This is a genomic window from Natronorubrum sp. A-ect3 (assembly GCF_041821125.1).
Lineage (GTDB): Archaea > Halobacteriota > Halobacteria > Halobacteriales > Natrialbaceae > Natronorubrum > Natronorubrum bangense.
In genome coordinates this window covers 1-115,343 of sequence record NZ_JBGUBB010000003.1, presented here as the reverse complement: position 1 = coordinate 115,343, position 115,343 = coordinate 1, and the positions used below count along the sequence as shown (strand labels likewise).

86 protein-coding genes and 4 pseudogenes are annotated in these 115,343 nt (G+C 54.2%); 49 read left to right on the top strand and 41 right to left on the bottom strand.

Annotated elements, in window-relative coordinates; translation table 11 throughout:
* Positions 1 to 935 precede the first annotated feature (935 nt).
* Positions 936 to 1,115 (top strand): hypothetical protein, encoded by a 180-nt coding sequence (locus ACERJA_RS12565; protein WP_373608589.1) that lies wholly within the window; start codon positions 936 to 938, stop codon positions 1,113 to 1,115.
* Positions 1,116 to 1,180: 65 nt separating this feature from the next.
* A complete protein-coding gene (locus ACERJA_RS12560; RefSeq protein ID WP_373608587.1) occupies positions 1,181 to 1,543 on the top strand; it encodes a nucleotide pyrophosphohydrolase in 363 nt (120 codons plus the stop codon).
* Here the strand turns inward: ACERJA_RS12560 and ACERJA_RS12555 are convergent.
* The 3 genes from ACERJA_RS12555 to ACERJA_RS12545 all read right to left on the bottom strand — a co-directional run bounded on the left by ACERJA_RS12555 (position 1,540) and on the right by ACERJA_RS12545 (position 4,208).
* Positions 1,540 to 2,595, bottom strand: a complete 1,056-nt coding sequence (locus tag ACERJA_RS12555) for an HNH endonuclease (RefSeq protein WP_373608585.1) — start codon at positions 2,593 to 2,595, stop codon at positions 1,540 to 1,542. The genes ACERJA_RS12560 and ACERJA_RS12555 overlap by 4 nt on opposite strands.
* 125 nt (positions 2,596 to 2,720) lie before the next feature.
* Positions 2,721 to 2,957 (bottom strand): HNH endonuclease, encoded by a 237-nt coding sequence (locus ACERJA_RS12550; RefSeq protein WP_373608866.1) that lies wholly within the window; start codon positions 2,955 to 2,957, stop codon positions 2,721 to 2,723.
* A gap of 336 nt (positions 2,958 to 3,293) precedes the next feature.
* Positions 3,294 to 4,208, bottom strand: coding sequence for a uracil-DNA glycosylase family protein (locus tag ACERJA_RS12545; protein ID WP_373608584.1), 915 nt, complete (start codon positions 4,206 to 4,208; stop codon positions 3,294 to 3,296).
* 136 nt (positions 4,209 to 4,344) lie between these two features.
* Here ACERJA_RS12545 and ACERJA_RS12540 point away from each other — a divergent pair, with 136 nt between their 5' ends.
* The gene (locus tag ACERJA_RS12540) at positions 4,345 to 7,587 is read left to right on the top strand and encodes an McrB family protein (RefSeq protein WP_373608582.1); all 3,243 of its coding nucleotides are present in this window, start codon (positions 4,345 to 4,347) and stop codon (positions 7,585 to 7,587) included.
* Positions 7,584 to 8,906 (top strand): McrC family protein, encoded by a 1,323-nt coding sequence (locus ACERJA_RS12535; protein ID WP_373608581.1) that lies wholly within the window; start codon positions 7,584 to 7,586, stop codon positions 8,904 to 8,906. The genes ACERJA_RS12540 and ACERJA_RS12535 overlap by 4 nt, the downstream gene beginning before the upstream one ends.
* Before the next feature lie 400 nt (positions 8,907 to 9,306).
* Here the strand turns inward: ACERJA_RS12535 and ACERJA_RS12530 are convergent, their stop codons facing one another.
* Positions 9,307 to 10,224 (bottom strand): hypothetical protein, encoded by a 918-nt coding sequence (locus ACERJA_RS12530; RefSeq protein WP_373608580.1) that lies wholly within the window; start codon positions 10,222 to 10,224, stop codon positions 9,307 to 9,309.
* A gap of 194 nt (positions 10,225 to 10,418) precedes the next feature.
* Here ACERJA_RS12530 and ACERJA_RS12525 point away from each other — a divergent pair, with 194 nt between their 5' ends.
* Together ACERJA_RS12525 and ACERJA_RS12520 are read left to right on the top strand one after the other, a co-directional pair.
* Positions 10,419 to 11,054, top strand: coding sequence for a homing endonuclease associated repeat-containing protein (locus ACERJA_RS12525; RefSeq protein WP_373608579.1), 636 nt, complete (start codon positions 10,419 to 10,421; stop codon positions 11,052 to 11,054).
* Positions 11,055 to 11,334: 280 nt separating this feature from the next.
* Complete coding sequence (locus tag ACERJA_RS12520; RefSeq protein ID WP_373608578.1) at positions 11,335 to 11,730, top strand: PD-(D/E)XK nuclease family protein; 396 nt, start codon at positions 11,335 to 11,337, stop codon at positions 11,728 to 11,730.
* A 338-nt stretch (positions 11,731 to 12,068) separates the two neighbouring features.
* Here ACERJA_RS12520 and ACERJA_RS12515 read toward each other — a convergent pair whose 3' ends face one another.
* Complete coding sequence (locus ACERJA_RS12515; RefSeq protein ID WP_373608576.1) at positions 12,069 to 12,815, bottom strand: hypothetical protein; 747 nt, start codon at positions 12,813 to 12,815, stop codon at positions 12,069 to 12,071.
* A gap of 38 nt (positions 12,816 to 12,853) precedes the next feature.
* Positions 12,854 to 13,186, bottom strand: coding sequence for a hypothetical protein (locus ACERJA_RS12510; RefSeq protein WP_373608575.1), 333 nt, complete (start codon positions 13,184 to 13,186; stop codon positions 12,854 to 12,856).
* Between the two features lie 398 nt (positions 13,187 to 13,584).
* Here ACERJA_RS12510 and ACERJA_RS12505 point away from each other — a divergent pair, with 398 nt between their 5' ends.
* The 9 genes and pseudogenes from ACERJA_RS12505 to ACERJA_RS12465 all read left to right on the top strand — a co-directional run bounded on the left by ACERJA_RS12505 (position 13,585) and on the right by ACERJA_RS12465 (position 27,927).
* Positions 13,585 to 16,974, top strand: coding sequence for a tubulin-like doman-containing protein (locus tag ACERJA_RS12505; protein ID WP_373608574.1), 3,390 nt, complete (start codon positions 13,585 to 13,587; stop codon positions 16,972 to 16,974).
* A gap of 43 nt (positions 16,975 to 17,017) precedes the next feature.
* Positions 17,018 to 18,661, top strand: coding sequence for a hypothetical protein (locus tag ACERJA_RS12500; RefSeq protein ID WP_373608573.1), 1,644 nt, complete (start codon positions 17,018 to 17,020; stop codon positions 18,659 to 18,661).
* Entirely contained in the window at positions 18,662 to 19,933 is a 1,272-nt protein-coding gene (locus ACERJA_RS12495; RefSeq protein WP_373608572.1) for a hypothetical protein, read from the top strand.
* A 235-nt stretch (positions 19,934 to 20,168) separates the two neighbouring features.
* Positions 20,169 to 22,631, top strand: a complete 2,463-nt coding sequence (locus ACERJA_RS12490) for an AAA family ATPase (protein ID WP_373608571.1) — start codon at positions 20,169 to 20,171, stop codon at positions 22,629 to 22,631.
* Between the two features lie 202 nt (positions 22,632 to 22,833).
* The gene (locus ACERJA_RS12485; RefSeq protein WP_373608570.1) at positions 22,834 to 23,139 is read left to right on the top strand and encodes a metal-dependent hydrolase; all 306 of its coding nucleotides are present in this window, start codon (positions 22,834 to 22,836) and stop codon (positions 23,137 to 23,139) included.
* Between the two features lie 297 nt (positions 23,140 to 23,436).
* A pseudogene (locus ACERJA_RS12480) lies at positions 23,437 to 23,622 on the top strand (TFIIB-type zinc ribbon-containing protein); the annotation flags it as partial.
* A 171-nt stretch (positions 23,623 to 23,793) separates the two neighbouring features.
* Complete coding sequence (locus tag ACERJA_RS12475; protein ID WP_373608865.1) at positions 23,794 to 24,411, top strand: hypothetical protein; 618 nt, start codon at positions 23,794 to 23,796, stop codon at positions 24,409 to 24,411.
* Between the two features lie 180 nt (positions 24,412 to 24,591).
* Positions 24,592 to 26,040: a sister chromatid cohesion protein PDS5 gene (locus tag ACERJA_RS12470; RefSeq protein WP_373608569.1), complete on the top strand. Its 1,449-nt coding sequence runs from the start codon at positions 24,592 to 24,594 to the stop codon at positions 26,038 to 26,040.
* Between the two features lie 465 nt (positions 26,041 to 26,505).
* Positions 26,506 to 27,927: a DUF4143 domain-containing protein gene (locus ACERJA_RS12465; protein ID WP_373608568.1), complete on the top strand. Its 1,422-nt coding sequence runs from the start codon at positions 26,506 to 26,508 to the stop codon at positions 27,925 to 27,927.
* 139 nt (positions 27,928 to 28,066) lie between these two features.
* Here ACERJA_RS12465 and ACERJA_RS12460 read toward each other — a convergent pair whose 3' ends face one another.
* From ACERJA_RS12460 to ACERJA_RS12425, 8 genes are all read right to left on the bottom strand, one after another.
* Positions 28,067 to 28,345, bottom strand: coding sequence for a hypothetical protein (locus ACERJA_RS12460; protein ID WP_373608567.1), 279 nt, complete (start codon positions 28,343 to 28,345; stop codon positions 28,067 to 28,069).
* A 423-nt stretch (positions 28,346 to 28,768) separates the two neighbouring features.
* Positions 28,769 to 33,244 (bottom strand): AAA domain-containing protein, encoded by a 4,476-nt coding sequence (locus tag ACERJA_RS12455; RefSeq protein ID WP_373608565.1) that lies wholly within the window; start codon positions 33,242 to 33,244, stop codon positions 28,769 to 28,771.
* A gap of 224 nt (positions 33,245 to 33,468) precedes the next feature.
* Positions 33,469 to 34,569 (bottom strand): exonuclease SbcCD subunit D, encoded by a 1,101-nt coding sequence (locus tag ACERJA_RS12450; protein WP_373608563.1) that lies wholly within the window; start codon positions 34,567 to 34,569, stop codon positions 33,469 to 33,471.
* A 100-nt stretch (positions 34,570 to 34,669) separates the two neighbouring features.
* Positions 34,670 to 35,119, bottom strand: a complete 450-nt coding sequence (locus tag ACERJA_RS12445) for a hypothetical protein (protein ID WP_373608562.1) — start codon at positions 35,117 to 35,119, stop codon at positions 34,670 to 34,672.
* Between the two features lie 228 nt (positions 35,120 to 35,347).
* Entirely contained in the window at positions 35,348 to 38,512 is a 3,165-nt protein-coding gene (locus tag ACERJA_RS12440; protein ID WP_373608561.1) for a PD-(D/E)XK nuclease family protein, read from the bottom strand.
* An 86-nt stretch (positions 38,513 to 38,598) separates the two neighbouring features.
* On the bottom strand, positions 38,599 to 40,680 hold the full coding sequence (locus tag ACERJA_RS12435) for a hypothetical protein (protein WP_373608559.1): 2,082 nt from the start codon (positions 40,678 to 40,680) through the stop codon (positions 38,599 to 38,601).
* On the bottom strand, positions 40,677 to 43,403 hold the full coding sequence (locus ACERJA_RS12430; RefSeq protein ID WP_373608558.1) for a DEAD/DEAH box helicase: 2,727 nt from the start codon (positions 43,401 to 43,403) through the stop codon (positions 40,677 to 40,679). The genes ACERJA_RS12435 and ACERJA_RS12430 overlap by 4 nt, the downstream gene beginning before the upstream one ends.
* Entirely contained in the window at positions 43,400 to 44,362 is a 963-nt protein-coding gene (locus ACERJA_RS12425) for a hypothetical protein (protein WP_373608557.1), read from the bottom strand. The genes ACERJA_RS12430 and ACERJA_RS12425 overlap by 4 nt, the downstream gene beginning before the upstream one ends.
* Before the next feature lie 561 nt (positions 44,363 to 44,923).
* Between ACERJA_RS12425 and ACERJA_RS12420 the strand changes: the two genes are divergently transcribed.
* The 7 genes from ACERJA_RS12420 (at position 44,924) to ACERJA_RS12390 (ending at position 60,268) form a co-directional block, all read left to right on the top strand.
* Complete coding sequence (locus ACERJA_RS12420) at positions 44,924 to 45,766, top strand: hypothetical protein (RefSeq protein ID WP_373608556.1); 843 nt, start codon at positions 44,924 to 44,926, stop codon at positions 45,764 to 45,766.
* Positions 45,763 to 46,620, top strand: coding sequence for a hypothetical protein (locus ACERJA_RS12415; protein ID WP_373608554.1), 858 nt, complete (start codon positions 45,763 to 45,765; stop codon positions 46,618 to 46,620). The genes ACERJA_RS12420 and ACERJA_RS12415 overlap by 4 nt, the downstream gene beginning before the upstream one ends.
* A complete protein-coding gene (locus ACERJA_RS12410) occupies positions 46,617 to 49,739 on the top strand; it encodes a hypothetical protein (protein WP_373608553.1) in 3,123 nt (1,040 codons plus the stop codon). Before ACERJA_RS12415 ends, ACERJA_RS12410 begins: the two co-directional genes overlap by 4 nt.
* Positions 49,740 to 49,744: 5 nt before the next feature.
* On the top strand, positions 49,745 to 50,503 hold the full coding sequence (locus tag ACERJA_RS12405) for a hypothetical protein (RefSeq protein WP_373608552.1): 759 nt from the start codon (positions 49,745 to 49,747) through the stop codon (positions 50,501 to 50,503).
* A gap of 82 nt (positions 50,504 to 50,585) precedes the next feature.
* On the top strand, positions 50,586 to 56,147 hold the full coding sequence (locus ACERJA_RS12400; protein WP_373608551.1) for a DEAD/DEAH box helicase: 5,562 nt from the start codon (positions 50,586 to 50,588) through the stop codon (positions 56,145 to 56,147).
* Between the two features lie 585 nt (positions 56,148 to 56,732).
* On the top strand, positions 56,733 to 59,279 hold the full coding sequence (locus tag ACERJA_RS12395; protein ID WP_373608550.1) for a helix-hairpin-helix domain-containing protein: 2,547 nt from the start codon (positions 56,733 to 56,735) through the stop codon (positions 59,277 to 59,279).
* Positions 59,276 to 60,268 carry a DNA-processing protein DprA gene (locus ACERJA_RS12390; RefSeq protein WP_373608549.1) on the top strand — a complete coding sequence of 331 codons (993 nt, stop codon included), beginning with the start codon at positions 59,276 to 59,278 and terminating at the stop codon, positions 60,266 to 60,268. Before ACERJA_RS12395 ends, ACERJA_RS12390 begins: the two co-directional genes overlap by 4 nt.
* Before the next feature lie 86 nt (positions 60,269 to 60,354).
* Here ACERJA_RS12390 and ACERJA_RS12385 read toward each other — a convergent pair whose 3' ends face one another.
* From ACERJA_RS12385 to ACERJA_RS12350, 8 genes are all read right to left on the bottom strand, one after another.
* The gene (locus tag ACERJA_RS12385; protein ID WP_373608547.1) at positions 60,355 to 61,278 is read right to left on the bottom strand and encodes a metallophosphoesterase; all 924 of its coding nucleotides are present in this window, start codon (positions 61,276 to 61,278) and stop codon (positions 60,355 to 60,357) included.
* 424 nt (positions 61,279 to 61,702) lie between these two features.
* Positions 61,703 to 64,192 carry a DUF262 domain-containing protein gene (locus ACERJA_RS12380; protein ID WP_373608546.1) on the bottom strand — a complete coding sequence of 830 codons (2,490 nt, stop codon included), beginning with the start codon at positions 64,190 to 64,192 and terminating at the stop codon, positions 61,703 to 61,705.
* Positions 64,193 to 64,275: 83 nt separating this feature from the next.
* On the bottom strand, positions 64,276 to 65,841 hold the full coding sequence (locus tag ACERJA_RS12375) for an ATP-binding protein (protein ID WP_373608545.1): 1,566 nt from the start codon (positions 65,839 to 65,841) through the stop codon (positions 64,276 to 64,278).
* Positions 65,842 to 65,843: 2 nt separating this feature from the next.
* Positions 65,844 to 67,085, bottom strand: a complete 1,242-nt coding sequence (locus ACERJA_RS12370; protein WP_373608544.1) for a tRNA-guanine transglycosylase — start codon at positions 67,083 to 67,085, stop codon at positions 65,844 to 65,846.
* Positions 67,063 to 67,545, bottom strand: coding sequence for a DUF6884 domain-containing protein (locus ACERJA_RS12365; RefSeq protein ID WP_373608543.1), 483 nt, complete (start codon positions 67,543 to 67,545; stop codon positions 67,063 to 67,065). The genes ACERJA_RS12370 and ACERJA_RS12365 overlap by 23 nt, the downstream gene beginning before the upstream one ends.
* 211 nt (positions 67,546 to 67,756) lie before the next feature.
* Positions 67,757 to 68,209 carry a DUF6884 domain-containing protein gene (locus tag ACERJA_RS12360; protein ID WP_373608541.1) on the bottom strand — a complete coding sequence of 151 codons (453 nt, stop codon included), beginning with the start codon at positions 68,207 to 68,209 and terminating at the stop codon, positions 67,757 to 67,759.
* Between the two features lie 4 nt (positions 68,210 to 68,213).
* Entirely contained in the window at positions 68,214 to 69,149 is a 936-nt protein-coding gene (locus ACERJA_RS12355; protein ID WP_373608540.1) for a hypothetical protein, read from the bottom strand.
* Between the two features lie 532 nt (positions 69,150 to 69,681).
* Positions 69,682 to 69,927, bottom strand: a complete 246-nt coding sequence (locus ACERJA_RS12350) for a hypothetical protein (protein WP_373608539.1) — start codon at positions 69,925 to 69,927, stop codon at positions 69,682 to 69,684.
* A gap of 315 nt (positions 69,928 to 70,242) precedes the next feature.
* On the opposite strand from ACERJA_RS12350, the gene ACERJA_RS12345 reads away from it, so the two are divergent.
* Positions 70,243 to 70,638 carry a PIN domain-containing protein gene (locus tag ACERJA_RS12345; protein WP_373608538.1) on the top strand — a complete coding sequence of 132 codons (396 nt, stop codon included), beginning with the start codon at positions 70,243 to 70,245 and terminating at the stop codon, positions 70,636 to 70,638.
* On the top strand, positions 70,638 to 70,949 hold the full coding sequence (locus ACERJA_RS12340) for a transposase (RefSeq protein ID WP_373608537.1): 312 nt from the start codon (positions 70,638 to 70,640) through the stop codon (positions 70,947 to 70,949). Before ACERJA_RS12345 ends, ACERJA_RS12340 begins: the two co-directional genes overlap by 1 nt.
* Positions 70,950 to 71,204: 255 nt before the next feature.
* Here the strand turns inward: ACERJA_RS12340 and ACERJA_RS12335 are convergent, their stop codons facing one another.
* Complete coding sequence (locus ACERJA_RS12335; RefSeq protein ID WP_373608536.1) at positions 71,205 to 71,594, bottom strand: phospholipase D-like domain-containing protein; 390 nt, start codon at positions 71,592 to 71,594, stop codon at positions 71,205 to 71,207.
* Positions 71,595 to 71,616: 22 nt separating this feature from the next.
* Positions 71,617 to 75,789 (bottom strand): DEAD/DEAH box helicase, encoded by a 4,173-nt coding sequence (locus ACERJA_RS12330; protein WP_373608535.1) that lies wholly within the window; start codon positions 75,787 to 75,789, stop codon positions 71,617 to 71,619.
* Positions 75,790 to 75,828: 39 nt separating this feature from the next.
* Between ACERJA_RS12330 and ACERJA_RS12325 the strand changes: the two are divergent.
* A pseudogene (locus ACERJA_RS12325) lies at positions 75,829 to 76,269 on the top strand (ISH6 family transposase); the annotation flags it as partial.
* Positions 76,270 to 76,581: 312 nt separating this feature from the next.
* Here the strand turns inward: ACERJA_RS12325 and ACERJA_RS12320 are convergent.
* The 3 genes from ACERJA_RS12320 to ACERJA_RS12310 form a co-directional block, all read right to left on the bottom strand.
* The gene (locus tag ACERJA_RS12320) at positions 76,582 to 77,595 is read right to left on the bottom strand and encodes an HNH endonuclease (protein ID WP_373608534.1); all 1,014 of its coding nucleotides are present in this window, start codon (positions 77,593 to 77,595) and stop codon (positions 76,582 to 76,584) included.
* A 644-nt stretch (positions 77,596 to 78,239) separates the two neighbouring features.
* A complete protein-coding gene (locus ACERJA_RS12315) occupies positions 78,240 to 79,046 on the bottom strand; it encodes a hypothetical protein (protein WP_373608533.1) in 807 nt (268 codons plus the stop codon).
* A gap of 948 nt (positions 79,047 to 79,994) precedes the next feature.
* Positions 79,995 to 80,210, bottom strand: a complete 216-nt coding sequence (locus ACERJA_RS12310; RefSeq protein ID WP_373608532.1) for a hypothetical protein — start codon at positions 80,208 to 80,210, stop codon at positions 79,995 to 79,997.
* 229 nt (positions 80,211 to 80,439) lie between these two features.
* On the opposite strand from ACERJA_RS12310, the gene ACERJA_RS12305 reads away from it, so the two are divergent.
* The 4 genes and pseudogenes from ACERJA_RS12305 to ACERJA_RS12290 form a co-directional block, all read left to right on the top strand.
* Entirely contained in the window at positions 80,440 to 80,745 is a 306-nt protein-coding gene (locus ACERJA_RS12305) for a hypothetical protein (protein ID WP_373608531.1), read from the top strand.
* The gene (locus ACERJA_RS12300) at positions 80,742 to 81,377 is read left to right on the top strand and encodes a hypothetical protein (RefSeq protein ID WP_373608530.1); all 636 of its coding nucleotides are present in this window, start codon (positions 80,742 to 80,744) and stop codon (positions 81,375 to 81,377) included. Before ACERJA_RS12305 ends, ACERJA_RS12300 begins: the two co-directional genes overlap by 4 nt.
* A 273-nt stretch (positions 81,378 to 81,650) precedes the next feature.
* Positions 81,651 to 82,517 carry a hypothetical protein gene (locus ACERJA_RS12295; RefSeq protein WP_373608529.1) on the top strand — a complete coding sequence of 289 codons (867 nt, stop codon included), beginning with the start codon at positions 81,651 to 81,653 and terminating at the stop codon, positions 82,515 to 82,517.
* A gap of 596 nt (positions 82,518 to 83,113) precedes the next feature.
* Positions 83,114 to 83,403 (top strand): annotated as a pseudogene (locus ACERJA_RS12290) (site-specific integrase); the annotation flags it as partial.
* Positions 83,404 to 83,731: 328 nt separating this feature from the next.
* Here ACERJA_RS12290 and ACERJA_RS12285 read toward each other — a convergent pair.
* From ACERJA_RS12285 to ACERJA_RS12260, 6 genes are read right to left on the bottom strand one after another with little or no spacing between them, the layout of a single operon-like run.
* Positions 83,732 to 86,911 (bottom strand): PD-(D/E)XK nuclease family protein, encoded by a 3,180-nt coding sequence (locus ACERJA_RS12285; RefSeq protein WP_373608528.1) that lies wholly within the window; start codon positions 86,909 to 86,911, stop codon positions 83,732 to 83,734.
* Positions 86,912 to 89,047 (bottom strand): hypothetical protein, encoded by a 2,136-nt coding sequence (locus ACERJA_RS12280; protein ID WP_373608527.1) that lies wholly within the window; start codon positions 89,045 to 89,047, stop codon positions 86,912 to 86,914.
* On the bottom strand, positions 89,040 to 91,802 hold the full coding sequence (locus tag ACERJA_RS12275) for a DEAD/DEAH box helicase (protein ID WP_373608525.1): 2,763 nt from the start codon (positions 91,800 to 91,802) through the stop codon (positions 89,040 to 89,042). Before ACERJA_RS12275 ends, ACERJA_RS12280 begins: the two co-directional genes overlap by 8 nt.
* Positions 91,795 to 95,205 carry an AAA family ATPase gene (locus ACERJA_RS12270; protein ID WP_373608524.1) on the bottom strand — a complete coding sequence of 1,137 codons (3,411 nt, stop codon included), beginning with the start codon at positions 95,203 to 95,205 and terminating at the stop codon, positions 91,795 to 91,797. Before ACERJA_RS12270 ends, ACERJA_RS12275 begins: the two co-directional genes overlap by 8 nt.
* Positions 95,198 to 95,977 carry a hypothetical protein gene (locus ACERJA_RS12265; RefSeq protein WP_373608523.1) on the bottom strand — a complete coding sequence of 260 codons (780 nt, stop codon included), beginning with the start codon at positions 95,975 to 95,977 and terminating at the stop codon, positions 95,198 to 95,200. The genes ACERJA_RS12270 and ACERJA_RS12265 overlap by 8 nt, the downstream gene beginning before the upstream one ends.
* 57 nt (positions 95,978 to 96,034) lie before the next feature.
* Complete coding sequence (locus ACERJA_RS12260) at positions 96,035 to 97,207, bottom strand: hypothetical protein (protein WP_373608522.1); 1,173 nt, start codon at positions 97,205 to 97,207, stop codon at positions 96,035 to 96,037.
* Positions 97,208 to 98,294: 1,087 nt separating this feature from the next.
* Here ACERJA_RS12260 and ACERJA_RS12255 point away from each other — a divergent pair.
* Complete coding sequence (locus tag ACERJA_RS12255; protein ID WP_373608521.1) at positions 98,295 to 98,435, top strand: hypothetical protein; 141 nt, start codon at positions 98,295 to 98,297, stop codon at positions 98,433 to 98,435.
* Between the two features lie 221 nt (positions 98,436 to 98,656).
* Here ACERJA_RS12255 and ACERJA_RS12250 read toward each other — a convergent pair whose 3' ends face one another.
* Positions 98,657 to 98,806 (bottom strand): hypothetical protein, encoded by a 150-nt coding sequence (locus ACERJA_RS12250; RefSeq protein WP_373608520.1) that lies wholly within the window; start codon positions 98,804 to 98,806, stop codon positions 98,657 to 98,659.
* Between the two features lie 209 nt (positions 98,807 to 99,015).
* Between ACERJA_RS12250 and ACERJA_RS12245 the strand changes: the two genes are divergently transcribed.
* From ACERJA_RS12245 to ACERJA_RS12220, 6 genes are all read left to right on the top strand, one after another.
* On the top strand, positions 99,016 to 99,396 hold the full coding sequence (locus tag ACERJA_RS12245; RefSeq protein ID WP_373608519.1) for a hypothetical protein: 381 nt from the start codon (positions 99,016 to 99,018) through the stop codon (positions 99,394 to 99,396).
* A 46-nt stretch (positions 99,397 to 99,442) separates the two neighbouring features.
* The gene (locus ACERJA_RS12240) at positions 99,443 to 100,291 is read left to right on the top strand and encodes a hypothetical protein (RefSeq protein WP_373608518.1); all 849 of its coding nucleotides are present in this window, start codon (positions 99,443 to 99,445) and stop codon (positions 100,289 to 100,291) included.
* Between the two features lie 51 nt (positions 100,292 to 100,342).
* Positions 100,343 to 100,882, top strand: coding sequence for a hypothetical protein (locus tag ACERJA_RS12235; protein WP_373608517.1), 540 nt, complete (start codon positions 100,343 to 100,345; stop codon positions 100,880 to 100,882).
* Position 100,883: 1 nt separating this feature from the next.
* Positions 100,884 to 101,156: a hypothetical protein gene (locus ACERJA_RS12230; protein ID WP_373608516.1), complete on the top strand. Its 273-nt coding sequence runs from the start codon at positions 100,884 to 100,886 to the stop codon at positions 101,154 to 101,156.
* Between the two features lie 6 nt (positions 101,157 to 101,162).
* Positions 101,163 to 101,288, top strand: a complete 126-nt coding sequence (locus ACERJA_RS12225) for a hypothetical protein (RefSeq protein WP_373608515.1) — start codon at positions 101,163 to 101,165, stop codon at positions 101,286 to 101,288.
* Between the two features lie 81 nt (positions 101,289 to 101,369).
* The gene (locus tag ACERJA_RS12220) at positions 101,370 to 101,867 is read left to right on the top strand and encodes a hypothetical protein (RefSeq protein ID WP_373608514.1); all 498 of its coding nucleotides are present in this window, start codon (positions 101,370 to 101,372) and stop codon (positions 101,865 to 101,867) included.
* Positions 101,868 to 101,932: 65 nt separating this feature from the next.
* Here ACERJA_RS12220 and ACERJA_RS12215 read toward each other — a convergent pair whose 3' ends face one another.
* Positions 101,933 to 102,316, bottom strand: coding sequence for a hypothetical protein (locus ACERJA_RS12215; RefSeq protein WP_373608513.1), 384 nt, complete (start codon positions 102,314 to 102,316; stop codon positions 101,933 to 101,935).
* A gap of 78 nt (positions 102,317 to 102,394) precedes the next feature.
* The gene (locus ACERJA_RS12210) at positions 102,395 to 103,345 is read right to left on the bottom strand and encodes a tyrosine-type recombinase/integrase (protein ID WP_373608511.1); all 951 of its coding nucleotides are present in this window, start codon (positions 103,343 to 103,345) and stop codon (positions 102,395 to 102,397) included.
* A gap of 290 nt (positions 103,346 to 103,635) precedes the next feature.
* Here ACERJA_RS12210 and ACERJA_RS12205 point away from each other — a divergent pair, with 290 nt between their 5' ends.
* From ACERJA_RS12205 to ACERJA_RS12175, 7 genes are all read left to right on the top strand, one after another.
* Complete coding sequence (locus tag ACERJA_RS12205; protein ID WP_373608510.1) at positions 103,636 to 103,947, top strand: hypothetical protein; 312 nt, start codon at positions 103,636 to 103,638, stop codon at positions 103,945 to 103,947.
* A 207-nt stretch (positions 103,948 to 104,154) separates the two neighbouring features.
* A complete protein-coding gene (locus ACERJA_RS12200) occupies positions 104,155 to 104,400 on the top strand; it encodes a hypothetical protein (protein ID WP_373608509.1) in 246 nt (81 codons plus the stop codon).
* Positions 104,397 to 104,687 (top strand): hypothetical protein, encoded by a 291-nt coding sequence (locus ACERJA_RS12195; protein ID WP_373608508.1) that lies wholly within the window; start codon positions 104,397 to 104,399, stop codon positions 104,685 to 104,687. The genes ACERJA_RS12200 and ACERJA_RS12195 overlap by 4 nt, the downstream gene beginning before the upstream one ends.
* Positions 104,684 to 105,151, top strand: coding sequence for a hypothetical protein (locus ACERJA_RS12190; RefSeq protein WP_373608506.1), 468 nt, complete (start codon positions 104,684 to 104,686; stop codon positions 105,149 to 105,151). Before ACERJA_RS12195 ends, ACERJA_RS12190 begins: the two co-directional genes overlap by 4 nt.
* Entirely contained in the window at positions 105,148 to 105,459 is a 312-nt protein-coding gene (locus tag ACERJA_RS12185; RefSeq protein WP_373608505.1) for a hypothetical protein, read from the top strand. The genes ACERJA_RS12190 and ACERJA_RS12185 overlap by 4 nt, the downstream gene beginning before the upstream one ends.
* A complete protein-coding gene (locus tag ACERJA_RS12180; protein WP_373608504.1) occupies positions 105,456 to 105,893 on the top strand; it encodes a hypothetical protein in 438 nt (145 codons plus the stop codon). Before ACERJA_RS12185 ends, ACERJA_RS12180 begins: the two co-directional genes overlap by 4 nt.
* Before the next feature lie 219 nt (positions 105,894 to 106,112).
* Positions 106,113 to 106,496: a hypothetical protein gene (locus tag ACERJA_RS12175; protein WP_373608503.1), complete on the top strand. Its 384-nt coding sequence runs from the start codon at positions 106,113 to 106,115 to the stop codon at positions 106,494 to 106,496.
* A 15-nt stretch (positions 106,497 to 106,511) separates the two neighbouring features.
* Here the strand turns inward: ACERJA_RS12175 and ACERJA_RS12170 are convergent, their stop codons facing one another.
* Together ACERJA_RS12170 and ACERJA_RS12165 are read right to left on the bottom strand one after the other, a co-directional pair.
* Entirely contained in the window at positions 106,512 to 107,405 is an 894-nt protein-coding gene (locus ACERJA_RS12170) for a hypothetical protein (RefSeq protein ID WP_373608502.1), read from the bottom strand.
* Positions 107,406 to 107,479: 74 nt separating this feature from the next.
* Positions 107,480 to 107,785 (bottom strand): HalOD1 output domain-containing protein, encoded by a 306-nt coding sequence (locus ACERJA_RS12165; RefSeq protein WP_373608501.1) that lies wholly within the window; start codon positions 107,783 to 107,785, stop codon positions 107,480 to 107,482.
* Between the two features lie 133 nt (positions 107,786 to 107,918).
* Here ACERJA_RS12165 and ACERJA_RS12160 point away from each other — a divergent pair.
* Positions 107,919 to 108,217: pseudogene (locus ACERJA_RS12160) on the top strand (ArsR family transcriptional regulator).
* A gap of 480 nt (positions 108,218 to 108,697) precedes the next feature.
* Positions 108,698 to 109,594: a hypothetical protein gene (locus tag ACERJA_RS12155; protein WP_373608500.1), complete on the top strand. Its 897-nt coding sequence runs from the start codon at positions 108,698 to 108,700 to the stop codon at positions 109,592 to 109,594.
* 226 nt (positions 109,595 to 109,820) lie between these two features.
* On the opposite strand, the gene ACERJA_RS12150 is transcribed toward ACERJA_RS12155, so the two are convergent.
* Positions 109,821 to 110,186: a hypothetical protein gene (locus tag ACERJA_RS12150; RefSeq protein WP_373608499.1), complete on the bottom strand. Its 366-nt coding sequence runs from the start codon at positions 110,184 to 110,186 to the stop codon at positions 109,821 to 109,823.
* 12 nt (positions 110,187 to 110,198) lie between these two features.
* Here ACERJA_RS12150 and ACERJA_RS12145 point away from each other — a divergent pair, with 12 nt between their 5' ends.
* Together ACERJA_RS12145 and ACERJA_RS12140 are read left to right on the top strand one after the other, a co-directional pair.
* Positions 110,199 to 110,933 (top strand): hypothetical protein, encoded by a 735-nt coding sequence (locus ACERJA_RS12145; RefSeq protein ID WP_373608498.1) that lies wholly within the window; start codon positions 110,199 to 110,201, stop codon positions 110,931 to 110,933.
* Positions 110,934 to 111,086: 153 nt separating this feature from the next.
* Complete coding sequence (locus ACERJA_RS12140; RefSeq protein WP_373608864.1) at positions 111,087 to 112,349, top strand: competence protein CoiA family protein; 1,263 nt, start codon at positions 111,087 to 111,089, stop codon at positions 112,347 to 112,349.
* Positions 112,350 to 112,398: 49 nt separating this feature from the next.
* Here the strand turns inward: ACERJA_RS12140 and ACERJA_RS12135 are convergent, their stop codons facing one another.
* Positions 112,399 to 113,316, bottom strand: a complete 918-nt coding sequence (locus ACERJA_RS12135; RefSeq protein ID WP_373608497.1) for a hypothetical protein — start codon at positions 113,314 to 113,316, stop codon at positions 112,399 to 112,401.
* A 193-nt stretch (positions 113,317 to 113,509) separates the two neighbouring features.
* On the opposite strand from ACERJA_RS12135, the gene ACERJA_RS12130 reads away from it, so the two are divergent.
* The gene (locus ACERJA_RS12130) at positions 113,510 to 114,151 is read left to right on the top strand and encodes a homing endonuclease associated repeat-containing protein (protein WP_373608495.1); all 642 of its coding nucleotides are present in this window, start codon (positions 113,510 to 113,512) and stop codon (positions 114,149 to 114,151) included.
* 250 nt (positions 114,152 to 114,401) lie between these two features.
* On the opposite strand, the gene ACERJA_RS12125 is transcribed toward ACERJA_RS12130, so the two are convergent.
* Positions 114,402 to 114,536, bottom strand: coding sequence for a hypothetical protein (locus ACERJA_RS12125; protein WP_373608863.1), 135 nt, complete (start codon positions 114,534 to 114,536; stop codon positions 114,402 to 114,404).
* On the opposite strand from ACERJA_RS12125, the gene ACERJA_RS12120 reads away from it, so the two are divergent.
* Positions 114,477 to 114,758, top strand: a complete 282-nt coding sequence (locus ACERJA_RS12120; protein WP_373608875.1) for a hypothetical protein — start codon at positions 114,477 to 114,479, stop codon at positions 114,756 to 114,758. The two genes, ACERJA_RS12125 and ACERJA_RS12120, sit on opposite strands and share 60 nt — an antisense overlap.
* The last annotated feature ends 585 nt before the right edge of the window (positions 114,759 to 115,343 follow it).

Genomic DNA, 115,343 nt, shown 5'->3' with positions numbered 1-115,343 from the left:
CTCGGGTTTTCGGCGTCCTGCGACAGCATCGTTAGCTTCTGGAAATGCAAAGAACGTAACGCTTCAACCCCACAAGGGTTCGTCTGTAACCATGCCGGAATCCCAGCACTGAGCGCCACTACTATCGGATTACACAAAGTGATTTCCGTCGGCGGTCAATAATCTGCTACCCCCCGAGGGTCGACGATTGGCACAGCGCTGGTGATTTGAATGTCTTTCGGACCCATTGGCTAGGACACACGTGACAAACAGACTTGCATATTCACGTTCAAAGGTGTTGATCAATCAGTAGTCGTACAGGTCGGATGCTCGCTTGTGACAACATCCATATCGCCGGCAATCTCCTCGAACTGGTGGATCGCTTCCAGATCATCCATTGTCACCTCGAAATGGTAACTCGAGGTCGCTGAATTCAACCGCTGCCAACTTGTCCCAATCCTCGCTGTCACTGCTTCGATACTTATACGCGTCCAACCATCTGACACGTTCGATAATTCCTTGTTATCGGCGACCGTCAATCCGTCTCCGTCGTCACCCGACCAATCACAGACGACGCCGCAGTATTCGCACTCGGCAACGAGGCGTCCCTTGGATGATAGTAGCGCACTAATCATTGTTCTACCTCCGCCAGCACAGCTAGATGCATGCCAGAGACGGTCGGAGTATCAACGCGCTTGAAGCGAACCCCCCGTAATGCCGACTCGTGAGGCTACTTTGCCGTCAAAATCGTGGTACTTGTGGTGTCGCCAAACAGTACCTTCGTCACCGAGCACAAATGTCTATTCCGGGCAGGTCACGACATTCTACTATGCTGATCTCGAGTTCAACCCAGCGTACCTTGAGACGTCGAGGGCGTTCTGACGACTGCAACTGCTCACTAACTCAGTGATAAAACAGGCGAGGCTTTTTATTTGAAGCCGCGGCCAGCAGCGTTGATGTCCAACCGTACTCCTCAAGAAGATCTGCTCGTCCTCGAGGCACTCGTCGACTACCACTGGCGACGGCGAAACGAACAGCCCGAACGCGCGTGTCGGGCGTGGGTGCTGGCCAGCGACATCGCCGCGAGCCACGGTCTTGAGATTGAAGATGCACTTCGACAACGCACGGAACTGTAGCCTGAACTGTTCTTTCGAAACACGAGACGTATATTTTCTTTAGACTGCGTTTTGATGGCAGATACATGTCCGAAGACATCAACGAACTACAAGAACGATATCTCGAGTTCATTGGCGAACGAGAGTGGGAAGAGTTTCACACCCCGAAGAACCTCGCGATGGCTATCTCGGTCGAGGCGAGTGAGCTGGCTGAACTCTATCAGTGGCATGATAACGTTTCCGTAGATCGTATTCTCGAGGACGACAACCTCCGAGAACGGTCTCGAGAAGAACTAGCCGATGTGATGATTTACTGCCTGAGTATGGCCAATGAACTGAACATCGACGTTGAGGATGCGATCGCAGACAAGCTCACACAGAACGAAACTCGCTTTGATCCTGATACGGCAGATGCAATCGCTCGTGACTTGCGTAACTGGCAGCACTAACTCGTTTTCATCATCTCTTCGGCGTCATTTTGCTCAAAGCCGTGGAGTTGACGATGCATCTGTAGAAAGATCTGGTGTGGGTAATGGTTGGGATCTTGCGGAAGCGAGAGCGCCGTTCCATCGAATGTAACGAGCTCGTTGTACGCTTCCGTACCTGGCTTATCACGAACAACGATCTCGTGGTCATCGGTCACTGAGATCCAACCGTTGTCGAACGCCCAGTGGTGAAACTTACAGAGCGCAAGCCCATTTCGGACGTCGTCGCTTCCACCCTCACTCTTCGGATATATGTGGGCTGCTTCAACTTCTGGATTCCCCGCCGGTGATCGTCGTTGCGATTCACAGACGGCACATGTCTCGTCGTACGCTTCGAGAATGGCTTTCCGGAACGCAGAGGAGCGGACCCGGCGTGTCGTTTCTGTGTATTCGGTCTTTGGCTCGGTCAGTTCTGGTGGCTCACGTTCCGGCTCCGATAACAGTTTTTCAGTCTCGGAACTGATCTCTTCAGGTGCTTCTCCCAGGTCGTTCTTAGCGTGTTGTCGTAGTGCTTCGGTGAGACTCCCGTATTTCGACACCAACCGGTCCTTTCGTTTTTCAATAACACGTGTAAAACTCTGAGGGTAGAACGTCTGCCAGCCGATATCCTCGTGCAAGGCTTCCGAGTGGATGCCGACTCGTTCGATGTTAGTGAGGTAGATGATGTATGGCCATCCCTCAGTGAGGTCCTCTACACGCCTTCCTTCATCGTATGGGGTCCAGAGTTTCTGGGCAAGCGTATCGCTTTTTTGTGTTGATAGCACCGTTGCAGCGTGCGTGTAGGACTTCCGTTTTGTATAGAATAGAAGCACGTCGCCACTTTTCATTTGGTCCCACGCTGATTTGTTTCCACTCACGACGCCCCAAACACCGATCTGTTCACGGTCAAAATCGGGAACCTCGGGATACGCAGTTGGATCGATACCATCCAAAACAGTATCGCGAAAGTGTCTGTATGTCCCCTCTTTCTGTTCTCGGCTACAGGGTGCGAGGAAAACGTTCCCCGGATTAGTCATACACAGATCTTCTAACTCAGTGATATAATATCATTTCCATACACCGTCACCTTCGGCTAGACGGTGGGTGAAGACGGATAATCTTTTTTAAACTGAATTGTCGTATCTAACGATTCAATTAATTCTCATAAATTCGAGATCTCGTTATTATGATGGGCAAGATAAGAACTCGAGAGGTTGTGATCATCACGAACATGGAGTCTGACCCCATCAACGTCTGTGTCGTAGGCGTGAGAGACTGTCAATGTGTCTGGGTCAACCTCGAGCATTCCATAATCGAAGTCTGAGTGATGGTTTGGGCAAAGCACCAGAATATTCTCTTCGGAGTCTGGACCCGGGTCCGAGCCACCAAGTGGCTTGATGTGATCGCTTCAGCATACTTATCCGATATCGTCCGCTGTCGAGTTTCCCCACAGATCTGGCACTTGTAACTGTAGTCTTCTTTGAGGGCCTTTGCCAGCGCAGTGTTTCGAACAATCCGACTGACGGTGGTTTCTGTCCGCTCTGGAATTGCCACCCTGCTTGCTACATGGAGTGAGGAAAATCTCTGTTTCCATCGTTGTACCTGACAGTCTGTGATCTCGAACGGATAGTGATAATTGCTGTGTCTGTCCTAAGCGTCGATCATTAGTTATCGCTCTCAATGGCATATGCCGAGAGCAGAATAACAATCAAAAGTTCGTCGCAGTACCGTTACTTTATTTGCCGTCGATTTTCACAGCCATTTCCCGCCGCTCCTGATCCTCTTCGGAGACGCTTCGAGATTCTCTTGGGAAGTCTTTGTATACTCGATGGGTCCATCCAGCAGGATGATATAGTGGAAGAACCCTTGCTTGGTATTCTTCCGATCTAAAAGGAAATCCATGGACTTTGTAAAGTGAACCTTCATCTCCAGTTGCTGAATACCCTTCACCGAGATATTGCGATTCAACATTTCCCTTAAACATCTCTCTCCATACTTGTCTACCAAACGCTACGATAACATCTGGATCTACTGTTCTGATCTCAGCATCGAGCATCTCAGAAGCCAAATCCGTATTATATTCCCAATCCACTGGCCCATCGTCCCTACTATCTGTATAGTATTCTTCTTTCTGACTTGCAAACTTGTACCAATTTGTGTAGTAAACATTCTGTAGGCGGTCAGACTTAATCCAGTCCCTCACTGATGTAGAAGAGTTACGGCGTTCCCACGGAGGTGAAACGCCCGGCAATGATCCAAGTATTTTTATCCAGTTCCAAAAGTAATAGTCGTCCGTTAGCCATTCAATCCCTCCAGCCACCGAGATCGCCTCTCGATATTTGAATTGATCAGTCACACTGAGAAGATAATTATCCTTCTCAACGAAGTTTTCTCCCACATTGAGTTTCGGATTAGAGTTGATAAACATCACATCTTGATCATTTCGAGGGTATACCCGGCAGAATCCTCGAAGACCTTCCAAACCACTGTTCGTCATTTCATTCAGTGCTTTTCGCGTCTCTTCCATTCTATCGGTATCAAGATCCTCTGAACTGAATTGCTCGACGTAGTCATAGGCACTCGTAATACCTCTTTCTTTTAGATGCTGAACGTGCTCGTCACGATATTCTCTCCATTTATCTTCGTTCACAGATGAGCATAATACTGGAACGTAATAAAGAATTAGTTCTGGTTATTGCCTCAATCATATACGGAACTTGTAACTTAGAACGGACCATGATTTGTTTCTTCATCTTTAAATAACTGACCAAGAGACATCTGGTAAGATGGTTAGACACACTAACACTTGGATATTCAATATCGGGAATGAAAACTGGAGACAGTGTGTTCGTGGCCCAGAAGATGGCGCTGTTCACGGGGAAGAGAATGTTGGAAAACCAGTCCAGGCCACAAGAGTAGGAGCACCAGCGCCGGTCGATGACATGGAAGCTGGCGACCTTGTCCTGGCACGCAACGACGATGGCGTTGCTGGAATCTGGCAAGTCAACAACATTGCAGAGATCGGATCACGCCAAGAACGCAGCCTCTGGGATGACGCTGACTATGATAATATCATCTACTGCGATCCAATTCGGCGAGAACTGGAATCGGCTTACGACGAAGACTGGAATGAACTTGCCGAGTATTTCGATACATCTGTCCAGACCGTTACGGCGAACATCCAGGGGGCTATTCACAATCTTAAGCCAGAGTACAAAGAGAAATACATCGCCGAATTGTTAGATCGAAAAGAACTAGACGAGGATGCAGAGGCGCGTCTAAAACAAGAGTTTGAACTTGTTAGTGGAGTTGAATACGGTGACGAATCATCCTACTGGTGGATGGTTGCTACCAAACGCAAAAAAGCATCAAAGTTTCTCAAAGATCCATCAGAGAATTCGTTCGCTGACCTAGTTGATCCTGAACATTTCTGGGGAACACGTGGGACGAATCACAGTGCATACGTCGGTCGGGTGTTTGAGTCACAGACCCCAAAGGAAGTCGCTAACGTCTTTAACAGCGCCGCAAAGAGCGGGTCGATTAAGCAGGTCTTAGATCTCGATGGATTCAGATGTCCCATAGCATCGGAGATTTTGCGAGCGATTGAACCAGCGGAGTTCGCCATCTTAAACGCCCGATCCATCTCTGGGATGGATGCGCTCAACTGCAAAACACCAGCGGATCCGAGTATGGCATCAGCGAACCAGTACGATGAATTTGTTGATAACGTCTGGAATGCCATTGACGAGACCAATTTCCAAGATATCTTCGAGGCCCATTTCGACGAGGAAGTGCCGGACTGGGCAACTGAGCTGGAAATTGCAGATGCAGTATTTAACAGGCATGCTGGCTCGGAGTCCGACTTCGAACTTCCGGTAGAGGTGGCAGAACCTTGTGCGGCAACATCGAACACAGCTCCATATTATTGGGTCAACCAAAAGAATAGTCGCGAGGAGATTGAAGGAGAATATCTTCAGGCACCAGCGGATGACAATCCGGGACACGATGTTGGCAAACTCGAGGAAGGCGATGTGGTCTTCAACCACGTCAAGGGCCAGATTATCGGCTACTCGGAAATTATTGATACAGCGAGACAGGTAACCATCGACGGCGAAGACTATTGTCGGGCCGATGTTTCGCTTACCCGTTTTGATGAGCCACTCTCTCTTGCAGAGGTCTTTGGACCCCTCATGGAATACAAAGATCAGATAAAATATTACCCACTCCACGATGAGGGAATCAACCAGGGGTACCTATTCAACCTTCCTCGGCAAGTGGGAGAACATCTTCTCGAAAAGGCAGATATAATGGCGTTCGAGTCTCATCCGGTTCTGGACCATTACAACGGTCAGGAGAGTGCCTCTGTCTGGCGATTTTGCACTAACCCTAGTGACTGGTTGACTATTATCCGCCGAGGGGCAGTACCTCTCGAGAGAACTGATGAAGACCAGAGCGACTGGCATAACACCGCAGAAGGGGACATAGTGTTCTTCCATGTCAAAAAAGAAGAAGAGAACGTAGCTGGCGGCACCTCACTCTCAAACTATGGCTTCTTCGGAGTCGGAATCGTTGGTGAAAAGTCGACGAAATCCGAGCGGTGGTGGTGTGACGAAGCGGATGATGTCGTATATCCGTATCTAATACACTTTGATGAGTTCTACGTTACAAGTGAAATCTCCGAAATCGATTTTGAGACGCCAGTGTTCGCTCTTAATGACGACTCCATCATTAGTGAGTTTGAACCACTGAGCGCCAATCTTGTCCAGTGGAGCAGCGTCTCTGACCTTGCCAACGAAACGATGGGGCAGAATAGATCACTCGCAGCAGGCACCTACACAAACCTTTCCACGGCTTACGACGAAATCGACGAGTTCGTCCCGCCGATGATTCAGCGACTTGCTCCCCAACTGTCGGAGGTAGTTCCGAACGAATCGCTGCCCGGAATGCTTGGCCCAGCTCAAACTAAGCCAGACAAAAGCGAGGAACTGGCCAAGCAACTGAATCGGAACGGGCAGATCGTCTTACACGGCCCTCCAGGAACAGGGAAGACCTTCACGGCGGCACGGTTTGCTCGGTGGTGGATTCACGAGAAATCTGAGCGTCCGCTAACAACACAGTTCCAGACTGTAACGTTCCATCCCTCCTATTCATACGAAGACTTCATGGAAGGCCTGACAGCCAACGCTACTGATGAAAGTCTGGTTGAGTACGAGTATGAGGACGGGACGTTCAAAGAGATGGTTCAACAGGCTCGAGAGGCGTATCTCAGGGCTGGAACACTCGAGGATGCTCCTCGATATGTGCTTCTCATCGACGAGATCAATCGCGGCAACCTCTCCCAGATCTTCGGCGAAGCAATCACTCAATTAGAGATGGACAAGCGTCTGGATCAGGAAGAGGCAGTCACAGTTCGATGGGCCCACACGGGGGATCTCGTTGAGATCCCGCCGAATTTGTTTATTATTGGAACGATGAATACGGCGGACCGGTCGATTGCGCTGGTTGATGCAGCACTTCGCCGACGCTTTGCCTTCAATTCGTTCCCGCCGGATTATGATGTCTTCCACAAGGAGTACGAGTTCGATGATCAGGACGAGATCGAATCGCTGGCAGCATCTGTTATCGAGTACGGACAGTCTGCAGTTGGAAACGAGAAAGACACGTATATGCCGCTTCTTGCACTCTCAGTGCAGGCACTGAAGGCGATAAATGAGAATATCTTGGCTGCCAGTGATCTCAACAAGGGCAAGCAGATCGGCCACTCATACTTGCTCGGGATTGAATCGATTGATGATCTGGTGTCTGCCTGGCAGTACGATATCCTACCGTTGCTCGAGGAGTACTATTTCGGTGATTTCGATCGACTACGACGAGAAGTGTTCGAAATCGATGATACGGCAGCTAGTGAGACCGTTATTGACTCCAGCCTCTTCGAGTTGGATCGACAGGAAGTTGCTGACTTGGAGGCGACTGATCTCGAGAAGGCGCTCGGGCAGTTTGTCAGTGATCACATGTTCAACTCACAATGAGCAAGCGGATTGACGACTCAAGAGCTGATCGAAAGTCCTCATATCGGAATGACGGGCGCTCGCAACTCAAGACCAGTGGTGACACAATTCCTATTACTGAAGGAGAAGACCATCATTGCGAGTTAGAACGTCAGGATATCGAGTATCTGCGCTCAGAATGGGACGAGATCAAGATCTCAAACAGCGGTAATAGTGCTCATATCGTCGTCAACAATTATGTCGGGATCATTGGCTTACCAAGCGGTGCGACGCTGTCCATCCAGCCGAAGGTAGACTGCGAATTGCTCTATCTGCTGGCCTATACTGAACATATCGACGAGGAGTTGGTGTACGATACTGAGGACGCAGGGTTCGAGTCTGGTTCAGATCTCAAACAAGTGTTAGCACAGTTGTACCTGAGTGAACTCCAGCGAGTCATCAGACGAGGATTGCAGCAGGAGTACCGTGCAAAGGAGACCGATGAAAAGCACCTACGGGGACAGCTTCAGGTCCACAAACAGCTGCAACAGCAAGGACCGCAGCCAACAAGATTTGAGTGTCGCTACTCTGAACTCACACACGATACACCACTCAATCAGCTCGTCCTCGCAGCGACGACCAAGCTGTGCAGATGGTTAGCACCTTCGCCGTTACAATCAGACCTTTTGCACCATCGCGAAATGCTTCGACAGCAAGTTTCGGAACGATCGGTCACGAAGCGACTGTTCGATAATCTCGAGGTCACACACTTGGACAGCCACTACAAGCGTATTCTCCCCCTAGCGAAACTCATTCTGGCTGAGGAATTCATTAGCGGAGTTGAACGTCCGGAAGAACCGTTCCCATCACTCGTATTTAATATGCCGACACTCTTCGAGTCAGTTATCATCACTGCTGCGCGGGAGGTCTTGCCGACTGAAGACATCCAGGTTACCGAAAATGATCTTGGGACATTCATTCAGACAGTAGACAGATCTGAGTCACGTAGCCTTGAACCCGATCTGATTCTTCGAAATCGTGACAATTCTGAGGAAGTACTTCTCGTTGGTGACGCAAAATGGAAGACTGATTCATCACCCTCCCGTAACGATCTCTACCAGATGGCAGCGTATCAGGCACACAACGGTACGCCTGGTATCCTTCTTTATCCAGATAGTGGTTCTCTCGAACGTGCGTACAAATACACTGATAATTGGGAAGACAGAGGGAGGCTGCTTGCGGGGTCAGTGGATGTGAAATCTGGTGGTCTTTCTGAATCTGAAACTAAGCAAGTTGGCTACGAGGACTACACCCAAGCCATCGAGTCAAGTTTGGAGCGTCTTCTGAATAAAGTGCTTTGACCCGGTCGTAAATAGGATTTCAGCGTATCTGTATACTATTTTCTTGAAGACCACTCTTACTATAGGAATACCTATAGAACATTCACCGAGTGCGTGCTGGAATTGTGCTATACGTTAGAGTGTACTCGCACCTCGACACCGAAAGAACAAGAAGTGAACCAGCCAGCCGAACCCAACCTCAAAACGCTCTCGTACGCAATTTCGCAAACAGGAACCGAGACGGTTACCGTCGAGGTGAGCAGTACAACGGAAACCATGAATCTAGAATTCTGCCCGCAACAGATCCAACCGCTCGTCGATCTCTGTGCCAAAGTCCGACTCTGGCACGACTACCCGGATGCTGGTGCTTAAAAAATGTTTCACGCAATCGTGATGAACTGGTCGCTAGTCAACTAAGCTCTCATTCTAGCGTGATCGACCGATAACCACACATCGGATACGGGCACTTCCAATTCCCGGTTGAGGAGTTCCGTTCAAGTCGGCTTCCGCATTCTGGGCAGCGTCGTGTTACAGTAGCGGACTCGCCTTGACCCCAAGACGTGTCGGATGAGGACTCTCGTAACGCGGTCACGTAACCGATTGTGAGCCAGCCATCACGGCGAAATATCATTGCGACTGTCTCGTCATCACCCCATGCGAAACGCGGAGTGGACTCAACCGGGTAGAACTGATCGAACACTTTGAGAAATTCTCGCCCGCGATAGGTTGCTTCTCCGGAGCCAGCATTTTCGGCCCATGGCCAATGTGCGTCTCCGAATGCGGTCATAATTGACGCTCCGTCCGGAGTGAGTGTAATCTCCGTCTCAGGATAGTCTGCTTCCCAGTCAAGGAAATCTTCAAACTGCGAGTCAACGACGCGGGCGTCAGCAGTATGCCGATCGTGAATTGAACGAAAATCAAGGTCAGCAATTTTTTGATGCCAGCCAGCGTCTCGACCCGGGATCACAGTCGGCACAGTACCACCAAACCTGTTTGCTTCCATAGTCATCCGCTCGCCGTGAAGTGAAACCGACACGTGCCCAGGGTCAGTAGAAAGTGTAGCGGATTGAAGAGTAGCGACCTGCGACGGGTACACCGCGACAGCACCAGCGGTCGAACACTCGAACTCTGGGAATGCTTCTGCAGGACAATGAGCATGCGTTCCCTGACGATCCGCCACCGACCGGATCCAAACACCGGCGTCGGTCACACCGAGAATCGCAGCTGAGTCTGGCAACATCGCCTTCGCTAACATCTTGACATCGATCGGGCGACACTCAATCTCAGCGTCGATCAACGTGAACCCAATCGGCCAATCGATGATGTTGTCTCCGGTCATGATTCAGTCACGCCGGAGGGAACGGTGTGATTCCGTCACGGGCGTAGCACGAACAGTCGAAGCACAGCGCGGCCGCTGCGCGGGTACAATGTACGACATAACATCTGCCCAGTCACGACCTCCGTAATAAACATCAGCGTTTCAGATGAGCATCCCACCTAATTTTATATCGAAGAAATAATAAGAACCGTTCGATGGGGACACACGACGGCGAGACAACTCACACCCGCGGCTACACGGAGACCGCGCTCATTGAGCATCTACGAGCAGTGAACAACACGTGCCAGAAGATCCCGACGATCACTAATCTCAAAGAATACAACGACGAGCACGACCCGGAAATCTCGCCGCATCCACAGACCTACATTTCCCGGTTCGGGAACTGGACCACCGCGCTTGAAGCAGCGTTTCCTGACGCCGAACTATGCCGCGAACTGTGGCGAGTAGCGAACCAGCTCGACCGGCGGCCCTACCAAGACGACCTTGACGAACACAGTCGGTTCGACTCACGAGCCTACCAGCAACGCTTCGGATCGTGGGAAGCCGCATTGGAAACCGCTGAATTCGATCCCTCTGTTCGAGTTCCCGAGGACTTCCTGATCGCCGACCTCTGGCGGGTCGCGCTACTTGACGAGACGTACTCGGAAACCGAGTCCAAGACAGACAAACCGGTGTTCTCAGCGACCGATGACTGGTGGTCTCTTTCAGTGGAGAAACTCCAGCAGCACGGCACGTACTCGTATCAAACCTATATTCGGCGGTTAGGTGGGTCTCGTGGTGGTCTCGTTGGAAGCGAACAACAAGTTGGGTTATGGCGTTTCGAGGATTGATCTGTCCTATCAATGGTTTCGCTATTTTGGGAAAACAAAACCTCAGCAGATGCTCATATGACGAAAATGAGAGTCTAAGTAGAGTTGAGGTCGAAAGCTACTGTGCATTTTCACGAAGATAGTTCATAAGTTCCTACGGATCAATCACAGTCATTTAGGTTGATATGGACTCAAAATAGAAAAGGGGAATAACGTAAAATCACAAGAAGAAATTGAATGTCCGATTTTGAATTCCCCGTTAACTAACGTATTTTATAAATTGGATCGAAGTGTCTATTCGATGGAGAGTCAACTCAGAGAATATCTGTCTTTGTTCCGGAGCGAGGTTGAGTCTCTTCTCTCGTTGGAGCGGTCACAGAAGACGCTACTGTCACTGGCACATCGTGCCGACCAGGAAGTTGTGTGGAATCGGATACTTCGGTATTTACCTGATCTGTCGGAAAGACACGGATTGAACAATGACGTTCTGCGGTACCTTCTCGTGGCACTATGCGACGAAGGTGTTATCAATGCGGTCCCAGTGTGGCGCAACGATACAGTCCAAGTTGAGGATCAGGTCTTCATGGACGATGGCGAAGTTGATCTGGTCATCAGAGATTCCGGGCAGTGGTTCATCTGTATCGAAATGAAGGTCTGGGCGTCCGAAGGAACGGACCAGATTATCAAGTGCACATAATCGGATTCGGTCGGTGAAGAGTATATTCACGAGTATCCCAAAGCAAACCAGCACTACGTGTATCTGACTCGTCCGTCTGGCGACAAGCCATCATCAGAAGAGTTCAGAACCGTGACGTGGGATGCAGTTTCTCGGTATCTGCGTCGGTCTGTCAGTGAACCGTCCACCAATCAATCTGTCCGAGGCCAAGCCTAGGTGCGCGAATTCAGCGATACAATCAACAATCAATTCAACTTACACATCGGACCGCAATCCAATAACGAGTCACTCGAGGTTCGCCGGCACCAGAAGAACGGGGACATATCGGTCACGGACCGCTATCAGTCGCTACGCTTCACTCACTCTGTGAGTCGGTTCCATGGGGCTTCGCCGGGATGCGTGCGCCGATACCACTCGCTGTCCGTTGCATCATGTAGGTCTCCCGCAGGAGCGTCTGCTGCCCGAACGAACACCGACGTCAACTCGAGAGCCCGCCACACCGGCGAACAGTACGCGCTGAGTGGAAACGGGTGGCTGAAGTGCTCGAGAAGGACACCAGCGACGAGCAGATAATCTTGTTCGAACGGACCAGACTTGGGCGTCGTTGGAAGAAGAGTGTTCAGAAAGATCGGTCGTTCGAGTTTGTGTTTCGATCGGCGAATCTCTTCTTCCATCGGCAAATCAGGAACGTATCCCGACGAGTGCGTGAAGAACCAGTACTCGTCCGGTTCGGGTGCCGCCTCGAGTCGCCAGCCGACATTGATATCCCTAGAGGGGACGTCCGAGGTGGTGGTGGCGAGCGCCCACCGCGCAAGCGAACCGGCGCGACCGCGAGCGTCGCCGACGAGTCCGGCGAAGTGGGGGTCCCTGGTGCTTTTACTCAGGAGTTCTGCGATGAGCAACCAGTCCTGGTTCGTCAGGTCCTCGAGTTCACGATCTGTCCATGCAGGATCGACGTACGATTGCGTTCGATCCTCGCTATTGTCGACAGCATCGGTGTCAGCAGCCGGTTGTCCCTCTCTGAGAACCTCACTCGCATCGTCGTGAAACGGACCTTCGCGTACTCGCGATCGAATCTCTGCGATTGAGTTACAGTCTTCAAACATGTATTGTGATGGAATTCGAAACTGACGATCGGTACAAGTCAGGGCTGGCGGACGATCGATCGCAGTTCGCCAAACAGGGTTCCGTCTCGGCAAACAGAAAAGCAGCCGTCGATGCGTCTGACCACGTATACCTCGAACTCGGCGGCGTCGGCGGGTCCGGGAGGATTTTCCGAGCAGGCCATCGAACTGGCGAAATCTGAACCAGTCGAGGCCATATTCGACAGCTCGAACACGAACGGATCACCGATCATGGTTGCGGTTGCGTCGATATCGATTCGCCGGTCCTCGTCATCGTTTGGCTTGACGATCAACGCTACCTCTTCGCCGAGCCGTACTTCGGCAAGCCGTTCATCGAGTTCGTTTTTCGCCACAGATATCTCAAGGGACCTGAACGGGCATAAATCCGAAATGAAAGCGAATCAGAGCAAAGCGTCCGTTAGCGGATGAGATTTGTGAGAAGCAACCGCTCCAACTGACCGTCGTACGGCCGGACGTAACATCTGGCCAACCGATACCACCGATACGGTGCGGGTGGCGGAGTGATCGAACAGTTTGGTTGTTGTCGATACCACAGCAGTTGATGTCCGAGTGCCTCATACTTGACTCCGAGCCGGTTCTCGTACTGGAGTCTCGAACTTCACTATCGGACTATCAAGCGGCGAGATTTCGGTTCTCAGGTTCGTCCCCGAGAATTTCAACCGATAAAGGAATACATTCTATGATGAATATCTCTTTCTGGTTTATACCGCACTTGTCCCTTCGAGTGGGTGTGACGACGAACGACTTCGCACCCGATGTGGTGTATGGCCTCGGCGGCGGTGGTACCGAACTCGCGCTCCAGTTTCTCGAGCAGGACTGGATTCTCGACCGGATCGTTCGTCCGCGCTCGTCTCGACCCGAGGACGTTACCGTTCGACTGCTGGACACGGCGACCGAGGAGATGAATCGAAAGCAGGCACGAATCGAGGACATTCGGCGCCGCCGGGACGAACTCAAAGACAGGTACCACGGCGAGCACGATACGCGTCCGGGTGACGTGACGATTGACCCGGTTCTGGTCTCGCGCAACATGAACATGATGAATGCAACGGTCCTGACCGGCGATCAGGAGGTCGAAGCGATCGCCGAGGCAAACGGGATGGACCCGGACGACTGGTGGCTCGAGCGAGCGGATGTCGACGAGAACCTCAACTTCGCGAAAGGGGTCCACCGCCAGCGTGGACTCGCGAAAGCGACGCTCTACCGAGCGATGGCCAGTCGAAATGAAGTGTCTTCAGCGCTCGAGACGACACGGCCGTGCAAGGTCGCGATTTTCGTCGGACTCGGCGGCGGCAGTGGTTCGGGGATGCTCTTCGATGTCATTCGGTCGCTTACCGAGAGCAACCCGAACAACGAACTCGTCGTCTTCGGCGTCCTGCCCAGCTCGACGGAAGACAGCGACGGTGTTCACGCCAACGCGTACGCGACGTTGTGCGAGCTCGAGGCGATGCGTCTTTCGGAAACTGACCCGCTGGAAGACGTCGTTCTTTACCATCTCGATCCCTCCGATTACGAGGGGAAAGAGGGGAACCAGCTCGATGCCGACGGGCTCGAGGAGTTCGACGAGGCGTTCTGTCAGTCGGTCGTGTCCTACTACGCGGCAACCGGCGAGGAACAGTTCAATCGGACGTACTCGTTCGCGCCGTTCACGGTCGCCGTGCCACAGGTAATTTCGTATAACGTCGAGGCGATTGATGAAGCCCGGTCTGCGATGGAGACGCGCCTCGAGGCACGGTGTGAAGCCGCCGAAATCGAGCGACAGGTCGTCGACGAACTGCGCGAACTTTACCGTGAATTGGGCGTTGCTGACCTCGCGACCGTCGAAGCCGACCCCGATGTCGGGAACATTCCTGACGAGTCCATCGAGGCCCTCCGAGAACGCCTCGAAGAACTTCATGGGCTCGCGACCGAGGAACTGTTCGACGAACTCGAGTACGCGTCGGCAGCCCGGTTCGTTGATGCCTACGAGAGCGCACTTGGGGACGTCGATGAAGGTGACCCGGTCGCCCTCGCTCGCCGACTTAAAAATTATACAGGATCGATCGAAGCTCGGCACGACGCTCGCGACGACCTCGACGAACTCCTCGGCGAAACTTTGGCGTCGGGGGTTCGGCGAGTGGCCGAACAGGCCGAACTTCTCGTGCGTCGGCAGGCGATCGACCAGACGCAGCTGAAGTCGGCCGTCGGCGATTTCGTTCCGCTCCGTCGCGGGATGCGCCGCGATCTCTCGGCAACGCGAGCAAACCTTGACGTCGAGCGCCGCGAACGAACGGTTCGTCGGCACGAGCAAACGGTCGAACAGCTCCAGAAAGAGCTTCGAGCACACCGCGAGAGTCAGTCCGACGCCGTCGAAGAGGCAATGGACCGCTGGACGAGCGAAACAGTCACTGCTCGTGAGGAACTGGCAGCCCACGACGTTGCGGAGGCGAAAACCCTGCTGTCGGCACTGAGGGAGGCGTTGCACGAGCACAGCGTCGCTGTCGAAAGCGCCGAGACAACCGACGAACTCAAGCATGTGTCCGACGCGGAGGTGACGACGGCGCTCAACGAACTTGCTGACTACGAGGATCGTGTCAGGGTCGGCGCTTTCTCCGACTTTACGCTCGTGGACCGAAATACCGTCCGAGAGGCCTGTGCGAAACTCGTTGACGCCCGAAAGACGTCGCTGAACGCGACCGGGAGCGACGGGCTGCTCGATCGGTTGACATCCTTCGGCAGAAGCAAACACGCCGACATTGATGCGACTCGTCGGTTGCGCGACCTTCACGAGGAACTGGAGCAGACGGACATATTCAGCATCAAACCGGCCACCGAAGAGTTCGGCGTCTCGGTAGTCTTCGACGTCGACGGACGCGCCGAGCGAGTTGCCGCCCGCGTCGAGGAGTTGCAGGCTGAAATCGTCCGCTGTGCACAGGTCGTCGTTCCCGAGAGCGACGGTGGAACTGTCGAGGCTGCCGGTGACGGACAGCCGACGCTCGTCGACGAGCAGGTTAATCGCATTCGGACTGCTGTAAAAAACGGTACCGAGCCGGTGTCCGTCGCTGAACGCGTTTTCGAGGAGGTGCTGACCGACGATGGCGGATTGCAGGAAGAACTGACAGAAGCGAAGGAGAAACTGGGGTCGGCGCGGTTGACCCGTGACGCGTACCGAGCGACCGACTCTCTTTTCGACTCGCTTCTGGGCGGGCCCTACGCCGATTACATTGCGTGTCGCGACCGCGCGGCTGAAGCAGCTGAGGAGTACCAGTCGATCGGGACGTCCTTCGGGACCGAAGACGGATTCGACTTCCGCTGTACCCTTCGCCCGCAGAATCTGATGGCAACCGCTCGCAAGAGCGGACTCTCGGAGGCCAACCTCTTTGACTCGCGCGCCGAGCGCCAGACGTTCGAAGGGGGGCTCGAGGACGTCATTGAGAACGTTCACGATGCAGAATATCACGGGCTGGCTCACCGCCAACTCACCGGCACGAACGCGAACTACTATGGGACGGACGTCAACATCGGCTTGGTCGCCCCGATCCGGGGCGAACTCGTCGAAACGAGTTCGAAGATTGCCGATCGAATCGATCAGGGCTTCGCCGTCTCTTCGCCCGGTTCGGTCACCGACAGCGTCGGCGTGTTCCAAGTGGAAGACGAGCGCGGCACTCCCATCGGGGCCGATTGGGACGTGGGGGTCCACACCTTCATCAGCGGCGTCTTCTTGGACAACCTTCGGGTCGTCTCGAGCCGAAACTTCCGCGAGGAGTACGAAGAACTGTCGACGGGAACGTCTCCGAAACTCCACCACGCCTACCAACTCGAGGAGGGCAAACTCGTCCGACGGACGGAGCACATCAATCTGGAGTCGCTCGCGGAGCGGGACTTCTACTTGCGTGGTTCGCACGCTGAGGATGAGGTTCGTGAGGAGATTTTGACGACTCTCTTCGACACCGAACTCGAGGCGGATGCGGAGTCGGGTTCGGACGGCGACACGGACACCGAACTGGCGGACGAAGATGCGGACACCGTTTCGATTACCACCGATGGAGGTGGTGACGAATCGGCCGATACCGGACGCTCAAACGAGACCGGTGATGCTCGAACCGGGCCCACGCTCGACGAGTCGCACGACGCGTACTGAGACGGTCAGCTCTCAGTATTCACCTTCGATTTAATCCACACTCATGTTCAATACCAACACACGGCTCTCGACGGCTGAACGGAAGGAACTCGTACAGCTCTTGCTCAACGTCATCGTCATCGGTATCTGTCTGGCTCTGTTGCCGGACCTGATCTGGCGCGGATGGTACAGCGGGGACCCAGGACACATTACGCAGACGGTGCTCACCCTTGGTGAACCCGTCGGGCTGACGCTGGCTGTCCTACAGGCGTTCGTCGTTGGTGCCTTCTTCGGACTCCTCGGGGTACTCCTGTTAGATCGGAAAAAGAAAGCCCAGGCTGCACTGCTGCTGGCCGGCGTTTGCGCGTTCGGCTATGCCCTCATAGCGCACGCGGGATTCATCCCGCAAATTGTCATGCAGTCGCTCGGCGACTACCTGCTTCCGCTCGGACTCGGGTTCCTCGCCGGAGTTGTCACCTGCGTGGGATTCGTCTCCCCAACCGTTCTGGTTGACCGAAACCGAACCGTTACAACCGAGTTCCGACGTGGCGCGCGCCTCACCGCGGGGGTGATCGTCCTCAGTGCCGCCGCGATGTTCGTTGAGACGACGTTTGTCTACCCCTCCCTGCATGTCACCCTCGAGGGCGTGACTGCCGAGCCACACTGGTTCCTGGATGTGCGACTGGAGAACCTCGTCACCGACCTGCTCGTCATCACTGGCTTGACGTGGTCGCTCCGAAACTTCGTGCGGTACGACCGGTCGTCGACACCGGTCGTCCTTGGTCCATCCGGGACCGGAAAGACGTATTTCATGCTCGGCGCCTACTTCGAAGATCGCCAGACCGACGCAGCGACGACCCACTCTGCCTCAAGCGCGCTTACGGAGAAAGCGACCGAACTCGAACAGTGGGTTCGGACTCAGGATGCCGAAGACGCCGGCTGGTATATCGATAGTACCGACGCCGGAAACACAGAACTGCTCGAGTACATCCGTGAGTCTGGCTCAGTTCTGCCACGAGACGTGACAGTCACGTCTCTCGATTACGCCGGGGAAAACCTGGCTGGACTCGCCCACGTGCTCGAGAACGACCTCTCCGTAGACGACCTCTCGAGGAGCGATCTGCCTCCGGGGTCGAACCTCGACGACGTCAAGCGGATGAAGGACCACGTCGAACGTGCGGATACGCTGCTGTTCCTGCTCGATGCGAAGGAACTGTTCGGCGAATCGCGAGTGGCGACCGACGGCGGGATTTCGAGTTCGTTCGCTGAAATGGGGAACAACACCGAGGGAAGCGGTGAGTCCGATCGTGCGGATAAGTCCGCAAATGCCTCAATGTCTGCGGGAACTCCTTCGGAGTCATCGCTTGCAGATATCGTCGCGTACGATTCGATTCTGTCTGAGTACGGCGACGAGAAACGCATCGTGTTCGTCGTGACGAAAGCGGACATTCTCGACACCGAGTACCGCGATCACTACGGCATCGACATTTACGACCGCACCGAACTCGACCGGTTCGCGAAACTTGTCACGGAAGACCTGAAACGCCAGGACATGACCGACGCGCTCCTCGCTAGGTCGGGTGTCGACGAGGTCTATCCGGTATACTTCCGAACGACCGTGTCGGAGAACGGACAGCGTGTTCCCGTTCGACGGTCGTCCGGCCCACTCACGCCCTTCGGATTCACTCGCCTGATGGAGGATCTTTAGATGCCGAACTACAACCCCACCCACGACGAACCAAATGAAGCGGACGATCCACCCGTTCACATCTACGACAGCCGCGAGAACTGCGTTCGCTCGCCGGCTGACGGGTCGGAATTGCAAGTCGAGCGCATCACGGCGGTGAGCCGACTCTTCGCTTCCGAAGCGCCCGTCGCCTTCGACGGGGAGTGGGTATACCTCTCGGTGCGAGTGAGTGACGGCACGAGCCGGTCGCAAACGTGCTACGCGGTCGTCGAGGCGACAGCCATCGATTCAGTGGCGGACCTCGAGAAGCACGTCTCGTCCGCGCTCGCAGGGACGGAGTTGCAGCTTGGTTCTGCCGATCGCGACCAACTTGCGTACGTCTGCCTGTTCCTCGACCGATACGACGACGTCACCCCACCGGATGAGTTCGATCTGCTTGTCTCTCGGTCCGAAACGACTCGCTGCGGCGTGCCCTCCTATGAAGTGGCCCTCGCCGCTCTCGAGCGAGCGCTTTCGGCCGGCGAACCCCTCGTGGTGTGCCGGCAGACGACATCACTTGACGACGACGTTGATGCACCTCTTGGAGCGAAAAACGTCGTCGTCGTCGATGAGAGTTTCGAGAGTCCCGTGTGGTCCGAATCAACGGATGAGCTCATTGACCAACTGCGAACCACCCGCCGCAAGCGACAAATCGACGAGGCGATCCAACCGGTAGATGACGTCGTCTCCGACCTTCGCCAGTTCGGGTTGGACGACGAGGCGATTCGGGAGCAAGTGAGTGATCGGCTTCCTGACGCAGAGAACGAAATGGACAGTTCGCTCTGGCGGTGCCTGCTACCGTTCGGCGGCGCACGCGATGGCCGATCGGCGGACGACAATCCTAAGGAGTGTGTTCGCCCTCTCGACTCGGATTCTGCCGACAACTCCTCGAGCACGAGTAGCCGACAGGGAGCGGCGACGAACGGAGATACGGCTGCGAGCGCGCGGTCAGACGCCAATCGACGTGATCGCAGTGAATCGCTAGTCGAGACGTTCAGCGGCGATTCTGATTTGCCACGTTCATACTCAAGCGACCGAATCAAACCTATCGTACTCGCGCTCGTTCTCGGAGGCTTCATCGCCGGGACTGCTGGCGTCTTACTCATTCTTTCGCAGGGGTATGGTCCCGAAATACGCGAACTGATTCCGACTACGGGACCATCCCTTCCCAGCGTGACTCCCCCGATCGCCCTTTTGACCCTCACGGTATTGGCGACGGTCTTATTCATCGGGATCGTACTTACAAAGCGGTGAAAAGACGACCGAGGCTCGACGTGGGTACATAAGATCAGAGTGCTATCGAGCTATTTTGTATCCTGTACGGGAGTACTTCTGTTCCTCGAGGGACCCTCGATAGCCGGCTGGTTTTGTCGTTTATAGGTAAGCCGTCGGTCAGATAGATCGGATGAACGGGAAGTTCCTTGATCCATCGTCCGGTGGACAAGCTCTTAGACGAATTGGGAATGGATTCGCGCTCGTCACGAACTACATGCGAGACTCCTTCCGGGAGAGTTACTTCAAGCACGGCCAGTGGAAAACGGCCAGTAACGTCGTCGTCGCTCTCTTCGGATTTTTCGGGCTCTACCTCGTGTTCGGACTGACGTTCACGGTTTTGCTCACGCCGCTAGATGCGGTTTCTAGTATCGATAGCGACTCTGGTCTCACGTTTAGTGTTCTCGCCGCGCTCGGAATGGTGGCATACGCCGGCTGGAACGCACGAAGCGATGTTAAACGTCGCTACCATACCTACGAATTGCAGGAGCGGCCGACCGTAGACGCGGCCGCAGATGCGTATTCGTACCTCAACGCTCGAGACGAGGAAACGCGGAACAACGCGGTTCGTACGATCGCGCTTGCGTCGGAAGATGCGCCCGGAAAAGTCGTCAAGGCGATTCCGGATGATGTGGAGCTCATCGTCTCCAAACTCGTTGAATTGCTGGACGACGAGTATCACCATGTGCAGGGACACGCCGCTGCAGCCCTCGGGTGGTTCTCTCGAGATTACACCGACGTCGTGCTCGAGCACGCGGAGGCGATTGAACTGGCGATGAATACCCAGGATTCTGAGGTTCGATCGGAACTCGTGGTCGTGCTCGGAAACCTCGGCGTCGCCGCACCCGACCGAGCAGACGAGTTCGCGAAGGCGATTGCGCCGGCGGTCTCCGACGAAGATCCCGAAGTTCGACACTCGGCTGCGATCGGACTGGGGATGCTCCCGTGCGACCGGGCCGTCAATATGCTTGAGGACCTCTCGCAGGACCAGAACCCCCACGTCCGCGAGCAAGCGAGTCAGGCGCTTCAGGAACACCTCTCCCAGGGCGAACCGCAGCACCAGTCGCCCGAGGAAACGCCACAGCACGGTTCAGGGTCGAATGAGGAAACTGGGCAGACGGAAACGAGGTTCGTCACCGAGCCGCCCACGAATAACTTCGACGATATTGCGGGCATGGACGACCTGAAGACTCGCCTTCGTGAGAACGTTATCGAGCCGTTCGAAGGGGGTGACGTGTTTGAGAAGTTTAGTGTCGCCGCCGATAGCGGGATTCTGCTCCACGGGCCGCCGGGGACGGGGAAGACCCACGCGGCACGCTGCCTGGCCGGTGAGCTCGAGGCTAACTACGCCGAAATCGACGTCGGTGATATCGAGAGCAAGTGGATCGGTGAGGGTGTCGAGAACCTCAAACAGCTGTTCGCCGAAGCGCGAGCAAACCAGCCGTGTCTGGTCTTTATCGATGAACTCGACGCGCTCGCGTCTGATCGGTCGGGTCAGCAACACGAAGACAAGAAGAAGATGGTTAACCAACTCCTGCAGGAACTCTCGAACATCGAGTCTGACGACGAACTCCTCGTCGTCGGTGCGACGAACAAGCCCGACGCCGTCGACGATGCGATTCTCCGGCCAGGACGATTCGACGCGAAGATCGAACTTCCGAAACCCGACGGTGATGCGCGATGGCAGATTTTCGAGTCCGAACTCACTGCACCGAGCGAGTCAGTTCCTCGTGACAAGTTCGTCCGCAAAACGAGCGGCTATTCCGCCAGCGACGTGGTCGAAGTCGTCCGCCGTGCAGCTCGGCGGGCGGCGAATCGCGAGCGGCAAACTGACGAGGAAACGATTGTCACGGCCGACGATGTATTCGTGGCTATCGACGAGGTTGGAACCGAACGCGGCGACGTCGGCGAATTCGTCCGGCAACCACCATCGATCGATTTCTCGGACGTCGCCGGAATGGACAAGTTGAAAGAGACATTGCACGAGACCGTCATTGATCCTCTTGAGAACCCCAAGCGATACGAGGAATTCGGAATCGGTGTCGAACGCGGTTTCCTTCTTTACGGTCCGCCGGGGACCGGGAAGACGCACGTTTCCAAAGCGCTTGCGGGGGAGCTCGGTATTAATTACGTCGAAGCGAGAGCCAGCGACCTGGTTAGCAAGTGGACTGGCGGTGCCGCCGAGAACGTCCAGCGACTGTTCGCTGAGGCGCGGGAGAACCAACCGTGTCTGGTTTTCATCGACGAACTTGACGCGCTCGCGTCCGATCGGTCGGGTCACCAGACGAAGAGCGAACGGCAGATGGTTAATCAGTTCCTTGAGGAGTTGACGACGCTCAACGACGGGGAGCACGATGTGATCGTGGTGGCGGCGACGAACCGGCCGAATGAAATCGACAATGCGATGCTACGGTCCGGGCGCCTTGGCGAGCAAATCGAAGTGCCGCCACCGGAGGCATCAACCCGTGTCGAGTTGTTCTACGTGCATCTTGATGCACCGGTCGGCGATATCGATGATCGGTGGCTTGCCGAGAGTACCGACAGCTTTGTTGCCAGTGACATAGCTCACCTCGCGACCGAAACTGCGCGTATCGCTATGCGCCGTACGAGAGACGGTGACGGCGATGCGTCAGTCACTCAGCAGGACCTTGAGGAAGCAGTTAATAAGTTGACAGCATAACGTCCGCGATCGAGCACGATACGGCTTAAAAGATGTGCACCGAGACGGATACCGTGACGCCAGCCTCTTCGCGTACGCCCCGATCCTCGCCGGTCTGTCGTCGCAGGGAGACCTACTATCGGCGCTGAGCGGCGTCGGAATGTCCTGTTGACTGCAATGCTTCCCGACTACAATATGAAAATCCCCGGACTCAAACACAGGAGTGCCAGTCACACGCTTTTGGGTTCCGGTTGTCGTCGGGCTCATCGTCGCGGGTGGCGTCTATTCGATCGGCGGCGGCGTGTTCGCCCAGCTGGCAGCCATCTGGGGCGTCGCGGCGTTTGTCAGCGTCACTGCTCACCCACTCGCCGATAGTTTGACCCCGGCCGGAGTCGCGCCGTTCTGTCCCGTTTCAGACGCCCGGTACTCGCTTGCACTTGTCCAGGCGAGCAATCCGATCGCGAACGGTTTTCTGTTCCTATTAGGGCTTGCGGCAACTGCAACCGCTGTATCTATCGGAGTAACGTAACTCATCTCAGTGCGTTTCAGCTATCTCTGCGTCGGGTTGGGTTTCCAGCGTTTCTACCGAATTCGGCGTGACACGGTTGAGATTCGTCCGACTTTGTTTTGGAACACCACTATGTTCTAAGCTATTATTTTATAGGCTAGACGAGGACTGGTGAAGAGTAGAAATCTACATCGCCACGACGAAATCGGTAGGTTTAATATATATGCCAACCAATGATGAGGTACCCAGGCCCCAAAAGGGCTTACTTGGGTAACGCCCGGTTCCGCCTAAAACGGAACCGCTCGCCGATTAGTTACCATGTCAGCCAACGATTCGGACTCCCAGACTGGGGTATCGAACGATGACCAGAGCGGCCGCAGCCAGAATGGGTCCCATCAATGGGACAGAAAACGGTGCCCGGAATGCGGCTCTCGCACCACTGCCGCCCGCCAAACCACCACAGAATACGTCTGCAAGGAGTGCGACCTCCTTCTTGAAGATACTCCTCTCAGTTACCAACGGCGGCGTGTATTCGACAGTACGGACTGGCAACGCAAGCGCCAGACTGGAAGCCGTCGGACGCCTCTCCGAGTCGACCGTGGTCTCGGAACCGGCGTTGGCTGGGGCAATCGGGATGCCAACGGCAATACCCTCTCCGCTAGCCAGCGCACCCGTGTGAGGACCGGTCACTGGGGCAATGCTGTCGATGGCGGTACCCTTCGGTACGCACTGAGCGAACTTGAGCGGGTTTCGAGTACCGTCGGCATTCCTGCCCCCGAACAGGAAGCGGCGGCCCAGTTGTACCGTCGCGCCTCCGATGCAGACCTCATTCAGGGCCGCACTATCGAAGGGTTCGTCTGTGCGTGCCTCCTGGTCGCCGTCCGCGACTCGCCTACGACCCTGCCTGTGACGACCGAAATGCTCCTTGAGGCCTCACGGGTCGATGAGGAGAACAAAATTAACAACGCGAGAACGGCCCTTGTCCGGGAATTCAACGACGTACAGATTGTCCCGGCAGGACCCCAGGACTACGTGGTCAAAATTGCGAACGATGTCGGGGCGTCGAACAATGTCCTCCGCCACGTCAAGGGCCTGCTCAAGACGTACCAGCAGACGAAAGGGAAATACAACGGTGCGAACCCGAAGGTGACCGCTGCCGTGGCGCTTCACGCCTCCTTCGACCTGCTGGATGTCGATGGTCGGCCGACGCTCGAACAGCTTGGGCGTGCGGCCGACGTGAACGCGACCACGATTAGCAAGCGGAAGTCAGAGTTCATCGACGCCGTTGCGTAAGTTCTAACGTCGTCTTGCAGATGTGTTTGCTTTACGGATAGTCGTTCGACCGGCAGTTCCCGGTACGGACGGTAGAAGGCGTATCCGTTTCTCCAGTATCTAATTTGCTTCCCGCAAGTCAGTTTGGTAGCTATAGTTTCTTCTTTATATTGAATCCGGGACTTAGTATGGTAGAAGCGTATGACTGATGATTCATCGAATGGCTCTGATTCCCATCGAGATCAGCTCTCTCCGGAAGCGGAATGTGGTGAAACGGGCACAGACTCGAGACGCGAACTTCGACTCAACGAACTTGAAGAGTACATCACGGCGACCGATCCGACCCTTCGGAAGCGTGGTCTACAACTGGTATCCCGATTAGCATCGCGCGACCCGGAACGGATCCGTCCGTTCCTCGACAACTGCGTCGAACTTCTTGAGGATACCGACCGGGCGGTTCGAATCTCAGCTGCTCGCGTCTTGAACGACCTCGCGAGCGAGTATCCAGATTCAGTGGCAAACGCCCTCGTTCACACTCCATCGCCGTTTACGGACAACACCGACGACGTGCGGAGGAATGTCGTTCAAACGGTTGATAAGATATCTCACCAGACACCGACTGCAATAAACCCGCTCGTGCCAACGATCATCGATTGTCTTACTGATCCGAATGATGACGTTCGAGCCGCTTCCACATCGGCTCTTGCAACGATCGCTGACTCTGATCCCCAGGCTCTCGTCGATCATATCGATCCAATCATTCAATGTCTCGACGATGATATTCTTGAGGTTCGCCTGCAGGCAATGACGACCGTGTCGGCGGTGAGCGAGGAATCACCTTGTGTCCTCGAGACCAAACTCGAACCGATTTATGAAGCGGCTCGCGATGACGATCCGCGGGTCCGTCGTAATGCCACGTCCTGTCTTAGTAGCAATTCTCACCTCGAGGAAACGCCTGCTATCCGATCGATGCTGTTTGAACGGCTTTCTGACACATCTTCGGAGGTTCGTGAGGTTGCTGCGTCTGCTCTTCGCCAGTTGATCCGACGACAATCAGCATGCACGCCGGAGGAGATCGAAGAACTAATCGATGCTCTGGCAGATCCCAAGGTTGCTGTTCGAACGAATGTCGGACTGGCGCTCAAACATGCGGGATACGATGACTATTGGCAACTGGTGACAGAATCCGATGCCGAGCCAGTGTCTATCGCTCGCGCAATTCGACAAACGTACCGGTCATCCGAGGAACTCGATCCTCACGCCCAGTTGGCCGGTGCACGATACTGTAGCATCTGTCGACAGCCGCTCTCAACACCGACGTTTGATCATCCGAACGTTATCTGTGAAACGTGTGCGACAGATATTGTGCCGTATCAACCCAGGAATGATGACGCCGGTAGACAGACAAAAAACGGGAACGGAACCAGACGCACGGAATCAGAACTCGAACCAACGCCGGTCTCTGTCTGCAACATGAAATGCTGGCGTCAATTCCGTTTTGGCGAACTTGTCACGATGCGTGATGCACACGACTGTGAGACCTACTCAGAGTTCCTACAGCGACACTTTACTCGAGATGGAACACCAATTCAGTCGGTGAGATTTGAGCAGCGGGCCGACGCTGTGGCTACATCGGCGTCCATTGAGTGAGACGACAAACTGCTGTCGCTGTCGCTAATTATTGACGTAGTAGGCGTGAAAACCGGCTCCGATCAATAGATCGGAACCGGGTCCCGAGCACCGTTACGTGTCTGGGACCTACCGTCGACCACTGATTCCATTGTGATCAAACCCGGAACAGCCCGACCGACGGCAGTTTTACTTCTCGCCAATTAGTTACCTGGCGCGTTCATGCGCCAATAGAATCTAAACGACCCACCGCTATGAATGTTGTGCTGTCGACGGTGCCGAAACTATGTTTTTGTAGCTATTTCCGATCACCACGGGGTGATCGTATCGCTTCTACGCCAAGATAGGCGAGGTCGGGACGAGAGAATCGATTGCGTCTTAGCACTTCCGCTGCTGGTACAACTCTTATTTTCGCAGTTGTAATGTACTTACTCGAGACGTTTAGGTACTATATACGAGTCTGTTCAACGAAATACCACCGATAGTATGAGTGAACCTGGATTCAGAATCGATTATCAGCGCTTCAATCCTTGGTGGGAAACAAGTGACATCGCCCGTGAACTCGGAGTGGAGACGTTTCGCCGATCCGATCATCCATACAAACTTACGAACGCCAAGCAGCACAGATACTTCGGCATTGCGGGAGCCGCTGGAAGCGGTCAAACTGAACTTCTCCTGGGGCTCGCAGCCGAACTCGTCGAAGAGGGAGTAACAACGCCGAGAGATGTACTCTATCTTCCGCTCGGTGCACCGCAGTTTCGGATCGGACGATCGCTGATCGAAGACGCCGTCTCCGAGTTCGCCACGTACACTCGTCCAACGACGAACACTGACGGATACATTCTTCTAGACGACGTTCACGCATGTGCTGACTGGGCCGAACAGGTCGAACGGATCTTAATGCAGTATGACGATCTCAGTGTGATCGCGACGGTCCCGTCGGAAGCGATTGCCCTTCCGGATCGAATCAACGAACTCGATTTTCCATCCACGCAGGACGTTACACTCCCTGCAAAATTCTACGATTACGCACAGAAAACGTTCAACGCTGCGTCCGACACGAAATCGCTTCCGATCGCGAAGGACGATACGTACCCCGTCCGTGATGAAATTGCTCGAGCGGCCCGGACCGGCGACACTGACGAGCTTCTTGAGGCGCTTCGAACAGTCCAAGAACCAGTTGCAGCGCACAACGTGGAGCAACGTCTTCAACGGCTTGCGATGTCGTACGTGACCATGTCGTCGCGGAACCGATCACCGCTTGAGGTGGCCCACGATACGGAGCTGACGATCTACCGTGACGTCCCACGGATCGAGCGGATAGAAACGCTGGACGACTTACATGCGCTCGTTGCCCTTGCGTCGGAGAACGTCGGCATCCGACACGAATTTACGGATCTCGGTGACATCCTCGAGTGCGATCCCCGGACTGTTAGAAAATACGTCGAAGTACTCGGCGACCTATTTCTCGTGACGCCTTCGTATCAGTACGATTATAGCCGTCGTCGTTCCGTAAAACTCTGGCTTCGGGACCCACTTCTCCTCGCTGAACTCACTGATATCGATCTCGAACTTCCACTCAGCCGTGAAGCCGAACAACTCCTCATCCCCACGGTCGTCTTTGATCATCTCCGCCGACTCATATTTTACTACAACAACGATACTGAAACCGTCGCGTACGACGAACGAGGATCGGAACCGATCGAGTACGTTATCGAAGGGGACGCTGGCACGCCGATCCCGATTACACTCTCCCTCAATCGACAACACCACCCCGAAGCCGCGATTCAGTCGTTTTGTAATCGGTACGACGCTGAAACCGGACTCGTGGTTGGGCGACGGCGCGACATCGGGGTTACCGAAAATGCCGTCTCCGTACCGCTGTGGTTGTTCCTCGCGTGTTGCTAGGTTTTGTTGCCTACTCCCTCTGAAATGGTTCTGTTAAAATCCTCAATAGCTAACAGGAGTTGTCTGCTGAGTACAGAGAATGAGTCCATCACGCGGAATATACCTGCTAATTATTAGCTCGGTGTGACATTGACTCCTGCTATTCATTCATTTCCTTAACACACCAGTAGTACATCTCTTCTTTCAGTTCTCTGGATGTTTGATCAAACAACAATCCAAAGCGATAGCCAAGGTTGTTCCAAGATAGTTCTTCGAAAGCCTGTTCTCCATAGTCCTCACCTTCCGGATTGACTCCACGTGACCAACCTAACAAGAAAGAATCAAGTTTCTTGTCTTGTTCCAAGTTCATGTGTTCTCTGCCGTCTTCCTCGTACAGACAACCCTTGTTAATTTCGTGGTATGGATTCTCCCAGTCCATATCTCGTTATCACTATATCTGACAATAAATCCTGGTGTGCTCGAAACTCATTCTCTGCTACATTCGCGCCCTGTATTCATTACGACTTCTGAAACTAATCACGAATTAAGAATATCAACAGAGGCCCTAAAATTCCCATTCTTAACACAAGTTTGATAGGATCATCTGACTCACGATGAGATGGACACGTCGGACCTGTCCAATACTATCAGTACCTCAGCACCGGTTGCTCCTGTCGATGGAGACACAGCTCAGAAACGCCTGTCCCGACCTCTACATTGTTTCTGGAGGTACGTTGTTTGATTCAGTCGGCGAATGATGATCTGCAGTTTGCCCGTTCCTGCACTTGTCTTTTTGGCCCGTCTCAAACTACTGCGCTAATAGATAGGGTCGATGCGATGACTGGGACTACCGAATCCAAGACTATGAATCGTATCCGGTGTATGCCCGAATACGAACCCGGTCGGGTTCCTCTTCGCCGAGATACCGAGTTCGGGTTGCCTCGGTCACAAGATCGTTCAGGAGGTATTCATCGTAGTCACCCTCGAGCCCACCCATGGCCTCGTAGAACGAAACCCAGGCCTGGTGTTTCTCGAAGGTGTCGACGTCGTTATTCGACTCCTCGAACAGGCTGGCCGATGCCAGGACGATCAACTTCCGCTTCATCCGACTGGCACCGACATTGAACCGGTTCGGCTCGAGGAGGAACTCGCTGAGTTGGCTGATGTATCCACGGTCGGATGCTGTCATCGAGAGAACCATCAGGTCACGTTCGCCTCCCTGGAAACGCTCGACGGTATCGACCTGTACGGAGTCGGGAACAGATCCGACGACGTCACGCCGCTGAGCACGGAACGGGACGACGACACCGGCGGTGAGACTGTCACCACTATGGTCGTCGGCACTCCCCGAAAGGTCTCTCGACAGTGGCTGGAGAATGTCAGTTACGAGCGCCTGCTCGACTGGGTTTGATTTCTGGGATTGGGCCTCGTCGTGGACCAGCAGAATCACCCGATCGTCCGAATCGAGAAGGTCGACCATTGGCCCGTTCGCAGACAACTTAGGAACGTTGAGTTGCGGGGCCGGACCTGCACTTTCCAGTTCGATATCGTCCTGTTCGTAGAAGAGGTCGGTGTGCATGCGCGCGGATTCGGGCGGCAATCGGTAGGTTTGGCGGAGCCTGTGCACGGGGAGCGTCTCCTGCGGGTCGTCCAATCCCGGCGGATCTGACTCGAAGTACTCGATGTCGACGTCCTCACCCCGAAGATACCGGAGGAAATCTAGGGCAGAGAGGAACGGGACGTGGATCTCGATCGGTTCCCGATCCTCGTCCTCCCACTCGTGGCGCTGAATCGGTTGCATCTGCCGATGGTCGCCGACCAGCATGAACTGTCCATCCTCGTCGAGGAACGACCCGAATAGCAAGCAGAGCGGCAAATCCATCATGCTCGCTTCGTCGACGACCGCTAGATCGAACAGCGTCGACTCACCGTCTCCCATCAGTTCAGAGACAGTATCGTAGTCAGCGTCGTCAACGGTGCGCAGGAGTTTGTTAACGAAACTCCGGATCGACACTGGCGGGCCGAAGAACAACGCTCTCGCATCGTCCGGAGTCTCGGGACCTAGGTACTCGTTGTAGATGTCGCGGAACGTACTGTCTTCGGCATCATTGTAGTAGACGTTCTGCACGCTGGAATGGGTGACACCTTGCGTTGCGCTCGAGCAGATCCGGAACAGTTGCAATTCATCGCCGGTTTCGCCCGGTGGACTCGCCTCTAACAGGTCGACCACGCTTTCGAGAGCTTCGTCGACGGCACTGTGGGAAACTGCCGAGACGGCGCCGAGAATTCCGTCGCCGGCTTCCATCGCAGCGTGGACCCGACTAAGAATCGCCGGTGCCACCGTGTACTTGGTCTTACCGGTTCCTGGCGGGCCTTGCAGCGTGACAATTCCGTGATCGACATCTTCGATCAGCGCTTGCTGTTCGTTGTTCGGTCGCTCAAACCCGTCGGTGGCGGCCACTCGGTCGACGTACTCGTTGATCGCCGTTCGATCCCACGACGAGACCGGGATCGTCTCCCGATCGCCCTGGTATATTTGGCGCAGCCAGCGCCGGACTGGGACATCGATGGCGTGCTCAAGCGCCTCGTATGCACGGGCCTGAGTGAGCTGATCGATCATCGGATCGACGATGAATTTGTCACCAGGTTCGATGTGAACGGTATAGTCGTCCTCGCGGGCATCGTCGTCCGTTCCCCACCCCTTGTGCCAGGTCGTATATTCGTCGCTTCCGTTCGGCCACCCGCTTTCGAACGGAAGGGTCATCAAAACGTCGCCGTTCGTTTCGTCAACCGACGAGACAATCACTGTCGGCGAGTGAGCAATATTTGTCGGATCGCCCTTGTAAACGTCCTCCGGTCGATCACCGCCCTCGGTGAGCTTCGTGAGCACCATGAAGTCGTGATCTGACACAGACAGGGGGCTGCCGATGACGCCTGAATCCGACGAATCGTGAGGCTCTAGGGAACTGTCCAGCAATCGCCCTTCGATGACGTTTCGGTCTTTATCAACCGCGGTACACTCGAGAGCGACCGAACTGCCGGAATCGATCCGCTCTTCGGCCGGTTGACAGTAGTAGTTTTCCAGGTTCGTCTTGATTGTGTGATACTCGAGTTGCTGGTACTCGACACACGCCTCGTCCAACGTTCGGTGGGCGAACGAAAATTGGGACAACTCGGAGAGGTCGATCGGTTCCTTCGGGACGTATCTGTCTTTCACTTGGATGCTCTGCTCGATGTGGTGGGTCGCTCGACTGAACTGCTGGGCGAACAGTTCGAGGTCCTCCTCGGTAATCGGCTCATCTTCGCTCTCGGATCGATAGCAGTACTGGCGTGCGTGTTCAGGGTCATCGGTCTCGTCGGGATCGAGTCGGTCGAAGACAGACCAGATGTATTCGACCGGAATCATGTCCGTCTCTCGGTTTCGAACTGGGTACACCCACCGAGCGAGGCGTTCGTCGTCGGGCGTCCACGCGGGCTCTCGCTGCTCGTGGTCGAACCGAATCGATCCGTCGGGATTATCATACCGGACGGCCGAATCGAATACATCGGTCTCGAAAATCTCGTTGAGTTTGGCAGTCGAACCGTCCGATCGGGTCGCCTGCCAGTCGAACCAGTCGCCGTTCCACGGCTGGAATTGTGCGACTGTCTGAACAAGCCCTAGTCCAGGAAAGCGAAGCGCCCACCGTTGTCGGAAGTCGTCCTGAAGAACCGAAATCATATTCTGGTCGATTCCAGCACGGAGTCCAAGCAGTGTTCGCAACGGCCGACGCCAATCGGCAGTCGGATGGCGCCGAATTACGTTCATCAGCGCCTCGCGCTGTCGGTCGCTGTACAGGTAGAGGTGAAGGAAGCCGTCGTCCGACCCGAGATCCAGTTCGACGTCGAGTTCGGTCGTCAGATCAGGGGCCACGTCTTGGATGGCCTCCGCGAGCTCGTCGAAGAAAACACCGAACAGCCGAGCCTCTTCCGCGTCCTTCTCTCGCGCCGTCGTTGGCAGAGCGTTCGGGAGTTCGGTTACTTGTCTGCTCTGTCCGGTCATCGAATTCGTCACGCACGCGCTCAGTAGCGTTGCGCGGTCCTGTGCAAAGTCCTGTTGAACGTACAGATATACCCGGACGAGCGATTCCGACGGATAATCTGGGCCGCTCTCATCGGTCCAGTCGACGTCAACTACGCCGTGGTCGTCTTCCGGAAGATTGTTACCGGATCCTTGAAGCGCGTTCGGGTAGAAATCGGGGCCATCGCGGCCATACTCGTCGTCTATTTCGCTTAAAAACCGATAGGCAATTTGCGCCCGCTTCTGCAGGTTCGAAATGTCTGCCTCCTGGCGAACCGTTCTCACCAGTTCTTCGTCAACCGGCTTGAGCGCCTCGTAGTCGTACTGCTTCGCATCCTCACCTGGTTGTTCGAAGAGCGTCGCAAAGTCCTCAAGATCGTGAAAGCCCAACTGCTCGAGAGCTTCTTGGGTGCTCGCCTGCAAACCCAACAGTTCAAGCCCTTGATTTTCAAGAGCGCGGCTCACGCACAGTTGTTCGTACTCACACCCCGAACACCGGCGAGCGATTCGGTTTCGCGTGCTGTCAACGAATGTCTCCAGAATCGTCTGGTCAAACGATCCACCTTCTTGAAGTTTGAGTTCGAGTTTGACTCGATACGGCGTCGTATCGAACTCGTCAACGTCTTCTGGCCCGTCCTCTATCCCGTTTTCCGGTGTTACGACAGCGGCATCGATCAGTTCAGAGTCGTCACCCGTTGTGATTCCCTCACCCTTGAGCAACTGCTCGAGGAGCATGGCATAGATGACGGCTTGGTACCGATGGTGGACCTTCTGCGTACTCGAGGATTTGACTTCGTAAATCGTCGCCTGCAGTCCGTCGCTCGTCGGGACGAGTCGAAGGAAGTCAGCATACCCGCGAACAGGGTAAGCGCCGATCGTCCCAGAGAGCGGCGCCTGGTGGACGATGACCTCTGGAGCAGTCGTGGGTGACTGGGAAACCTCTCGGACAGTCTCGCGAAGTCGGTCCTGCGCTTGCGTACCGTCGTTAGCGGTGGGCCACACCTCGTCGTACTCGACGGCTTCAGACTCGCTCTCGAAATCGAGTCCGACGAGTCGGCGCTCGACCGTCCGTAGTCGCTCTAGTTGCTGGCGCTCGAAGTCGTTACCCTCGCCGGAGAGAACAGGACTCAAACGTTCTTTCTCCCATGCTCGAGCGTCGATAAGTTTGTTCGCATCGTCGTCGTATTCCCATTGTAGATACATCGGACAACTCTGGAGGTTGAAAAATTGGCCAATCCCGCTCGGGCTTAGTACCGGCCGTTTCGAGTCCTTCGATGACATACAACCATAATTTGTGAAACCCTATATAAACACCAAACAGCCAGTTCGAGCTGGGCAGAGAAGGTGACCAATTACGTTCCCAAATAGTAATTGGGAATCTGAGGTCGTCCTCAAAACGGAGTCTCGGCTTGGCCATTCTCGATGGTCTGGCGAGTAATACAGGAGTGCGGCAAGTGAGATCGCTTCCTCTGTGAGTCAACGCACTATGGCACCCAACCGATGTTTCAGAGCGAGAGGTCCGATCGTTGTATCACGACCCGTTCTTGCTCGTCGAAGACGCGGTCACCAGCTACGTCGCCGTTGTCGGCCAATTTCCGGACCGCTTTTGAGCTGATCTCTACGACTTCGTTCGGATCGATACCTGCGTCTTCCAGCGCCCGAACGACTTCGTCCTCGTCACGGAGATTCCGCCGCGTCTGGACCACGTTCCGGACCGTTGCGTACTGGCCCTGCTTTTGTTCACCATCCGCGAGCCGATCAGTCAACTCGTCGCGGAGTTCTCGCCGACGGGACTCGATCGATGACTTGGCCTTCGAGGAGAGTCCGTATAGATCGACCAGAGTTTCCGTATCCAAGTCATCGTACTCGACGGGTTCCTGTTTGCAGACGGACTTGAGCAGTTCGAGTTCGGAGTCAGGTTCGGTTGTAAAGATCGGCACGGGTGTTCGGGTCGCCGTCTCGTGATCGTCGACGGTAACGAGAGATGCGACGGGGTCATCATCGATCGCTGCCGGATTTGAACTTCCGGTATATGTGACCCGATAGGAATACCGGTCCGCTTCCCACGTTGCCGGGCTCGTACGTCCACCGGCAGCGATTTCGCTTATGAAGGGTGCTGCAGTGTCGGCTGCCTCAAGTGCACCGATGACGGACTCGTCTTTCTTCGCCGGCGGCCAGATGTGTTGATGGGCGGCGACGATAGTGTAGGTCATGCCTCGTTCTTCAGTTAAGTTCTCGAGTTGCTCGGCAAAGACATCTGGCTCTTCCGTGTAGTCGATCCCGTACAGAGCAACCGTACCGTCCAGAATCACCGGCTTCGATCCGAGGTGATCAATGACGCCCGCATCGTTCAGTGATGTGATCGGTGACTGATCACTTCGCACTTCTCGGCGCCCACTGATCGCGTAACAGTCAATCGAGTGCTCAACGAGTCGCTCGAGCGTGTCGATGGCGAACGACACGTCAGCGTCAGTCGGCGTCGGTCGCCGAAAGAGATTGCCGGTGTGCAAGACGGCATCGACGTCGCGGGCAATTGCCCGGTCGACGATTTCCGGGAGACCGCCGGCCTGTCCTGCAGTCGTATCGTCGGCGTCCAGAGCTATCATCGAGTCGCTTGTGTGGAGTAGTCGGATCGTCATTGTCGTGTTGCGTCAGTAATGTAGTGGGTGTGATTTTCGCGTCGGTGCCCCTTGTCGCGACAGCGTTTTACTGGCTTCCCTGTACGAGGTTACGCATCAAATTCGGATTCACAGATTGTCTGGGCTGCTTTCGGGACTTTCTGACCCGTTGCTTCGATACGGACTGCGATTTCGTCGACTCGGTCCGAGCAACGGATGCTGTGGACTCGTTCCGGGCATCGGTGTTGGTATTGTGGAAATCGTTCGGATCAATGGTCTCAACGATCTCGTCGACGAAGACGAAATCAACGGCACCATGCGGCCCATAGATGGGTTTCTGAACGACACATCGAATACCGATGGCGGCACTTTCACGCAGCCCAAGTGCCGCCGGAGAGAGGTCTGGAAAGAGCACGCAGCGACCACTGTCAGTTGAAACGACAGTACTCCCTTCGAGCGTTACCACAGCTCGCAACTCGTCGCCGGATTCGATCGATTCTCCCTCGTGCAGTTTGGCGGCAGTCGTATCGGGGGTCACACTATAATGAAGCCGAGTATCCGCATATAAACTCCAAACCGAGTATCCGGGTCTTCGAAACCGTCTGCCAGCTCGCAGTTCGGTTGCTTGATCGCCGTTTATTCAAAGAATGTTCAGAATGCTGAGCACTCTTCCTTTCGAACAACGACCCTAACTCGATCCGGAATCTCAACGAAGTGAATTCATTCGAAACGTTAGGTGAGAAGAAACAGCCGAGAAACCGGTGACCTACTGATTGTACGGTTCAGCCGACTCGATGAGGTTCTCGAAGAGGTCTTTCTCGACGAGCGTTCGCTTGTTTCCGACGAGTGTGAGATCGCGTCCGCTTGAGAGGAGTCCGTAGAGGATGTCCGGTTCGGAAAGCGGTGGACGGACGATTCGGTCTTCGTTTGCCGTTGCCAGACTCACTACTGCATGTCCGGACACCTCTCCATCGAGTTCTTCCGGCCGTCGAACCGGTACATTGAGCCCTTCCTTTTCGAGATTACGTTTGAGATTTGTCGCGTGTCTGTCAAATGGAGTCACGACAACATCGGGATCCGATTCGGAAACGAGCTGCGGGATGATCTTTTCTGCGATCCGGTTCGTCAGGAGTGAGCGGCTGAACTGCGGCAATTCGGCTGCCGTCGACCGAATTATGACCTGATGATTCTCCGGGTGCTCTCCTTGCAACGGGGACGTCTCGCTCAAGTACATGCTCTTTTCGTCGATAACGACGATTCCTTCTCGGAGGGCAGTTGCATCGAGTTCGGTCCGTTTCTCGAAGAGTTCTTGCGCCTCAATCGGCGAAATCGGTGTGTCAGTTACATCGAACACGAGGCGACGACCCTGTCCTTCTGCAGTCGGAACCGTCGTCTCCAGTTCGATCGTCTCGAGAGCAGTTTCTTCGTCCCCTTCGATCCCAAGAAAGGTAAGTTCACCGTCGATTTGACTCCACGGTCCCTTGGGATAGAACGCTCGAATCGCCGGCGGTGCTTCTCCTTCGAGTTGCAAACTAACACCGGTCTCACTTGGGAACGAATGGCACCGGTCAAACTCTCGCTCAAAGTGAGACACCTCGAGGCCGGCGTCGACAGCAGTTGAACTCAACATCTCGGGCCCTTTCCGCCTCGTATCACCAATGCTCACAACGCGATCTGCGATGTCGGAGAGGAACCTGTATTCGGGTTCGGTGAGTCTCTCCGCACCGAGTAGGACCAAAACGTCAAAGAAGTTCTTCGAGTGGGTTCGATCGCTGAAGTCCCCCTCTTCAAACCGGTGGAAGATTTCTCCGACGCTGCCGGGACCATTGGCGCTTGTCGCCTGGTGGACAGTCGAAACGAGCGAACGTGATTCGAGGAGGCGAGTTTGTATCTCGTGATATCCATCGCTGTCCTGAATCGCGGACTCCCCGCCCGTTCCGTCCAACCGGTAATGCGATCCAGCGGGTTGGGCGGCCACAGCGCGCTCTGCCAGAGCTGGCGTTGTGCCGAGGACGAGTGCACGGCGGGTCTCTTCGGGAACGACATCGTCATTCACCGGGTGAGGGTACGGCGCTGTCACGAGATCGGCCACGAGTTCGCCGAGAATCTCGTTCCGATTGCAGCTAAGCGGCAGATCGATGAAGACCTCTTCGTAATCGAGATAGGACGTGACATCTGACGGTTCGACAACGTCCGGAACGGTGACGTCCGTGGCACGGGTTCGGTCATCCCACTGCTGTCCTTCGTTGCGCCGCTGCGCGAAATCGAGATAGGGAAGATATCGTCTGTCCACGGTCTCGACGCTGAACGTGTACGTCGCTTCATACGTCGTCTCGGGAGGGAGAAATGCCCCAACTTCGACCGCGTCGTTGACGGGACTGAACAGGAACGTCCCATCGGTCTCACCGTAGTAGATTGCGTCGTATGACTCGCGTCCATCTGTCGGCCGCAGTTCGACCGTTTCACCCGGTTCGAACGCCGGAACGACCGCCCGTTCGGTCTCGAACTGAATCACTTTCCCGGCGCCACTCGCTCCCGTGCAGGTGAGTCCCGGAATTCGGTACCCCGCCTCGGTCAGTAACCTCTCGTCGAAACTGTCGAGCACTTGTTTAGCTGACTGTCGCGCACGTCGCTCGTCTCGGAAGGCTGCGCGAATGCCTTCGTAGTGATCGATGACCTCGGGATCGCGGTATGTCGTTCGCTGATCGCAGTCGTCGAACAACGAGCATTGCGTCGTGAGTCCGCTCGAGTCAGTCTCGTAGCAGGGCCACCGCCGCTCGTTTTGACAGTGATAGGTACATGCGGGCGGGAGTGCATCGTCCGGGCCGGTAATCCATTCGTCGGCGGCGAACGCGCAGTTTTCACAGTCCCGATTGTACGTCGATGGGGGCGCGAAAGCGTCGCCCGATTGCGTGGCGTCGTTTCGAACCCTGATGAACTCGCGGACATCGTCCATTGTAAGCTCGACGGGTTCGAAACGGACGTCTCCCTCGGAGACGTTCGGATAAATAAGATGACCGGTCAGACCGCTTTTCACGGCGTCTTTGAACGACGTTCCGTCGTCAACCCGCTCGAGTAGCAACCCAAACAGATAGAGTTTGATCTGGCGTGAGTGCTCTTCGACCTTCGAGTCGTCTGGGTCCCGCGTCGTTTTAATGTCGTAGGGAACGTCATCGAGGATGATGTCGACCTGTCCTGCGTAGCCGAAATCGTTCGAGAGATACCGCTCGGCGGCGACGTCATTTGCTGTCTGAATTCGGTCGATGAACCCCTCATCGGTGAAGAGGTTTGTGACGTTTTCAACAATGTGTTCCCGGACGTCAAGTCCAGCGCCGGATAGAACCAATAACGCCTGTTCAAAGCCGAACTGTTCTTCGAACAAGTCTTCACAGAACGCTTCGACTTGGTCAGCAGTCCAACCATCCTCTCGGAATCGGTCACGGTCGTTTTTAAGTGCGCGTTCTACTGCTTTGTGGACGGCATTCCCGCGAAACTTAGACGCTCGCCTGTACGGTTCCTCGCGGAATCGGTCACCGCTGTAGACGTTTTTGACGTATCGAAGGTAGTATTCCCGGGGACAGTGATCTTGCGTTCTGAGTTTCCCCTTACCGATCAACCGATTCGGATCTCGGATGACAAACGAAGTGACGTTGAGATATAACGATGTATCGTCACCACTCCGACGGTTCGGTATCGCCCGAACGAGTAATTCTTCACCTCGTTGGAGTCCGACCCCATCGATTCCCTGATCACTCCCGTCGAAGCCGTCCGTTGGAATATCTAACGCCGAGAGAACGTACGGTTCCGTCTTCTCGAGCGCATCGTATGTCGGTTCCTCTCGCCAGAACGAAAGCGCGGCCTGTTCGTCGGTGTTCTGTCGGGGATCGTCTACCAAGTAAACGATCTTGTCGCCACCCGACTCCCCGGGCATTGGATCGCTCTGTACCCGACACCGAATAGTCACTTCTTCGCCTATTTCGTCGCTCTGTTCTTCGTGGACCGTGGCTATGTTCCGAATCATTCGTCGAATACCGCAGTTAACAGTCGTCGATTCAGCGTCGTTCCCTGTTGTCGAGTTCCGTGGACGCACAATCCGCCGTCAGTTTTGAGACAGTCTGGACAGGCCGTCACGCACTTGATAGTCAGTTCTTCTAGTCGTTCGCCGAGTTCGGCGATATCGCGCCGTCCGGAGTCGTCCGCGAACCGTTCGTACGTCGTCTTGATTTGTGGGTCTGTGAATACGTGCCGGTTCAGGTGTAGTGCGAGGTCGACCGCGGTCGGCACCCGTCCGACTAACTCCTCGACAGTCTCGTGTTCGCCCGCTAGATACGAATAGAACGCCGCCAACTCTCGCGTCTCGAACAACGACCGCACGCGTTTTTCAACATGCGATGTGAGATCGCTCGAGTACGCATCAGAGTCGTCGACTAGTTTTGCGATGGTTGCTTCGATCATTTCGACAAACTCGTCGCGGTCGCGCTCGTACACGTCATAAAGTGCACCGTCAGGGTGGGTCGCGAGCAACTCGACCGTCGCACGGTCCGCGGCCGCTGAATGACACAGGCCCTGTTTTCCCAGACCGGTGTCTATTTGCAAGTCCGACGCGTCGTCGATACTCTCATATACTTCTTTTGCGATTCCAGCACCGCCCTGTACCGGATCATACACTGCGATCCGTGCACAGTCGTCATCACCGTCCTGAAACGTCACGTCGTACCAGAGTTCGAAGGACGTTCCCGAGCCCGTCAGATTATTCGACCACGTCGACAGCGCGTGCTCGGCGGAGTGAACGAGCGTTTGTTCCGCGAACTCGGCGAGGAGGCCAGGATTCCGACACCGAGCGAGCAACTCCGCAACCAAGGCCGGGTGGTCTTCAACGGCAGCCAATACATTGGATACCTCCTTGCTTTCGTGACCGAGAAGCCGAAGGTGGCGCGTTGAGTCGTCCGGCAGTAAGTCGTCGATGGCAGCCGCCAAACCGGTACCCGACAGCCCGAAGACGCCTATCTGCTCGTCATCGATGACGCGGCGCTGGTAGTCGACGCCGATGAGGTGCTCAATAAGCGGCTCGATCATGAACTCGTGCTCAAGCGCCTCCTCTTCGAAGAACATCCGTTTCCAGACGAGTGAACGAAGGAAGCTGAACTGAATATCCCGTTTCAGTTTCGAATCGTTCTCAATCGCCGCATCGATTCGAGAGCGGAGTTCGGTCCGATCGAGTTCAAAACTCAACAACTGACTCCGTTCTTTACTGGCGATGAAGGCGGTCGAGTCGTCTTCTTCACAGCGGTACCGAATAATCCCTGACTTCGGCTGTATCGTCTCCTTCGGATACAATGTCAATAGCGACGCGTAATAACACCGTGCGAACTCACACTTTTCGTCGAAGGTGAATCCAGTGACAATGTCGCTATCGGGGATAGTCCGTTCTTCGCCCTCAAAGTCGCCAATTACGTGTTTGAACCACCGGTAGTTCGTCGTCGGGTCGGAAGAGAGTGGTTCCGTCTGCAGCGGTGGATCACCCGCCCAGACGATCCCTTTCTCGGGAAGCCATACGTACTCCGGATCTGCCTTGTTCTCCTTCGTGACCCGAATCGTCAGCGGCACGTAAACGCGGACGTTCTTGGGATCGAACTTGAGATCCGTGTACGGGACTTCCGAGACGTCGCCAAGTAAATCGGTCAGTGGATACGAATTCGCCCACTCGAACATCGGTCCGATATCGGCGTGTCCGGGTTGGGATTGATGATGCCAGGCACCCCTCCACAGATCGAAATCACCCCATCGCTGCTTGTATCCACCCGGCAGGAAATTGTTCAGCATCTGGTTGAGATTCTCTTGGGCGAGTTGCTCGTCAGAGTCGCTGTCTGCATTGGTGACCGTGACGTTTCCGCCGATCTCTTCCGGGATGAACGTTTTTGGAATTACGTACGGCGTGTTCGCAACTGGGTCGCTGTCGAATACACCTGCAAGATCGAGATAGGTGTACGGCTTCGACTCGAAATCTTCGAGGTGTTGTCGAATCCCCTGGAGTCGACCGATACGTTCGGCGATTGTGATCGATCGCTCTTCCTCGTTTTCGAGAGATTTCTCGCTCATCGTCCCTCCTGAAGATTCGAAATAAGTTGTTCAATCTCGTTGTAAGCCGGCTTCGGGTTGTCTCTGCTGGCCACCCGCGAGAAGAACTCCCAGTACGGCGAGTCTTCACTACCGGGCGTGATGTCTTTGCCAAGCGAGACGACGTACTTGTCGAACTCGGAGAGAACTCGCTCAACTTCGGAATCGTCAGCCGAGAACGACGATTTGAGCCACTCGGCTATCTGACCGCGATGTCTGTCGAACTGGCGCTCGAGATAGTCTATATCTGGACCAGTCCGCCGCCCTCCAGTGAAAATGCGATCAGCATCGACGCTATCGACGACGTTGAAGTAGTCGAGGATAGCCGCCGTCATGTGCTCTGCACGAATGAACGTGTTCTCCTCGTCCAGCGGAATCTCGAGATGCTCGTCTTCGGGTTCGCTAAGATAGTTCGAGTGGTGGAAGTAGTAGGAATCAGTCGGGGTCGAGCCGAGGACAACGACGGTAATCGGTTCGTCCTTCGCATCTCGTCCGCCGCGGCCCTTTCGCTGTAAGAATCCTGGAACATTCCGCGGTGCTCGGTACTGAAACGTACCGATGATACTGGAGTGATCGAAACCGACCTCCAGTGCACTCGTCGAAATGAGTTGGTCCCAGTCGTCATCCGCCGATCGATCCGACCCCGCGAGTTGCGTTCGGCCGCTCTTATGAATCGCGACGGTCATTTCCTCGAGATCTAACTCGCGATCCTGCATCGTCCACCAGCATTCGCCGTCTTCGTAGACGGGGCAGGGGTTCACGTTGGGATTCGGGGGTAACGACTCGCAGACTGCATCTTCGTCATATTGATCGTCGGTCGCGCCACGGAACAGGTCACGCGGGCAGTCGGGATTGTTTCCTCGTTCGCCGAGGACAGCGTCCGGAAACCGGAGTTTGAACAGTCCGTTTTCTTCAGCTTCCTGGACATACCCGCCAAGGCGACTCACCGAGTCGATCGAGTCGACGAACCCAAGGACGCGATCCTTGTTCACGTCGAGATCTGGACGACTCCCCGCGCGTTCTTTTCGCATCGTGTGGAAGAACGCGAACGCGATCTGAATCATACAGGAGAGGTTCGTCGCTGTCGTCGGTTCCATCTCGGTCCACTCTTCGCGAGGTTTGTAGACGGAGTCCCCATAAGGGACCACTACGTCCCGTGGATCAGTCGCCTTTACAAAGATGAAGTGTTCCCTGCTGAGTTCGTCGGTCTCATTGCTCGTCGGCGAAATACGCTCGGCTCCGTCCGTATCGAAGATTCGTCTCGTGAACTCTTCGGCGTTGTTGATAGTCGCGCTTGACGCAACGAGAGTCGGCGATTGCTGATGGGCACAGCGGCGGACGCTCTGCTTGAATCGGCGAACGACGTTCGCAACGTTCATTCCCGCCTGATCGGTGTAGATGTGCACCTCATCTAGCACCATGAACTTCGGCGGGTACGGCGCCTCCCAAAACGCCGATCGTCCGTATTTATCCATGAGGCGACGGTGAAGCGAGTTCTGCGTCGTAACTATGACATCTGCTGCATCCCGCCGGTCGACGCTGGCGTAACGGATCTCGTGGCGATCGGATCGGTTGCACACGAAGTGAGTGCTCCGGTAGTCGTCCGGTACCTCGAGGGTTCCGTCACAGTCGCAGTGGGGACAATCGAGTGTGACGTCATCTTTGGAACTGTGTTGCAGGCTGATCGTGAGCGGTGCGTCCTCGAACGAATCGTTGAGTGATCCTTCGATACGGTTGAGTTCAGTAATGTACTCGAACGCTCGTTCAAACTGGTTATTACAGAGATCACGGCGAGGATACGTCAGAACGGCCTTGTTTCCGCGGATGTTCGCCTTCGTCGCGGTCAGACAGTAGGCTAATGTCGGAAAAATAAACGCTTCTGTCTTTCCACCGCCGGTACTCGCTGTAACGACGTGCGATTTCGAATTGTGATCGTCCCCTTCGGTGATGGCGTCGAGGTATAGATTTTCGAATGCACGTGCTTGGTACGCCGCCAGAGAATCGAACTCATCGGGCAACCCTTCGTCGAAGAATGTACTCATCGTACTCATCGTCTCCTGGACGACGTCGCGCCAACTGCTCCCGATGGAATCGCGTAACTCCCAGGCCGGTTCCGTCGAATCGTCCTTGATCTGTTCGTTTATTTTCCTAATCGGTTCTCGGAATCGAGCAGACTCGGGTTTCCCTCTTCCGGTGATCGGTTGTTCGCGATCCGCTGACGCCAACTTGACCATCTTGACCAGATTCGGCGTGAAACGGTAGTCGGTGTCGTCGGTAAGTCGCTGCCGAATCAACGCGAAGTATCGTGCCATTTCTGCGACGTGACTCCGAACTTGCTGACGATTGTATACATAGAGTAGTTGCCCGCTATCGGTCAGTTCCTCTATGAGACGCTGAAAGAGCGATCGAGCGATTTTCTCCTCGCCGAGGTCCAGTGTGTCGACGATGACCGCGTCGGACTCGAGCACCTCCCTCGTAAACTCACTATCGTCCGTACAGTGGTCTGCAGCAAAGTCGTCGAAAACGTCGGTCAACGGTGCAGCAGCATCATAGTTCCCAGCGTTTATTTCACTGCTACAGATTTCTGTGACGGTATCGACGATGTCGTCTTGAACCTCCCTGTACACCGACTCGGCGTCGGTGAACGCTGACCACGCACGTTCGATGACGTCGAGTGCTGGTTGTTCACCTGTATTCGAACTCATGTTGAAAACTCAATAACGATCTTGTCTATTTGGTCGTCGCTGTACAGCTGTTCCAGATGATCCAGAATTGAAGGCAGATCGAAATCCGTCGCCTCGGCGGTTCGAATCACGTCTCCATCGTGTTCGGAGAGGAGTTTTCGAAGTCGGGCCTCTTTCGAGAGTTTAACCTCGCCGCCGATTGCTTCGGCCATCCCATTGATTAGCGTCGTTACGTCGCCGCTTGCTTCGCAATCGGAAACGTCGCAATCGACGTTAAGTCCTGTATCCTGAATAATCGCGGCGAGACGCTCAGCAACGCGTTGATCCGATCGATCCCGAACGAGTACGTAGTGAAGCATTTGGGCGCCTGCAAGCGCAGTACGCGCCTCAACTGCAGCTTTTTCGTTCGCATCACGATCGAGTGCGGCGGTCGCGTCTTTCAGATGTTGTTTCACAGTCCGAAGATCAGAAGCGTGGCTGGTACGTCGAGGATTTTCCTCAGAGAGGGCTGCTACCGACTCGTGAATTTCGTCTAGAAGGCTTTCATAGACACCGAGACACATTCGAGTGTGGGCCTCGTGATCGAGCGAGCGGCGCATTTTCTCGTCAACTGCCCGGAGCTTGTTGTCGATCGTCGCCAGCGTAAACCGATCATTGTTGATTACGCGCTCGTGTCGTCCGCCGTCGACTAATTTCTCCATCGTTGAACAGTATCGTTCAACCTCGTCTCGATCACCGGTTAGTTCATCTAAGCCGTGTTTTCTGATCGCACGAGAAACGCCATCCAACCAGAGTCGATAGCGCTCGATATCCGCTTCGATGATCAGCGCTTGCTGTTCTCGGAGGCCTGACAGGACGTCGTACAGTAACTCGACGCGACGTGCCGTTTCGGCCGCAAGTTCGCTATCCTCTTTGGAGATATCAATCTCGTTGTCCAACTCGTCGATCTCTCGTTCGAGATCGCCGATCGCTTCCACCATTCGATCCGGAATCTCTCTTGATCCCTCGAGCGAACTATATTCGTCTCGAGCGTTTCCTAAGTTCCGTCTCGCTTGAGACAATACTTTTTCGAATTTTTCACTTTCCAATGTCATGTAGATATATCATCTGGTAACTATATATCTGGATTAGAATAGACCACGTTAAATGTATTGTAATAGATGAACATATTCATAAGATGGATTATGTGTTTGTGCCTACTACTGTCTCTGAGTAATAAAAAAAGCTATCAAAGAGACATCAAGAATGCTTGGAGGATTAGATCCAACCATCGAGAATTACAGAATTTCTCGTTTATATAGGAACCGACGAATTAAGATATTGCCTATGACAGAACTTCGTAAGATAGGCAGAACGAGAAGCAAAGAGCGGAACTCCGAGACGACAGCGAGTCGTTCAGTGCGTTTACGAGTACCTCCCAGCGGTTCGAAGGGTGTGCCGGAGAGACCTGATAGAGGCCGAGAGAAGGGAAACGATACGAACGTCACCTCACCTCACACAAATCAGATACATTCATGAACAATTGGTGTAATCATCCGAATGTGTCCGAGAAGACAACGTTTGCAGAGTTTATTGGGACAGGGGAGTCTCCGATAATTATCCACGATACCCAACTTGAGAAGCGTGACCGGATGGCACGTGCACAACTCCGTAGTGTTCCGTTCTTTCTCGAGTTCGGGTTCGGTGATTTTCTCTACGACCCGCTGTGGGCCCGTGAATTTCAATTGGTCGAACACGAGCACGGTGCACCGTCCGACGTCACACTTTCGAGTGAAGCGTTTCCGCTGGTGCACCTCGTGACGAGCGACCAGCTCAAGCCTCCACACGAGCAGGAATTGGATCAGGAGTATATTTCACAGGCCGACGTCACGTGGGACCTGTTCAGAGCGGCGAAAACCGACAGTCCGTATGTGCTCGTTTCGGACACTGATTCCCCACACATACCGTCTCGAACGCCCTCTCCCGGGCGGTCCGTTGCTGACCAGTTCAACGCGATAACCTTCGAGTACGAACAGTTGATTCATGATTACGTGAAACGGTATGTCGACTCTGAACTCCCACTCCACGATACGAAGAATCTCTATTTCCATCGTATTTCCGAGTGTCACGCCAAACACGACGCTCCGGCGGCCACGCTGACGGGTCTGTTCGAGTACGATCAGGCGCCGCCGGACAGCCCGATCTGGGAGCCGCTGTACTACTTCATTGAGCACGAACTTGAAGAACTCTTTGAGGAGTACACTGCTCACGTGACGCAGGCACTTCGATCGTGGATCGAACAAGGGGATACAGAAAAGATTGCAAAGAGAATGATAGCGACGCTGCACCGTTGCAACTTCGATGCAGAGCAGTTAGCGGAATACCAGAACGATCCAAATCGATGACCTATACGTACGCAACCGACAAACCAGCTCGAGATCTTGTTAGTTACCAGTCCGTGCGTGGCGCCGAGGTGAAGGCGGTCTTCCAAGCCATCTCCGAAGCCACGCCGGTTTCCCAGTTGCACAGTCAGTTTGTCAAACCTTCAGCGGAGTCCAGTACCAGATCGGTAGACTACACCATCAATTTCCTACAGACCCTCGATTTCGTCGACAAGCCCTCAGATCGGACGGTGGAACCGATCGACGGCCAACCCTTTGAGGATCTCCCGTTCGAACTCCGCGTGTTCCACCATCTGAAACAACAGAAGCAACCGCAAGATCACTTTGCACGCATTCACGAGGTCGTTGTCGAACAGGACATGGTCCTCTACGATAAGGAGGACCTGTTAGAAGACGTCAAGCGTGAACTCGGCGATTATCCGTTCGACTGGAACGTCCAGAAGATCCAAACTTGGTATAACCTCATGTCGCCGTTCGGACTGGTTTCGGTTCGCGATAATCAGGACGTGCTGACTAGTCCCGCACCGGTCGTCGTATACGATCTCTTGGACGCCTTTACCCGTCGAGAAGACACGACCCAGTTACGGAAAGCGCTCGATTGGATCGAGACAAACTTCTTCGGATGTTACGAGGACCGTGGTGGAATACCGCGTGTTCATGCCGGACTGGATAGCACGCTCGACGTCCTCGTCGCCGATGACATCCTCGAGTTGTCGACGCCGAGCGACGCGACGTACGAGGTAAAAATCCCGAGTGCAAACGCCGACAAGGCGAGTAGCTTCGAACTTGGGGAGCGTCCTTCGACGCCGGCGTACAGCTATCCGCTCGAGAGTCACGAACTGGAGGTTTCACAATGAGCAAATCGACAAACATGTCAAATATCGGATACGACAGCAGCGCATGGACGGACAGTGTAGTCAAAGAGTACTTGACCGCTACCTCCCAGCAGGTAGATGAACCCGAGAAATTCTACAAAACGCATCTCGATATCGACAAAATTCACGCGGAGTTTCTCGGTGGTACGTACCAGGACGAGTTCGTCGATCAGGAAAAGTTCCGTGATGAATTGCTCGATGCTGATATTGACAGCGATATTCGAACGTTTATTCTCCGCGGTGAGACGGGCTCTGGAAAAAGTCAGCTCTGTCAGTGGTTAGACTATGAACTGCAAGGGATCGGTCATGCTGACGGCGTCGAGGACCGAATCCCGCTGCACATCAAGGCGAACGAAACAAGTCTCGAGCAAATTATCTCGACGCTCGCGGAACCGCTCGGAATCGATCCCGAAGTCGATCAGGTAACGGAGTTGGACGCAGGCGACCTCGCTGAAGGGATTGTTGCAAACCTGCGGGCAAATCCCGGACAAAAACTTCGCGACGTAAACATCGATACCATCCTTGATCCGGAGGGTGGCGACCTGAAGTCCGTTCTCAAAGACAACATTCAAAAGTATCAGAAGGGGCTCAAAGACGGAGACGAGACGGACTTCGATCCTAACCTAATTTCGAAGGACGACTATCGCAATATCCGCCTGCGATTGGGTACCGGTACTCTCTTTCATAAGAACAAGGATGTGCTACGGCAAGCGCTGCGAGATGAGATTCATCGACACTTCTCGCACCTCATCGGCGTCGATGACTTCCAGGGACAACTCCGAGACTACGCGCAACGGTATGTCGAGGAGCACGACAAACGACCGGTCATCATCTGCGAGGACGTGACGACGTTCTCGGTCCTGAAAGAACAACTGCTCGATCAGATCATTCAAGTCGAGAGTGCGTGCTACGATATCGTTCTCGGATACACAACGGGATTCGAGCAGGACGACTTGCAGGATGCACTGGGTGACAGAGAGTCTCAGGATGCGCTTACGTACTTGAAAGACCGGGCCGAGGGATACCTGAGTCTGACCGACGACGGCGAAGCGTACTTCCTTGACGATTCGCTCTCAGTCGAACTCGTCCAGAAGTATCTCAGCGTCATCAAGTCGGAATCGGATGGAAACATCGAACAAGACGTTGAATCTGCGTTCGACCAGTTGTATCCCTTTAATGAGGCTTTCATCCGGCGAGCCTACAAGAACGCCCAGGAGGACGGAAGCCCACGACAGACGCCGCGCGTCCTCCTACAAAAGGTGGTTCGCCGATGCCTCCTCTCCGACGAACCTCCGTACACGTCAGTCAAAAAGAACACGAACGTCGCCGACGTAGTGCCCGCAGTTACTCCTGCGAAGTACGATACCCGCGTCCAACAAATTGTAACCTGGTACGGGGTACAGGCCGAGGAGAATTCGCCTGTACGCCTTCACGTCGCCGTCGCGAAAACGTTCGACATTGACGAGGCTGCCGACTCGATAGAGACGATCGACGGAGACGAGTACGCGCTGTTCGAAGCTAACTCGGCCATCGCAGATATTCTCGGCCCCACGTCCTCCGGAGTCGAACTTGAGTACTCGGAAGTTGACGACGGACCGACGCCAACGACTGACGACACAGGAACGACCGATGATACCGGTGTCGACGGTTCTTCCGAAGAGCCATCCGAACCCGATGGGACAATAGTTGATCCAGTCAAAAAATCGCGCAAAAAGAAGCAACTAAGCGACTTTTACGACTGGGTTTCGACGGGAGACTCCTACGATAGTTCGAACGTGCTTCGGTCGGGGGCGGAAGATATCTTAGAAATGTGGTACGACCCGACTCGAGTCGCCAATCCCAACGGCTCGACGCGTGGAAAACGGGCTATCTACTACACTCGTGGACAGAACGTTCCCGTCTCAATTCAGGGTCCGAACGAACGAGACGGACTTGATGTAATGCTTCCGTTCGGCGAGGAAAATCTGGACCTCTATACCGATATCCTGCAGGCAAGCATCCAAGACGAACTCCCGAGCGACGCTAACGTTGAGCGATTACGGTCGTGGGCAACAAACGAAGTCGTCGATTTCCGGAACGACGTCCGCGAGGCGGTTGAGAACTGCCTTCCTGACGAACTCACCACCGAACACTGTATCCTGCTGGGTCAGTACCTTCTGATGAATGCAGAATACGGTGAGACGGAGTTTGATACTGAGACTGTGTTTTCGGACTCTACACCATCGGACAGAGAGTACGATAATCCGTTCGTCGAAGCCTTTGGCCGAAGAGATAGTCTAACCGAAGCACTTGGGGACTTGCAGCGACGACGGGGCGATTTCACGGGGGACAAAGACAAAGAGAATGGCCTCATTCAGGGCTTTTTCCTGCTCAAGGAGAACGTCATAGACCACAACCGACTTCGACCCGTTCAACGCGACATCGCTGAAAACCCCGAGAAATACCTCTCACTCGCACAGCAGATCGACACTGAGAAGTTAGATCGACCGGATGCGTTCCGTATCGGGACGAGCCGAAGTAATGCCCCAGTTCATGTGACGGCCTTGCTCGATGCGATCTCGGACTACGCCGTTGAATTGTCGATGCTGACAGATGCCGACCTCAAGGAACACTTCAAATCGGAACTGGACGCAGTTCAGCGGTGGTATGACTCGTCGCACACCGTAACAGACCTGATCGACGTCCTCGAGGGCGATACCGAACGAAGTGGCAGTGGGAACTCGCCGCCGACAGGACTCTTCGAATGCCTCGGGGTGTTCGACAAAACGCAATTGGAGCAGTGGCAAGACGCTCACAACCTCCTGACCGACGACTCGACGAACGTCAAACTCAGCGAGTTCGGGGAAGTGGTAGAGGATTTCCTCGAACCGGAGACAGAATCGCCGTTTGAGCGGTTGCAACTTCTCCACCAGTTCGAGAAGAGCCAAACCGAACACCACGCTTGGGAGATCTACAAGGCATTGGATGAGATGATCAGAACGCTTGACGATCACAAGGTCGAGAAGAGTACAGACCTCGAAGATCGTATCCGAAATCTCTCCGATCTCAACGAGTACGAAACTAAGCGTAGTGACGTTGTCAGCGCACTCAACACCTACTAATACCAATGAGCAACGCAACCACACTGGCGGACGCGGCCTCACAGATCGAGCAAAAAGCGAAGAACAAGGAAGACGCTGAAAATGTCGACGCCAAAGCAAAGTCTGCCCAGCGCTCCCTCGAGCGCCTCAACAAGGAACTCGAGGAGTTGGCGGAAGCAGTGTCAAAACTCCAGTTCTACCGCCGACTTCTCCGGGAAGCGTTCTCCCACTCCGACAATCTCCCGTCCGTGACGTCTGCACTTGAGCAGGCGGAAGCGGCCACGGAACGGGACCGAAACGAGGTAACTCACAAACTTGTCGATTTAGACACGGCGCGTTTGCAGCAGGAGATTTCCGATGCAACGGACGAGGTGGAGGAAGCGACAGAGACCGTCAAAGACGAACTTCGCGAGTACTGGAGCGACTGGGACGATCGTCTCTCGTCAGCACGTGAACTCCAGCGCATTATTGGACAGCAGGAAGACAAGTTCGCGCAGACGGTCAACTGGCTCGAACGACTCGTTCACCAAGGTATGCAGAATCCTGCCAAAAACGCATCCAGCATCGTCAATGAGTGGGAAAACGCCAGTAAGCAGTGGAAGAACAACGAATCGCTTCAGGGCCTGTCAGCGTTCAAGCAGACCCACGGTCTCGATGACGAAACAGTAGACGTGATCCGGCAACTAAGCCAGGATTCCGTCCATCTCAGCGACGTCGATATGGACGTCCTCCAGGAACTCAAGCAAGTCACAGACCTCGCAGACGCCGTCGAACTCAAGATATAACGCCACCTGACGGGATTCCAGTACCATCCGCACACAATCCTTCACTTTATTTATGAAAAGACCAGCTGAACGCGCCAAGACGATGAGAACAGCATACGAGACATATCTTCAGGGTCGAGGCGGGACCCCTGCAAAAAGTGTTAGCGCACGCCTCCAACCCGACTCGGCGGGAGAGTCTACACTCGCTGGAATGCGCGGGCCGTACTTACAGGCGCTGCCGATCGCAAACTGGAGTGATACTGATTGGCAAACATTCGCGCGTTCGCAGTCGTTACATCCGAACGTCACGCGGGCATTTCACAAGGAAGGGTTTCGACGACTCTACGACTTTCAAGAGCGAAGTGTCGAAACCATCCTCGACGGTGATGACACGGTTATCACTGCGGCGACGGGTCGAGGAAAGACGGAGGCGTGGCTCATTCCGATTCTCGACCAGATCGTGAAAGCAAAGCGAAACAGCGACGCAGGAAGTCGAACGTCGACGAAGGCCCTCCTAATGTATCCAACGAAGGCGCTTGCACAGGACCAATTCAAGCGGCTGGTCCAGATTCTGTATCGTATCAATCGGAACCTACGGCGAAAAGAGTGGGTGACTGTCGGCATCTACGATGGCGACACTCCGCGGCATATCTTTGAGGACGGTGCACAGGGGTATCTCAACCGGACGTTTGAGCACTTCGGTTGTCCGGGTGCAAACGATGACCTTGCAAAGTGCCAGTCATGTGGACAGGGTGTATTCGTCGAACGGACGACTGATGATTTTAAATTGCGACCAGATAAACCCGCTTGCGAAGACGACAGGCCACATCACGTTCCGCTGGATTTCGTCCGAACGACTCGGTCGAGCCTGATGAACGACGGTGCCGACATCGTTCTCACAAATCCGGATACCTTGAACTACCGGCTCTTCAATATCAACGCCGAAACTGAGCAAGAGCTGTTCGTCTACGAACCTGAGTTCATCGTCTTCGACGAAGTCCACACGTACGACGGACTCCTCGGTAGTTACACTGCGACACTGATCAAGCGACTTCGCCGACTCCGCGACGAAGCCAACTGTCCTCAACCGCAAGTCATCGGGAGCAGTGCAACCGTCGAAAACGACGCTGAACTGTTCCGCCAGATTAGCGGCGCCGAATCTATTAGTCAAGTATCGGAGAATCCACGCGAACTCACGGCTACTTCCCCTCAGTCAGTTCCCGACGAGTTACTAACCAATCGAGTTTCGACGGACGAACTTCTCGCTTCGGGACGAGGTGAGAAGGCGTCGCCACCGCAGGTGGGTGACGCAGATTTGCTCGCCGAACAAGCCAATACCCTAGATAACGACCGGCTCGAGGACCGAGTCGCAGAGAAACTGTTCGACCAACTTACTACTGATCCCGGAAATGACCTTGCTGTACAGGCGTTTCAGTCACTTCACACGACGCTTGCCGACGAGCCGCAACCGCCGAAAGAGTTCCGCGAGCGTATCGCCGAACAGTTCGATATCACCGACAACCAAGCCGAAGTACTGGTCGACAACTTCCAGACGATCGGCGAGTTCGCCGGCCTCCTAGAGAGCAGACACCACCTCTTTTCGTGGCCGCTCGACGGCTTTTACGCGTGTGCGTCGTGTTCAGCGGTGTATCGGTCACCACAGGAACATTGTCGCGCCTGTAACGGGAAGTTCGTCACTCGAGCGACCTACTGCAAACAGTGTAGCGATGAGCATCTGATTGCCAACGCATGTCCAGCGTGTGACCAACTGGTCCCTTACGTGCACTCCGATGAAGGTCTGATCGGTGGGGAGACACAGCAAGAATGTCCATACTGCCGTGAATCCCGGGATGAACCGGTCCCCATGGACCGCGTTGTGTTCCAACCGTGGATCGACTGTCAAGCCTGTAACCATCGGACGGAACGAAGCGTCGTCGAGACGTGCGAGTCCTGTGGGAGTCCAGCCGTCATCCGATCCGACGATCGATACATTTGTCGCAACCCAGGCTGCGAAGAGATGTGGAAGCGAGAAACTGGGTGCTCCGTGTGTGGTGAGTCGACCCGGTCGACGGCTACTGTCAACGCTACTGTCGACTGTCCCGAGTGTGGGCGGACCCACGAGTCTCCCAACGTCTTGGTCGACTGTGAGTGTGGACAGACCGTCGCGAACACTCGACTGATTCCCTGGACGTGCGCCGATGATAATTGTGACGAGGTATACTTCACTCAGAATCCACCCGAAACCTGCTCGTGTACCAATACAGGGCCGTTCGTGAAAGCCGGACTCTACGAAGTGATGGCAAGTGACGAGTGTCAGAACTGTGGAACGGACGTCACGATCGGTGGGTCCTGCGATTGCGAGGAACCGGAACTCGTACTGCAGAACCAGCCTTACCGACGATACAAAACGCGAACGGGTAACGGGACCATCGTTTCACCGCTCGAGTACCGGAGTGCGATGCCGTGCGACCACGATTTGTGGTCCACAGTAATCGACGACCCGTTCGACGAACTCATGCGGAGTCCGACGAATGTCGCCGTTACCACCTCACGATATCTCCTGCGCGAACTCGCCGACAGTGAAGGGTTCGACGACGCCAAACTTCTGGCGTTCTCCGACTCCCACCGCGATATGAAGGAATTGGACCGTTCCTTCATGGAACCGGAGATAGATATCGTCCTGGATCAACTCGTACTAGCTAGCCTCGATCTTGCAACTCATGCCGTCGATCTCGGCGAATTGTCGCCCACTGACCTCCGAAAACTTCGACCGGGTGCAGACAGTTTTCCGAACGATATCCGACGTGAGTGTGACTGGGTTGACCTCGAGACTGTAGTCGATACGGCGTTCAAACTGCTCAAGGCACTTGAAGACGAACTCACGGGAGAGAACGCTCGCGAAAGCGCTTCACTCGACCTCGGCGCCGTCGTGATCGGCACGGAATCCGTCGACGATCGAGAAGACAGACTTCGGGATGAGATTCGGCGCCGCATCGTTCGCCACGCCGGTGAAAGGCGCTCACCGGGCGCCCAGTCACTGGAATCGGACGGTCTCGTTGACGTTCGCCTCCGATCCGAACTTGTGTCCGACCTCAACACCGACGAGCGAACGATAATTCGTGCGCTCGTCGACGCCGGCAACCGAGAAAGGATTGAATTGCTCTCGCTTGAGGGTGTCCGAGGGGACCACCATCGGATCATCGACAGTCTCGCAAGCGATGGTTTCGTTACGGTGCTCGACGACGATCGCCTCGCGTTCGCACCGAACTCACTCGAGGTAAGCCACGCAGCCACCGGCAGTATCGATTACGACCCCTACGAGGATGAGTACTATAGCCACTTGCAGACCAGTTTCGGCTTCGGTACGCAGGCTGTCGCCTGCGATGATTCGTTGCTGGATCGAACTGATCCTGATCAACCCCGCTTCAGCGAACGCGCGTACACGGCGACTCGCTCGCGAGTCGCATTCTTACTAAGCAAACTGTACTACGGGGGAACGTCGAAGATGGAGCGGCGGGAAATCGAGTATCAGTTCCGTGACAGCGATCACCCCCATTTCCTCTCCTCGGGACCGACGATGGAACTCGGAGTCGATATCGGTTCGCTGGACTCACTGCTGATGTACGGTACGCCGCCGAATATGAACGCGTACCTCCAACGCGTCGGACGAGCAGGACGTAGTTCAAACTCATCGCTGGTGCACAGCGTCAGCCAACGCAATCCTATCGACTACTATTACTACGACGAACCGACCGAACTGATCACAGCCGACAAACAACCAGTCCCACTTAACGAACACAACGAACGCGTCCTGCGAATCTCCCTCGCGTGGGCTGTCCTGGACTATATCGCTGCGACGTTTACGATTCCGTGGGAGTCCAGTCAACACGATATCGCCGGCGGCGGAGACTTCATCCACCAAAGCGAAGCCACTCCAGACCAACGAGAAACCGCAGCGAAGTTTACGAAACTTCTCGCAAACTCGGCAACAGAACTGAATCTTGGTACCGATAATTCCCGATTGCGGCCGCTCGGAACCATCGTGAGCGACTATGAGGACGATATCAGCGAGTACCTCGACTCGCTTCTCGAGTATGCGTACTGCCCACACTGCTACCGCCACTATGATCGTACTCGAGGCGGTGACGAGTGTTCGGAGACGGATTGTGATGGGGTTCTCGTTGATGCTCTCGCAGAGCACGCCCACCTCATCGACGATGCTATCGACGCCGTCCTCGATGTCTACGTGAACGGGTACCGAAACCACGTTGAGGAGATAGCGGGCCGCATCAACGCTCACGAAGAGCAGATTGCGACTCTCCAAACCGAACTCGAGCGCGCAGATGCTGATACCGAGTCTCGCCTACGTCACAAGAAAGATCAACTCGATCGGAGAGTTACCGTCCTTGAGGACTATCTCGACGATCAGTCCGGCCGGCGGTACTATTCCATCCTTGGAGACGCGTTCGGTGAGTTCGCCTTCAATCTACGCTCGGTTTCCGATTCCGTCGATGTTCAGCTCGTCGATGAATCCGGTGAACCAGAACGAATCGGTGACGACGATGGGGGCCGGTCCAGTCGACTCGCTCTTTCCGAACTCCATCCCGCAGCCGCGTACCTTCACGACCGCCGCCCTCACATCGTCTCGCAAGTGTTCACTCACGATAAAAAGTCAGCTGACCTCCGCGAAACGGTGACCGAGAAGGCAGCGTCAGCCAGTGAGGAGGCGATAGCTCGACTAGCATACGAATATATATGTTCGACGTGCGGGAGTTCAGCGGACGAGCCGGATATCGACTGTGACTGCAACGGTGATGGAAAACGGCGTGAACGGCGACTAATCGCATTAGAATCCGTCGAAGCGACTCTTGACACGGAGCCGTTAGCAAACGGAAAAGACGTCGCGAGAACGATGTACGATTCTCCATCGGAGCGCGTCCAGAACACGTTCTCCCAGCGTGAAACGGCTATTCTCGAATTCGATCCGGTCGATGAGTTTGAATTACAGACACAGACAGGGAAGCGGGTGGGTGTCCTCTCGTTCGGAGAGTATGAAGTGCTCGAATATACCGATTCGTTCCGTGCAAAGTACCAATCTGGTGGCATTGATGAGCATGAAACTCCTTTCGAACTCTGCACCGAACCCGATTGTCCTGGCGTGATTTATACGGATCGAGACGAGACGCGGCGGTGTTCCGTCAATGCCGATCATAAGCCAGACGAAGGTTCTGAATCAATCTATGCTCGAATCGGATACGAGTACGCTACGGAAGGGGTTCGATTATCACTGGATAGCGCAGATTCTAACGTCACTCACTCCTTGGCACACGGACTCCGGCTCGCCCTGCAAAAACTCTCCGGCGTTACGATTCGGGATGTGAACGAACATATTGGAACCGACCACGTTGATGTCTTCGACTCGCAAGAAGGCGGTGCAGCAGTCTCCCGCTTGTTAGTTCGAGAGCGAGTTGGGGAGTATCAGAACTTCCAAGCCGCGATGGAAGTAATTGCGACCCAGTTCGATTGCGATTGCTCGGACGGTTGTCCCCGGTGTCTCTATCAGTACGGATGTGAAGAGCGGAACCAACCGCAGTCGCTAAATCGCGAAGACGCGGCCGAACTCGTTGATAAGGGGCTCAAACTCGTGCCGATAGAGAATCGCTGAACTCTCACCACGTACTCGCTCCATGCGGTCCTCACCTATCGGAACGTAGAATCTGATAAATGATATTCACTACACCATGATTGTTCGCTCTCGCAGATGTATCTCCCACGTTTACCCGGGCCGATATGAGCGTTTGTCAAGTGCTGCTATGCCAGTTGGCATAGTCGCATGAACTCTCCACACACGCTGCTACTGACGCTATATTCTACGAACGAGGTCACGCTAGCCGCTATTACCGCAAGTTATTGTATCCAACCCCACTTAGAAGATGTATAGTTTTCTTGACACTCCCTACCGGAATGTCCTCTGTCGGGGACCTATCAACGTCTTCCAATAAGATACAGATGTCCTTCTCCGTATCTGAATCAATGGGCGAAAGTTGTTCCGTGAGAGTACCTAAGAAAATAGTATTCTGTCTCGAGGCCGCAGTGAACGAATTAACATTACTCGATGACCATCGCCCTATTCGTTCTAAACTCATCTTCTATTTTGCTGACGCCCATGGCGGTCTCATAGAGGGCAGTTGATTCTCGGCCGATGCTATCATATCCATCAGCGTTATATCAATCCTCAGAAAACAACTGTATGACCAAGCCAAAGGGGATCCGAGAATCAATCACATCCTCCGATGTGACAGTAACGTTCACCGACGAGGACATTCAGCAACTCTGTAGTTGCGCCAGTGGAAGTGAACGACTGACCAATCTCGAACAGAAGGGGAAACACGTACTCAACATCGTCGAACAAACGTTTTCGGGTCGCGAGTGGTTTGACAATTTCGTCTGGGGTGAGTCCGATGGGTCTCCGGCCCTTGAGGCAAGCACCTCCACGGAGGAGGGGACACGAGCGATGTGGCTCTCCCTAGCTCACGAACAATACCGGGAAACCGGTGGTCGGACGAAGGGTCTCCAACTCGAGTTTGGTCTTGATGGCGGGAATAAGCGGGGCTTTTTCGATCGTGACGTGCTATGCGGTGTGTATCTCGGCCCCTGGGTTACGGAGTCGGTCCTCACGGATTTCACGAGTCATTTCCAGCGGCACGCGGACGAGATCTCGGCCCATCTCGCAGGTCACGAGAACCACGTCCTCCACGTTGGCGATCGAACCCTTCGTGCGCCCTCACCGGAAACAGTACGGGAAGTCGGAACGGATTGCTCCGATGGCGTTCTCCTCACGGCCGATCTGACGTTCGCTGATGTTCGGGACAATCCAGCGATCGCACGCCAGGTTTGCGAGACGTTCGCGAGCGTGTGGCCGATATACGGACTGTTGGCTGCAGTGGATATTCCTACAACGGTCGAAGACGGAGCCAATCTCACGCCGACCGATGTCGACCGGACAGGTGATGACGGTCACCAAGAGACGACTGGTCACTCGAGCACGGCGGACGACCCGTCGGTGAAGCCGACCCGGGACTCGATTCTGGCGCAGTCGGATTTAGACGAGGAGCAAGTTGAGCAGACGCTCGACTCGTTAGGCAATCGCGGAGCGACACAGGCCGAAACCCTCCGTATTCTCAGCCAGTACGTCGGCGATATGGCTCGCGGGGACGGGCTGTATTCCGTGTCCGGTTTAGGCCCGGTGACGGGGTACGCGCTCGAGCAAGCCGGGATCACGACGGTCGACGAACTGGTCGAGACGCCGCTCGACGAACTGCGCTCGATCGATGGGCTTCGAGAACGGAGGGCACGTATCATACTCGAGGCGTCACAGCGAACCAAGAAGCCGACATCCGAACCGGACGACGACGGCACCGGGGATCGATCACGCCCGACTGCTGACGGCGATCAGAGCGAAATGACGGGTGATGGCGTCGCCGTAGAGGCAAACGCCCTGTCGGAGTATTACGAGTCGGTTCGTAGTATGCGGAAAGTACTCGAGCTGTTCATCCTCTCTTCTGATAGCCCACACGATCCGGACGATTTGACCGACCCGCTCGTTCAGTATTACGTCCTTCTGGATGCCTGTATCGCGTTCGGATCAGCCGATATTGCATTCGCTGGATACGGCCCGCAACATCAGTCTCGGCTCCCGTTTAGCACCGGTGCGTGCCGCCAGGCGTTCGGCAACGGGAACTGGATCACAGAGTATCGCACGGTCGACGTTGAGCCGTTTCAGCCCGAGACCCGAGAGTGGCTGCGCGAACGGACACGCTTCAAAAATCCTGAGGTGCTCATTCGGCCTGTGCCGCCGCAAGGAGACCATCCGCTTCCGGAAGTCGTCACCTCACAGGGTGAGCTCGAACGGGCACTGACCGTGTTAGATCAATTTCCGGCGTATCCATCGGTCCCCACGGATCCTGAGGGAGCCTCAACTGACCGAACTATTCCAGTGGCGACCCTCTACAGGCGAATCTTCGCGGATCTCGATACCGAACACAGAGTGGACGTGGGCATGCTCTCCAACTCGGTTCTGGTGGACGAACTCGAGGGGCCGGTCGTAGAGTCAACGCCAACGACGCCGGAAGAAGTTACTACGTTCTTGGGGACTCACGAGAAACTGACGCACCTGTTCGGGCGAATCGAGCCTCCGTCGGAGTTCCCGGTACTGCAATCAGTACCGGCGTTCGCTCTCGACTGGTATCGATCCCCGGGAATATTCTTCCAGCAATTGCAGCAGTTGGCGAAGTTCGGATCGTCCGAACCGGTCGAGTTCTTCCTACCCCGACTACAGGACCTAGTCAATCGACGTCTCCTCCAAGATTACTGGGAGTACGATTACATCTGTGTCTTTCCGAGCCACGAGGCGTCCACGCTCAGCGCGCCTTTGGTCGAACTCGCACAGGAGGCAGTTCTCGATACATCCATCGTCTACACGCCGCTCCTGGAGCGGACCGAAACGGTTGGGCGACAGCGCGGAAAGTCTCGCGAGGAACGACTCGAGGTGGCCCACAATCCCGAAGAGACGCTTCACTGTCGGTCGAAACTTAACGGTGAGACGGTGATCCTGCTTGACGATGTGAGTACGACTGGGAGTTCACTCCTCGCCGGTGCACACACGCTTCGAGAGGCCGGGGCGGGACGCGTTCTCGCTCTCACACTCGGGTTCACGCCGGGCAAGGCGATCGAGACGAGGAAAGTAACGTCACCTGATGGATACGCCTCCGAGATTATTGCGGGGGTCGAGAAATGAACCTCGATGACCTCGCGGGGGTCGTGGCCCTCACCGAGATCAGTGGTATCGGTGACAAACGGGCGCTGGAACTACATCAAACGTTCGAGGGCATCGATGATCTCCTCGACAGCCCTCGAGACGCGTTTTCCGAGTTCCACTACGTCGACGCGGAAGCGTACGACAGCTTGCAGTCGCTCGAACCGACCATTGAGGAGACACGCCAGCGGTTCGAACGCCACCGAGCTGACGGGATTGACGTCATCGGTATCGAAGACGATCGATACCCCGCCGCGCTCGCCGCCCAGCATTCTCCACTCGTCATCTATACGAAGGGAAATACCGAGCTACTCGAACAGCGGTCCGTCAGCTTCTCGGGATCCCGTGAAACGAACGCCACCGGACAGAAGTGGGCACGTGAAATGGCTCAGGACCTCGCCGCCGAGGGATACGCGATCGTAAGTGGAGGCGCACTGGGTGCCGACACGGCGGCTCATGAGGGAGCACTCGCGGCAGGGGGTGCGACGATCGTCGTGCTTGGGACAGGGGTCGAGACGCCACATCCAGCGGAAAACGAACCGCTATTCGAGGAGATCGTTCACGCTGGTGGCGTTCTCATATCACACCGCCGCCCGACCGCAGGGCCGACGCGAGCCGGATTTCTCGGTCGGAATAAAACGCTCTCCGCACTGAGCCCCGGTCTGGTTATCGTGGCTACTGACGGTTCAGGAGGGACAATGTCTCAGTACGACGATGCGACTACGCAGGAACGACGGGTGTTCGTTCCATCATCGACGCCAGATATTCGGCCGTACGAGGGAATCACCGAAATCCGGAACACCGGATCACCACTGACGATCGAAACGGAAACGGAGATTATCGAGTGGTACCAACAAGAGAACGCTGCCCAATCTACTGAACCAAATTCGGACACCGAGACAGGACGCAGCGATGACGATACCGGGCAAGCGACGTTAGCTGATTGGGGGCCCGATACCGACGAGTACTAGCAATTTTTTATCGTTTAGAGAGTCTCCGTGACCGGTCGTAGGATCAGTTTCATGTGATTCAGATATCATCATCGATGTCAGCTCTCTCACTTCCGGACAAATCGATCAAGTTCGCTCAGCGTAGTGCTCCCGTCAGGCTCTCGAATAAGAGTAGACAAGGACTCTGGTGTTTCGACGAACACTGCTTCACCCCCATCCGAATCGAGATTGTCTCGAAGCACGTTTTGACAGTATACCTGTCCTTTACGTTGCGGTGCGGTATGGCGAGTGTGGCCGACGACTTGGGGAGGTGCATCCGGCGGCAGATGATCGAAGTCGAGCCAGACGAGTCCCGCACCCGGGGCCTTTGGGTGTCCCTTTCCGACACCGAGAACGCGATGATGGTAGTCGATGATTTGCAGCTGCATCGCCATGTCGTCTTCAGTCCCGGCAGCCTCGAGCAGTTTCGTCGCGGCATCGACGAGCGACTCGTTGACCTCCTCGACTCGATATCCCACTGGCGAACCCGCATGGACATAGGTGACGTTGTACCCGCGATAGGCCGCTACGACGTGGCCCGCCACGATCTGTTCGAGAAACAGTCGTCGATCGTCAATATCTACTTTGCCAGCGAACCACTGCGGGAATCCGAAGTGGTCGGTCGAGAGGACAATCGCCTCGTGGTTGCCAAGGGTGATTCGAACCCGTCCGAGTGGGGCTTCGTCTACGAGCCGGGCAACCATCTCAAGGACTTCCTCGTTTGCCGGCCCTCTATCGATGAGATCTCCGTTGAATACTAGCACGTAATTTTCGTCCGCCCAGTGGAGCGTTCCGTTTCTCCCGCGGACGACTATCGGCTCGATATCAGGGTGATCCGCCACCGTTAGTAGCGCGCTTCGAGCTGACTCGAGATAGCCGTGGATGTCGCTGATACTAACGATGGTCGGCGGCTCACCCTCACTGGAGACACCGTCGACGGAATCTCGAGCGGGGTGCGAGAGTCGTGTTTTGTCGGGGACATGGAGTGGCATCGTGTCTGTCTGTTCAGACTGACGGTTGATTTACTGTTCTTATTGCCGTTCTGGGATATTCAGAGCGGTTCTTTTCTGATCTCTTTTCCGGTGTGAGCATAACAAATCCCGCTTTCAGCTGCCGGAGCGACTCAGTCGCTGACCTGAAAATGCTGAAACAACGTGGACCACTCTACCAGAATCACCCGCTGTCTGCGACGTACCTCCAAAATTGGTTTGTCTCGAATCCTGACTTCCAAACCCTGTTCGAGGTACTGGGTCGACGAGACGGTGACCGACTCTCGATTAAGGAGTTGTATGTGATGTTGATTGACACCTACCCAGACACTTTCCTGAATCTGTCGTATATACACCGCAGGAAATACAAATAAAACCCAGTAAAATCATTTAGAAATTTAGGAAAAGATGTCCACTCTGTGGGAACCTATGCTGTCAGAACGGCCAACCGCTTTTCAATGTCTTCTTCGACGTAGTCTTCTACGTCGTCCATGTACGGTTCGAATTCGCCAGGTTCTGTTCGGAACTGCAGAGACTCCAAAATCGCGGTGATGAGGTGTGCTTTACGATCAACCAACTGCTTGTATGACCACCACTCATTGAAGAACTGAACAGTAGAGTGAACGTCAGAGAACTTTGTTTCGTCGGCTGGAAGGTCTATCTCAAGGAGTTGGTCGAGTTTCGTACTGGAAACATTGCCACTCGTTGAGAAGTATTGGTTCACGAGGTTATCCATGTCCTTGCTGTGCCGGAGATGGTATTCACGGAGTTTCACAGAGAACATTCGGTTCTTAATGGGAGTATTAACTTCTTCATCTAGAAGTATCATATTCCCGAGATCACGGACGAATCGTTCCTCGATTCCTTCGATGATTTGCTCAATCTCATCGTATCCGGCGTCATCCGAGGAGAGAAGATGGGCGTCCCGGTTCCGAAGATATTTAATCTGTGTTTCGATTGTATTGCGGTCGCCGTTGTCAAAGAAGCATTCAAGCCAGGCATACGGGTTCTCTTTGCCGGAGAGGAAATAGGACACCGGGAGGATGTGTTCGATGTGGACCTCGCTCGGATCCTCGCTTAGTTCTGACTTCGTGATACCAGTCTGGTTCCGTTCCCGGAAGTCTTCGTCTGCAATCTTCAGGAACAACTGCTTTGTCTGATTGTTCCGCCAGTTCTCGCTGGTTATCAAGACATCGATAAACGATTCGCCGAAAAGCTGTCGAGCAGAACTATCGATGTTCTCGACGAGAATCTCACTAATCGTATCAATATCGAATTGGTTCCCGGACTGTTCCAGTTCCCGGAACTCCTGACAAGTTTTTGGATAGGTGTCGTCCACTACCGTTGCCACCAAGTCGGAGATAGCGACTCGGAATGTGATGTTCTCTACCGTTTTCAAGACATCGCGTAGGAACGCGTCTTTACCGGGAGTTTCTGTGACGGCCTGGTAGACATACATGACGAAAGGCCGCCACTGCTTGGTTCCCAACTTGTTGAGTCGCTGTAGGATAGCTTCACACTCTTCCCGATACTCCTTTTTCAGTTCGGTGTCGTCATCGGTTAGGTCTGCAGTCACAATCTCCCGGTACCGGCCAGCGTAGTTTTCGAGTTCCTCGAGGAAGTCACGGGCCTGTCCTGGATTCGCCAATCGGGACTTGATATCGTGCCGCCCGATTTGCTTCAGTCGGAACGCTTCAAGCATGTTGCTGCGGGCATCAGTCACGGTCTCGAACGATTTCTCAGTCGCAGCCAAGTAATGGGCGAGGAAGTCTTCAACATCGTCTGAATCACCCCCGAAATCTCTTACCACGTTTTCCCAGCGTTGAATCTGTTTGTCGCTGTCGGACTCACCCTGGAACCGACCGACGATTCGAGCCCGGACCTTGTCCATATTGGAGAGTTCCACACCACGGTCGTTCAGTGATTGGAAGACTTCGATTCGCAACTCCTGGTTATCAGTCTGGAAGATACATTCGGAGACACGAAGCGACCGGAGAGTATAGTGTGCGAGGTTGAGCAGGGCCTTAACCTGCTTCTCCGGCGTATCGAACTCGTCACGGTCGGCAAACTCGCCGACTTTCTTGTGATAGTATTCGTCGGCCTGCACCAGCCGCCGATGTGAGTCTCCAAAATAACGGAAAGAATCCAGAACGTCACTATCCGCCAGTTCCTCATCGTTGTTGTACACTTCTTCAGGAATGCCAACCTCGTCGAAGAGTTCACCGAGGCGAATGGCATTTTGTTTGCGACCGTCGTACTGGTCCATTCGTTTCAGGGTCTGGACCTTCTTCTGATGATCTTGGAACAGCAACTCGAAAACCACATCGTCGTGTTTGTTGAGTTCCAAAAATGGCGTTTCAGTCGGTCCTTTCCGCCGATACAGCAATTCATCGAGGTAGTCCTTACAGATATGTTCAGCGTATGACTGGAGCTGACCGTCAATCAACAACTGCTTCTCTTCGAGGTGCTCCTTGATATTCTTTAGAAGGATGGAAACCGTGGAAAGGCGCTGCTGGCCGTCGATAACCTCATATACCTCGCCCTGTGAAGACCGGGCAATATACACGGTTCCGAAGTATGTGTCCACCGGAAGTTGTCCAGATTTCGGTTGCAGCGTGAGAATGGAGAGAAGGGTATCCCAGAGTTCGTCGTGTTGATCTTCTTCCCACGAGTAGTTCCGCTGGTATTCTGGAACTTCGAACCGTTCGCCGTCGGTCACACGTAGGAGCGACCGATTTTTTAACTCAATATCCTGATCAAGTGATCGGATGAACTGTGTACTGTCAACAAAGTCTAAGTCCTCGTACATGTCTCGATAGTCGGTCGGATCATAGTCGATGATCCCAGTTCCGTCTGGATCACCAGGGTACAGAAAAACGCGAGTACCACAGAGGGATGTATCATCTGAGTCTTCCATGTGGACACAACAGTATCTGATATACCTCAATATTTCGATAGTAGAATATTATAGAAATTGATTTAAATTAAATCAATCGACTGCTAGTCCAGTGGTGAAAGCGGATGGTGTTCTAGTTCTGCTAACCGGTCAGTGACGGTAACAATATCCACGACATGCCTGTTGTCTTGCTGATATATTATTTGGTTATTCTGCAAATCAAGTTTAATATCACCGCCGTGGTAGCCGTGGCGTTCGTATTCGCGGAGCACATCAATGTCACCGTAGGTCCAGCATAGAATTACATCGGCCGAACTTAGTGGATAATCATTCTCGAAATGGTGAGTAAGTTCAACGTAGACATGGCTGGTGCACAGTGTGTCGTCCACTTGTAATATGGCTGGGACTTCGTGATCCGCTTTGTACTCTTTGACAGTAATCTCCATGTCTGCATCGCGGTTCGACCGTTCTAATGCCAATAGGACTTCGGTGCGGTTCGTGGGTGTAAATTGATCACCAGGATTGATAGCCTGTAACCGTTCTTCAAGCGAGGCGGTCTGGGACTTTGCACGGCGGCGCAGCTGTGCTCGTTTCCGCGTCTCTAGGTAGTTTTCTTTGAACCAGGGGTCTTCCGCAATTTTCGTCATATAGTGTTTCAGTTCTTGTTTGAGCGTTTTGTACAGTGAGCTAGCTTTGTTCCGGACTTTTCCACGATTTGCCGATAGCTCTAGGTCCTGACAGTTTGCAATAAAGAAAAAGTGTATAAACTCGTTATCGTGCGACAATACCTCATTGAGCTGTTCAACTTTGATATGATCTTTCGCCAGCCAGACCCCGAACTGGACGGAATGCCGGCCATATGTGGGGAGTTCGTTCCGGGCAGCCTTCCCGCCGATCATGCCCACAATTTCCACGGTTGACGTGCCTTCGTCGTGCTCAAATGTGATTTCACGCGCGGGATAATGCTTGCACATGCGCGTAGCCGGGAAGTCACCAGTAGACGGTCGGAGTTGCTCGCTTGGGAACGTGAGTTGGTTCGTGGTGGTGAGTTGCTCCTGGGTATCGTCAATCCCGTTGTCCAGGTTGACCACGACATCCATCTCGCGTTGATTGGCATTAAAGTAGTGTGCGGTCGAGCCGGCAATCGTTTTCCACTTCAAATAGTGGTGGATCTTGTCGTATGTCAGTGATTTCGGGTCGAACCCTTCGCCAGACCGGAAGCCAGTGATCTGGATCCGGGTTCCGGTATTTCCTGGCCGTGTTTCCGCTTCTGTGACTTCATACTCTGGAAGCGTCTTGTCGTTGAGTCTCTCCCAAGGCCGGTCCATTTCGGCGTGGAAGTTCAAGCCGTTGTGAGCCGTATCGACAACGATCCGATCACTTTTGTAGAAAATTTTCGTGCCATGACCTTTGTGGCCAATCGAGTCTGTTTTCCGGGAGTTCCCGAGATCAAAGAAGGACTTGAGATCCTGCTGGGACATGCCGTGTCCGTCGTCCTCAATGATTATATCGGAGCCAGCCCCGGTGTTGCGGATTGTAATCACGACCTCCGTGGCGCCGGCATCGTAGGAGTTCGACAGTGATTCGCGGATAATCTCGAGCGGATCTTCAAAGTCGCTGGCAATTTCGAGAAATTCCTGTACCTCATTGACTTCTGGATGTTGTTTCATGGTTAGAAGTACCCTCCAAGTGATTGATTGACGACTCGGTGTGTTTGCTTGCGGATTGGGTCACGGCGGCCTACGGTCTCATCTAGATAGTTAATCAGTGGGTCAGTCCCGCCCTGTCTGATGCGCTGTCGAAGTTCAGTAATTTCCTGTGTATGCACGATGAGATTGTGCATGGCGACCGGGCCGAGAACATCCTTCTGGTATTCGGTGTTTCCCTGCATTCGGTCGACGAGCATGGGGGTCGAGCAGACCGGACAGTCACATTGGGTAAAGTCGACGTCGTCCAGGGGAATGTGCTCGGTAAGATTCACGGCGTATTTTTTGTTAATCGCGTTCTGGAGGTAAGTGGTGGCATCGAACGTGTCGGCACCGGCGGCAATGAGCAGCGGGATGGACCCGCTGCCAATCCCAAGGACGTGCAGCGGAAGGTCATTAAGGCCGCGTTCGGCCATAACTTCTCTACAGTCCATGACCGCGGTGATCAATGTCTCTTTGTTATCTTTTTTAGGAACTAAGCTACCGAGTGCGATTCCGTCGAACAGGGTGGCAATGTCGATGTTCCCAAACCGGGACTGGACGTGGTCGAAGAACCGATCGAGCATCGAGTAGTTGTAGCCGTGGACCGTGAGGTACCGGGCACCGGGATAGTCGTATGTAAGTCGGGCAAATTCAACCGCGTTTTCTGCAGTGAGTTTTGCCTTTTTTTGCCGGTCTTCGAATGTATCGCTGGGGGTTATCGGCCGGTCTAGATTGACGATAATGTCGCCGCCCAACTGTTTTTGGATCCGAAACGCTTCGCGTTGATCGATATCGATTTCGAAATCACTACCGTCGAGCCCATCGCTGTGTAAGAATTTGTATCCACCAGAATCAACGAATATCAGGCCGTCATAGGCTAGAAACGTGTCTCGTTCCTTGATAGGCTCGGAGACGTAATCTTCGAACCGCTCGCGGTTAATGCCGTAATCGGTGAGGGCGGCAATAGACGTCATTGTGCCCTGGAAATACTGGTCGTATGTGCCGCCGCCGATCGCTTCGTCACCAAGCATGAATTCTTTGACTGTCCGGTGGATACCGCCGCCGAACACGCTGGCATCCGTTCCACCCCCGTAGAAGCTCAAGACAGGGAAAAAAGTCGGCGTATCGAGGGCAATTCCATTAATGGTGAGCAAGCCGGCACGGGCATCACCTGCTGTTGCCTCTTCTTGGAATGAAACAGATTCAGTCTGCTTGAGTTGAGGCATTCTTCACCCCCATTTCAAGTGATGCATAGTTCCCACGGACGACCTGCTTGAGCATCTGTCCTTTGTACCCAATCCCGTCGCCATCGATAAATGCGGTCGAAGCATCAAGATCGGACAGATCGCCAATCGCGCTTTTGTATACCGATCCGAGGTTGAAGACGACATAATCGTACTTGTGGGAGACAACCCTTGTCTTCAACTCTTCCGTGACCGCCGACTGGAGTGTTGCTGCGCGATTCGCATCCATCTGGCGATCGTAGTAGCAAATTCGGTCGGTCGAATCGATTAGCCCGTGTTTGGCCGAAAGGATGCACAGATCAATTTGGTTATCAAACTCGCCTTCACGTATCGCTTTCTTGATAATTTTGAAGAAGTATCCCGTATACAATTCAAGAGGTTCAACCGGTTCAGAAGGCCGGTCTTTGGACTTTGAACAGGACTGTACCAGCAGTATCGACATGGCTTCTTCTTTCGACCGTGTAACCTTATAACTTGCCACGTCTCGAAGAAGCAAACGCCTGTATAGTGAACGCTGCCAGTCAAACGCTATATCGGCCGTTCAGTATTTGAGTTCGGATGCGCGTGACCCAGAGTTAGACACCTATCCTTATAAGCAATATATTATATTCAATATATGAGACAAATGTGGGTCAGATGAAAGAAAAAGAAAATTACTCAAAAGAATCAATTGTTGATTGATTTGGAGGTAGGCTATTTTCGAGCCAGTCCATCTGATCGAATAATTGCTTCCCCTCAAACGGCCACTGGACTGCGGGTGCTGCTTGGTCGAGTCCGCCACGAATCGGGGTAAAATAGTCTCTGCCAGCAAGGACGACAACCGCATTGAAGTCGTCGAGCAGAGGTCGTAAATCAGTCATAACGTCTTCGGCCCATCGACGGGTTTCCGTGTCATCCAGGTCGACCAGAGCAGTGTCATACGGTTCCAAGACTTCGTCAGGATGAACCAGTCCGTGTTCGGCGGATAGGATACGCCATGCATGGCAGCCTTCTGCCCACTGCCGCTTTTTGATGAAATAGGAGGAGATGTAGAGGGCTTTCGCTGCTGTGGGTTGTTTTCGTTTCTTACTTCCACATCCGACGAGCGCCAAAACTCTATCAGTCATCTGATCATTTATAGTCTGTCAGGCTTTTCTGCTCAGTATTAAACTCTGTGTTTAACTCTGTGAGGCGGTGAGTGGCTTGGAGGAGAATCCCAAACTCGAACCAGCCAGCAACTGAGTTCCGCATCTGACCTTCCACTAACCCAAACGACTGTTTTTGCCAGTGCTTGTCGAGGAGACCCTCGTTGAGGATTGCCTGTGAGGGGCCGCTGTTATCGACAGAATCGATCAGGTTGGGATTCTTTCGAAGTTCCTCCACTAAGGTGTCCGAGAGTCCCCAGCCTAGTCCGTGTAGCACCGGTTCGTCACCAACCTCGTCTCGAAGGGCCTTGGCTTCACTGATCCGCTTTTTTGGACCTGCATCTTTGAGTCCACCTAGCATATACCGTTCCTCAAGATGAGATGACTTTACGATGTCTCGAATCTCTTGGATGTGAACTGCGTATGGCGACTGTAACGGGATATATGCAGGGGGATGACGGCTTGGGTCGTGAAGTTCGACGAACTCCCGGATGCTTTTCGTGGTCGCGTCGGTATGGTTTGACGCACCGGTCAGCTCCCCCATATCGAATTCTTGGTGATCATAGAGGTGAAACGGGAGATAGTCTTTCGCTACGACAGCAGTCGCATCTTTTTTAATAGCTTCTTCGAGAATATCTTGGTTTGTCACTTTTGGGTTGGTAATATTAGAATCAAGGACACGGTGTTGACTCCGCCAGAACGATGCTGGTGCGCATTCACCGGACTTCTGAAGGCGATATGGCCAGGGATGTTTAAGTGAAGAAGCGGCGTATATATCTACCGGGCATTTCTCCAATATCATTTCCAGTCGCTGAAAGTATCCCAAAATCAGCTTCGGGTCAAAATGTTCCAGATCATTGGGATGCGCGTGGAAGTCTTCGACTTCCTCCGCGATCGCACCAATCTCAGGGTGCTTTGCCATGGGACAGAATATAGACCAGTCGGTTAAGCCGTTTGGGTTCTCAAACGAAGGTGATGAGAACTAACCACAAGCAAAGATACAGCGCAGGTACTTGAAGACAGACCGATGCTGACCGCGCTGATAGCGTAATGATGGCGACGGATTTAGCTCATGTCTCCGACATCTCCTCCGTATAGAATACTTTTTGATCCGGTGCTTCTGCACCAAGACACTCCTCGGCAGACCAAAGCTCACTCGCGTCAAGTTCTTCATCGGGGAACGCTTCGCCAACTTCTCTGATCCGAGAACAATTTTGAGTAACACGTTCGACGAGGACATAGTTCTCATCAGTGACAGCCAATTACTCGCGTAGTTGGCGACGGTAACATCCAGTTGCCCGAGTGCGCTTGAGGTCATATTACCCTCGTTGCGCATTGTCTCGAGGGTGTTTTCATCGACTAGATGCATCCACTCTACTCGCTGTCTTACCACGCTTGAGGAGGACATCATAAAATTCTGAACTAGACCCCTATGCAACTATCTTGTTCTTGCGCTAACAATGTTCCCAGTACTCACCGCTCCAGAACTGCGGATTTTCCACAAAGTGACTGTACTCGCCAATTTCGGTAAAGATGACAACGCCAGGTCTATCGCCACCCTCCGCTGCGTACGCTGCTTCGTCGATTGCTTTCTCTTTGCTACTGTACTGATAGACAATTTCACCGTTTTTGCCGATGCGAACAACCCACTTGTCGTTGTCCTGATCGAGCTTAACGGTGAATGGAGTTTTGCTGACCATTGTCTTGTTTTATATTGCATTCTGTTGAATTTTATACTTTTGAACCGAACTCGAGAAGACTTCCGCCCCTTGGCGGGTCTTAAAAACACATCGACACTGAGATATGATAGTGATTCGGCTGAGATCGTGGACCAGTTTGTCGCGTGGTGCGAGGTTGATTCGTTCGATACCTGCCGATTGTTCGCACTCACACCATCTGCTCAAGCGCGACGACAAGAGTTTCGACGAGGAGTCGACCACCGTCGGTGCATGGGATTCGAACACAGCCGAATAGGTCCGCGACGCTATTGATCGATCACGAGAGAGCTTCGAGCGATGATATTTCTCGATTCGTCGGTTATCGTCGATATGCTCGAGGGCGTCGATGAAACCGTTGCGTTCATCGAATCACAGGACGAACCGTATCTCACATCGGCGATCTGTGTCTACGAAGTTCTTGCTGGAACGCTCGGCAGCGGCGAAACCGATGTGCGTGCAGAACGGCAGCACTTCGGTGGCATCTATTCCATCGAACTCAACGAGGGTATCGCGCTCGAGGCAGCTCGGCTGCAAGATGAACTTCTCACCGATGGTGAACGGATGACCGTTCGAAATCTCATGATCGCGGCGACTGCTCGCTCGACTGGTGATATTCTTGTCGTTGCGGATTCTGATTTTCAGACCGACGCCCTCGAGTCGAAAATGCGAGTGACGAATCTTCACGACGACTGATGAAGACAACTCGTCGAACTGAGATGGTGGAGCATTTGTCGGAAACACAGTTTGATGACGCGATTAATGAAGCCCAGAAAGCGGACGAGACCCATCTCGTCCGACGACTCTGCTTCATCAAGAACGTCTCTCTCGGTGACACCGACAAGATGGCTGCACGACGTGTCGGTGTGTCCCAACCAACTGGCGGACGCTGGCTTAACGCCTCGAACGAAGGCAGAGTCGACGGACTTCGGCCGAGTTTCGCGGGACGGCCGCCCGCGAAGCTCTCCTCTGAAGAGTTTGACGAGTTGGCTCTGGTGAATCGCTAGCTTGCGGCGCCCTCCGGTGAGAAATCACCTCGCTCGAGGCGTCACGCTGGAACGATCGTGACTGCATCCTTGAGGAAGCCGGTGGTAACGAACCAAGTGACCGATCTCAGGAAGACAGTGAGACACTACATCCCGATGCTGTATGGCGATTCACCAAAGCCGACTTACTACAAGTCCGTTTGGGATAACCAATAAATCGGATGCTTCCTCAGAGGAGTCGTAGGAGCAACTCGTCTCAGTACTCTGTTCTGCTGATCAGATACTGAGCGAAAGTTCCCCTTCGACGAATGCCTCCGAATCCTCGTAGGTGTTCTCCACGACCCGTGCGGATTCGATATTGTGGCTCACACCGCTCCATGTGATATTGGCAGAGCCCATGTACACGAGATCGTCAGTGACGACCAATTTCGCATGGAGGTCCTCGATCATGCGGGTCTCGGTTTCGTCGCTTAGCCGGTCGATGAAATACTCGTTATACGAATCCGTATTCGTGAAGACGGTACAGTCGACGTCGGAGAACATGTTTATTGTCTGGATCAGGCCCATCGTATCCGAGGAGACTCGGTCGCTGTTCGGGAATTCGATATCGATGTCGCTGATCCAGGGCGAAATGAGAACGACTCGTTCCGCCCTCAGGAAGCTCATCCCGATGAAATACGGGATTGACTCAGAAGGAAGGGAAAATGACCTCTCCATTCTCCTCACTTGCCCACAGTTGTTCTCGCTCCAGAATCTCGCCGCCGTCTTCCTCTATCGGGACGGATTCCAGAATGTCTCCCCGGAGCTCTTCGAGAATAATGTAGCTAAGCGTTTCAGATTGTTCTGCGTTAAACAGGGTCGTATTCAGATGGAGATTTGCCGCACACCCGTCTGCATCAGGAGAGACGAGAAGGTTCCGTACCGTGCTGTTCTCTACCTCATCAGTTATTTCCTCGAATCTGTCGGGGAGATTGTCTAGAATCTCATCTGGATCAGTTCCGTTCATCCGCTCGACCGCGACTTCGTGCTTGAGTTCGTAGAGCAACTCATGATCCTCCACGTCTGCTTCGTCGGCAAGGTTATCTATCTTATCGAAGGTAGAGAGCAATTCTTCGGCGATACGATCAACTACCTGTTCACTCGTAATCTCCAGAATTTCGGTTACGACTGCTGCTCGGTCATCGGTAGATTTCTGATTGATGCTCGTGACTTCGTCGACGAATTCGGGGGATGCACAGAGTTGCTCAACCTCAAGTTGACTGTTGTAGAGTAGGCGGTTCATCGAGGTCAGGATTTCTCGCGGATTAGTCTGTAGCGTTTCAAAGAAGAGGTCTACGATCCCCTGTCCGCCCTCAGCTTGCTCAAACGCGAATACCGAATAGTCCTCGTCAGTCTGGTCGTATCCGTGGAGTAGTTCTTCAGAGTTCACACCGCTGACGTCGGATATCAGGATCCGCAAGAACTGTGCTGCAGTGTTGAGTGCGACTTCTTCGAAGGTCACTTCATCGAGTTCCTTGTGCTGCTCAACTTCGGCACGGATGTCTTCTCCGAGTGCTTCCATGAACTCGGTAAGATCCCAAGTGATACCCCTGGTGTCTAACACGAATCCAAGTTTTGGATCCGTGCTTTCCAGAAGGCGATGCTCACGATTACCGTCGAAGCGAATCTCATCGGTCTCCTCGTGATAGTAGGTATGGGAGATCTCGAGCGTGACCGCTTCCAATGTCGCCTGCGCATTTACATCTCCGAGTTCAAGCCCATCTTCTGTTTCCGAGTCACCCACATGTGTCATCTCAGTATTGACGTGGGGCTCGGAGTGAATCCGGCCTCGCTCTTCGTTCGCTCTTGGAGGCACAGAGTGATAATCGTTGAAAATATTGTATTGCTCCGAATCGTAGTAGACCACGCCCAAGCTCCTGTTATCAGTCACGTCGTTGAATGATTCCGCCTGAATCCGCTCGGGAATCTTCACCGAGTCCTCGACTCGTCCCTCGACGGAACTGAAGTCCATCTTCATGTCACCGTCTACTTCACGCACGTCAGGAACGAAAGCCTGCATCTCGCCTGTACGGGAGAGATATTCCGTTTTGAATGGCGCATACTGGTTGATTATCCGCTCAAGCGGGATTTGCTTATCCGACTCATGTCGGTTAGTGGACTCGAGTGTGAACGATTTCCCACCGCCACCGAAGTAGTCCTCCGGAAAGTAGTCGATGCCAACAGATTCGTGATCGTCAGCCAAGCGGAGACACTGATCGAAGAAGAACGCAGCTCGGAACATTTCCTTCATGTGGAAGAGGCTCCCATGCGGGGCATCTGTTCGCGATGTCACGTAGGACTGCACTTCATCAGCAGCCCTAGAGAGATAATGGAGAATTTTCCGTTCTCTCTGTTGCCGCTCAATAGTTCCATCCTGTACTGCTGTCTCTATATTCCTTAGACTGCTTTGGATGTCTTGAATTATGGTGAGGTCCGGGTGTTCACCTTCTATCTCCCCCATCAGCCCTTGTAGAACCATCAACTTGTTGGGAACTGTGAAATACGCATCCAACCGGCCCTCTAGGTCTTGGGAATCACCCTCGTCGATAAGGTCACGTGTCTCTGAAATCTTTTCTTGAATATTTTCCGTCCCATCGTGGTCCTCGATTGTCTCTTCGAACTGCGAGAGGAGGTCGAGCGTCGTATCCGAAATCCGATCCAGCAATCCATTTACTGGATCATCTCCCCGAATGACACGCGCGGTGTCTTCCTCGCCGATCAGAGTTCGAATCTCCTCTATCTCCTCCTCTAATTCTGTCTCTTTTTCTTCAAGCGCTTCATCCAACGCCTCCAAACCGCTCTCTGTAAGAAGAGTCTCTGTGTCTGGCCGGAAATCAGCCACAGAAAACACTGTGCTCTTCGTTGAAGTCAAGAAGTCGTAGAAGTCTTCAGCCCCAAGGTTTTCGGAGAACAACTGCTCAAGTACATCGATCTCTACCTGGTCGTTATCCCACCAATCGTACCGATGACGCTGATAAATCTCGTCGAACTCCTCATAGAAGGCCAACGCCATATCATGGACATTGTCGATAACATCGTTGTCCGTCCGTAAGGGCGTAGTAATCTCTGAATTCAGGAACCGATCCGCACGGTAGTAGAAATTCGAGTCTCCGGCGTAACTCGATAGGAATGTTACAGCGTACGCATCTGTGTTTTTCTCCCGGCCCGCACGTCCAACCCGCTGTACGAATGACGATAGCCCACCCAATGGTTCTCGGTATTGGGTTACGATTTCAATATCCTCGATGTCAATCCCTACCTCAAGTGAGGATGTACTCTGGATTATCTCCATCTCATCTAGATCACTGATGGACGTATCGGAATCGGCATGGAAGACACCCATATTGAGAGGCTGGTCCACGAAGTTGTGATCCGTATTTTGAGCGACGTTACGATAGTCATCGTCTGAGTCACCGCCGGCAAATTGAGGGCTCTCCCCGTCGTGGTACTCCCAGAGCCGGTCGTTCTCATCCGCGTCGTTGAACTGATCTCTTCGCTGGTTTATCTGGCTTTTACTGTCGATAAACGAGAGAATCTTGGCCATCTCTCCATCCTCGCCGAGTTGCGGCGGGTCGAGCATCCCGTGACCAAGCAGCATCATCTGCTGAATGTACATCGAGGCTGCCCCGCCACCTTCCTCATTACTGAGGAGGAAGAAATGGTTGCGATAGTCACCACTATCATCCTGATAATCGGCTTCTGTGGGCTGAACCGTGTCAAATTCTCCAGAATCAGTCAGACCGAAGAGTTTCTGCCCGAAGCGTTGCGGATTCGCAAGTGTTGCACTGACTCCGAGGAAAAGCAATGGGTCATCACGGACTGATTTGACATTCCGGATGACGTTCGCAGCATGTGAGCCCTGCAACCCATCGTACTGGTGAACCTCATCTAACACAAGTGCATCCGCGTTCTGGATGATATCGTAATTCGGCTTGAGACTGAAGAGTTCCAAAGACTCCAGCGTGGTCAGAAGTATATCTGGAGGATTGTTTTTGATATCTTCTTTCGCAAATACGAATTCATCCATCGAAATGGATACATCATCATTGAATATTTCTTCCCCATTATGAGAGATGTAAAGATCATCCTCATCAGAGTCACTGTCCCAGTAGTCCGCGAGAGTAAACACCAACCGATCGTTCTGATCTTCCCTAACTCCTGTTTTCGACGTATTCGTAACGTCAGACTCATCGAATGGCTGACCGCTGATCCACGTTCCTACGGAAAATGTTGAGTCGTATTCGTCGGATTCCTTTATTTCGTATAATCGCTTGAGGATTCCGCTGAGTTGGTCCCGTAGAAGGGCTCTCCGAGGGAATGCGAGGATAGCTGTAGAGAAATCGGAATCATTCAGAACTTTATCATAAACTGGTCCCATGAACGCCCATGTCTTCCCAAATCCGGTTGGGGCCGAGAGATTCACCCCTCGATGCTCACCTTCTGACCTTCGCTCTTGATCGAGTTGATAAATCCGGTCCCAACTGCGGAGTTGGAACTCTAGCGCCTTGGGACCTTCCTCTTCTCCATCGTCTTCGTTGTCAAGTATCTCGATAATCCGTCTAGCTTTTTCCAGGTCATAATCGTCGTACTCACTCAGTGCTGAAAGGTCCCGACGCGGTATCTCCTGGCGGGTGAATTTCAGAGACTCAGTCAGGTAGTCCGCATCGTCGTCATCCGGTCCAGACACCTGTCTATTGTGCAAAAGACCGCGAATTATGGCCTCTATCGAATCATCACCGGTAATATCGCTAAATCTCTCGAACTCGGAACTCCGGTCAGCGAACCGCACCGACTCGTCATCTTGATTGTCTTCTGAAGACACGCTATATCTGTACAGGGGAGAGATAATAATAATTTGGACGTCACTAACGACCTGTTCCATCTGAAGAACTCAGTTGCGCTTCACGCACCGAAGAATGAGCGTTTGGCGATCCGCGAGCGGATCGACCAAATGCTCGAGAACCTCACGAAGGAGGCGTGGCGCTTAGAGCAACAGGACTCTCCAAAAGCAACGGCACACCTCCGAAAATGGGCACAAGCAACCGTGACGTTCGCCGAACTCGCACTCGAGGGACAAGAGATCCCATGGACATCGAACGTGGTTGAACGAGCCATGGGAGAAATCTCGAAGCGGTGTAAAAACCAGTGGATGCGATGGACAGAATCCGACTTAGAATCGCTCCTCTGGCTCACTCTCGTGAGATATGACGACCCTGAGCAGTTCGCGGCGGTCGCTGACGAACTGCTCGAGCGATCAGCCAAAACAGCCATCACAATGGAGGTGTCAGTTGACGCTAAGAGGCGAATTCTAGACGAGTTTGTGACGGGACCAAAAAATTACAGCGCCCCTCCCCCAGCTCCGCACATGGATTTCCAGTTGAAGCACATGAAACAGGGGTTCGATAGATATAGAGTAGGCGGTGGTGCAGAACTGTTCTCAAGGACTAACGCATCGGATATCGGAGATCACCGTCTTCATATACTCAACCCAATCTCGAATACCGTATCATGTTCTGTGATGGTGAAATGTTCCCATCCGGAAAATCGAGTTCTGGCAGCTCAAGGCGTGTGAAGACTTCTGCACCACCGCCATAGAGTATTAAAGAAAGCTCACTCAGCGATTAGGCAACTGGATGATCAAGCGACTCAAGTTTCTCAATGAGTTCTTGATTGAATCTGGATTTGTTTTTCCGTGATGGGCACGCCGATGGCAGTTTGGGCAGATTGCAATAACGTTCTCTGGTTCGTCAGGTCCCCCGTCGCTGAGTCTATGAACGTGATGAACCTCGAGGAAGGACTCGCCATGTTGGTCCTCAAAGGACGCAGGATTACCACAGCCTTGGCAAGTTCCATTAGCCCACTCTTTCGCATATTGCTTGACGAGTTCCGACCGGTGCTGGTTTTCTGCTGGAGAGTTGACTGACCCAGAGGGTTGGTTCTCCTCTGTTCTAGAGGTCGATGTATTCTGTGATCTGTTATCTTCAGAGGCGCGCTGATACAATTCTTGGGTAGACAGTGAATCAGGGCTCGGTTCCGAATGGAGATTTTCAGCGATTTGGCTATCAGCACGAACTCCTTCGATCCGATGAAGAAGGTCAATTATTCGGCGAGCGTTCTCACCTGCAACATTCCAGAGATTGATGTCGTGAAGTTCGTAACCAATTATACTGTCAATCTCATTGAGAGTGAGCATTCCTTCCCTTAGACAATCGATTTCTTGTTGGACCTGCTCTTGATTTTTGTTTATTTGGTGTTCGTCCTCAATCCGTTCTACAGAACCGTGCCAGTATGTCTCTTTGAAGAAAAGCAACCAAGGATAGCGATTTACTCCATCCTCTACCTCATCTGGCCAAAGTGGTTTATCCTTCTCAGACTTACGTCCAATTACACCATATCCGATTATTCCCCATTCTTTGCTACCATTGGATTCGCGGTATGTCCGAAAAAGGATGACATCCCCAATAGATAATTCGTTGTACCGATCTTCTAACCCTTCTCGCATTCCCCATATGCTATGACGGTAGGCTGTGAGCCAGTTTTCGGAATTTCCCATTGCTTGTTTGAATGTTGGGCTCGAATTAGCGGTCGACAACACTTGATCAGCACTAGCTTCGTTCAGATTTACCATTCTGATAAGCTGGAAGAAGACTAACTTGATTAATTTTCCGACAGGTACTCCAGGATGCCCCTAAGGGGGGAGGGTAATTGCGCGGCGCGCAGAGCGCGCGCCGCGCTAGCGAAAAATTGGACTGGTGGATACAGGACCTCACGCTAGGGTAGACCCACTGGTAGCCCATGCCGGGGACTTCGATAACCCGCCTTGTCGAGTCTGCTTAGAAGGGGTGCGTACATTCAAATGGGATAACTGGCCCAGACAGAGCGATGCGTCATCCCCAAGACGATCTATTGATCGTATATGCACTGCTCCAACTTGCCCGTAGCCTCGAGGAGGATTGTGACATCGAAGATCCAATGGAAGAACACGCATACGACTTGGCAGATAAAATTGCGAATCAACATGGACTCACCCTTCTGGAGGTGCCCCAACAACTCGAACTGAGAAAAGAAGCGCATTGCTGGGACGAAGATTGTGGCTAAGTCCAAGGTCCCAAATCAACCTCCCCGCATTCGCACTGTTCCCAAGAGTACAGAAACAAAAAATCACACAGTACCATATGTGAATGAGATGTTCTATGACACCCTCATATCCCAAGGAACGTTAACCGTTGGGACTCCAAGGGTTCGAAGTCTTGAACCAAAGACGCTCAGTCATCACGAATAGGACATTTCGGAGGATTGTCCTTGATCGGTAAAGCTCAAGATTAATATACGGCTGTTTTCTCCATCTATAGATATGATTGGTACATATGTTTCTGGACCATTAACACGCTTGATGTTTGGTTGACCAGTCATTGCCTTAAAATTACGATTATCTACACTATATAGAACATCTCCGAGTAAGGACGGGTCAAGCTCAGTAAGAAGCGTTAGTAGGCCTTCGTGAGATAAATAAATGTCATAGTTAAAATCCTCTGGCGGATCGGTGATCTTCATGAGGTTGTCGCTCGGGAGCACGATCGTTCTTCGCTCACTCCAGCATTTGAAATTACTGTCAGGCTTGCTATCGAAGCGGGCGATCTGATCTAGAGACCTTTCAGTGAACCACTCATCTAAGATCTCCATACTGTCAATTACATCCGTTCGATCGAGGATCTCGATCTCGTACGGGGCATCTACATCCTTTGCTAGTCCCTGATTTATGTTTTGATTCGTAATATACACTAGCTTATCAATTCTATCAGCATATTCATTCTCTTCTTGCAAATAGTCATTCACCTTATCAATATCACCCTTAATTTTTGATTCAGTTCCATCCTTTTGTTTTGTAAACTCGAAATAAACCAATTCATTATTGATATCATAGACGGCATCTGGCCCCTTATTTGATCCTCCCTCTTTTTTTGTCCCTTGATATCCATTTACTTCAGCGACACGAACTGCAAGATTCTCAAAACTTTGCCAGTTCAATCCACTCAGCCAATCAGCTAGAAACTTCTTCCGTCGGTTCGGTTCTTTCATGATTGGATCTAACACCTATGATGAATCAATGTTAGGGTATTATACAGCGGCCCTCATGCCCATGGTAAAAGGGTCGATCATCCGTTTGAGTACTGAAAACCTCGTCTAATCCCGGAGCACTCTTCAAATAAATCGCTATACGGCGGGTGTATGAACTGTTCTATGACACCCCATTCAAGCTTGAGTTTGGCGACGACCTCCAGTAGTTCGAGGTCGTGCTCCAGAAGGCGATCCGTCGCGAACTGTCACGCCAGACCGACGAATTCGGGATTGGCTGCATGGTGCCCCCCAGGGGTTGCACGTCGACGGAATCCGTTTCCCGAATATGCACACGAACTGCGATTCGTCATGTGCACGTTATCAATTTGGAGATTCTGAAGTAGAAGATCTATCCGTGTCTATCTAGCCAACCTGCCTACGTATCGATATTGATCTTATTTGAAAAGCTGGGTTCGTGTGTACGAATTGTCTCAGAGCTGCTGCTGAGGGTGAGCAATCTTGGTACCGAACACATCAATGTCCGATCGACGACTGGAGGAGCGCGATGAATCACCGGTTTCAGATGAATCCGTTGTGGGGTCGAAGCGCACGCCCGAACGCAACGGCACACTGGTCGCACGACATTGGCAAGAATCGACTCCTGTTCCCTTCTTGCCTGCCCACTTGGCAGCCTCCCGACCCATCCAAGTGGGCTTGGGATCCTCTCGAGTCAGTCAACTCGGAGGTCGCCGTCGGTGATAGTGCAACTCATTGAGACCACCTCGTATTTGATCGACCTCGTTCGCCAGCGACCGTTCGAACGATCGGGCGTCGTCGACTATGTCTGTGACTGTCTCGTGTTTCGCTTCATCGAGCCCAGCAGCCGGCACCCGTTAGAGTGCGTCAGATGCGTCGCGGACCTAAGCGAGCGACTGTTCGCAAACCTCGAGGCCAGGGGTTGCTGGTTACTCATCGATCACGCTTCTCACAAACGGCTTCGGTTGCAAGTTCATGTGCCTCGTCGAAGTGCTCCTCGAGGAACTCGATATCTTCGCGGAGATGCTTTCGAATCCGGTTCCGCACGATTGATTCAGTTTTGTACCGGTAGTTATCCGACACGTCAGCCTCGCCGCTGATAATCTCCTTCTCGCGGTCAGTCAACAGCGCACGACCCTCCTCACTCATTACCTGAAGTGTTTTACCCGTGGCCATAAATTACCTCATGTCGTAATCTTACGCCCTTGCGTAAGTAACTCACTCAGTAGGGTATGTACTCTATCGGGTGTATACGCTATAGAGTAATAACTAAGTCACTGGCGAATAGAGTAGTAACTGTGAGGCGCAGGGTGGTCGGGAAAACTGATTCTCGGCCAGGTGCTGGAGACACCCGACCTGTGTCCCAGATATTAGGACAATGAGTATTCAACCGCGAACTCACGAAACGGTTTCGGACGAATCGAACTACGACTCACGCGCCGACTACATCTTCGTCGGCGTCGACAACGAGGGCGCACACCACGTCTACCGGACGACCGACGAGTCCGTTCACGTTATCGAGAACGGCGAGCGCACCTTTCGATACGATCTCGAGGACGTCGAGAAGACGATCGACGACTGGATCGACTACATCTACGACCGTCGCGGCGGCTTCGAAGCGCAGTACCTGTTCAAGACGATGGCTGACGCGATCGTCAGCGCTGTCGAGGTGAGCGACCAATGACGATCGTCAACAATCACGAAGCTGTCCTAAAGCGTGCCGAGCAACTCGAGCGTGAAGGCGCTCGCGAGATGCGCCTGCAAGCGGAGGCCCGCGCCGTCGCCGGCTACGAACCGGGCGACATTGAAGCGACCGGCTGCTCGGAGATCATTATCGCCGACGACGATACCCGAGGCTACAATCTCGAGGCCGAGGACGGCATTCTGCTCGTCGATGCCGATGACAACCCACGTATCGAAACCGACGGCGGCTGTGACCAGTCCACCGAAACGGCCGTCGAATTCGTCTTCGAATACACGTCGATCACCGGCCGCCGTCGACGTGTGACGATCGTCCCCGACACCGGTGGTGAAGCTTGGCGGATCGAACACGAACGTCGTGCTGGTGAGTGGCGAGAAACTGGCCGTGAACCGATTACCGAGTTCGACCTCCATGTGCGAGGACAACTCGAGGAACACAACGCCCGTGAGACCGATCCAGATCCACGGAGCCAGTCTGCCGTTCCTAATGGAGGCAACGTCAGTGAGTTGTTTCTCACTTCTCAGGACCACTACTGCGATATTTGCTCGAGGCCGTTCGACTCGATCGACGATCTCGCGAACCATGACTGTCGGCGTCACCGCGAGAGTGACTAACTGAAACCACCTCGGGATCGCGTTGACCATCCAGTGCAGTAGACCACGACCGCTCCTCGTCGCTCGAAATAAGGAGCTTACTCCCAGTCCTTGATCGAGCCAACACCGGCCGTCCAGATCACAGAAATGCTGGCGACAGTGGGGAGTTTCCCACTGCAGATTCTCGAGGCGGCTCTCGAGTTTCCGACCTACTGCTCTCAGTCGCGTTCCCGACTTCGCTTACCAGCCAGCGCCAGCTCTGTCTCCTAACCCTACCACCGAACCAAACCCCACATGAGCACGAACCCCGACTCACCCGGACCAACTGCACAGACGATCCAAACACTCACCGACGAACTCGAGGCGCTTCGTGAGCGCGTCAGTACCCTCGAGTCCGAACTCATCGGAAAAGACGAACGTATTGCGCACCTCGAGACCGCCCTCGAGGAGACTCGACCGGAAAACGAACATGTTAAAGAACGCCTCGAGACCCTCGAGGAAATCCAGACGCCCATCGAGGCCCGCCTGGACGCCCACGAGAAAAAACTCAACGCGAACAAAGACCGCGTCGGCGAACTCCAAGCGCGTGAACTCGAAAAAGGGGCGCATCTCCTCGAGGATCACGTCGACGAAGGTGAGATCGACGTCGTGGATGGCCGCCTCGAGCGCATCCGCAAAGACGACGGGCAGCGCTACTTCCGACTTCCAGAGAGTGACGACCCACTCGAGCGTGGCGGGGACGTCGCGCTCTCACACGCGGACCTGCTCCCGATTCAACAGCTCGCGAAGCTGGACGAGGATATGTTACGAGCAACGACGTCCTCACTGCCGTCACGACTCGCTGCAAAGCTCTGGAGGGCGCGTGTCGACTCAACGGTTGGTGACAACCCGTGGCGGAAAGGGAGCGCTGGCGTTCGCGAGTACGTCAGTGCCGGCGAGATGAAACACTGGATCCGTCGCCAAGAGACGGGCGTCAGTGATTCCTACGCGAAGAAGTTGGTCTCTCGGACGATCGATGCGTTGCTCGAGCTTTCGAAGAGCCGACTAGCGGTGAAGAAGAGGAGGCAACGAAAGAACGGCCTCGAGTACACCGAGCGCCGTGTTCTATTGATGGATGACGCCGACATTCCCGGTGAGAGTCTCGAGTCCGGAGACACCTGACGTCCACACTCGAGGGTGTCCTCCGGCTATTCATAACCCCTGAGAAGGGTTGCACTCTGTACATCTGACTAATATCCAGCACAAGAGCGGTTGTATGCAGTGTATCGCTACTAGGCAGTACGTCACTCGACCGGTCGTCGTCGGTCTTCCTCGAGTGAGTCGCCTGTGGATGTGTCTGAAGACGTCAGCTGTCTCCGGACAGGAATCAAACTGGCAGTGGCTTGTGCATTACGATCACGCGCAGTAAACACGTGGAGTCCAGTAGAGAGGCGAGATTACTCGTATTTGTGAACTATCTTCAATCAAATTAAGTGATTGTTATAAACTAGCAAACAAATCTTGTAGAACTGGTATCACCTCTCGTACCTACACTAAACTTTGGGACAGAATCAAAAATTCATGGACTCTTGTACGTCCCGCGATGAGTTAGCAAATACTCTCCGTTGTTGGGTATTGGATGCATGTCGAGTGATTTTCGCATGGGCGCTGCAGGCTTGCGGAAGCCGACCTCACGAATCCGCTTGTGAGCGTAACTCTGCCCCGGTTTCACGGGGTCTCCGCCGCCGGTCCATCGGCTGGCATCCGTATGTCAGACCATGGAGAACTTGGAACCCATCGACCCCGAAACCGCACTGACCTGTACCTGACCGACCGCGACACCGAGGTCACGCAAGCCACGCTGTACTCGCATAGTTCCCGGCTTAGCCACTTCGTGCGTTGGTGCGACCAGCAGGGTATCGACAACCTGAACGAGTTGACGGGCCGGAAGATGCAAGAGTACCGATTGTGGCGGCGTGAAGAAGGCGATCTGTCACCGGCGTCCGAGAAGACGCAGATGGATACCGTCCGGGTGTTCGTGAAGTACCTCCTATCCCTTTCCGGAGTGAGTCGTCTCCCTTTGTTTCGACCGCAAAAATCTCGTTCTGTGCGTTCACACCGACGATATCTGGAATCTTACTGCCGATTTGGATCAAGTCATTGATTTCGCAGTTCGCAAGTTCCGTACACCGTTTTCGAACCTTCTCGTAGCTTTGGTCTCCACCTGGATCTACATAGAAAATAGCGTCTTGCCGGTGGAGATAGTTGATTACGGCTTTCTGGACGGTAGCTTCATTCATCGAGATGTGATCTATGTCCTATCCACATGAAATCACTTCATCTCAGTACCCTCCATATCCGTGGGCTACCGATTTCAACAAACCAGATGGCGCTGTCTATGCAGTGGGAGTAGGGAGGAGCGTTTTGAGTACCGAGTTCCGTTCAAGCGTGTCCTGGTTACCGACGATAGTGCAGTGTTCAGCGGCCGTCAAGACCGCATAGAGTGTTTCGATATCACTGACAGGAGCGGATACGATGCGTTCAGGGTCAGACACGCCGAGACTTACTACCGCCGACTCATGGAAGTCCCCGGTCAGTTCGTGTGGGAGGCGTACCGGGATGCTCTTATCGCCGAGTGCGTCCCGGATTGCGTTCGCGTGAGCAGCAAACGGTGTAACGACGACGTCCGGATCCTGCTCCCGGCAGATCTGTTCGACTGTCCCGGCCTCACCGGGGTTCTGCGTGAGCAGACGGTTGAGGAACGGCGTAGCCCGGAGCGGGACATTCACCTCGATCTGATGGGTGTCACCGTCGATGGGGTTGTTCGTCAATACTGTGAACCGAATATCCTGGATCGTGTACTCGTTCTGGATCGTTAACTCACCAGCGTCCAATGTCCGCAGATCGTCGAGTGCACGGGAGATCTGAAGTGCATCCACTTCTTCAGCGGGTTCAAGCCGGAGGTATCGGGCTGCTCCTGTCGAGTCCTGGGAGGGGACTCGGTATTCTTGCGTCGTTTCCGTGAGAGCGGTTTCTGCGTTCCCCGTTGTGTCCACGAACTCGACGGAACCCGGTATCGGAGTTGCCGTGATATCGAGTCCAGTGAACGCATCAGCGACTGGCTCTGGGAGTTCTGCCGGGACCGCGAGGCTCTGACTGTCGTCGTTATCAACGTTCGCGAACCGGCGGTACAGGCGGTTGAAGTAGCTCTCGTTCAGCCGGGAGGTCCGTGCATCGCCGCTAACCATCTGTGGTCCGGGACGGCGAGTATCGCCCATGGCGACGATGCGGTCACCGAGGACACCGAGGAAGTGGAACTGTGGTTCGGTCAGTGGCTCGGCACCGACGAGGACAACGGCATCGAAGAACCGGTCGGAATGGGGACGAGCCTCTGGATCACCGGTCTGCATGGCGTGGAAGACGTGATCGGTAAGCGCATACCGGGTTGAGGAAATGACAACACGGGCGTTATCGAGTGCCGTGTAGATGGCGTGGCCATCCATGTCCGGTGTGATGGCATCGGTATCAGCACCGGCGAATCCATCCATCCGTACCACGTCGTCGTACTCGGCAAGATTGGTTTCGATCGTGTCGGTGAGTTCCGGAACCTCACTCAGGACGAGGACACGCTGTGCGTCCGCGGGAATCCCTTCGTCTTGCCCGGGCTTCTGGAACTGTGCGGTCGCCACCTGCGCGACGAGGTCTGCAACCACGTCAGACCGGTTACGCCGGGCCGGGACGTCGATATAGAGCTCCTTGTTATCGAGATAGTTGGTTACCTGTTCAGGTTCCTCCAGTGGGAGTTCCTCGAGGGTGTCATTTGCCTCGCCGGTAGCCTCCAGTAGTGGAGTGACCTCCGCGCGTTGTGCGTAATCGAGTTGGCTGAGAAGGTCACGGGGGAACGTATCTGTCGACACGGTCCGTTGTGCTTCGAACGTGGCCTGCGGATCGAGAAAGGTCACGTTCGGACGGCCGTCGAGTTCAAAGACGACTTCATCACCGGTATGGCCGTAGTACGTAGCGGTCTGGTAGTACTCGGTATCGGTGTGGTAGAGGCGGACCGAGTCCCCGGGACGGAACGAGGGGACGACGGGTTGATCGGTTGTGAACCGCAGTCGTTGCTGCCCCTCGACCGCGTCGAGTTCCAGTTGCGGAAGCAACAGTCCAGCCTGAATCAGGCTATCACGGCACAGATGGTCAAGTTCAGTCCCGAGCGCATGCCGTGCTTTTCGTTCCTCGTTCAACGCGGTACGTAGCCGGTTGTAGTGATCTGTTACAGCAGGATTCCGGAAGTCAAGTCGCTGCTCACACTCGTCAAATAACGGGCACTGGGTGATGATCTCTCCCTCCTCGTTGGTTTCGAAGCAGTCCCAGCGCCGTTCGGACTGGCAGTAGAACTGGCAGGGTGCTGGCAGCGTTGCATCATCGGTAACATTGCCGATCGTAGTGGCTTCTTTGAACGTGCACCCGGTGCAGTCACGGCCGTAGGTAGTCGGGGTACCAAACCCTTCACGGAGAACGGCTGCATCGTTCCGCATCTCCATGATCGCGTGCAGATCGTGTTTCCGGAGCTCTACCCGTTCGAGTTCGACTCCGTCAGCGTCAACGAGATTCGGATAGACGAGTACGCCTTCGATCCCCTCCTCGACCCGGTCTAGAAGCTCTTCACCTGGCTCAAGCGTTTCCAGCGTCAATGCGAGCAAGTAGATACGGAGCTGGAACCGGTGATGGTTGCGCTGTGCGTCAGTCGGTTGGTATGAGGTCTTCAGATCATAGGGGGTGCCATCGATCACCAGATCAACACGGCCGTTGAATCCGAGCGATGAGGACAAGGCAACCTCTGTGTTCACCGTCTCTGCCGTTGCCACCGTTTCAGTAAAGCTCTCGTCTGTGAGAAGTGGCTTGATGGCGTCCCACGCGTGCTCTTTGATATTGGTCGAACTGATCCACGCTAATCGGCAGAGCGCAAGATCGACGGCATAGTCAGTGTTGAGGACATCCTCGAAACACGCTTCCATCGCTGTTTCTGACCATCCAGTGTCGAAATTCTCGCGGTAGTCCGGGTCATCTACAGCATACTCGAGGAGACTGTGAACGATCCGGCCTTTGACCGACCCGGGTGACAGGTCGTAGCGGCCGGGGGAGTACACCTGCTTTTCGTATTTCAGGTCGTAAATCCGGGGACACTCGCTCGTGGACCGCATCTCACTTTTCCCGATCGGTGTTTCGGGGTCGCGGATGAGGATGGAGGTGACGTTGAAGTACCACGTATCGTTGTGTTCGTTCGGTACGCCCCGTACAATGACCGTTTCGCCGTGTTGCAGGGGAACGTCGTCAAGCGTGTCATGGACGTATTCCGGGGTAGCACCGAACGTATCAGTCCATTCCGGGGCCTCATGCCAGCAGGAAAGGAACGCTGAGCCATCGAACTGGCAGCTACTGGCATCGAGTTCGTACATCGTTTTCTGGCCGCCACGGCTCCCCGTTTTCGGGCCGTCACGAACGGTGCATCGGACGGTGACTTCTTCGTCGTGGTGGTCCGTGTTGTCGACCACCGCTGGTAGTGTGTGGATCATTTAGTTATCCTCCTCGAGGGTGGCGATACTGCGTGTGAGCAGTCGTCGGTCGAGCATCTGTTCCTGATAGCGGTACTGGTGTGTGCACGAGTGGCGTTTGAGGCAGTCGGGGCAGGCGTGGACGCACTGTTTGGTGATCTCTTCGACGCGCTCCGCCAGTTCGCTGATGTCGCGGCGCTGTGACCGGCGGTTCGCGAACCGTTCGTAGGTCTGCCGGACTCGGGTGTCGAAGAACGTGCGGTCCTCGAGAGCGAAGACAACGTCTACTGGCCGCGGTGTCCGGCCGAGTCGGTCACGGACAGCGTCGTATTCGTCGGCGACAGCAGCATAGAACCGTGCAAGTTCCTGGGTTTCGGCGACTGAGGCAAGTTGCCGTCGGACAAGTGGTTGGACGTCCTCAAAGTCGGTGTGGCGGTAGTCGGATCCGAGATCGGTGTATGCGGCGCGGAGATCCCCGGTCTGATGCGTTCCTGCCGGTCCGGCCATCTCAACGAGATCGAACAGGTACTCTCCGGAGTGGTCACGGAGGACTGTGAGTAGCGTTTCTTCTGTTGCTCCGATGTGGCAGCAGCCCTGTGCTCCGATACCGGTAAGCAGTGTGTCGTCGTCGATGGATTGGATGTCGTCGAAAATTTCCTTACTGACTCCGGCTCCGCCCTGGATGGAGTCGTAGATCCCGATTTCGATCTGGTCGCTGTCGCGTTCTTGGAAGTTGACATCGTACCAGGCTTCGAATTCGCTTCCACCGGCACTGTATTCAGCAGCCCAGGAGGCGACAGCGTGTTTCAGGGAGTGGACGAGGACGTGCTGTGCGAACGTTTCGATCCGGTCCGGGTTACTGCATTGCTCGAAGATCGTGGTAAGAGTGGAGTTGTAGTCGTCACAGAGTGCTGCGTACCGGTCGAGTTGTGCCTCGTCGTAGTCCAAGAGACCCAGTCGGGTGTCAGGACGGGGGAGGAGACTGGGGAGAAGGTCTTGGATGGTGTCGATCGAGGCGTCGAAAATCGAATTCGGCATTGACGAGGTGGTGGCAAGTGAATAGTCGGCTGCCACGAGGGCTTCGAAGAAGGGGGTGACGCTGAACGCGTGGCTGAGGGCGTCTTCCTGGAAGAATAACCGGTCCCAGAGAAGGCGGTAGAGGAGGGAGAACTGGAGGTCACGGTACAGCGGTGTGCCCTCGGCGAGTGTCTGGTCAACGAGGTCAGCGAGGAACGATTTCTCCAGATCGAAGAGGACGACCTGGCTCTCCTCACGGCTCCCGACGAACGCTGTTTTATCATCGTCCTCGTGCCGGTAGCGAATGACCTCCGAAAAGGTACGGTCGTCCCCATACAGGGTGAGGAGGGTAGCGTAGTAGGTTTTCAGGAAGACAGCGTCGTCACTGAACGAGGCCGAGTCGAACAGGCCGTTTGTCAGGTCCTCGAGACTGTAATCATCCCGGACTGTACCCCGGTCGAGGAGGTGTTTGAACCAGAGGAACTGCGATGTCGGATCGCCGTGCAGTTTCCGGAGTGCATCATCAGGGACATCGTCCGGATTCCGGTTCCGGACGAGTTGGTTGACGTCATCCCAGTAGTAGTGGGTGATCTCCCCGTTTTCGCCGACGCTGGGGTTCCAGACGATGAACTGGTTGGGGATGTAGACTTCAACCGCCCCTGGGTCGTGTTGGTACGGTGTGTACTGTTCTTCGTCCGTGTCCGGAAGGATCTGGTTGAGGGACTCAGAGGTCCGCATACGGAGTCCTGGATCGATGTCGGCGAATCCGGGGCGGGATGATGGCTCGAAGTTCCCGGTCCAGATTTCGAACTCCCAGCGCCGCTTGTAGCCACCGGGGAGGAAGCTTCCGAGCATCAGGTCGAGTGGCTCGTTCGCGAGGAATCCTTCACTGGCGTTAGTGACGCTTACGTTACCTCCGACCTGCTCAGAGATGAAGGTGCTCGGAACGCTGTATGGGCGGGTGGCTTCGGGATCCAGTTTGAACAGGTCCGGGATGTGGCAGTACGGACTGAACTGGTTGCGTCGCACCCGATCGAGAAGATCGTCCTGATACTGGACGAGGCCGTTGAGACGGGCCAGCAGCCGCTCTTCCCGCGTCTGGTCTTCTGCTTCAGCGAGGGGGGTGTCACTGTCACTCATCGGTCTGGATGCTAATGTTGTTGTCCTGGAGCAGCCGCCGTTTGTATTTCAGATCATCAAGCTGTGTCGACAGATCGCTCTGCTTGGTGCCGCGGGGGATCCGGGCTGCCTCCCAGAACTGTTGCATTTCGCCGTCGACAGCGAAAGGTGTGAGTGGTGCCTGTGTTCGGGCGACGTAGCTCTGGATTTCATCGACCACTTCGGTGATGTGGTCGTCGTCCACAGCGGGGAACGCCCGATGCAGCCAGGATTCGATCTTGTCTGGGTCCTGCAGTTTCTCGTCTAGTGTGTCGATATCCAGTCGCCGGTAAATCTCGTCAGCCGTGTCGTGGTCGGTGATGTTCAGATAATCGAAGATGGCGGAAACGAGGTGCTCTGTGCGGACGAACTCGTTTTCTTCATCGAGGTTGATTTGAAGATACCGTGGATCAGGGTCGCTGAGTAGGTTTTCGTGGTGGAAGTAGAACGCGTCCTCGGGCCGGGAACCGAGGACCACCACGGAGACCGGATGATCCTCAGGACTGCGGCCACCTCGGCCTTTCCGCTGGACGAACCCGGGGATGTTCATCGGTGCCCGGTACTGGAACGTGCCCATGATACCGGGATGGTCGAATCCGACCTCCAGGGCGCTTGTGGTCACCATCATGTCCCACGCATCGTCGTTGACTGGGCGCCCGTCAGGGGTCTCGGTTCGGCCGCTTTTGTGCATGTAGACGTCCATCGGTTCGAGGTCCAGATCGTCCGTCATCGTCCACCAGCACTCGCCGGCCTCGTACACTGGACAAGGGTTGAGCTGTGCGTTCGGCGGGAGTGGTTCGCAGACAGCACGCTCGTGGTCAGCTGCATTTGAACGGAACTGGTGTTTCGGGCAGTCCGGATTCGTTCCGTCTTCTCCCTCGTCCCGGAGGAACGCATCTGGAGTGCGGAGTGTGAACAGTTCCTGGCCTTCGACACCGCGGTCGCTTTCTGCGTCGTGGATGTAATCTCCAAGCCGTTTGACGGAGTCAATCGAGTCCACGAATCCCAGGATCTTGTTTTTCAATGGGCCGTCGTCCGGCTGTTCTTTCAGGATGGTGTGGTACATGGAGAACGCTACCTGGATCATCGAGGAGAGGTTGGTGACGTTCGTTTCCACGTAGTCGTCTTCGTCCCAGTCACGGCGTGGCAGGTATTTCGCTTCTCCCTGCGGGACTTGGACTTCACGGGGATCGGTGGCTTTGATGAATACGAGGTATTCCCACCCTATCTCCTCGATCTCGTTCTCATTACAGTGATCTTTGTAGTGATCACCGCTACACTCGTCTCCTTTACAGGGCGTGATCTCCTCCGCCTGCGGTGTTCCGAAGATTTTCTTCGTGAACGGTGCAGCGTTGGAGATGGTTGCACTGGAGGCAACGAGGCTGGGTTCCTGCTGGTCGTCGACAGCTTTGAGTGCAGCCTTGAACCGTCGCATCACGTTGGCAACGTGCATTCCGTACTGATTAGTGTAGACGTGGACCTCGTCGAGGACCACGAACTTGGGTGGGGAACTGTGTTTCCAGAACTGGCTGTGGCCACGGTGGTCCATCAGGCGACGGTGGAGGGTGTCCGGTGTGACGACGATGATATCGGCGGTCGCACCCTTGTCGGCCCGTGCAAAATCGAGACTGTGCGCCGGGTCTTTCCCGCACTCCATGCTGTCGGTCGAGATCCGACCGTCGCACCCCTCGACCGGGCAATCGATTTCCGTGTTTTCCGCGCCGCTGTGTTGAAGGGCAACGGTGACGGGAAGTGAGTCGAACGGTGTGTCCCCCTCGGCGATGATCTGTTCGAGGTCGTACAGGTATTCGACGATCCGTTCAAACTGGTTGTCACACAGGTCTTTCCGGGGATAGGCGAGGACCGCGTCCACACCGTCGAGTTGGATGTCGGGATGAGCGGTCGTGAACGTGTACGCGAGGATCGGAAACAGGAACGCCTCTGTCTTCCCACCACCAGTGCTGGCGGTGACTACGTGGGACGTGTCACGTGCATCGGTGGTGACGGCCTGGCGGTACAGCCGGTCAAGTGCCCGGCCTTGGAACGCTGCCAACCCAGTCATGTCACGTTGGTGGCAGAGTTCGTAGATGAGTTCCAGAGCGTTCTGGGTCGCATCCCGCCATGATCCAGTGTTGGCTGTTGCCGCGAGTTCGGGAGCAGGGTCAGCGGTCCGGATCGTGTCGAGGATGTCACGGATCTCGTCACTGAGATCGATCCCCTCCTCGCCCCACTTCGGTTTCTCCCGGGACTGGATGTCCATCTTCACCATCTTCGTGAGGCTGGGTGCGTGTTCGAAGTCGCTTTCGTCGTTGAATCGCTGGCGGAGGAGGGCAAAGTACCGGGTGACCTCTGCCACGCGGCTGCGAACGCGTTGCTTGTCGTACACGTACAGGAGGACATCCCGTTCGACGAGTTTGTCGATAACGTGCTGGAACAGGAGTTTGCTTGCGACCGCGTTCGAGAGTTCAGCGGGGAACGCGTGTGTGATGTCGATGGGATCACCGGTCCCGACCTCTGCCTCACCCTGGACGAAGAACCGGTGGAACCGGTCGTACAGGTCGGAAAGCGGGACAGTTGCGTCGTAGTTCCCAGCGTTGATCTGTTCCTTGCACTCGCTGTCAGTCCATCGGAGGACCTGCTGCTGAACCTGCTCGGCTTCGTTGGCGGTTTCAAGGGCATCCCACATCTCGGCTACGCCCGTGAGGTGGGTGTCCGCGGAGTTGTTGGTACTACTCAACGTTAATCACCGCGTGGATATCCGTGATTTCGTCCGTCCCGTACAGTTGCTGGAGGAATGTGAAGCTCTCCGCATCATCGAAGTCGGTGTGTTTGATGATGTCCGTTAGACGGCCGTCATGGTCGTGGAGTGCGTCGATGAACTGTTCCTCGCGAGTTGGTCCCGTTAGGAGATCCTGTATTTTATCGATGAGATGTGGAACCTCTGCGAAATTCCCTTTGGACAGTTCGGTCTCTGCCGTGTCAAGCAGATCGTGGGCCGCCTCACGTGTCTCATCGGTGCTGATACCGTCGATTTCGTCTTCGAGACCCTCGAGTTGGATCGAGCACTGGCGTTGATTGCGCTCGATCGTGCCAGCTTCAGATTCGAGGCTGGACGCCGCGGGTTTGGCGTCGTCCTGAAGCATCTGGAGTGCGCTATCGTAATCCCCAGCGTTGTACTCGTCACGGTAGTCTTCGATGTAACCATCCAACGTGTCGAGATCCGCCTCGAGATCTGCTTTCGCCGAATTGTTGTCCGAGATGCTGTCGATCGTCTCTTCTGCATCGTCACGGAGCGACGTGACGGTGTCGTAGAGATCGAGGCACTGCCCTTTCTTCTCGAGGATGTCGTCGATATCAGATTCGATCTTCTCGACCTCGCTTTCGATGGACCCGGTCCGGTCCTGCAGGCGTTGGTACTGCTCGTTCTCGATAAGTTCCTCCAACTCGGACTGGTACTGCTGGAGATCGCCTTGGTATTCGGAGAGTTGGGCAGCGAGTGAGCCCTCCACTTCAGCATCCTCGATACGGTCAATCAGGTTCTGGACCGTGTAGTTACAGAGGTTTTCTGCCTCTCCAACGATGAGGTCTTGGCGGTCATCGATGGCGTCATCGACGTCTTCTTCGAGGTCAGTGATGTCATCGACGACGTGGTTGATCTCGTTCAGGTCACTGGGATCGGGTGTCCAGACTGTCTGGAACTCCTCCAGTTCGTTTTGGAGATCGGAGAGTGTGTTCTGGTAGGTGTTCACCCCGTCGACGTTGAGGTCGGTAGCCTGCTCTACCAGTTCTTTTGCTGTTTCCAGACGTGTCTCTGCCCGTTTCCGTGTCTCGTTGAACTGGTCTTTGACGCTGACCACGTCGTACGCGTCGACGGTTTTCCCTTCACGCTGGACCGAGACAGATTCCACGTAGTCGTGGATCTGGAGATGGTCGAGATACCACTGGAACATGGCGTTCTCGTCCCCCGAAGGACAGTCGAAGACGTACTCCTGTTTCAGCCGTGTCTGCATCTCGTTGACCGTGAGTGGCCCGTCTTGGTTGAGTAATCGGTACAGTTCGTACCACGGAGGACGGTCACCTTCCAGGTCAGGATAGGTCCAGCGGCGACTGTCCTTTGCGACCAGGGACTGCTCACGGAGTCCCTGCATGATATCGCCGTTGAGTTCGTGCTGTTTCAGGTCGAGGATATCCCGGAGGTCGCCGATCGGGAACGATTTCGTGCTGTTGTCCCGGAGATAGTCGACGATCTCACGGAAGGTTGATTCGGGGTACGGGAGAAGCAGGTCATCGAACCGGTCCTGGAGTTCTGGGATGGCATCCAGTTCGTCTACGATTGTGTCTTCAGACACATCTTCGCTCGCAGTGGTGTCGGTGCGTCCCAGCGCTAACAGCCGGCCATAGATGAACTCGTCACGCTGGCTGGCTGTGATGTCGAGCTGGATGACACGTTCCCGGTAGTAGTTCTGTTCGTTGGTCGAGAGGTCACGCAGGTATTTGTTTGCCTCTGCAGAGAGTTGCTGGCCCTGTTTGACGAGGACACCGAACGACGCCTTGTGGTCCCGAATCGTCTCCACGTAAAGCTGAACGAGGTCCTCCGGGATTTCCTGCCCGTTGTAGACGCCGAGTGCGACAGTTTGGTTGTTCTGGCCGTCAGCTCGCTTGACCTGGATCAGGTACAGATTGAATTCGTACCGGCCATGGGCTTTCGTTACCGGGTTCTTACGAAGACTGCCGTACTCTGCTTCTTGGAGAGCAAGACCAAGTCCGCGTGTGAGATCCTTCTGGAATTTGTCTGAAGCGGTCTGAGACTGGAGGTCGAGTTTCTGGATCTCAGTCCCGTCTTCGCTGCCACCACCTAGGAGGAAGTCCTCGGCCTCTTCGCTCAAGGTGTAGGTGTAGCGGCCGTGATGTTCACGTTGTTCGAGGACGCGGAGTTCCTGCGTATCATCGCCTTCGATGGTGATTGCACCCATGAGTTCGCCGGGAACACCGTCGGAGAACGCTCGTTCAGGTACTGCTTCGCCTTCGCCGATAAGCCGGCCCTGTAACCGATCGAAATCATCGCGGGCGTCGGGGTGAACATCCTCCAGCGCGTTTTTGAGGTGGCTGATGGCACGCTGGTCAAGGAGTTCTTCGTCGCGGGTGAACGATTTGAACCCAGTGAGGGCGTAGACGATCGCCTCGCCGTCGATACGGTCCGATTCGACCTCGGCCGCGTATTTGAGGGCTTCCGAATAGAGTCGGAGAATTTCTCGTGGGTGTCCACCGGTGATCTTGGTAACCACCTCGACGGTTTCAGGGACGATCGGCGTGATCTCTCCTTGGTTCGTTGTCCGGTGATGATCCATCCGGTCGATCAGCATCTCCTTGACGTTCTCCGGCGGGAGGTCTCCCAGATAGACTTCAGCACCTTGGAAGCGCTGGACGAGTGCGTTTCCAAGGGCCTCGTCGTCATCCTCGTAGCTGGTGATCCGCATCCGAGCCCCCTGTGAGAACCCGAGCAGGATGTGGATACCAGCAGCGTTGAGTTTGTCGACGAGTTGCCGGAAGGCCCGAACAAATGGCTTCACGATCTCTTCGTCCTCGTTGGCGATGTCCTCAGCTTCGTCGATGAAGACGAAGACGGCGCGGTAATCGTGGTCGTCGCGTGCAGTGTTTATGACTTGTCGCAGGTTCTGGATGATATTATCCTGCAGACGTTCGAATTCGTAGGCTTCGTCAACGCTGTCTTCTGGCTCGACGGATGGTAGATCATCGATGAGAGGCTCGAGTTCAGGAGCATTATCGATGATCTCGTCAAGGATGCGTTCGTAGAGGAGTTTGATACTGAGTCCGAGGTTACCGACGTATGCTGCGATGGCGTCGTAGGTGGTATTGTCGACTGTGACGCCCTCGCGGATGGAGTCGCGGAGGTTGACGAGGTGGTGTGACTTACCCGTCCCGTATTCGCCGAAGATCATCCGGCGTTTCATTGGGGTTGGACTTCGGATGCCTTCTTCGACGAATTCCTGAAGTTGGTGTTCCTGCTCGTCGCGGCCGACGAGTTTGTACCGGGCGGCGGTTTCTTCGTCGGCGATCGTGGTCGAGAACGGGTCCTGATCTAAGTCGAATCGGTCGTATTTCGTCGTTGATTTACTCATGGATGTGTGCTTCGTTGAGGGCGTCCTGGTTGAGGATCATCTCCTCGTAGCTGGCTTCAGATACGATGCCGTCGGTCTGTAGGCGAGAGAGGAGTCTATCGAAGGTGCTGCGATCGATGCCATACATCGTTTCGAGGCGTTCGAAGAGTTGGGGTTCGCGTATCCCAGCGTCGGCAGTACCGCCCAGGTCAGTGTATTCTTCGTGGACGACGTGCGCGAACAGGCGTACAGGCCAGCGTCCCTTTGTATATCCGTTTGAGCCGTGTTCCATGACGTCGGCGTCGGTCAGGAGATCGAGTCCCATATCGATGGTGAACGCATTCATCTTGTCCTCGAGGAAGGCTTCACCGTCGAACTCGCGTTTCATCTCGTTTTTCGTCACCGGCCCATAGCGATAGACGTGTTTTGAGAGGAGTACGAGCATCGGGTGCTCGTACATCAGGTTGGTGAGAACCCGATCGGCTTGGACACGTTCGTTCCCAGCACCCAGGATCTCGTCACCGGCATAGAGTAGGACAGTGTTATCGACTGCAGCATCTACGTCGTCAGGTGTTGTGAGTCGATACCCGTCCTCGATTTCGTGTATCAGGTAAGCATCTCGAAGGTGGGTGATGATGTCGTCAGCACCTTCTGATGCGTCTTTGTCTGGATAGTCGATGTTCTTCCGCTGGCGGAGCGCATCTGCAAGTTCGTCGCGCGTTGTCTGGTCTCGTTCTGCGATGAGTTCGAGTCCGGCCCTGAGCTGGAATAGCCGTGCGTATTGGAGTGTCATGGATGGCTGTGTTGTGGTCGTATCTGGGTTCGGTTGGTTACCGGTTCGTGGCAGTGGTTACAGGATGGATTCTCGGGAGACTGTGCCGGTGTCGGCGTTGTATTCCGTGGTCCCGTTTCGCGTCTCCTTTTTGATGATTCCGAGTCCTGCGAGCCGTTCTAGTGATTCGTGTACCTCTTCCTGCGTGGCTTCTGTCTGGACCATCGCCGGGAGGGATTCGAAGACGTCTGCTGGTGTCTGGAAATCATCGTTGAGGACGGAGAGGACCTCGTCTTCGATGGATATCGTGCCAGTGTTTTCGGTTTCAGTGGTCGTGGGGGTGTCATCAGTCGTGTCGGTGTCTGGGTGCAGTGTGTCGACGATGGTGTCGGTCCAGTCGTTGATCGGTTGGAGTAGTTCGGGGTCTGTGGTTTCAGCGTACCATTTGAGGTCGGCGAACTCGAGGTATGTGAGTTGGTACATCCGGATTCCAGGGTTTCCGCGTTCGACGACATCCATGAAGTCCTCGCCGACAGTGTCGATCAGTTTCTCAGGCGTACGGTACCAGTTGTGGATGTCGCTGTGTTGCTTGAAGCGTGAGGTAACACGGTCGTATTCATCTGCGGCGTCAACGACCGGGAACGGCATCAGTGATGTCTCGAAGTATTTCCGGTCGAATTCGGTGATGAAGTCGAAGATCTCCTGCGGGTCGATACCCCAGAAGTCTCCGATCAACACTGCGTAGGTTTCGTCGAGATCAGAGGCTTTGCCAGCGGGGATGTGATCAGCAAGGCAGGGGAAGTCCTGCATCCGGTCGTCGATGTTCATTAGGGAGACGCCAAGCGTCGGGTCGACGACCCGGGCGAAGAAGGGGATCTTTTCGAGCGTGTAGTAGAACGCGTTGCCATCGATATCTTTGACGCGGATCACGCCGTCACGCGCGGTCAAGAGATTGTACTTGAACGATTCGTTGGTAAAGTCGTCGCTGCCGCGTCGTCGGTACTTATTGACGATGCGGCGGACGTCCATCTCCTGAATACTGAATTCTTCCGCCAGTTCGGCGTTCGAGTATCGCCCCTGCTCTAACCGGTCGAGTATGAACTCCTCGACCGATTGCTCGAAAATCCTGACCGGCGGCTCACCCTCCGGAATTTCCCGAAGCAACCCGTCTGTTGTCGCTGCACGCCGGTTGTGGATCAGTTGGCGCTGTTCCGGCGGGGCGAGATCGTGGAAATCGATGGAATCGTACATACTCTATTGGGGTGCGCGTCAGGCGTTGGTCGTTCGTATTGGTTGCTCGATGGCAGCAGCGGGGATGGAGCTATTTTGGGTATTGTACTGTCGTAGAGAACGTTATCGCGCAATTCTTCCGCACTGCGTCAAGTGCGAACCGTTATTGCGCTCGGACGCATAGATCCCTTTGTAACTCACGCGGGCATATACGTACGCTCTCGTGGGTACCGCCCGGTCAGGAACCTGCCCCTCTCAAAGACCAGGGTGCTGGATTGGGCGGCTTTACCGGTTATCTTCTCACAGTTCCAACTGTTGGCAGCCAGTTAAATAAAAATACCGATATTAACATTTGAAATTCTGCTCTACAGACCCTTTACCGCCTATTTACGGCAATTCTCCCACGGAATTACCAGAAGCTAATGTATGTCGAGTTATAGATACTACTGCGGTGTGATGATTGGTCGTCTGCAGTGTTTGGTCTAGGAGGGAGGGGGTGATCGACCGGGTTTTGATTATCTGGTATAAAAGATTTTTCGTCTATGTGCATTCTACGGTTCTGGGCCCTGTCAACCGAGTATTAACGTTTGAGGGTGGATGTTGGGATTCGACAGTATTGATGGCTACTATGAATCCAGGAGATGAGGGTCGAAATAATCCTCGACAGGTTTTGTCCTTCTTCGAAGGTCATACTTGGTCTCTGGAATTTCCTAAGCATCTTTTCGCTGTTGGGTGAGCGATTATGTCCTGTTTTTCACATCTTCTCGGCAGCGTATATTCCGAAAAGCCTGAACTTCAATCAATATTAACAGAATTTGATTCAATATTCTGTCCTGTATGGATGTTCAATTATATGTAGAAGTGCTGTACAACTCTCTGGTTTCAGAGGGAAGCTGGAGTCACCGAGTCTCGAGGTGAGTTGATCCCTGCCCGAGAAAATCCGGTTCGCTTCTTAGTGAGTCGTTGCTTGCATGTATCGATCCGGGATACCGTCTAGCGGAGTCTGGACGAGATCAAACCCTTCTGGCAGGACCTCGGTGTATGGCCGGAGGTCGAGCCCATCGATGAGTATGGACCAGTTGTTCTGGAGCCGGACGATCCGGTCTACGTGGATGCCGGTGGTGACCCGATTTCGACGCGGGAAGATCTGGAAGCGTCGTACGTGGAAACGTATAGCGGCGGGGAGCGGTGGGCGTTCCAGTCCGAACAGGCGAAGAAGTTCATCGAGTACCGGGAAGGACTGGTCTAACCGGTGACCCGGCAGATATCGTTTTAAATCTCGGTTTCGGGTACAGTACCTACGAGGGGAGCGGCCCTCCTACCCACGTCTGTCTCAGATACGTTAGGTCTGTGTCTGTGCTGTCGAGTTCGCCTTCGCATACAGGCAGGGTAGGAGTGCCTGTTCTTCCCCCCTCTACTTCTTACCGTTACTGGAGAAAGACAAAGAAGAAGAGAAAATAGGGAAGGAGGTCAAAGACGCTGTTCTCCTTTCCGGTCGACACGGCCTTCCTTCCATGCTTGATGTTCGTCGTCGGAGTAGTTGTGCGATGATACGACCTCGGGACGTGGCCAGCCGTTCTTCCCGGCGCGGTATGCGGCGTCCGGGTTTCCGTCTGACATTTATGCGGTCACCCCGGTTCCGATCTTGACCCAGTGATTCCCGGTTGGTGTGTAGTGTACCGGGTCGTCGGGTTGACGGTATGTTTCTTGTATGCGTTGTTTGTACTGTGTGAGTTCGTTGGTCTGTGCTGTGTGTTCTGTCATGAAGTCCACCTGTTTGTAATTTGAAACCAGCCGCTTTTTATATCTTTTCACCCCATTATAAACCAATGTCTCGGGGCGGGGACACACGACAGCAACTCCAAGACCCAGTTCCGCTGCCCTCTCACTTCTTCCATTCCCGACTCACTACACTCCAACAGGTCACTGACCACCTTGACGGCGCCTACGTCTGCATCGACTGCTGCCTCGACAAAAACCGGGACGACACCGACGCCCATCAGGCACTGTTCTTCGCCGACAAGCCCAGCGCCATCAGCCACAAGCAACGCACCGGTCACAACAACTGGTACTACAAAACCGTCTACAAGCCGCTCAACGACGGATTCATCTACCCTGATATCGTTGCCGCGGCCCAGGAACTCGATCCGTCAATCGACACGGTCAAACTGATCGAAGGCACACGCGACCCACGCCGCGACCACCTTTGAACCGCTGATACCTATTTAAACGATTTCTCCCCATCTCGATACAGCGATGCCCGGCAACCACCGCGACCGCATACCACTCACAAACCGACAACTCATCGCAGTCGCCGCTGCCGCACTTTTCCTGTTCGGCATCGTTACCACACAGACCGCATCCGCCGCCGCATTCACCTCGGACACAGTTCCGGACGCGATCAACAACGGCGGCGATGACGAACTCGAGATCGATACCACCGTCACCGACACCACCGTGATCGATCGTATCCTCGCAGTCATCCCTGATTTCCAGACGCTCGCGGTCGTCGACACCGTTGACGACACCTACGAACCGGGCGACACCGTCGCACTCGAATTCACTGACACCGCACACACCAGTTGCGACGATGCCGAGTTCATGGTCGAAGTCCGTGAACCCGGCAGCAGTACGACAGACCTCTCCGCATCTGACGACCTGGCCGCCTACGACAACTCCGTCATGACAGACCAGCTCATCACCGGCGACGTCACAGTCAACCTTCCCAGCGATGCACCAGACGGTGAGTGGGAGGCTGCTGGTTTCCTCTACTGCCACGACGACGATTCCTGGGGAGATATCGACGGCGACCACTTCGTCGTGGAAGCACCGGAACCGGGCGAACCCGAACCCGGGACAGTGACGCGGTGGGTCCCGGACGACGCGGAGGGTGACTGTGTAACGGAGACTGTTGAACAGGAAGCAGGTGACGGGTACGATACACAGCAGGAGTGCCTCGAACAGCTGCCCGACGACACCGGCGACGACGCCGATGACACAGACGACGACTCCGATACTGACGATAACGGTGACGATGATACGGATCGGCACTGGCTGGACCAGGCCGTGATCGATCTGTGGAACCGGCTCACCGGCTGGCTATAACGAAACAACGGAGACGGATACGAATACGACCGATATAACGTGATGCTACCGATGCGACGAACACTCGTACTCTGCGGCGTTCTCCTTGCCTTGGCCGCTGCTTCGGCGGCCGCCGAAACCACTGACGACACCGAGCCACTGGATGCGTTAGAGGATCCACGCCCCGGTCTTATCACGGCGGACAGCCCGCTATATGGGCTGGACATCGCCGTGGATAACGTGTTGATGGCGGTCGGCCTCCGCTCCGCATCTGATGTGGTGCATAAACGTGCATCCGAGGCTGTCGTCGCTGCCGAGGCGAACGAGACAGCAGCCGCAGAACGCGCCGTTGCAGAAGCACACCGTACCGCCCGAGTCGCGCATGGCGGTCACAGTGACGGGTTAGAAACTGCTGAACAGCTCCTGCTCGAGGTCCGTGATCAGGTCCCGGAAGATACGCACAATGGGATCGACCACGCGTTGAACGAGATCGTGCAGGCACAGGAACGGACACCGCTGGACGTGGTGGACCGAGAACCGGAGCTGCCGGATGATCTGGATGGCCGGAGTGTGCCGGATCACGTGCTCGAACTCGCTGGAGGTGACCAGTAAGATGGGGCGCCACAAGTCCGGCCCGGTGACAACGCCGAGCGACTTGATCGGCCGCACCATCAAGGACGACAAGGGCCGCCGCTACGACTACGCCCGATTCTTCCGAGTCGGCGGTTCCAGGGCCAAGCGAGAAGTCCAGCGCGAAGGCGAGCGTATGAAGGCGAACGGTGAGATTCGGAACTACCGCGTCAAGGAGTATACTAAGGTCCGTGTACAGCGATATCCGGATGGCGAGTTTCGACCATCCACCATCCATGCCCTGTTCACACGGTGATCCAGTGTGGAAACCGGGGAGGACCGCGAACGGTGGTTATCCAGCCAGCAGGCCCGCTGGTTGAAACGCGGCGGCGTCCTGTTCGTCGTGAAGATGTTGCTTCTTGCCGGGTATCTCCTGCTGCCAATTTAACAATTAAACAGCACTCCCGGGTGTTACTGATTACCGTGACCACCCGCGGATTTTTGTTCTTACTAGGGCTACACATTGACTATGACAGATAGTCACTCGAATGGTACCGAAGATACCGACGATGAGGCCGCGGAGAGTGACTCGGACGATACGACGATAACGACCTCAGCAGCTGGAGTTGGAGTTACAACGGGTACTGCAACGGTAACGATTGGATTCTCAACAGACGACATCCAGGATCGGTTGGATGACGACAAGATCGCAGAAGCACTCGTACTCACATCAACGCGCCTTGAAAACATCCTCAGTCAGGCAATCGCAGACCGATACGACATCACGAACGAACAGTTTGAGAAGCTGTACGGTCGGGAAAGCCTGGGTCGGTACCAGGACATGGCCGCGGTCCTCGGATTGTTTGATCAGCATCAAGGAACATTGCAGGACGTAGTGCGCTATCGAAAGAAGTTGGTCCACGACTACGGATACCTGGACGAGTTGCAGACCGACAATGACGAACGGGACGATGTGAAATCAGTTCTCGAGGCTGCAGTCGCGTTCATCGATCAGGTCGAGTTCTGACTTAGTGAAGATTTCTTTAAAAAGTCAGCCTGCAGGTATAGGAGGGGCGATATCTGGACTGATCTTCAGCCGTTAGCGATGGTGATCAAGGCGAGAACCAATCCAATATAGACAACGAGAACGAGGGTTATTAACGCTATACGGAAATTGGTACGAGGGCTGAAATACAGTATGCCATCGTCGGGATATTCGGCAGCATAGAGATAAACAATTGAGGCTAAGAAAGAGAACCCTATGAGAAAGATTCCAACGAAACCTATAGCTTGGAGGTGTGCAGTTTCTGCCGAGTCTCGGATGAGGTTAAGGCGATGAGACGCGATAGCGAGTGCAGCGATGACGATGGATTGTGCTGTCAAGAGAGCAGCAGCTGTACTCTGGTTTGGTGGAGAGTCATCCCGGTCGCCTGAATCGCTGCTGTCGTCTGGATCCTCAGGTGACGTGTCGGTCATTACTGAAAGTTAGAAGATCGGTGAAGTTAGTTCTCTGGGTCAACTAAGAAGTAGCATCATCGTTGTGGATGCGAACTGTTAGATGCTGAGTTGGAAGCCGCCGTGTTCGCGGTAGATGTTGTCTCGAGTCAGTTCTTCAGCGGCGTGGATGTAGACTTCGGTGGTTGAGGTGTCGTCGTGGCCGAGGTAGTCGCGGATCTCTTCTTTGACCTCGGCGATACCGCGGCCTTTCTGGAGTTCTTTCACACACCAGTTGGTTGCGTATGAGTGGCGGAACCAGTGTGGAGTCACGTCACCGAATTTCAGTGCAGCGTTGTTCCCGATCCGAATCATTTCGTACCGGAGCTTCCAGTATTCTTGTTCCCGGTCGAACAGAAACAGTTCGCCATCGATATCGAACCGAGTTATATGGTCCTGGAGGAGTGTGACGGACTTGTCAATGTCCACGGTACGTCTTTTGCCGCGTTTCCCCTCCCTGATTGTAACTTGTCCGTCTTCGAAATCGAGGTCGGTCGTCGTCACCCGTAACGCCTCCGCGATCCGGGCGGCGGTCTCAAACAGGAACACGGGAAGCAGTTTGAACTCGGCGCACTTCCGCTGGGGATCGTCGAGCGTTTTGAAGCGGGGCGGGGAGATATCCTGTGTCTTCCGGTGAAACTCGGCGACCTCGTCGGTATCCAGGTACTTTTTCATGACCTCGGTCTTGGTCAGCCGAGATTCGCTTGCGACGTCGATCTGGTCAATTTCGTTTCGGACGAAGTCGAGGTCTTTCAGCTGGTCGATCGAGTAGTTCTCGGTGTCGCGCTTGAACTGCAGATATTTCTTGTAGGCTGAGCGGATCGCGGGGAAGGTGACCTGAGCCTTGATCATCGCGAGGATGTGTTCGAGGTCCTGCGTGTGGAAATCGAGTGGTTCAGGGAGTTGTTTCAGCCAGAGGGCGTAGTTGCGGGCTGAGGTATCGGAGAGGCCTTTGTCGAGGCACCAGTCTTCGAACGCTTGAGCTTCGTTGTCGATATTGCTATTCCCCACGGGTGTTCCCTCCGCTGTTACCCACACCTATTCCGGGAAAAATCGGTATCGTTGACGGTGATCGGAGGGGTGAAGGTCTGTATGTGTCTGGGTTGGTTTCGTTTATTAAAATTTGGATTTTAATAGACAATCATACGGTGGACTAATGTGAAACCGTGGTTCTACCCGTGTCTTGCCGCCCAATTCAGGGTATTTGGGGTTGAAATCGGTCGATATTCTTCGAAAGTTCTGTTATACCAGAATCTGATATAACAGATACCAATAAAAATGTTAGAACCCAGTACAATACCATGCCCGACAGCGACGACATCTCTTTTCCCGATCTTGACTACAGCGATGACTCACTGAACGAAGTCTGGCGTCGAATCAAGGAGATATACTCGAATCAGGACAGGGTATTCAATGAGAAGATATCCGAAAACGCGGACAAGCTTCCGGATACGTATCCAGACGACACATTACGGAAAGACGTGCTCCCGAAACTGCGGAAAGCGCTCAAGGAGAAGAATATTATCGACATCGAATACGAGGAAGGCGGCGATGATGATACCGGTGGCGCACCCCGGAAAATCTGGGTCTTCATAGACGGTGATTCGCAGTGACACCGTACCAGAAACTGCAGGCGGCCGCACCCGACCCAGCGGAAGAAAACACGTGTCCGTGTAGCCCGGTGCTCGAGGACTGCGTCTGTGACCAGCAACTGGATGACGGCCGGTTCCAGTGTCCACAGTGCGGGACGGTTTGTTTGAACCGGGTTGGTGTCAGGATCCATATCGGGCAGAAACACAAGGGGAATCGGGACGAGGGTGATGCCAATACCTGTTAGCCGCGTCCTCGAGAAACTGAAACGGTTCTACTATCAGCAGTCGATCCAGGATATCGAGGACGCGATCGACCAACTCGAACACGGCTGGTGTCCACGGCTTTTGAGTTTCTTTCATGGTGGACCGGTGAACGGGTGGCCGCGTGTCTCCGTCGACGAGCACATCGCAAACCTGCAGGACGTCAAGCAGCGGCGTGAGGCATGGATCGCTGAAGCGAAAGGTGGTACGTGATCGATCGCGAGATGGGGCTGGCCGTGGTTTGGATGTTCGGCATTGCAGCGTGGTTCATAGTGGTCGGTTATATCACCGCATCCGGGGATTACGTGACCGCGATTTTGATGACTGTTATCGGTGTGTTCGCAGCGTTCTCACAGCTACAGGTGTACTACGACGACCGGGTCAGAGTACGCCAGCTACGGCATCGATTGAACCGTATCATCCCGGTCCGCGGATACGAGATGCGGCGTGAACGCGGTATCCGGGTCCTTGTTGCGTATCTGAGAGGTGAGCGACGGTGAGTGAGACCTGCAGTATCTGTGGCGACGTGTTCGAGAACCAGCACGGGTTGAGCGTCCACCGCTCCACAGCCCATCCCGGTCACGAGGACCTGCAGACCTGCTTCCAGTGTGGGTACCGGTACGGCGGTACGCAGGACCGGTGGGAGTGCCCACAGTGCGCGTGGACAAATCGACCGGTCATCCGGGCTGCGATCGAGGCGGACACCCTGTACTATGCGTCGGGGCACGGACCGATCTATCACGTGTTACCGCCCGATCCGGCAGTGTCGTTGTGCGGGCAGATCACAGTCCGGCAGAATCTGGATGGACGGCCGAACGAGAACACAGCGACACGGTTCCGCGGGTACAGCGACCATGATAAGCCGGAGGAGTATTGGTGTTCGTCCTGCCAGCGGATTTACCGGGTGTTGGAGCAGGCAGGAGCGTTTACCGACGGATCTGGTGCTGAGGTGGTGGAGGCGTGAACGAGGCTGAGGAGTTGCGGATTCGGCCGCGGACGTTCCCGGGGAGGTTTGACCGGAAGGTCCTGAAGGCTGTTGCAGAGGACCCGGCGTGGAAGAAGGAGATTAGTCGTCGTGTGGATAGTCCGAAGTCGGGGGAGTCGGTTCGGCGAGGTGTCGACAAACTGGCGCGGCACGGGTTTCTGGAGGCGTTCACAACGCGGGATCACGACTTGACGCATCATGGGGAGATGACGATGTACCGGTTGACGGAGAAAGGCCGCGAGGCGCTCAAAGAGCACACTCAGGATACTATAGGTGAATCGCAATGAGATATGATGTTGCAGACATCGATGAGGAGAAGAAAGCGGTGCTGCGTGATGCTGCTGAACGGTTTGATCTCGATATTCGGATCGTTCGGAACGGGTATTCCCGCGGAATCGTAGAACGGGTGCTAGCACTGTTTGTAGAAAACAACGCAATGGCTGTTGGGTGGCCGCTCCCGGTATTTAACGGACTGGTGGTGATCGATTCAGCGTATCTCGAGTGGCTGTCCGTGAGCGAAGTAGAGCATACGATCTTGCACGAAGCCGGTCATCACGTGTTCTTCCGGATGGGGCACGAGGAGTTCGCCGAGAAGTTCGCGTTGAAGTATTTCTCTGGAACGGACGAGGAGTTCCAGGTGAACTGTGCGAAGAAGTGGTACGGCTGGAAAACGGACTGGGAGTCTCTTACTGACCGGTCTGTAGGTGACGACATTGTGTAGAACAGAGATCCAAAAGAACGCTGGAGGTGATACCGGTGAGTGACTGGGAGCAGATCGACGCCGTCCAAGGCGACCCTGCGTGTCCGAACTGCGGTAGTCCGATGCAGCCGTCACCGGACCTGCAGCGGTGCAAGTGCTACGGCTGCGACAAGGCATTCGCGTATCGACGGCAGACACGGCACCTCGTCCGCGAACCGCAGGGGGAAGTGGAGATCGACGATGAGGCTGGTATGGATTGATGACGACATCGAACAGGTAGCACAGAAATTCGATCGAGAGGTCGCCGCAGCGTTGGAAGACGACCTCACCGAACTCGAGGAACAGATAGCAGACTTTGATCGGACGAAGCACGTCCGGAAACGGATGAACACGGTGTGGCGGAACTTCATCGAGGAGCGGTACCTGACACCGGGCGGCCGCAGCTTCCGCGCGATCTACATCATCACCGGTCACGGCACCGTGTTCTACGATGTCATCAAGAAGCGGAAGGAGAAGCAACACGCCCTGTTCCGGAGCCTCGAAGAGAACCATGAGCAGGTTATCAAGGATGCAGAGCTGAAAATCGTGGAGGTGACGGAAGGCCTTGCAGAATATACTGACTGAGTGTAGGGTTATCCGCTACTCTTCGAAGGCGAATGCATGCCCGATCTCCTGGTTGGAAAGAGATTGTATCGGGACGATGACGATGCTCTCGATGTCGGTGAACCCGTTTTGCAGTATCCGGCCGATTGTATCTGACATCTTTCTTGCGTCTGCGAAGAATTGGGATACGTGGATCTGTTCGAGGACTGTGATTTCACCCATCGGCCGTTGGTGTGAGACGACTTCGTTGATATAGAAGTCTGGGAAGTCGAGATAGAACTCACAGAGCCCTGGGTTGAGGTCCCAGGCAATGTTCATGTGAACGAGATAGACGTGTTCATCACCGTAGGCGAGGGGTTCACAGTATCCTGTGCCGACATTGGTTACGCCGTCGAGGAACTTGTTGAATTCGTGGCAGACCAATGCTCCGAACACAGGTGAAGTGAGCATGGAGTCACTGTCTGCAACAAGTTCTTCAACGTGGGAACGATCGATAGGTGTGTTCGAGAGGAGGAATTCTACGAGGTCACGCCGAGGATTATCTGACCCGCGGTCGATGCTGAGCAGTAAGCGGTAGAACTCATCCGAGTCGATATCTGAAACAGAATAATCCCGGAGAATCTCCTTTACGAAGGCCACGCGTTGTTCTGGCGGGATATCTTCTGCAACTTCCCCTGAAAGATTCTGGCTGGGTTCAGAATCGTCGTCTTCACTAAGCGTATAGGTGAGTCCCAGATCGCGAAGGGTCCAAAGCTGCTGTTCTTCGAAGGAATCCCCTGACTCTAACCCCATTCCGCGGAGAATACGAATTGCAGCAGGTCGGAGCTGGAAGGTGGAGAAAGAGGACTGCGGTTTCCGGCTTGAATTTCTCACAAACCAGGGTGACCGTTTGCCCTCTGATTTGTTTTTGCGTTTCCGGAGTGTCGACATTATCTCCCCGTACAGAGGCAACTGATATGAAAGGTTGTGAGTCAGTTGATGATCAGGAGAGGAAAAACCGCTGATCAGGATTCGTGGATAGACCGGACTTCGACCGTGCCCTCTCCGCGGACGATGACGATGTATCCGGCGTACTCGAACTCGACAGTACCGACAGCACTGTTGGCTCGAGACATGAACAGGTCGTTCAACGCTTCAGGGTCGACCGCGTTGTAGAGCGGTGGAAGATCAACAGGGTCAGCGCCTTCGGCGTCGCCAACTGCGGAGACAACCGCATAGACAGGTGTGTTCTCTGAATCGCCGTCCCACTCGGTAGTGGCCGCCGCGGTCAGGGAAGTTGAAGAGTCGTCCGCATTGATCTGTGTGTTCATCGTTTACACAGTCAGTGCGACCAGAGTCTGTCATAAAAGAATTTCCAAAACGTGATGGATTTCACACGATCTTTCACGTATGATAGGGTGTTGTCATCAGTATTCTTAAGCCCGGACAGACACGAGTTCTTATATGTACGATCTCACCGGATTCCAACGCGACCTGCTATACGTCATCGCAGGCCTCGAGGAAACGGGCCGAAACGTTGCGACGAATCTTAAGGCACACACGGAAAAGAGCCGGAAGAACATCAACACTCGACTGCCGATGCTTGCAGACTACGGTCTCGTACGCAAAATCGGACCCAAGGAACAGTCCGGACTCTACGAAATCACATCAAAGGGGAAGCAGCACTCGCTCACAGAGACGAGTACGATGAGGTGGTCGATTTCGAACAATTGATTGAAGACGAGACAACATCTACTGGTTGAGGTGTGTTTTCACCTCGAGACTGGTAGTAGAGGATTATTTTCTTTTGAGTGGTCACTAATCGAATTAGATATTCCAGATGTAAACTCCGTTCTGTGTGAACACTTCTCTTTCTCATAGAAATTAGTGTCGATCCTCATACTTCCCGGTGTGACAGGTTGTGGATATGTTAAAATCGACGTGCAAGATTTAGAAAAGGTGTTCAGCACTGCTAAGATACAGGTCGCGTCTCAGACAATTCATTTGGTGATGGTCGAGTATTTTTATTGACTAATACGCATTTTGTATGGATCGACGGCGGGGAGTCACGGGACTTGGGGTACTTGGAATCTCTGGACTTGCAAGGTGGGTGGTGATTCAAGAGACCTACAAAGTACGACACCACAACTACGAAAAGTGCGACACCGAGTTTTTAGAGAGATTCAACGTTAGGCTCTCAATCATGAGAACACATATAACTAATGACACACATGACCAGAACGATGCGATCAGGAGAAGACTCTCAGTTTTCCGAACTGGATGATCATCCGGCTAGTCCGATCATCGTTCACCCCGAATATGTCGATGATTATGTGTATCGGCAGTCTTCCATCTGCAGGTTGATCGAAGACGGTCTAGATGAGGCCCTTCGTCAGGCGGTAACTGAAGAATTGGAGACTGATAATGAGCAAATGGTAACCGCTGCGCAGTCTCGGGAGTCATCGCCCGGGCGAAATCAAAATGTATTGGAAGTCGGATCTATCGGGGGTCCTGTACCACCAATAAAGAGCGGATTCGTGGGTTTGCCGGCAGAAATTGACTCGGATCTCTCGGCTGATTATCACAGCGACGTTGCCGGCCATAATCCGTCTACTTCTTCATATTCGTATGCGGACTATATTGAAATCAAAACAGAAGTGACTCGGTCTGTTAATCCGACAAGTATCAATACAGCGCACCGACTGCACAGCAAAGGAAAACGGAAAATAACTCGGGATAGCCACGCGCCATCCCGAGTAGTAGGCCGTGTACCTGGAAGTGATAGGTATACTGAGGAGGTGCCGTTTCCTATCTACCGTGCTACAGGAACGATAATTTCTCCCGACCGGGCCGATTTCCTTCCTGATCCTGTTGTCAGGGCTGCTCGAAAGAAAGAGGTTTATTTACGTGATTTGGATCAGATAGAAGTATTCTCAGACACTCCTCCAGAGATTGAGAACAGATTGTGGCTACATTTCGTGGAACGACGACCGCACGCAGTCACAAAAGACAAGCAAGAACTGAAGTCACTCTATAACAGATTAAATAACGCTCACAGTCCGTCAGTAGATGGCCTAGACGACCTCAGAAAAGTCTTGAGTGGGAATGTAATCGAAGCCTTCGTCCCAATTTCCCCGTAGACCCGCTCCACTTTGTCTCGGCCACCGCCGCTATATCGTTGATCCCAAGGATAAGGATCTGGTTTTTGTTATATACACATACTCGGTCAAGTTGACCTGAACATCCAATCTTCATCGAAGTCTTTGTGCAAGATACGCGCTTTGTATTCATCAGTTCCAACTTCTCAACTACTCGAGAGAAATGATATAAAAATATGAGTTGCGTTGCTACTCCCTATCTGTTCTGCTAGCGTTCTGCGCCGTAGACGATCTGCGAGGGCGCTTCGTAGCCACAGTCAGGACAGTCGAACCATCGTTGGAGTTTTGCACCAGCGGCAGATTTCTGGCCGACGATGACATTGTCGTTCGGACACTCTGGACACGAGAGTTCGGGGGCTGGTCGGTCCCGAAGTGAATCCCGAAAGCTGGTCGCTTCTTTGGTCTCGAGGCCGTGCGACCAGATCGGATAGCCGTCGACGAGGATCGCTGCCCGCCACTTGTAGGCGTAGGAATCTGGTGCACGATGCAGAACGGCTCGAGCACCAGTCTCCGTGTTTCGATATGCTAGCGTTGGTGTTCGACTCTCTCGAGTCCAGTTGGGTATTCGTGGCATGATTACTCAGAAATGGACGTCCGCCGGCACGATCCAGCACGTCTCGCTCTCATCATTCTCTTTGAGGAGTCGATCGAGGACGTCATGGACACTCGCAGGAAACGGAGCCTGTTCATACTCACGCGATTTACCTTAGACTTCGATCAGCCGCTCGTCGAAGTCGACATCCTCCCATCGGAGGCCGTTGCGTTTGTCGTCTTTCGAATCGGCGAACAACTCAGCACCACGCGCTCCGGTTCCGTCGAGCATGACAACAATCGCCCGGTCACGGAAGGCCGTCTCGGCGTCGGTTCGAATCGGTCCCTCCAGGGCCATGTCGACGCGCTTGGTCACGTACTCGAGCACGACGACGGCGTCGCACTCATCCAAGGACCCATCGACAACGCAATCGCCAGCTACCAACTCTCACCGCGATACGATAGAGGGCGCATCTTCGTTGGACAGGACGTCGTCGACGAACTCGAACTCGACACGGGTGACGATGTCCGGGTCTACGACCTCAAGGCGGACGACGGCCTTCTGCTGGTCGACGCGGGCGACGATCCACGGATCGCGACCGACGGCGGCCATGGTCCAAATCACCCTACCGAGTCGGGTGATCTCGAGCTGGTCCTCGAGTACACGACGATCGACGACCGCCGCCGACAGCGACAGCTCCGTCTCCGATTAGTGTTGTTCAACCGTTATCGACGACTCATCACGACACAACAGGTGACTCAGGTCAGGCTAACTGGTGATGCTTTGTGAGGTACTGATACTCGAATAGCCGGCCAACTTTGGGCTTTGAACAAACGGTACAACTTTTCGCCGCCGTCTGGCGATTCGACACAGCCGAGATTGACGTTTTTCGACTCATCTACGATTAAAGATATATGACCTACTACTCCCTTGGTCACATTGATGCCCTTCATTGCGGTTGATCCCGTTGATAACCGCCCGCGAATCCCGATCGGTGTCGATGACGACGAAGAGGTTCAATGTCCTGTTTGTGACGATTCTCTCCGTGTCCGTGATGGTCCCTCCATTGCTCGTCATTTCTACCATCCACCAGACACCACCTGTCACGGTGAATCCAATCTTCATCTTCGGATGAAGTCGATCGCCGTCGACAAGCTCCAAGAAAAGTATCCTGATGCATCGGTACACGTCGAGTTCGTCACTGACGAAGTACCGCGCCGTGCTGATGTCTTCGTAGAATTCAATCAGCCACGGTTCCCTTTCGGAAAGGGAATCGCAATTGAGGTACAGTACCGGAACGAAAAGAAGAATCTCACAGAAACGACTGCCAGCTACCTCACCGGCGACACCAGTGTCCTCTGGCTATTCGAGGAAAACTACGTCGGGACTCGCCCCGAGTATGTGGATGTCGAACTCCCTGACCCGCTTCCAGTCTGGCCGTACAGCATCCCGCACGGGGAGGCAATGTCGCCAGACCCATCAGCCGGGAATTACTTAGGTATCACTGAAGGCGATCTCGTCGCGGCGCTCCCGAATCACGTTGACGATCAGGTTTCGCTGGCAGAATTCCCAGGTGCGTCGGATACAGGCGATGAATCCGAAAACCTCCCAGAGTGGACCCGTGAGAAAGAACTCCATCTCAGCCTCTCGATAGAGTCCCCAGGCGTTCGAGAAGTCTACAAATCATGGTTAGACGGCAAAATTCAGAGCAAAGGCAGTGAACACCAAGACGAAATCGAGGAGCGCCGGGAAATAGTAGAGTTAGAAGACCGGTTCACCTACTTCTCCGAGCGCTTTAGCAAAGGGCCCGGAGAGACATTTGAATTCAGTATCGGAGTCCGCCACTCTGGTAGTGGTCAGTTCACTGTCCGAAAGTTTGTGGACGGGATGGAACGGGAACTCATGTTCCTTATTGGCGACGATGAGACCAACTCGTTCACCGAGTTCGTGCTGGAATTGTGTTATAGGTTAGAGTGTACTCGTGCTGCGACGTCGAAAGGACAAGAAGTGAACCAGCCAGTCGAATCCAACCTCAGCACGCTCTCCTACGCAATTTCCCAAACAGGAACCGAGACAGTTACCGTCGAATTGAGCAGTACCACAGAAACCATGAATCTAGAATTCTGCCCGCAACAGATCCAACCGCTCGTCAATCTTTGTGCTAAAGTCCGACTCTGGTACGACTACACGGATACCGGTGCTTGAAAAACGTTTCGTGCAATCGTGACGAACTAGTCGCTAATCCACTAAGCTCTCATTCTAGTGTGATCGATCGATAGCCGCACGTCGGAGACGGACACTTCCAATTCCCGGTTGAGGAGTCCCGTTCAAGTCGGCTCCCACATTCTGGGCAGCGTCGTGTTACAGTAGTGGACTCGTCTTGACCCCGAGAAGTGTCGGATGAGGACACCCGTAACGGGATCACGTAACCAATTATAAGCCAGCTATCACGGCGAAAGATCATCGCCACTGTTTCATCGTCACCCCACGCGAAACGCGGAGTTGACTCAACCGGGTAGAACTGATCGAACACTTCGAGAAACTCTCGCCCGCGATACGTCGCTTCCCCGGAGCCAGCACTTTCATTCCACGACCAATGCGTATCTCCGAACGGAGTTGTAATGGACGCTCTGTCTGGAGTGAGTGTGATTTCCGTCTCAGGAGAGTCTGCTTCCCGGTCGAGGAAATCTTCAAACTGCGAGTCAACGACGTGGATGTCAGCAGTATGCCGGTCATGGGTCGCACGAAGATCTAGATCAGCAATTTTCTGATGCCGGCCAGCATGCTGGCTCGGAATCGTGGTCGGGACAGTGCCTCCAAACTCGTTTGCTTCCATGGTCATCCGCTCGCCGTGGAATGATACCGACACATGCTCAGCGTCGGTCGAGAGCGTTGCAAACTGGAGCGTTGAGAGGTGCGACGGGTACACTGCGACAGCACCAGCGGTCGAACACTCGAACTCCGGGAACGCGTCTGCAGGACAATGAGCATGCGTTCCCTGACGATCCGCCTCCGATCGAATCCAAACGCCGGCGTCATTCACGCCAAGAATTGCAGCCGAGTCTGGCAACATTGCATTCGCTAACACCTTGGCATCGACCGGACGACACTCGATCTCAGCGTCGATCGGCCCGAACTCAACCGGCCAGTCAATGATGTCGTCTCCGGTCATGATTCAGTCACGCCGGAATTGTGATGTGGTTCAGTCACGGGCGTAGCACGAACAGTTGCAGCACAGCGCGGCCGCTGCGCGGGTGCAATGTACGACATAACATCGGTCCAGTCACGACCTCCATAATAAGCATCAGCGCTTTAGACAAGCAGCCCACCTGATTTTATATCGGAGGAATAATAAGACGTGTTTAATGGGGACAGACGATAGCGAGAGGGCACATACTCGCGGCTACACGGAGACAGCACTCACTAAGCATCTGCGAGCAGTGAATGATGCGTATCAGCAACTCCCAACAATCGCTGACCTCGAAAAGTACAATGACGAATACGATCCAGAAATAACGCCGCATCCACAGACCTACATTTCCCGGTTCGGGAGTTGGACCACCGCACTAGAGACGACTTTTCCTGACGCGGAACTCTGTCGGGAGTTGTGGCGGGTTGCGAACCAGCTTGACCGACGGCCGTACCAGGACGACCTTGACGGTCACGGCCGGTTCGGGTCGAGAGCCTATCAGCAACGCTTTGGATCGTGGGAAGCCGCATTAGAAGCCGCTGAGTTTGATCCCTCCGTCCGTATCCCCGACGAATTCCTGATCGATGATCTGTGGCGGGTTGCACTGCTCGACAAGACAGACTCAGAAACAAAGGAAAACGAGAAAAGACAGTTATTCTCGACAATCGACGGCCGGTGGTCACTTTCAGTGGAGAAACTCCAGCAGCATGGCAAGTACTCGTATCACACCTATATTCAGCGGTTAGGTGGGTCTCGTGGTGGTCTTATTGGTGCCGAGCAGCAGGCTGGATTGAGAGGATCTTTAATTGATTTTTAGAATTAGGTGAATACTGAGAGTGTTCGGGATCAATTGACACTGGCTGCAGAAATAGTGCAGGGGCTGTTTGACGAATCGACCACAGTAGAGCAGACAACAAGTCAAGAAATAAAATGGAGAAAGCTGGCGTCAATAGTGAGGTCTCGCACGATCTCCACTGAAATCGGCGTAGATCAGTGGTGATCGATGAATGAGATTGCATCGGGGGTCGTGGTTAGCAGAGACACTCGCTTAAACAGGCTACAGATTTTCATTCGGGCACTGGACCCTTATAATCCCATTTGAGGCTATCACCCTTACGTCTGACAACATAATTGTACGGACTATGCAGTTCGCCACGCTGGCATTTGCAGTTGTCTTTGCCACAGCTTACCTTCTTGATCACTACGGTCCCTTCACTCGATTCTTTGATCGTTTCGATCAACTCGTCCTCTCCGGCGTCAATGTCCTCGGTGGCGATGTCCCGTCGGTATGCGAGCAGTTCGTTGATCCAATCTTGGAGAGCCTGCAAACTCTCGTCGTCTTGCTTCGGGACACCCTCGGCGAGGTACTGCGGAAGTGGATCGAGAGCAGAGGGACGAGTTGGAATTTTCTCACCAAACAGTAGAGCCAATATCAGAATAAATGTTTGGTAAGATCGCGTTTTATCCCTCCGCCATTTCCGAAGCAATCGCCACTTAGATTGTCTCAGGACGGGGTTATTGGAGGATCAGATTGCACCGGAGACTGTGGTTCCGTCTACAATACACACACCGCTGTTTCCGAAGCTATAGACAAAAGAACCTCAACCCCTCCACCACTTCCGAAGCTTCGAACAAGTCGTCGTAAGAATCTGTAAGACCAGAGTCGAACGTCAGCGGTGGCGGTGAGTAAGGCAGGTAGTTCACCTGGGGATACTCATTGAGAAGCCTGGAACTTGTCTCCAGTGTTCATTGTCTGAATCATCTGGATTCGGTAATCGAGCACTGATTCAACATGGGAGATGACGAATAGTTCGGCGAAAGAGAGACGACAACCCTCCACCGTTTCCGGAGCTTTTGCTAATGATGCTTTCTGAGAACCCTCACTCCACTGTTTCCGAAGCTATCTCAAACAAAGAAGAGGGGGTACTAGAAAACAGGTCTATATTACCGGAATGTCTTATGAATCATACAGCGTAAACCAATAGAAAACAACATGTGATTTATCTATA

Excerpts from the sequence above, each read along its gene's own strand:
- ACERJA_RS12565 (WP_373608589.1), top strand. The coding sequence starts at position 936 with ATGTCCAACCGTACTCCTCAAGAAGATCTGCTCGTCCTCGAGGCACTC.
- ACERJA_RS12560 (WP_373608587.1), top strand. The coding sequence starts at position 1,181 with ATGTCCGAAGACATCAACGAACTACAAGAACGATATCTCGAGTTCATT.
- ACERJA_RS12555 (WP_373608585.1), bottom strand. The coding sequence starts at position 2,595 with ATGACTAATCCGGGGAACGTTTTCCTCGCACCCTGTAGCCGAGAACAG.
- ACERJA_RS12540 (WP_373608582.1), top strand. The coding sequence starts at position 4,345 with ATGGTTAGACACACTAACACTTGGATATTCAATATCGGGAATGAAAAC.
- ACERJA_RS12535 (WP_373608581.1), top strand. The coding sequence starts at position 7,584 with ATGAGCAAGCGGATTGACGACTCAAGAGCTGATCGAAAGTCCTCATAT.
- ACERJA_RS12530 (WP_373608580.1), bottom strand. The coding sequence starts at position 10,224 with ATGACCGGAGACAACATCATCGATTGGCCGATTGGGTTCACGTTGATC.
- ACERJA_RS12525 (WP_373608579.1), top strand. The coding sequence starts at position 10,419 with ATGGGGACACACGACGGCGAGACAACTCACACCCGCGGCTACACGGAG.
- ACERJA_RS12520 (WP_373608578.1), top strand. The coding sequence starts at position 11,335 with ATGGAGAGTCAACTCAGAGAATATCTGTCTTTGTTCCGGAGCGAGGTT.
- ACERJA_RS12515 (WP_373608576.1), bottom strand. The coding sequence starts at position 12,815 with ATGTTTGAAGACTGTAACTCAATCGCAGAGATTCGATCGCGAGTACGC.
- ACERJA_RS12500 (WP_373608573.1), top strand. The coding sequence starts at position 17,018 with ATGTTCAATACCAACACACGGCTCTCGACGGCTGAACGGAAGGAACTC.
- ACERJA_RS12495 (WP_373608572.1), top strand. The coding sequence starts at position 18,662 with ATGCCGAACTACAACCCCACCCACGACGAACCAAATGAAGCGGACGAT.
- ACERJA_RS12490 (WP_373608571.1), top strand. The coding sequence starts at position 20,169 with ATGCGAGACTCCTTCCGGGAGAGTTACTTCAAGCACGGCCAGTGGAAA.
- ACERJA_RS12470 (WP_373608569.1), top strand. The coding sequence starts at position 24,592 with ATGACTGATGATTCATCGAATGGCTCTGATTCCCATCGAGATCAGCTC.
- ACERJA_RS12465 (WP_373608568.1), top strand. The coding sequence starts at position 26,506 with ATGAGTGAACCTGGATTCAGAATCGATTATCAGCGCTTCAATCCTTGG.
- ACERJA_RS12460 (WP_373608567.1), bottom strand. The coding sequence starts at position 28,345 with ATGGACTGGGAGAATCCATACCACGAAATTAACAAGGGTTGTCTGTAC.
- ACERJA_RS12455 (WP_373608565.1), bottom strand. The coding sequence starts at position 33,244 with ATGTCATCGAAGGACTCGAAACGGCCGGTACTAAGCCCGAGCGGGATT.
- ACERJA_RS12450 (WP_373608563.1), bottom strand. The coding sequence starts at position 34,569 with ATGATAGCTCTGGACGCCGACGATACGACTGCAGGACAGGCCGGCGGT.
- ACERJA_RS12440 (WP_373608561.1), bottom strand. The coding sequence starts at position 38,512 with ATGCCCGGGGAGTCGGGTGGCGACAAGATCGTTTACTTGGTAGACGAT.
- ACERJA_RS12435 (WP_373608559.1), bottom strand. The coding sequence starts at position 40,680 with ATGAGCGAGAAATCTCTCGAAAACGAGGAAGAGCGATCGATCACAATC.
- ACERJA_RS12430 (WP_373608558.1), bottom strand. The coding sequence starts at position 43,403 with ATGAGTTCGAATACAGGTGAACAACCAGCACTCGACGTCATCGAACGT.
- ACERJA_RS12425 (WP_373608557.1), bottom strand. The coding sequence starts at position 44,362 with ATGGTGGAAGCGATCGGCGATCTCGAACGAGAGATCGACGAGTTGGAC.
- ACERJA_RS12415 (WP_373608554.1), top strand. The coding sequence starts at position 45,763 with ATGACCTATACGTACGCAACCGACAAACCAGCTCGAGATCTTGTTAGT.
- ACERJA_RS12410 (WP_373608553.1), top strand. The coding sequence starts at position 46,617 with ATGAGCAAATCGACAAACATGTCAAATATCGGATACGACAGCAGCGCA.
- ACERJA_RS12405 (WP_373608552.1), top strand. The coding sequence starts at position 49,745 with ATGAGCAACGCAACCACACTGGCGGACGCGGCCTCACAGATCGAGCAA.
- ACERJA_RS12400 (WP_373608551.1), top strand. The coding sequence starts at position 50,586 with ATGAGAACAGCATACGAGACATATCTTCAGGGTCGAGGCGGGACCCCT.
- ACERJA_RS12395 (WP_373608550.1), top strand. The coding sequence starts at position 56,733 with ATGACCAAGCCAAAGGGGATCCGAGAATCAATCACATCCTCCGATGTG.
- ACERJA_RS12390 (WP_373608549.1), top strand. The coding sequence starts at position 59,276 with ATGAACCTCGATGACCTCGCGGGGGTCGTGGCCCTCACCGAGATCAGT.
- ACERJA_RS12385 (WP_373608547.1), bottom strand. The coding sequence starts at position 61,278 with ATGCCACTCCATGTCCCCGACAAAACACGACTCTCGCACCCCGCTCGA.
- ACERJA_RS12380 (WP_373608546.1), bottom strand. The coding sequence starts at position 64,192 with ATGGAAGACTCAGATGATACATCCCTCTGTGGTACTCGCGTTTTTCTG.
- ACERJA_RS12375 (WP_373608545.1), bottom strand. The coding sequence starts at position 65,841 with ATGAAACAACATCCAGAAGTCAATGAGGTACAGGAATTTCTCGAAATT.
- ACERJA_RS12370 (WP_373608544.1), bottom strand. The coding sequence starts at position 67,085 with ATGCCTCAACTCAAGCAGACTGAATCTGTTTCATTCCAAGAAGAGGCA.
- ACERJA_RS12365 (WP_373608543.1), bottom strand. The coding sequence starts at position 67,545 with ATGTCGATACTGCTGGTACAGTCCTGTTCAAAGTCCAAAGACCGGCCT.
- ACERJA_RS12360 (WP_373608541.1), bottom strand. The coding sequence starts at position 68,209 with ATGACTGATAGAGTTTTGGCGCTCGTCGGATGTGGAAGTAAGAAACGA.
- ACERJA_RS12355 (WP_373608540.1), bottom strand. The coding sequence starts at position 69,149 with ATGGCAAAGCACCCTGAGATTGGTGCGATCGCGGAGGAAGTCGAAGAC.
- ACERJA_RS12350 (WP_373608539.1), bottom strand. The coding sequence starts at position 69,927 with ATGGTCAGCAAAACTCCATTCACCGTTAAGCTCGATCAGGACAACGAC.
- ACERJA_RS12345 (WP_373608538.1), top strand. The coding sequence starts at position 70,243 with ATGATATTTCTCGATTCGTCGGTTATCGTCGATATGCTCGAGGGCGTC.
- ACERJA_RS12340 (WP_373608537.1), top strand. The coding sequence starts at position 70,638 with ATGAAGACAACTCGTCGAACTGAGATGGTGGAGCATTTGTCGGAAACA.
- ACERJA_RS12335 (WP_373608536.1), bottom strand. The coding sequence starts at position 71,594 with ATGAGCTTCCTGAGGGCGGAACGAGTCGTTCTCATTTCGCCCTGGATC.
- ACERJA_RS12320 (WP_373608534.1), bottom strand. The coding sequence starts at position 77,595 with ATGGTAAATCTGAACGAAGCTAGTGCTGATCAAGTGTTGTCGACCGCT.
- ACERJA_RS12315 (WP_373608533.1), bottom strand. The coding sequence starts at position 79,046 with ATGAAAGAACCGAACCGACGGAAGAAGTTTCTAGCTGATTGGCTGAGT.
- ACERJA_RS12310 (WP_373608532.1), bottom strand. The coding sequence starts at position 80,210 with ATGAGTGAGGAGGGTCGTGCGCTGTTGACTGACCGCGAGAAGGAGATT.
- ACERJA_RS12305 (WP_373608531.1), top strand. The coding sequence starts at position 80,440 with ATGAGTATTCAACCGCGAACTCACGAAACGGTTTCGGACGAATCGAAC.
- ACERJA_RS12300 (WP_373608530.1), top strand. The coding sequence starts at position 80,742 with ATGACGATCGTCAACAATCACGAAGCTGTCCTAAAGCGTGCCGAGCAA.
- ACERJA_RS12295 (WP_373608529.1), top strand. The coding sequence starts at position 81,651 with ATGAGCACGAACCCCGACTCACCCGGACCAACTGCACAGACGATCCAA.
- ACERJA_RS12285 (WP_373608528.1), bottom strand. The coding sequence starts at position 86,911 with ATGATCCACACACTACCAGCGGTGGTCGACAACACGGACCACCACGAC.
- ACERJA_RS12280 (WP_373608527.1), bottom strand. The coding sequence starts at position 89,047 with ATGAGTGACAGTGACACCCCCCTCGCTGAAGCAGAAGACCAGACGCGG.
- ACERJA_RS12270 (WP_373608524.1), bottom strand. The coding sequence starts at position 95,205 with ATGAGTAAATCAACGACGAAATACGACCGATTCGACTTAGATCAGGAC.
- ACERJA_RS12265 (WP_373608523.1), bottom strand. The coding sequence starts at position 95,977 with ATGACACTCCAATACGCACGGCTATTCCAGCTCAGGGCCGGACTCGAA.
- ACERJA_RS12260 (WP_373608522.1), bottom strand. The coding sequence starts at position 97,207 with ATGTACGATTCCATCGATTTCCACGATCTCGCCCCGCCGGAACAGCGC.
- ACERJA_RS12250 (WP_373608520.1), bottom strand. The coding sequence starts at position 98,806 with ATGTCAGACGGAAACCCGGACGCCGCATACCGCGCCGGGAAGAACGGC.
- ACERJA_RS12245 (WP_373608519.1), top strand. The coding sequence starts at position 99,016 with ATGTCTCGGGGCGGGGACACACGACAGCAACTCCAAGACCCAGTTCCG.
- ACERJA_RS12240 (WP_373608518.1), top strand. The coding sequence starts at position 99,443 with ATGCCCGGCAACCACCGCGACCGCATACCACTCACAAACCGACAACTC.
- ACERJA_RS12235 (WP_373608517.1), top strand. The coding sequence starts at position 100,343 with ATGCGACGAACACTCGTACTCTGCGGCGTTCTCCTTGCCTTGGCCGCT.
- ACERJA_RS12230 (WP_373608516.1), top strand. The coding sequence starts at position 100,884 with ATGGGGCGCCACAAGTCCGGCCCGGTGACAACGCCGAGCGACTTGATC.
- ACERJA_RS12220 (WP_373608514.1), top strand. The coding sequence starts at position 101,370 with ATGACAGATAGTCACTCGAATGGTACCGAAGATACCGACGATGAGGCC.
- ACERJA_RS12215 (WP_373608513.1), bottom strand. The coding sequence starts at position 102,316 with ATGACCGACACGTCACCTGAGGATCCAGACGACAGCAGCGATTCAGGC.
- ACERJA_RS12205 (WP_373608510.1), top strand. The coding sequence starts at position 103,636 with ATGCCCGACAGCGACGACATCTCTTTTCCCGATCTTGACTACAGCGAT.
- ACERJA_RS12200 (WP_373608509.1), top strand. The coding sequence starts at position 104,155 with ATGCCAATACCTGTTAGCCGCGTCCTCGAGAAACTGAAACGGTTCTAC.
- ACERJA_RS12180 (WP_373608504.1), top strand. The coding sequence starts at position 105,456 with ATGAGATATGATGTTGCAGACATCGATGAGGAGAAGAAAGCGGTGCTG.
- ACERJA_RS12175 (WP_373608503.1), top strand. The coding sequence starts at position 106,113 with ATGAGGCTGGTATGGATTGATGACGACATCGAACAGGTAGCACAGAAA.
- ACERJA_RS12170 (WP_373608502.1), bottom strand. The coding sequence starts at position 107,405 with ATGTCGACACTCCGGAAACGCAAAAACAAATCAGAGGGCAAACGGTCA.
- ACERJA_RS12165 (WP_373608501.1), bottom strand. The coding sequence starts at position 107,785 with ATGAACACACAGATCAATGCGGACGACTCTTCAACTTCCCTGACCGCG.
- ACERJA_RS12155 (WP_373608500.1), top strand. The coding sequence starts at position 108,698 with ATGCGATCAGGAGAAGACTCTCAGTTTTCCGAACTGGATGATCATCCG.
- ACERJA_RS12150 (WP_373608499.1), bottom strand. The coding sequence starts at position 110,186 with ATGCCACGAATACCCAACTGGACTCGAGAGAGTCGAACACCAACGCTA.
- ACERJA_RS12145 (WP_373608498.1), top strand. The coding sequence starts at position 110,199 with ATGGACGTCCGCCGGCACGATCCAGCACGTCTCGCTCTCATCATTCTC.
- ACERJA_RS12140 (WP_373608864.1), top strand. The coding sequence starts at position 111,087 with ATGCCCTTCATTGCGGTTGATCCCGTTGATAACCGCCCGCGAATCCCG.
- ACERJA_RS12135 (WP_373608497.1), bottom strand. The coding sequence starts at position 113,316 with ATGACCGGAGACGACATCATTGACTGGCCGGTTGAGTTCGGGCCGATC.
- ACERJA_RS12130 (WP_373608495.1), top strand. The coding sequence starts at position 113,510 with ATGGGGACAGACGATAGCGAGAGGGCACATACTCGCGGCTACACGGAG.
- ACERJA_RS12120 (WP_373608875.1), top strand. The coding sequence starts at position 114,477 with ATGCAGTTCGCCACGCTGGCATTTGCAGTTGTCTTTGCCACAGCTTAC.